General features: G+C 50.2%; 104 protein-coding genes (1 of these 104 running past the window's edge). 58 read left to right on the forward strand and 46 right to left on the reverse strand.

Annotation, left to right across the window (positions count from 1 at the left end; all coding sequences use genetic code 11):
• The 6 genes from KK083_RS08660 to KK083_RS08685 form a co-directional block, all read right to left on the reverse strand.
• Positions 1-421, reverse strand: a 421-nt coding sequence (locus tag KK083_RS08660) for an FAD-dependent oxidoreductase (protein WP_254162534.1), incomplete at its 3' end; no start/stop codon positions are given.
• On the reverse strand, positions 418-1,944 hold the full coding sequence (locus KK083_RS08665) for a polyamine aminopropyltransferase (protein ID WP_254162535.1): 1,527 nt from the start codon (positions 1,942-1,944) through the stop codon (positions 418-420). The genes KK083_RS08660 and KK083_RS08665, both read right to left, overlap by 4 nt.
• Before the next feature lie 8 nt (positions 1,945-1,952).
• Positions 1,953-2,159 (reverse strand): DUF350 domain-containing protein, encoded by a 207-nt coding sequence (locus tag KK083_RS08670; protein WP_254162537.1) that lies wholly within the window; start codon positions 2,157-2,159, stop codon positions 1,953-1,955.
• Between the two features lie 196 nt (positions 2,160-2,355).
• Entirely contained in the window at positions 2,356-3,615 is a 1,260-nt protein-coding gene (locus KK083_RS08675; RefSeq protein ID WP_254162539.1) for a DUF4178 domain-containing protein, read from the reverse strand.
• Positions 3,602-4,234, reverse strand: coding sequence for a hypothetical protein (locus KK083_RS08680; protein WP_254162541.1), 633 nt, complete (start codon positions 4,232-4,234; stop codon positions 3,602-3,604). Before KK083_RS08680 ends, KK083_RS08675 begins: the two co-directional genes overlap by 14 nt.
• A 5-nt stretch (positions 4,235-4,239) precedes the next feature.
• The gene (locus KK083_RS08685) at positions 4,240-4,566 is read right to left on the reverse strand and encodes an S-adenosylmethionine decarboxylase family protein (protein WP_317195221.1); all 327 of its coding nucleotides are present in this window, start codon (positions 4,564-4,566) and stop codon (positions 4,240-4,242) included.
• Positions 4,567-5,027: 461 nt separating this feature from the next.
• Between KK083_RS08685 and KK083_RS08690 the strand changes: the two genes are divergently transcribed.
• Positions 5,028-7,325 carry a transglycosylase domain-containing protein gene (locus tag KK083_RS08690; RefSeq protein WP_254162545.1) on the forward strand — a complete coding sequence of 766 codons (2,298 nt, stop codon included), beginning with the start codon at positions 5,028-5,030 and terminating at the stop codon, positions 7,323-7,325.
• A 330-nt stretch (positions 7,326-7,655) separates the two neighbouring features.
• Positions 7,656-8,837, forward strand: coding sequence for an MBL fold metallo-hydrolase (locus tag KK083_RS08695; protein ID WP_254162547.1), 1,182 nt, complete (start codon positions 7,656-7,658; stop codon positions 8,835-8,837).
• A gap of 10 nt (positions 8,838-8,847) precedes the next feature.
• On the opposite strand, the gene KK083_RS08700 is transcribed toward KK083_RS08695, so the two are convergent.
• Complete coding sequence (locus KK083_RS08700) at positions 8,848-9,348, reverse strand: endonuclease V (protein WP_254162549.1); 501 nt, start codon at positions 9,346-9,348, stop codon at positions 8,848-8,850.
• A gap of 154 nt (positions 9,349-9,502) precedes the next feature.
• Between KK083_RS08700 and KK083_RS08705 the strand changes: the two genes are divergently transcribed.
• The 4 genes from KK083_RS08705 to KK083_RS08720 all read left to right on the forward strand — a co-directional run bounded on the left by KK083_RS08705 (position 9,503) and on the right by KK083_RS08720 (position 12,850).
• The gene (locus tag KK083_RS08705) at positions 9,503-10,180 is read left to right on the forward strand and encodes a response regulator transcription factor (RefSeq protein ID WP_254162551.1); all 678 of its coding nucleotides are present in this window, start codon (positions 9,503-9,505) and stop codon (positions 10,178-10,180) included.
• On the forward strand, positions 10,177-11,451 hold the full coding sequence (locus KK083_RS08710) for a sensor histidine kinase (protein ID WP_254162553.1): 1,275 nt from the start codon (positions 10,177-10,179) through the stop codon (positions 11,449-11,451). The genes KK083_RS08705 and KK083_RS08710 overlap by 4 nt, the downstream gene beginning before the upstream one ends.
• A 63-nt stretch (positions 11,452-11,514) precedes the next feature.
• Positions 11,515-12,321, forward strand: a complete 807-nt coding sequence (locus tag KK083_RS08715; protein ID WP_254162555.1) for an HAEPLYID family protein — start codon at positions 11,515-11,517, stop codon at positions 12,319-12,321.
• A gap of 85 nt (positions 12,322-12,406) precedes the next feature.
• Complete coding sequence (locus KK083_RS08720; protein ID WP_254162557.1) at positions 12,407-12,850, forward strand: PepSY-like domain-containing protein; 444 nt, start codon at positions 12,407-12,409, stop codon at positions 12,848-12,850.
• Between the two features lie 70 nt (positions 12,851-12,920).
• Here KK083_RS08720 and KK083_RS08725 read toward each other — a convergent pair whose 3' ends face one another.
• Positions 12,921-13,946, reverse strand: coding sequence for a patatin-like phospholipase family protein (locus KK083_RS08725; protein WP_254162559.1), 1,026 nt, complete (start codon positions 13,944-13,946; stop codon positions 12,921-12,923).
• A gap of 419 nt (positions 13,947-14,365) precedes the next feature.
• Here KK083_RS08725 and KK083_RS08730 point away from each other — a divergent pair, with 419 nt between their 5' ends.
• Positions 14,366-14,863, forward strand: a complete 498-nt coding sequence (locus tag KK083_RS08730; RefSeq protein ID WP_254162561.1) for a thermonuclease family protein — start codon at positions 14,366-14,368, stop codon at positions 14,861-14,863.
• Between the two features lie 268 nt (positions 14,864-15,131).
• Positions 15,132-15,524, forward strand: coding sequence for an Hsp20 family protein (locus tag KK083_RS08735; RefSeq protein WP_254162563.1), 393 nt, complete (start codon positions 15,132-15,134; stop codon positions 15,522-15,524).
• A 14-nt stretch (positions 15,525-15,538) separates the two neighbouring features.
• Here KK083_RS08735 and KK083_RS08740 read toward each other — a convergent pair whose 3' ends face one another.
• A complete protein-coding gene (locus tag KK083_RS08740; RefSeq protein WP_254162565.1) occupies positions 15,539-16,597 on the reverse strand; it encodes a GNAT family N-acetyltransferase in 1,059 nt (352 codons plus the stop codon).
• A gap of 314 nt (positions 16,598-16,911) precedes the next feature.
• Between KK083_RS08740 and KK083_RS08745 the strand changes: the two genes are divergently transcribed.
• Entirely contained in the window at positions 16,912-17,499 is a 588-nt protein-coding gene (locus KK083_RS08745; protein WP_254162567.1) for a hypothetical protein, read from the forward strand.
• 43 nt (positions 17,500-17,542) lie between these two features.
• Here KK083_RS08745 and KK083_RS08750 read toward each other — a convergent pair whose 3' ends face one another.
• From KK083_RS08750 to KK083_RS08760, 3 genes are all read right to left on the reverse strand, one after another.
• The gene (locus tag KK083_RS08750; RefSeq protein WP_254162569.1) at positions 17,543-18,640 is read right to left on the reverse strand and encodes an adenylate/guanylate cyclase domain-containing protein; all 1,098 of its coding nucleotides are present in this window, start codon (positions 18,638-18,640) and stop codon (positions 17,543-17,545) included.
• A gap of 255 nt (positions 18,641-18,895) precedes the next feature.
• Complete coding sequence (locus tag KK083_RS08755) at positions 18,896-19,159, reverse strand: hypothetical protein (RefSeq protein WP_254162571.1); 264 nt, start codon at positions 19,157-19,159, stop codon at positions 18,896-18,898.
• Positions 19,160-19,337: 178 nt separating this feature from the next.
• On the reverse strand, positions 19,338-20,144 hold the full coding sequence (locus KK083_RS08760) for a hypothetical protein (protein WP_254162574.1): 807 nt from the start codon (positions 20,142-20,144) through the stop codon (positions 19,338-19,340).
• Between the two features lie 135 nt (positions 20,145-20,279).
• On the opposite strand from KK083_RS08760, the gene KK083_RS08765 reads away from it, so the two are divergent.
• Positions 20,280-22,577 (forward strand): GH92 family glycosyl hydrolase, encoded by a 2,298-nt coding sequence (locus tag KK083_RS08765; protein WP_254162576.1) that lies wholly within the window; start codon positions 20,280-20,282, stop codon positions 22,575-22,577.
• A gap of 37 nt (positions 22,578-22,614) precedes the next feature.
• On the opposite strand, the gene KK083_RS08770 is transcribed toward KK083_RS08765, so the two are convergent.
• Positions 22,615-22,923 (reverse strand): hypothetical protein, encoded by a 309-nt coding sequence (locus tag KK083_RS08770; protein ID WP_254162578.1) that lies wholly within the window; start codon positions 22,921-22,923, stop codon positions 22,615-22,617.
• A 514-nt stretch (positions 22,924-23,437) separates the two neighbouring features.
• Between KK083_RS08770 and KK083_RS08775 the strand changes: the two genes are divergently transcribed.
• Positions 23,438-23,941: a DinB family protein gene (locus KK083_RS08775; RefSeq protein ID WP_254162580.1), complete on the forward strand. Its 504-nt coding sequence runs from the start codon at positions 23,438-23,440 to the stop codon at positions 23,939-23,941.
• A 140-nt stretch (positions 23,942-24,081) separates the two neighbouring features.
• Positions 24,082-24,441, forward strand: a complete 360-nt coding sequence (locus tag KK083_RS08780; RefSeq protein ID WP_254162581.1) for a SnoaL-like domain-containing protein — start codon at positions 24,082-24,084, stop codon at positions 24,439-24,441.
• A 128-nt stretch (positions 24,442-24,569) separates the two neighbouring features.
• On the opposite strand, the gene KK083_RS08785 is transcribed toward KK083_RS08780, so the two are convergent.
• Positions 24,570-25,496: an extracellular catalytic domain type 1 short-chain-length polyhydroxyalkanoate depolymerase gene (locus tag KK083_RS08785; protein WP_254162583.1), complete on the reverse strand. Its 927-nt coding sequence runs from the start codon at positions 25,494-25,496 to the stop codon at positions 24,570-24,572.
• A 220-nt stretch (positions 25,497-25,716) separates the two neighbouring features.
• Here KK083_RS08785 and KK083_RS32645 point away from each other — a divergent pair, with 220 nt between their 5' ends.
• The 5 genes from KK083_RS32645 to KK083_RS08810 all read left to right on the forward strand — a co-directional run bounded on the left by KK083_RS32645 (position 25,717) and on the right by KK083_RS08810 (position 30,445).
• The gene (locus tag KK083_RS32645; RefSeq protein ID WP_254162585.1) at positions 25,717-26,838 is read left to right on the forward strand and encodes a sensor histidine kinase; all 1,122 of its coding nucleotides are present in this window, start codon (positions 25,717-25,719) and stop codon (positions 26,836-26,838) included.
• Entirely contained in the window at positions 26,835-27,596 is a 762-nt protein-coding gene (locus KK083_RS08795; protein WP_254162587.1) for a LytR/AlgR family response regulator transcription factor, read from the forward strand. Before KK083_RS32645 ends, KK083_RS08795 begins: the two co-directional genes overlap by 4 nt.
• 124 nt (positions 27,597-27,720) lie before the next feature.
• On the forward strand, positions 27,721-28,119 hold the full coding sequence (locus KK083_RS08800) for a DUF4890 domain-containing protein (protein ID WP_254162590.1): 399 nt from the start codon (positions 27,721-27,723) through the stop codon (positions 28,117-28,119).
• A 193-nt stretch (positions 28,120-28,312) separates the two neighbouring features.
• Entirely contained in the window at positions 28,313-28,759 is a 447-nt protein-coding gene (locus KK083_RS08805; RefSeq protein WP_254162592.1) for a hypothetical protein, read from the forward strand.
• Between the two features lie 93 nt (positions 28,760-28,852).
• Complete coding sequence (locus tag KK083_RS08810) at positions 28,853-30,445, forward strand: class I SAM-dependent methyltransferase (protein ID WP_254162594.1); 1,593 nt, start codon at positions 28,853-28,855, stop codon at positions 30,443-30,445.
• A gap of 28 nt (positions 30,446-30,473) precedes the next feature.
• Here the strand turns inward: KK083_RS08810 and KK083_RS08815 are convergent, their stop codons facing one another.
• Entirely contained in the window at positions 30,474-30,884 is a 411-nt protein-coding gene (locus KK083_RS08815; RefSeq protein WP_254162596.1) for a DUF6157 family protein, read from the reverse strand.
• Positions 30,885-31,051: 167 nt separating this feature from the next.
• Here KK083_RS08815 and KK083_RS08820 point away from each other — a divergent pair, with 167 nt between their 5' ends.
• Together KK083_RS08820 and KK083_RS08825 are read left to right on the forward strand one after the other, a co-directional pair.
• Positions 31,052-33,196 carry a tetratricopeptide repeat protein gene (locus tag KK083_RS08820; protein WP_254162598.1) on the forward strand — a complete coding sequence of 715 codons (2,145 nt, stop codon included), beginning with the start codon at positions 31,052-31,054 and terminating at the stop codon, positions 33,194-33,196.
• The gene (locus tag KK083_RS08825) at positions 33,193-33,786 is read left to right on the forward strand and encodes a response regulator transcription factor (protein WP_254162600.1); all 594 of its coding nucleotides are present in this window, start codon (positions 33,193-33,195) and stop codon (positions 33,784-33,786) included. Before KK083_RS08820 ends, KK083_RS08825 begins: the two co-directional genes overlap by 4 nt.
• A gap of 5 nt (positions 33,787-33,791) precedes the next feature.
• Here the strand turns inward: KK083_RS08825 and KK083_RS08830 are convergent, their stop codons facing one another.
• The 3 genes from KK083_RS08830 to KK083_RS08840 form a co-directional block, all read right to left on the reverse strand.
• Positions 33,792-34,175: a DUF5655 domain-containing protein gene (locus tag KK083_RS08830; protein ID WP_254162602.1), complete on the reverse strand. Its 384-nt coding sequence runs from the start codon at positions 34,173-34,175 to the stop codon at positions 33,792-33,794.
• 144 nt (positions 34,176-34,319) lie between these two features.
• Complete coding sequence (locus KK083_RS08835; protein ID WP_254162604.1) at positions 34,320-36,578, reverse strand: ATP-binding cassette domain-containing protein; 2,259 nt, start codon at positions 36,576-36,578, stop codon at positions 34,320-34,322.
• A 34-nt stretch (positions 36,579-36,612) separates the two neighbouring features.
• Positions 36,613-36,891 carry a hypothetical protein gene (locus KK083_RS08840; protein WP_254162606.1) on the reverse strand — a complete coding sequence of 93 codons (279 nt, stop codon included), beginning with the start codon at positions 36,889-36,891 and terminating at the stop codon, positions 36,613-36,615.
• A 128-nt stretch (positions 36,892-37,019) separates the two neighbouring features.
• Here KK083_RS08840 and KK083_RS08845 point away from each other — a divergent pair, with 128 nt between their 5' ends.
• On the forward strand, positions 37,020-37,958 hold the full coding sequence (locus KK083_RS08845) for a helix-turn-helix transcriptional regulator (protein WP_254162608.1): 939 nt from the start codon (positions 37,020-37,022) through the stop codon (positions 37,956-37,958).
• Positions 37,959-38,239: 281 nt separating this feature from the next.
• Positions 38,240-39,259, forward strand: coding sequence for an aldo/keto reductase (locus KK083_RS08850; protein ID WP_254162610.1), 1,020 nt, complete (start codon positions 38,240-38,242; stop codon positions 39,257-39,259).
• Positions 39,260-39,298: 39 nt separating this feature from the next.
• Here the strand turns inward: KK083_RS08850 and KK083_RS08855 are convergent, their stop codons facing one another.
• The 4 genes from KK083_RS08855 to KK083_RS08870 all read right to left on the reverse strand — a co-directional run bounded on the left by KK083_RS08855 (position 39,299) and on the right by KK083_RS08870 (position 45,793).
• Positions 39,299-42,691, reverse strand: a complete 3,393-nt coding sequence (locus tag KK083_RS08855; RefSeq protein ID WP_254162612.1) for a TM0106 family RecB-like putative nuclease — start codon at positions 42,689-42,691, stop codon at positions 39,299-39,301.
• A 96-nt stretch (positions 42,692-42,787) separates the two neighbouring features.
• A complete protein-coding gene (locus KK083_RS08860; RefSeq protein ID WP_254162614.1) occupies positions 42,788-44,128 on the reverse strand; it encodes a vanadium-dependent haloperoxidase in 1,341 nt (446 codons plus the stop codon).
• 159 nt (positions 44,129-44,287) lie between these two features.
• Positions 44,288-45,343, reverse strand: coding sequence for a Gfo/Idh/MocA family protein (locus tag KK083_RS08865; RefSeq protein ID WP_254162616.1), 1,056 nt, complete (start codon positions 45,341-45,343; stop codon positions 44,288-44,290).
• Positions 45,344-45,442: 99 nt separating this feature from the next.
• Complete coding sequence (locus KK083_RS08870) at positions 45,443-45,793, reverse strand: hypothetical protein (RefSeq protein ID WP_254162618.1); 351 nt, start codon at positions 45,791-45,793, stop codon at positions 45,443-45,445.
• A gap of 393 nt (positions 45,794-46,186) precedes the next feature.
• On the opposite strand from KK083_RS08870, the gene KK083_RS08875 reads away from it, so the two are divergent.
• A complete protein-coding gene (locus KK083_RS08875) occupies positions 46,187-47,215 on the forward strand; it encodes a dihydrodipicolinate synthase family protein (RefSeq protein ID WP_254162620.1) in 1,029 nt (342 codons plus the stop codon).
• A 6-nt stretch (positions 47,216-47,221) separates the two neighbouring features.
• Here the strand turns inward: KK083_RS08875 and KK083_RS08880 are convergent, their stop codons facing one another.
• Entirely contained in the window at positions 47,222-47,929 is a 708-nt protein-coding gene (locus KK083_RS08880) for a hypothetical protein (protein ID WP_254162622.1), read from the reverse strand.
• Positions 47,930-47,963: 34 nt separating this feature from the next.
• Positions 47,964-48,644 carry a hypothetical protein gene (locus KK083_RS08885; RefSeq protein WP_254162624.1) on the reverse strand — a complete coding sequence of 227 codons (681 nt, stop codon included), beginning with the start codon at positions 48,642-48,644 and terminating at the stop codon, positions 47,964-47,966.
• 495 nt (positions 48,645-49,139) lie between these two features.
• On the opposite strand from KK083_RS08885, the gene KK083_RS08890 reads away from it, so the two are divergent.
• Positions 49,140-49,577 carry a response regulator gene (locus KK083_RS08890; RefSeq protein WP_254162626.1) on the forward strand — a complete coding sequence of 146 codons (438 nt, stop codon included), beginning with the start codon at positions 49,140-49,142 and terminating at the stop codon, positions 49,575-49,577.
• Between the two features lie 133 nt (positions 49,578-49,710).
• A complete protein-coding gene (locus KK083_RS08895; protein ID WP_254162627.1) occupies positions 49,711-51,195 on the forward strand; it encodes a CHASE3 domain-containing sensor histidine kinase in 1,485 nt (494 codons plus the stop codon).
• Positions 51,196-51,219: 24 nt separating this feature from the next.
• Here the strand turns inward: KK083_RS08895 and KK083_RS08900 are convergent, their stop codons facing one another.
• Complete coding sequence (locus KK083_RS08900; protein ID WP_254162628.1) at positions 51,220-55,416, reverse strand: hybrid sensor histidine kinase/response regulator; 4,197 nt, start codon at positions 55,414-55,416, stop codon at positions 51,220-51,222.
• A gap of 433 nt (positions 55,417-55,849) precedes the next feature.
• Here KK083_RS08900 and KK083_RS08905 point away from each other — a divergent pair, with 433 nt between their 5' ends.
• Both KK083_RS08905 and KK083_RS08910 read left to right on the forward strand, forming a co-directional pair.
• Entirely contained in the window at positions 55,850-56,275 is a 426-nt protein-coding gene (locus KK083_RS08905; RefSeq protein WP_254162629.1) for an SRPBCC family protein, read from the forward strand.
• Positions 56,276-56,315: 40 nt separating this feature from the next.
• Positions 56,316-56,600: an RNA polymerase alpha subunit C-terminal domain-containing protein gene (locus tag KK083_RS08910; protein WP_254162630.1), complete on the forward strand. Its 285-nt coding sequence runs from the start codon at positions 56,316-56,318 to the stop codon at positions 56,598-56,600.
• Here KK083_RS08910 and KK083_RS08915 read toward each other — a convergent pair whose 3' ends face one another.
• Positions 56,601-58,982, reverse strand: coding sequence for an ABC transporter permease (locus tag KK083_RS08915; RefSeq protein WP_254162631.1), 2,382 nt, complete (start codon positions 58,980-58,982; stop codon positions 56,601-56,603).
• Between the two features lie 245 nt (positions 58,983-59,227).
• Here KK083_RS08915 and KK083_RS08920 point away from each other — a divergent pair, with 245 nt between their 5' ends.
• The 4 genes from KK083_RS08920 (at position 59,228) to KK083_RS08935 (ending at position 65,464) form a co-directional block, all read left to right on the forward strand.
• Positions 59,228-59,623, forward strand: coding sequence for an iron chaperone (locus KK083_RS08920; RefSeq protein WP_254162632.1), 396 nt, complete (start codon positions 59,228-59,230; stop codon positions 59,621-59,623).
• Between the two features lie 150 nt (positions 59,624-59,773).
• The gene (locus KK083_RS08925; protein ID WP_254162633.1) at positions 59,774-62,821 is read left to right on the forward strand and encodes a SusC/RagA family TonB-linked outer membrane protein; all 3,048 of its coding nucleotides are present in this window, start codon (positions 59,774-59,776) and stop codon (positions 62,819-62,821) included.
• 12 nt (positions 62,822-62,833) lie between these two features.
• Positions 62,834-64,168 (forward strand): RagB/SusD family nutrient uptake outer membrane protein, encoded by a 1,335-nt coding sequence (locus KK083_RS08930; RefSeq protein ID WP_254162635.1) that lies wholly within the window; start codon positions 62,834-62,836, stop codon positions 64,166-64,168.
• Between the two features lie 102 nt (positions 64,169-64,270).
• On the forward strand, positions 64,271-65,464 hold the full coding sequence (locus tag KK083_RS08935; protein WP_254162637.1) for an anhydro-N-acetylmuramic acid kinase: 1,194 nt from the start codon (positions 64,271-64,273) through the stop codon (positions 65,462-65,464).
• A gap of 15 nt (positions 65,465-65,479) precedes the next feature.
• Here the strand turns inward: KK083_RS08935 and KK083_RS08940 are convergent, their stop codons facing one another.
• The gene (locus KK083_RS08940) at positions 65,480-65,782 is read right to left on the reverse strand and encodes a DUF1330 domain-containing protein (RefSeq protein WP_254162639.1); all 303 of its coding nucleotides are present in this window, start codon (positions 65,780-65,782) and stop codon (positions 65,480-65,482) included.
• A gap of 87 nt (positions 65,783-65,869) precedes the next feature.
• On the opposite strand from KK083_RS08940, the gene KK083_RS08945 reads away from it, so the two are divergent.
• Positions 65,870-67,153: an amidohydrolase family protein gene (locus KK083_RS08945; RefSeq protein ID WP_254162641.1), complete on the forward strand. Its 1,284-nt coding sequence runs from the start codon at positions 65,870-65,872 to the stop codon at positions 67,151-67,153.
• 24 nt (positions 67,154-67,177) lie between these two features.
• On the opposite strand, the gene KK083_RS08950 is transcribed toward KK083_RS08945, so the two are convergent.
• A complete protein-coding gene (locus tag KK083_RS08950) occupies positions 67,178-67,570 on the reverse strand; it encodes an endonuclease domain-containing protein (RefSeq protein ID WP_254162643.1) in 393 nt (130 codons plus the stop codon).
• Between the two features lie 135 nt (positions 67,571-67,705).
• Between KK083_RS08950 and KK083_RS08955 the strand changes: the two genes are divergently transcribed.
• Complete coding sequence (locus KK083_RS08955) at positions 67,706-68,422, forward strand: DUF1361 domain-containing protein (protein WP_254162645.1); 717 nt, start codon at positions 67,706-67,708, stop codon at positions 68,420-68,422.
• 74 nt (positions 68,423-68,496) lie between these two features.
• Complete coding sequence (locus KK083_RS08960) at positions 68,497-70,458, forward strand: S9 family peptidase (RefSeq protein ID WP_254162647.1); 1,962 nt, start codon at positions 68,497-68,499, stop codon at positions 70,456-70,458.
• A 113-nt stretch (positions 70,459-70,571) separates the two neighbouring features.
• Here the strand turns inward: KK083_RS08960 and KK083_RS08965 are convergent, their stop codons facing one another.
• A complete protein-coding gene (locus KK083_RS08965; RefSeq protein ID WP_254162649.1) occupies positions 70,572-71,405 on the reverse strand; it encodes a GNAT family N-acetyltransferase in 834 nt (277 codons plus the stop codon).
• 159 nt (positions 71,406-71,564) lie between these two features.
• Between KK083_RS08965 and KK083_RS08970 the strand changes: the two genes are divergently transcribed.
• Positions 71,565-71,855, forward strand: a complete 291-nt coding sequence (locus KK083_RS08970) for a helix-turn-helix domain-containing protein (protein ID WP_254162651.1) — start codon at positions 71,565-71,567, stop codon at positions 71,853-71,855.
• Between the two features lie 10 nt (positions 71,856-71,865).
• Here KK083_RS08970 and KK083_RS08975 read toward each other — a convergent pair whose 3' ends face one another.
• Positions 71,866-72,801: an alpha/beta fold hydrolase gene (locus KK083_RS08975; protein WP_254162653.1), complete on the reverse strand. Its 936-nt coding sequence runs from the start codon at positions 72,799-72,801 to the stop codon at positions 71,866-71,868.
• Positions 72,802-72,931: 130 nt separating this feature from the next.
• On the opposite strand from KK083_RS08975, the gene KK083_RS08980 reads away from it, so the two are divergent.
• The 3 genes from KK083_RS08980 to KK083_RS08990 are packed head-to-tail and all read left to right on the forward strand — an operon-like array spanning position 72,932 to position 75,024.
• Positions 72,932-73,207: a hypothetical protein gene (locus KK083_RS08980; protein ID WP_254162655.1), complete on the forward strand. Its 276-nt coding sequence runs from the start codon at positions 72,932-72,934 to the stop codon at positions 73,205-73,207.
• A gap of 18 nt (positions 73,208-73,225) precedes the next feature.
• A complete protein-coding gene (locus KK083_RS08985; protein ID WP_254162656.1) occupies positions 73,226-73,993 on the forward strand; it encodes a carboxypeptidase-like regulatory domain-containing protein in 768 nt (255 codons plus the stop codon).
• Positions 73,994-73,995: 2 nt separating this feature from the next.
• Entirely contained in the window at positions 73,996-75,024 is a 1,029-nt protein-coding gene (locus KK083_RS08990; protein ID WP_254162657.1) for a transglutaminase domain-containing protein, read from the forward strand.
• A gap of 27 nt (positions 75,025-75,051) precedes the next feature.
• Here KK083_RS08990 and KK083_RS08995 read toward each other — a convergent pair whose 3' ends face one another.
• Complete coding sequence (locus KK083_RS08995) at positions 75,052-75,519, reverse strand: DinB family protein (protein WP_254162658.1); 468 nt, start codon at positions 75,517-75,519, stop codon at positions 75,052-75,054.
• 237 nt (positions 75,520-75,756) lie between these two features.
• On the opposite strand from KK083_RS08995, the gene KK083_RS09000 reads away from it, so the two are divergent.
• The 12 genes from KK083_RS09000 to KK083_RS09055 all read left to right on the forward strand — a co-directional run bounded on the left by KK083_RS09000 (position 75,757) and on the right by KK083_RS09055 (position 89,074).
• Complete coding sequence (locus tag KK083_RS09000) at positions 75,757-76,788, forward strand: helix-turn-helix domain-containing protein (protein WP_254162660.1); 1,032 nt, start codon at positions 75,757-75,759, stop codon at positions 76,786-76,788.
• Positions 76,789-76,907: 119 nt separating this feature from the next.
• Complete coding sequence (locus tag KK083_RS09005; RefSeq protein WP_254162662.1) at positions 76,908-77,375, forward strand: (2Fe-2S)-binding protein; 468 nt, start codon at positions 76,908-76,910, stop codon at positions 77,373-77,375.
• A 4-nt stretch (positions 77,376-77,379) separates the two neighbouring features.
• Positions 77,380-79,551 carry a xanthine dehydrogenase family protein molybdopterin-binding subunit gene (locus tag KK083_RS09010; protein WP_254162664.1) on the forward strand — a complete coding sequence of 724 codons (2,172 nt, stop codon included), beginning with the start codon at positions 77,380-77,382 and terminating at the stop codon, positions 79,549-79,551.
• A 225-nt stretch (positions 79,552-79,776) separates the two neighbouring features.
• Positions 79,777-80,115 carry an HMG-box domain-containing protein gene (locus KK083_RS09015; RefSeq protein ID WP_254162666.1) on the forward strand — a complete coding sequence of 113 codons (339 nt, stop codon included), beginning with the start codon at positions 79,777-79,779 and terminating at the stop codon, positions 80,113-80,115.
• Positions 80,116-80,269: 154 nt separating this feature from the next.
• On the forward strand, positions 80,270-81,763 hold the full coding sequence (gene ligD / locus KK083_RS09020) for a non-homologous end-joining DNA ligase LigD (RefSeq protein WP_254162668.1): 1,494 nt from the start codon (positions 80,270-80,272) through the stop codon (positions 81,761-81,763).
• Between the two features lie 259 nt (positions 81,764-82,022).
• Positions 82,023-83,264 (forward strand): DUF892 family protein, encoded by a 1,242-nt coding sequence (locus KK083_RS09025; RefSeq protein WP_254162670.1) that lies wholly within the window; start codon positions 82,023-82,025, stop codon positions 83,262-83,264.
• A gap of 167 nt (positions 83,265-83,431) precedes the next feature.
• A complete protein-coding gene (locus tag KK083_RS09030; RefSeq protein ID WP_254162672.1) occupies positions 83,432-85,057 on the forward strand; it encodes a hypothetical protein in 1,626 nt (541 codons plus the stop codon).
• A gap of 10 nt (positions 85,058-85,067) precedes the next feature.
• On the forward strand, positions 85,068-85,943 hold the full coding sequence (locus KK083_RS09035) for a hypothetical protein (RefSeq protein WP_254162674.1): 876 nt from the start codon (positions 85,068-85,070) through the stop codon (positions 85,941-85,943).
• Between the two features lie 434 nt (positions 85,944-86,377).
• Positions 86,378-86,917: a glycine-rich domain-containing protein gene (locus KK083_RS09040; protein WP_254162676.1), complete on the forward strand. Its 540-nt coding sequence runs from the start codon at positions 86,378-86,380 to the stop codon at positions 86,915-86,917.
• Positions 86,918-86,920: 3 nt separating this feature from the next.
• The gene (locus KK083_RS09045; protein ID WP_254162678.1) at positions 86,921-87,706 is read left to right on the forward strand and encodes a hypothetical protein; all 786 of its coding nucleotides are present in this window, start codon (positions 86,921-86,923) and stop codon (positions 87,704-87,706) included.
• Positions 87,707-87,719: 13 nt separating this feature from the next.
• Positions 87,720-88,004: an Rdx family protein gene (locus KK083_RS09050; protein WP_254162680.1), complete on the forward strand. Its 285-nt coding sequence runs from the start codon at positions 87,720-87,722 to the stop codon at positions 88,002-88,004.
• 56 nt (positions 88,005-88,060) lie between these two features.
• Positions 88,061-89,074, forward strand: a complete 1,014-nt coding sequence (locus tag KK083_RS09055) for a patatin-like phospholipase family protein (protein WP_254162682.1) — start codon at positions 88,061-88,063, stop codon at positions 89,072-89,074.
• 14 nt (positions 89,075-89,088) lie between these two features.
• Here KK083_RS09055 and KK083_RS09060 read toward each other — a convergent pair whose 3' ends face one another.
• From KK083_RS09060 to KK083_RS09085, 6 genes are all read right to left on the reverse strand, one after another.
• Positions 89,089-89,997 (reverse strand): NAD(P)/FAD-dependent oxidoreductase, encoded by a 909-nt coding sequence (locus KK083_RS09060; RefSeq protein WP_254162684.1) that lies wholly within the window; start codon positions 89,995-89,997, stop codon positions 89,089-89,091.
• A 36-nt stretch (positions 89,998-90,033) separates the two neighbouring features.
• A complete protein-coding gene (locus KK083_RS09065; RefSeq protein ID WP_254162686.1) occupies positions 90,034-90,273 on the reverse strand; it encodes a putative antibiotic biosynthesis monooxygenase in 240 nt (79 codons plus the stop codon).
• Positions 90,274-90,362: 89 nt separating this feature from the next.
• Positions 90,363-91,223 (reverse strand): helix-turn-helix domain-containing protein, encoded by an 861-nt coding sequence (locus KK083_RS09070; RefSeq protein ID WP_254162688.1) that lies wholly within the window; start codon positions 91,221-91,223, stop codon positions 90,363-90,365.
• 96 nt (positions 91,224-91,319) lie between these two features.
• The gene (gene rbp / locus KK083_RS09075) at positions 91,320-91,655 is read right to left on the reverse strand and encodes an RNA-binding regulator (RefSeq protein ID WP_254162690.1); all 336 of its coding nucleotides are present in this window, start codon (positions 91,653-91,655) and stop codon (positions 91,320-91,322) included.
• Positions 91,656-91,729: 74 nt separating this feature from the next.
• Positions 91,730-91,999: a hypothetical protein gene (locus KK083_RS09080; RefSeq protein ID WP_254162692.1), complete on the reverse strand. Its 270-nt coding sequence runs from the start codon at positions 91,997-91,999 to the stop codon at positions 91,730-91,732.
• A 10-nt stretch (positions 92,000-92,009) separates the two neighbouring features.
• The gene (locus KK083_RS09085; protein ID WP_254162694.1) at positions 92,010-93,122 is read right to left on the reverse strand and encodes a fatty acid desaturase family protein; all 1,113 of its coding nucleotides are present in this window, start codon (positions 93,120-93,122) and stop codon (positions 92,010-92,012) included.
• Positions 93,123-93,600: 478 nt separating this feature from the next.
• Here KK083_RS09085 and KK083_RS09090 point away from each other — a divergent pair, with 478 nt between their 5' ends.
• On the forward strand, positions 93,601-93,933 hold the full coding sequence (locus tag KK083_RS09090) for a hypothetical protein (RefSeq protein ID WP_254162696.1): 333 nt from the start codon (positions 93,601-93,603) through the stop codon (positions 93,931-93,933).
• A gap of 18 nt (positions 93,934-93,951) precedes the next feature.
• Positions 93,952-94,392 (forward strand): cold-shock protein, encoded by a 441-nt coding sequence (locus KK083_RS09095; RefSeq protein WP_254162698.1) that lies wholly within the window; start codon positions 93,952-93,954, stop codon positions 94,390-94,392.
• A gap of 111 nt (positions 94,393-94,503) precedes the next feature.
• Here KK083_RS09095 and KK083_RS09100 read toward each other — a convergent pair whose 3' ends face one another.
• From KK083_RS09100 to KK083_RS09115, 4 genes are all read right to left on the reverse strand, one after another.
• A complete protein-coding gene (locus KK083_RS09100) occupies positions 94,504-95,436 on the reverse strand; it encodes a CapA family protein (RefSeq protein ID WP_254162700.1) in 933 nt (310 codons plus the stop codon).
• The gene (locus KK083_RS09105) at positions 95,430-97,916 is read right to left on the reverse strand and encodes a DUF3160 domain-containing protein (protein WP_254162702.1); all 2,487 of its coding nucleotides are present in this window, start codon (positions 97,914-97,916) and stop codon (positions 95,430-95,432) included. Before KK083_RS09105 ends, KK083_RS09100 begins: the two co-directional genes overlap by 7 nt.
• A 38-nt stretch (positions 97,917-97,954) precedes the next feature.
• Positions 97,955-98,398, reverse strand: a complete 444-nt coding sequence (locus KK083_RS09110) for a hypothetical protein (protein ID WP_254162704.1) — start codon at positions 98,396-98,398, stop codon at positions 97,955-97,957.
• A gap of 104 nt (positions 98,399-98,502) precedes the next feature.
• The gene (locus KK083_RS09115) at positions 98,503-99,240 is read right to left on the reverse strand and encodes a phytanoyl-CoA dioxygenase family protein (protein WP_262899478.1); all 738 of its coding nucleotides are present in this window, start codon (positions 99,238-99,240) and stop codon (positions 98,503-98,505) included.
• Positions 99,241-100,003: 763 nt separating this feature from the next.
• On the opposite strand from KK083_RS09115, the gene KK083_RS09120 reads away from it, so the two are divergent.
• Both KK083_RS09120 and KK083_RS09125 read left to right on the forward strand, forming a co-directional pair.
• Positions 100,004-101,104, forward strand: coding sequence for a slipin family protein (locus tag KK083_RS09120; protein ID WP_254162705.1), 1,101 nt, complete (start codon positions 100,004-100,006; stop codon positions 101,102-101,104).
• Between the two features lie 261 nt (positions 101,105-101,365).
• Positions 101,366-102,772, forward strand: a complete 1,407-nt coding sequence (locus KK083_RS09125; protein ID WP_254162706.1) for an RtcB family protein — start codon at positions 101,366-101,368, stop codon at positions 102,770-102,772.
• Between the two features lie 29 nt (positions 102,773-102,801).
• Here the strand turns inward: KK083_RS09125 and KK083_RS09130 are convergent, their stop codons facing one another.
• On the reverse strand, positions 102,802-104,016 hold the full coding sequence (locus KK083_RS09130) for a hypothetical protein (RefSeq protein WP_254162707.1): 1,215 nt from the start codon (positions 104,014-104,016) through the stop codon (positions 102,802-102,804).
• A gap of 338 nt (positions 104,017-104,354) precedes the next feature.
• Between KK083_RS09130 and KK083_RS09135 the strand changes: the two genes are divergently transcribed.
• From KK083_RS09135 to KK083_RS09155, 5 genes are all read left to right on the forward strand, one after another.
• Positions 104,355-105,761 (forward strand): RtcB family protein, encoded by a 1,407-nt coding sequence (locus tag KK083_RS09135; protein WP_254162709.1) that lies wholly within the window; start codon positions 104,355-104,357, stop codon positions 105,759-105,761.
• Positions 105,762-105,767: 6 nt separating this feature from the next.
• Entirely contained in the window at positions 105,768-107,849 is a 2,082-nt protein-coding gene (locus KK083_RS09140) for an ATP-dependent metallopeptidase FtsH/Yme1/Tma family protein (RefSeq protein WP_254162710.1), read from the forward strand.
• A 60-nt stretch (positions 107,850-107,909) separates the two neighbouring features.
• Positions 107,910-108,461, forward strand: a complete 552-nt coding sequence (locus KK083_RS09145) for an RNA 2'-phosphotransferase (protein WP_254162712.1) — start codon at positions 107,910-107,912, stop codon at positions 108,459-108,461.
• 295 nt (positions 108,462-108,756) lie between these two features.
• Positions 108,757-109,590 (forward strand): CHRD domain-containing protein, encoded by an 834-nt coding sequence (locus tag KK083_RS09150; RefSeq protein WP_254162714.1) that lies wholly within the window; start codon positions 108,757-108,759, stop codon positions 109,588-109,590.
• Between the two features lie 154 nt (positions 109,591-109,744).
• Complete coding sequence (locus tag KK083_RS09155; RefSeq protein ID WP_254162716.1) at positions 109,745-110,425, forward strand: hypothetical protein; 681 nt, start codon at positions 109,745-109,747, stop codon at positions 110,423-110,425.
• Positions 110,426-110,561: 136 nt separating this feature from the next.
• On the opposite strand, the gene KK083_RS09160 is transcribed toward KK083_RS09155, so the two are convergent.
• The 4 genes from KK083_RS09160 to KK083_RS09175 all read right to left on the reverse strand — a co-directional run.
• A complete protein-coding gene (locus KK083_RS09160) occupies positions 110,562-111,068 on the reverse strand; it encodes a DUF2911 domain-containing protein (RefSeq protein WP_254162718.1) in 507 nt (168 codons plus the stop codon).
• A gap of 166 nt (positions 111,069-111,234) precedes the next feature.
• Positions 111,235-112,125 (reverse strand): helix-turn-helix domain-containing protein, encoded by an 891-nt coding sequence (locus KK083_RS09165; RefSeq protein WP_254162720.1) that lies wholly within the window; start codon positions 112,123-112,125, stop codon positions 111,235-111,237.
• Positions 112,126-112,198: 73 nt separating this feature from the next.
• Positions 112,199-113,017: an SDR family NAD(P)-dependent oxidoreductase gene (locus tag KK083_RS09170; RefSeq protein WP_254162722.1), complete on the reverse strand. Its 819-nt coding sequence runs from the start codon at positions 113,015-113,017 to the stop codon at positions 112,199-112,201.
• A 178-nt stretch (positions 113,018-113,195) separates the two neighbouring features.
• Positions 113,196-115,343: the 3' portion of an ABC transporter permease gene (locus KK083_RS09175; protein WP_254162724.1), read on the reverse strand. The gene runs 222 nt beyond the window's last position; 2,148 of the gene's 2,370 nt are visible here — the last part of the coding sequence; its start codon lies off the right edge, out of view; its stop codon occupies positions 113,196-113,198.

Genomic DNA, 115,343 nt, shown 5'->3' on the forward strand with positions numbered 1-115,343 from the left:
TAACAGCGGTGATCCCGCCAGCCGCCGGCTGAAATGCCGTGAGCTCAGCGGCAGTTGGGCCCGGGAGCGGAAGGGAGTGTGCGGCCCATGGATATGCTGACACCTTGTTGCTTCCCCCCATGGCATTTCCGCCCGTGTTCTCTTCGAGCTCGAGCAGGATAAAATTGTCAGTGTGTTTTTTCAGGTAACGCGCCGCCGACAAACCTGCCACACCACCGCCAACAATAACGATATCTGTTCGTAACGATTCTGCGGGCGCTCCAAAATCCATGGTACGAAGGCGGTGCCCCAACGCGGCGTTAGGCCCCATGATCTGACCTGGAATAACGGAAGGCTTATGACAGGCCTGTAATGAAGGCAGCACCATGGAGAGTCCAAGTCCCTGGGCTGCGCGTGCAACAAAGTTTCTCCTGGAGATCATCTCGTGTAGATAGCCCACTCCTTTTCAAATGTATTTACCAGCACCTGGTTGTTGAGCGTGTTCGCCTGGCTCTCCACCGGTCCCATGTCAGGCGGGAAAACGAAAAGCTGCGCAACACTGTTCCCGTCCAGGAACTTCAGGCCCGAAGGCAGATGATAGCGGTTTAAAAATGGTCTTTTGGCTGCGAGCACAAAACCCCATTCTCCGAATGAAGGCACGTAGCAGTGATACGGTTGTGTTTCTAAACCCGCGCGTGTCAGCGTTTCATTAATGATCCAGAACGACTTGCGGGCAACGTAGGGTGATGTGGACTGGATCACCAGCGCACCTTCGGGCGATAATATGCGGTGCAGCTCACGATAAAATGATGTGGTATAAAGCTTACCCAAAGAATAGTTGGAAGGGTCCGGGAAATCCACCACAATAAAATCGAAGGTTTGTTTCTGTTCGCGGATCCAGATAAAAGCATCCTGGTTGATGATGGTTACTTTGGGAGAAGCGAAGGCATGATCATTCAGGGTTTGCAGCGCCTGGTTGCTCATGAACATTTCTGTCACGGCCTTGTCAAGGTCTACCAGCGTGATCTTCTGCACCGAAGGATATTTCAGGATCTCCCGTACCGCCATACCATCGCCGCCACCCAGCACAAGAATGTTCTTCGGCGCGTGCAGCTGCGACAGGCCGGGGTGAACAAGGGCTTCGTGGTAGCGGTACTCATCGGCAGAGCTGAACTGGAGGTTGCCATTGAGGAACAAACGCCAGTCGATCGCGCTTCGCGTCAGCACGATCCGCTGGTAAGGGCTCGACTTTGCGTACACGATCTTATCAGGATAGGTGAGCGACTCTGATATTGTGGTGAGCTTGTCGGCAAACGCAAACCCGGCGGTGAGCAGCGCAAGGCAGATCACGGCGCTCCATTGCAGCCTTGAAAATCTTTTAAGATCATGCCTGAAACGCCGGGCAACGATCCACGCTACGGCCACATTCAGTAGACCGAAAAAGAAAGAGGTCCTTAACAGCCCCAGGTACGGAATAAAGATCAGCGGGAAAAGCAGGGATGCGAAGAGCGCGCCGATGTAATCGAACGTAAAGATGCGCGAGACCAGGTCACTGAACTCGATGCGGTCTTTCAGAATGCGCATGAGCAGGGGCAACTCGAGACCTACCAGTGTGCCTGTCATCACAACGAGTGAATACAACAACACCCTGAAGTAGACCACTTGTTCGAAAAGAATGAACAAGATGCCTGCGCTGAAACCACCCACCATACCCACCAGCAGCTCGATGCTGATGAACCAGTACAACAAATTGTTTTTCACAAAACGCGACAGGTAGGAACCGATGCCCATGGCAAACAGGTAGGTGCCGATGATGGTCGAGAATTGTGTTACCGAATCGCCCAGCAGATAACTGGCGAGCGCGCCGGCGATGAGCTCGTATACCAGTCCACAGGTGGCTACTACAAACACAGAGATCAGCAGCAGCCACTGATACGCCCCGGACGTCCGTTGATCGGCGGTCATGTGCGCCATTAACTGTGGATAGCTGAAGCGATGATAATGGCAATGGCGATCATAAAGGCGGCCGCGACGATCGCAATCGCCACGTTCTGTTTTTCAATGATCTCCTTCCACACGTTCTCAGGTGTGATCTTTTCGAAGATCCAGAAGCAGATGCCCAAAATGGCAATGCCGATCAGCGAATAAACGATTGATGCCAGAATGTATTTGAATTCCATAGATTGAAAATTATTATTTGTGATATCGATAAACATGTCCTGACCTTCCGGTGCCCCGGACGGGTTCTGCTTTTGTAGGATTGAACCACAGCCATCCTACCATTCCTGAATAAATAAAGAATCCGATCAGGAGAATAGAATAAATGATAAAATACCGAAGTCCTTTAATATCGTCCCAATTCATAGATCCGCCTGTTTATTCTTCTGTATAATAAGGTGAATAATCGCTATCGCTCCACCGTTTCCGTTCGCGGTAATGCTTTCGCACAAAATAAAAAGCCGGGAACAACAGCAACCCGATGGCTGTAAGATAAAAATTAGTGGATACAGGCACATCGCGTTTTACCGTGACGGAAAATGCGTGATTGTTAAAATTGAATTCCGGATAGATATTGATGTGATACCTTCCTGCCGGGATCATCGACAGGATTGCTTCGGCCGTATGCGTACCCTCCGTCCACCGGTAGCCCTCATCATATCCCGAATAAAATTCAACCTCCTCTGTAAAATTATACTCATCACCGGTATCATCGTTGATCAGGGAAAACTCAGTGAAGAACCAGTTGTTCTCAACAGGCGCGTAAATATAGAACTCCACGTTGCGCATTCCGCCGGTCAGGTCGAACGAAGACGTGGCGATCATTTTCTGATCCTGCAGGTCTGTATCATGATAGTCATGCTGAAAAACCACCTTATCTTCTGCGGACGAGCTCATGGTCAACTGCGCGAGCAGGGTGGTCAAAAACACCAGCACACTGAACAGGATGAGCGCTTTATCACTGTATGACGAGTTGAAAGGTTGTGTATAGCCCACACCTTGCCTGGGCGGCATTTTACTTAACGGTATTGAAAACGCTTCCGCTATCTCTTTCGGTTTGAAATACTCGCCCTGGCACCAGAGTACGCTGTCGTTGCTTTTCTCCAGGGCCAGCATGTAGGGCGGCGCGATGAACTCCGAGTTCACCGTAGATTCCGTGACATCAAGAACATCGAAAAAGAATTCACCCTTGGCAAACACTACCTGGGCATTGTATTTCTGATACAGGCGGTATTCGGCACCCTCGTAATTAAAATCGTCAACCTTGATATTATTCCTTGGATCACCTTCAATGGGCCACAGAAAATTCCAGTGACCATCGTACTCCGACAGGAATGCATAACCCCTGTAAGGACTGAACAGCAAGTACTCGCACCACTTGAAATGGTATCTCGTTTCCTGCTTCACCACAAATCCCATCACTTCATACACGAAGTTGTCGATCTTTCCCCTGGTGCCGATGGGAATGGCCTGATACTCCTTCAGGTGCTGAAATTCAGCCGCAGCCTTGTTCCACTTTCCCGTGCGAAAATAGGTTCCGCAAGCCTTGCAGGTGAGGGCAACGGTCAGAGCTTTGCCACGAAGCTGATTCTCAGCACTACACTTGGGACACGAAACGTTATGGTTATTTCCACTCATTCCAGGCGATAATGTTTTTAAGGTTGAGCTTCTGCACATCCACTTTTTTTCCCAGCATACATTCTATCTCGCCTTTTTCAACGACGAATGCAGCGGTGTCATCTTCAGACCGGCTGGCCTGCACGAAGAAGAAGCCGGGGGAAAACAATTTCCAGTGAGCGATCTCGCCTTCATAACTTACACTTTCACACTTCTCCACGTATTCTCCCCTGAGATTCAAATTTCTTACCCGTATCGATGCGTCGGCGTGCAAATGTGAGATACCCTTGTTATAGGCAATCCAGTCGGGAATAAAAACGGCGAAGCTTGCAAAGGACTCCATCATCCATAAGCTCTTGCCATTTTTGAGAACGCAGCACCAGAAATTCTTATAATCGTTCCGCAGCTGCAGCCTCACACGGCCCACCACGGTAAAAGTATTTCCATCGTATTCACCGGTGGTGTTCAGCTGAACAAAGCTCCAGTCTGCCGGCACACGCGCAGGCACTGGCTTGATGCCGCTGTCAACATTTTCAAATACAATACCACAGCAGTTCTTGCATACCAGTAACGTGGTATTTTCCAGCACAGCCGTATTGAATGCGCCACAACCCGGGCAATTGAAAATTTTATCTGCCACGTTGATTATCTGTCTATGATCTGTTCGAACAATACGGTAGCCTTAAAATATTCCTTCACCCGCTGATACAGCAAACGGGTAACAGGCCTGTTGTCTTTGAGATGGTTGGATAAAAAGACATCGAACGTGAGATATTGATTTTCAGGCCAGGTGTGAATGGAAAGATGCGACTCTGTGAGGCACACCACACCGGTATATCCTCCGTTCTGGAAATCGTGATAGACCTCTCCCACCTTACACAGGTTATGCTGATCCACCAGCATATCAATGAAGTTTTTGAAAGACTCAAAACCAGTAAGCTTGCTGAGATCTGTCACGGCAAGATTTGCCACAATATGAAGACCGGGTACAGGCGTGAAACTGGCAGGTTTTTCAGAATTCAAGACTACAGAATGCGCAGGGTGCAAGGGTAAAGGGTTTTTCAAGTTTAACTATTTTCTTCATTCTATTCAACATGTGAAGGTAAACGCCTCGTGATTCAAATACGGCGGTACGATTTCATCGCAAAAATGATTCATAAAAAATAAAAATTTTTAAATCGGTGCTGAAATTTAACCGCGGAGGACGCGGAGAAGACGCAGAGGGCCGCGGGAGGTTTTTTTTAGGAATGGTAAAAGTGCGTCAGCGAAACCTTTGCGTTCTTCTGACAACATCAGATAACCGATTCAAGTAAATCTGCGCAGATTAGAGGAGTACTGCCTGCATTTCTCTGCGTTTCCTTTGCGTTCTTTGCGTTTATGCATTTCTGAAACAGAAAAAATTGATAGCTTTAGGGTCGTTCATCAAGACCCCTATGCAAACTTCTTCCCTGTCTGCTTTCCTGGCAAAGATCAACGGTTATCTGTGCCTTGAAAAAACCTGGTTCAAAAAATTGATCAGGGCCATCTGGATCATCGTGCTGTGTATGACATTGGGCACGTCCCTCTATATCGTCGCGGTTACCCATGATCTCTTCGGTTTGTTCGGTGGTATGCCCAGCCTGAAGGCGATTGAAAACCCGGAGAACGACCTGTCATCAGAAGTGATCTCGGCAGATGGTGTTTCGCTGGGCCGATACTACAGCTTCAACCGCAGCCAGGTTTCTTATGACGATCTTTCGCCCGTGCTGGTGAGAACGCTGCTCATCTCCGAAGATCATCGTTTCTATGAGCACTCGGGTTTGGACCTGTGGGCTTTTGTGCGTGTGTTCTGGGGCATGGTCACGCTCAACCTGCAAGGCGGCGGAAGCACCCTCACGCAGCAGACAGCAAAAAATCTTTTCAGCACCCGGGGCGATGAGCTTCAGGGCTCGCTTGCCAAACTCGGCGGGCCATTCGAGATCCTCGTGAGCAAAACCAAGGAGTGGATCATTGCCGTGGAGCTTGAAAAAAATTTCACCAAAGAAGAGATCATCGCCCTGTATCTCAACACGGTGCCCTTTAATAACAACGCATATGGCATCAAGGTGGCCGCGGAAACTTATTTCAGAAAAACTCCCGACAAGCTCAACATCCAGGAGTCAGCTTTACTGGTGGGCATGCTGCAAGGCACCAGTTGGTTCAATCCCATTGCCCATCCGGAAAGAGCGCTGAACAAACGTAACGAAGTGTTGCAAAAAATGCTGGTGCACGGATACATCGCTTCGAAGCAAAAAGCAGACTCGATCAAAGCCATTCCGCTTCAGCTTAACTTCACACCCCAGCGCCAGGACGAAGGGCCAGCACCTTATTTTGTGATGAACACCCTGCAACGCTACCTGCAGGCGTGGTGCAAAGAACACGGCTACGATCTCACTGAAGCAGGTCTGAAGATCCACACCACGTTAGACAGTCGCATGCAGCGCTACGCAGAAGAAGCCATGACCCAGCACATGAGCAAACTTCAGCAGATGTTTGAACGTGAATGGGGAAGCAGAAATCCATGGGTTGATGACGATAACCAGGAGATCAAAAATTTTCTGCAGCGCAAGATCCGCCGAAGCGATACCTATCGGGCACTCGTAAAACGATATGGCGCCGACTCCGATTCAGTTGAGCTGCTGCTCAGGGAGAAGAGACACATGCGGGTTTTCACCTGGCGGGGAGACCGCGATACTCTTTTCAGTGCTTATGATTCGCTGAAATACTATAACAGGTTTCTTCAGGCCGGACTCATGTCGATGGATAGCGAAACCGGCGCTGTAAGAGCATGGATGGGTGGCATCGACTACACCTATTTTCAGTACGACCACGTGCGCCAGGGCACGCGCCAGCCAGGCTCTACCTTCAAACCTTTTGTGTATGGGCTGGCCATGGAAGAAGGATACTCGCCCTGCCAGGAGCTGTACGACATCTCGCCCACACTGACCATCGATGGAAAGATCTATCACCCGAGAAACGCAGACGGCACTTATGGCGATGGAAAACTTTATACGCTGCGTCAGGCCATGGCCAAATCACTGAACTCCATCACCATTCAGATGATAGACCGCCTGAAACCCGAGAATGTGGTGAAGTTCGCGCACAAGCTCGGTGTCACTTCGAAGCTCGATCCCGTATACTCACTCGGCCTGGGCACCAGCAATGTTTCGTTGTACGAGATGGTGGCGGCCTATTGCAGCTTTGCGAACCTCGGCATTTACCGCCAACCTTATTTTATCACACGCATCGAAGACAAGAACGGCAATGTGCTCGAAACCTTCGTGCCCACCTCGAAGCAGGTGATGGATGAAACCACTGCCTATAAGATGGTGCACATGCTCAAGGGTGGTGTTGAAGAAGAGGGTGGCACCTCGCAGAGCGTGAGCAGCTTTGTGCGAGAAGAGAATGAGATCGGCGGCAAGACCGGAACCACAGACAATGGATCAGACGGTTGGTACATGGGCATAACCCACAACCTGGTCACGGGTGTGTGGGTGGGTGGCGATGAACCCAGCATCCACTTTCCGCGGTGGGGTGCCGGCTCCGGCGGAAAAACCGCGCTGCCCATCTGGGATAAGTACATGACCCGCGTATACCAGCATCCTGAAACAGGCTACCGCAAGGGAAGCTTCAAACAACCCAGCACAGACCTCGGCATCACCCTGGAATGCGATCAGTTTCAGCAGGACTCGACCTTTCAGACGACGTTTTGAAATACGTTTAACCGCAGAGGTCGCCCCCGCCTTCGCTAAAGCTACAGCGGGCAAGGAGAGAAGCGCAAAGGAGCGGTTCATTTTGGCCGTCATCCTGAATGGTGGTTTTGAGCGTAGGAATGTGCGAATGAAGGATCCCCATTTGACAGCGTGCCTACGAAGTGCAATGCGCTCGAATTAAGTACGCAGTAAGCGACCTGGGGATCCTTCGCTCCCGCGTGCGATCACACCTGCAGCGCTCTGGATGACGGTTTTCAGAAAAAGCGTACAATAATTTCCTACCGCTTACGTCTTTTGCTGATATCACCCCACTTTTAATTGACCTGTTCAATGAAAAGGTTTCTGAAAATACTTAAAATGATTGGTCTGACACTCGGAGGTATCATCCTCCTGCTTATTATCATCACCGTTGCATTCGTCAACCTGAGTCCACAGTTTGGAAAAAGTCCTTCGGAAGAACAACAAAAGGCTTTCGCTGCTACCGGGCATTTCAAAGACGGCAAGTTTGAAAACCTGATCCCTACTACCCTCGACCTTGGGTTTTCGAAGGGCGTATCGGTGACGTTCGATATGCTGTTCAGAAAAGGTCCTGACAGGGAACCCGGCGCGCCGCTTCCGCTGAAGAAGATCGAGCCCGCGGTGGTGGCGAACCGTGCGCCGGACATCGCCAGGCTCACCTGGTTCGGGCACTCCGCCTGCCTGCTGGAGATCGATGGAAAAAAGATCCTGTTCGATCCTATGCTCGGTCAATATGCCGGACCGATCCCGGGGCTGTCGCCAAAAAGATACAACGAAGAATTACCGATCGAGATTGACGCGCTTCCGTTCATTGACGCCATTGTGATCTCGCACGATCATTATGACCACCTCGATCATGGATCCATCCTGAAGCTGAAAGAAAAAACAGGAAGGTTCTACGTTCCGCTGGGCGTTGCCGCGCATCTTATCTCATGGGGTGTGAAACCTGAAAATATCACAGAGCTTGACTGGTGGCAGGAAGCGCAGCACGACGGGTTCACTTTTATCTGCGCACCGGCACGGCATTTCTCCGGTCGTGGATTCAGCAGGAACGTAACATTGTGGAGCTCGTGGATCGTAAAAACGGCAAGCCAGCAGTTGTACTTCAGCGGTGACAGCGGTTATGGCCCACACTTCAAAGAAATCGGTGAGAAGTATGGCCCCATGGATTTTGTGATGATGGAATGCGGTCAATACAATGAGTTATGGAAGAGCATTCACATGATGCCGGAGGAAACGGTACAGGCCACCTTAGATGTGAAAGGAAAAATGTTGCTACCCATTCATTGGGGCGCCTTCACCCTGGCATTGCACAGCTGGCATGACCCGGCCATCAGGGTAACGGCAGCAGCGCAGGCAGTTAACCTCCCCGTTGCTACGCCGATCATCGGTGAACAGATCATGCTGGATTATAAGAATGTGCCGCAATCGAAGTGGTGGATGAGAGAGTCCACGGTCCACGGTCGACAGTCCACGGCAGTACGGGTTAAATGATGGGGGTGTACTATTTTTTAGTGAGGCCATCCAGGTGCTTCAACAAAGTCGGGATGCGGTAATCGCCGTGCATGTGTCTGATGTAGTTGCTGGCTACGTCCAGGTCGATGCCCAGCGCGGTGACAAATAGCGGACGTTCACTCTCGCCGCGAAAAACTTCACGTTTGCCTTCGTTGATCAACGCAAAATTTGTTTTGGCTACGCCGATCACCGGGATCTTTTGATCGAGGCGCCCGTAGAGATGCCCGCCAAGACCGGGTTTACCGTGGTCGTCGAGAATAACGAACCCGTCTATGATAATGGCTTCGACTTCAGTCAGATCGATCCTGCTCAACAAGCTAAGGATGCATGGGAGCTCTCTTTTGTAAAATTCGCCGGGTTGATAGTCGGCAACATCATCAAGCGTTTCCGTGAAAACCTCATGGGGTTGTGCGTCGGTCCAGGCGTTGAAACCGATGGCAACCGTTTTGGCCTTTTTATCGGAATAATAGGTATCGAAGGCAAGTATCATGGTTCAGGCCTGTAAATACAGCTTTTTGCAGAAACATAAAAGTATCGTAAAGCCGCTTAAAACCGCCGGCATTCCATTCAATTTTAAACATTCCAGGTTGTTTCCGGAATTGTGGCCTATTTTTGTGTGAAGTTCAAACGGCATCAAAAAGCAGATGAAGATCCTGGTGATAGAAGACGAGCCCGACATGCGTGAGGTGATCATTGACTCGCTGGAAAAGGAAAAATTCCTCGTTGAAAGTGCGGCTGGCTATCATGCCGCGATGGATAAAGTGGCCGCCTATGATTACGATTGCATCCTGCTCGATATTATGCTTCCCGACGGCAGCGGACTCTCCCTGCTGGAAGAATTCAAAAAACTGAAAAAGCGCGACAGCGTCATCATCATCTCAGCAAAAAATGCGGTTGACGATAAAGTAAAAGGTCTCAACCTGGGCGCCGACGATTACCTGGCAAAACCTTTTCACCTGGCCGAGCTTACGGCCCGCGTAAAGTCTGTGATCAGAAGAAAAACCGCTGAAGGGCAAATGATGCTCGAGCTGAACAACATCACCGTAGACACCGGCAACCGTGTGGTGTATGTGGCCGGGCAGGAACTGGCGCTGAACCGGAAGGAGTTCGACATTCTCGCTTATTTCATGGCCAACAAGAACAGGCTCATCAACAAGACCGCGCTGGCCGAACACATCTGGGGTGATGGTACAGACCAGGCAGACGATTTCGAGTTCATCTACTCGCAGATCAAGAACCTGAGAAAAAAACTGAAAGATGCAGACGCGGCGGTGGAGATCCAGGCCGTGTATGGCATCGGGTACAAACTGGCAGGCCGTTGAAATTACTGAACCATACGCTCTCTTACCTTGCGGTGATGCTCCTGGTGGTGATCGGGGCATGGGCTACTATTTTTTATGTGAACATGCTGGATGAGATTCAGGACAGCATCGACGATGGCCTCGAGAACTCCAAGCTGCTGATCATCGACAAAGTAAAAGAAGACACCATCCTGCTGCACAAAACCGATTTCATGGAAAGCAACTATGCGATCCATGCCATCACGGAAGAAACGGCCCGCAATTATCACGAGGCCTACCTGGACTCCACGCTTTATATGCAGAATGAAGAAGACAACGAGCCAGTGAGGATCCTCAAAACGGCTTTCCGCGCCACCAACGGAAAGTACTACGAGCTGCAGATCGTCTCCTCGATGGTGGAAGAAGACGACCTGATCGAAGACTTATTCTTCGCCATCCTCTGGCTCTATGTTGCATTGCTGGCCAGCGTGCTCATCATCAACAATCTGCTGCTCCGACGGATTTGGAAACCTTTCTATCACGCGCTCGACAACCTCGAAAGATTCAAACCCGGCAGCCAGGAAAGTTTCACACCTGTGAGCAGTAACGTGAATGAATTCAGCAGCCTGAACAAGACCATTGCATCGCTACTGCAGCGGACTACAGAGACCTTCAATAGCCAGAAACAGTTTATCGAAAATGCGGCGCACGAGCTGCAAACGCCGCTGGCCATCAGCATCAACAAGCTGGAATTGCTCACGGAGAAAAATACACTTACGGAAGATCAGCTGCACGAGATCGGGGCCGTGATCAATAACCTTGAGCGGCTCACACGACTCAACAAAACCTTGCTGCTGCTTTCGCGCATCGAGAACAGACAGTTTCCGGAAGTTCATTCGATAGATTTCAACGCATTGGTGAACCGGCTTGTGACACTCTTCACAGACCTGGCCGAGTTCAAATCCGTGAAGATCACTGTGATCGATAAGGGTACATTATCCGGCAACATGAACGCGGAGCTGGCCGAGATCCTGGTATCGAATCTTTTAAAAAATGCCATCACCCACAATTACCCGGGAGGGTTTGTTGAAGTAACGGTCGATGGCACTGGCCTCTCCGTTGCCAACAGCAGCGGGTCTGCAGCGCTCGATGCCACTCAGGTGTTCAAACGGTTTTACAAAAATTCGCCCGAAAAAAATTCCTCCGGCCTGGGGCTGGCCATCGTGAAGTCCATCGCTGACTACTATCAATTATCTGTCGGCTACACACACAACGGCCGGCATCAGTTCACCATCAGGTTCCCTGAAGCTTAAAAGGGTTTTCCCGATTGTTTCCTGTTTCGCATCCTTTTTTTGCCAGCAGAAAACAACGAGCTTATGACACAATACCGGATCATTTTAATAGCACTCACAACATTATGTCTCAGGGGATTTTCACAAACACCGGATGCGCTGCCCGCCAAGGTATCACATGCGGAGCCCATTTACTTTGACCTGATCCGCGACCTGGGCGCGCGCAAAGGTGAGCGTGAGCTGAACATCGGTATAGGTATGACGAGTACCCGCAGCTATACAGCACACACTTATCTTGTTGAATACGAGTTCGCACCCCTGAACAGGCTTGGCCTGGAGATCGAGCTGCCCCTCGCTTTTTATTCACCTGTGAGCAAAGAAAACGCAGCGGGCCTCCACGCGCATAGTGGCATCGAAGGCATCAAGACGGCTGTTCAATACTCGTTCTTTGTCTCTGAAAAATTGCAGACCACCATGGCTGCAGGTTATATCTTTGAATCGAAGCAGGGTCCGAACCTGCTGCGGCGACGGGGCGGCCTCCACAATCCTTTTATGATCATTGCCAAAAAATGGGGCAGCCAGTTTCACAGCCTGATCTACGCAGGTCCATCTTTTGAACGCGATACAGAATATAAGCGCCAAAAAACCAGCTGGCTCGTGAATGCCAACGTTCACTATACCCTGCCGGGCACCAGGAACTTTGTGGGCATCGAGACCAATGAAAAGATCGATCACCATCACTTCGAAATGATCGTCAGGCCACAGGTAAAGATGGCACTGAGCGCCACCACATCGCTGGGGCTTGCTTTAGGAATTCCCGCCGGCGTTCATGACACGCATCTCGACTTTTTGCTACGCTGGGTGTACGAGGCCCGGAAAAAAGTGAAATAGGGCGAATGTTTCCAGGTTGTTTCCGGAATCGTATCACAATTTTGAATCATTAATAATATATTGTCGAACATAAAAAGTATCAATCATGAAAACGCTGATCTTTATTTTATTAGGAGCCGCCGGACTTCATACCGTAGCCGCTGCTCAGGATATTCCACAAAGCCAGGTGCCCGCGGTTGTATTGAACGCATTTCAATCGAAGTTCCAGAATACGAAAGATCTTGAATGGGAGCTCAAGGGGGAATTGTACAAGGCAGAGTTCGAGGTGGGCTCACGCGAGCATGAGGTGTGGATCAACAAAAGTGGTGTGATCACCCGCCACAAAGAAGATTTTCCCAAGAGCCAGCTGCCGGAAGTGATCCGCGAAAAGCTGGCAAAGGAATTCAAAGACTACAAGATCGACGATGCCGATAAGATCGAAGCAGATGGAAAGATCTTCTATCAGGTAGACCTCGACAGCCCTCAGGGAGACCGCAAACTGCTGTTCAGGGCCGACGGCCAGTTGCAGGAAAATAAACAGGGCAAATAAGAGTTTTGAGCTGTGAGCCGCGAGCTTCGAGGGCGTTCCCGTCTCGCAGCTCGCGGCTCATAACCCGAGGCTATACCAAAACGGGCTCCGAGATCTCGCTCAGGAACTGCTTCAGCGCTTTGATCTTTTCCTTGTTCTCCGTGATCTGTTTCTTCACTTCCAGCTCCAGGTACTCTCTCGTAACCGTGCGGGCATCAGCCATATCTGAATATTCCTTGTCTTTGATCTCGATGTTCAACCGGAGATAATTTCCATCGGCGAGCATCTCACCACTTTCGTAATCGGTTGTCTGATTCACGCCCCGCATCATGATGTCGGTGATCCTGGTCACCCATTGCAGCTGTCCCCAGCGCACTGCTTCCTTGCGTGTAATGGTACCGGTATAAGAGCCGGTGCCCAGCGAGAGCACCCTGATGTCTTCAAAGGCCACGGGCGTTCCGTCTTTCTTTTTATAAAAACCTCTGTTGCCATATTTGCTGATCTCGGCGATGGCTGCCATGGTGGGGTTGTTCACATACACGCCACCGTCGATGCCGGTGAGCTGTTTGCCTTTGTAGTTGAACGTGTAGGCAGGCAGATACGTCGGGGCTGCGGAAGTAGCGCGGCAAATATCGTGGATCTTTGCGTTGGCACTTTCATCGCCATGGGCTTCGGCCGACTTAAAAAACACGGGACGGTTGCCACTCAGGTCATAAGTTGAAACGAGGATGGGGCGCAGCGAATCTTTAATGCGTTGTCCCGCTACAAATTGACGCAATACCTTCTCAACCCCCGAAGCACTGTATGCCGGCGAGAACAGGTCGGTGATGCCGTACAGGAACTTCCAGATGCCGGAGCGGACCGGGAAGATCACCTTGCCTTTTTGAATGTAGATCTCGGCAATATCTTTCAGGTTATACATGGGCTTGTCCGGATCTTTGCGGTCGCGAAGGGTGAGGCACGATGCAATGAGTCCTCCGGTGGAAGTGCCGGCCACCATATCGAATGTATCCAGCACACTTTTACCGGTGATCTCTTCCACTTTTTGAAGGATGCGGGTGGGCACAATGCCGCGCAAACCGCCCCCGTCGATGGTCAGGATATTGAATGTTGACATAAGGTATTTTTTTAAGTTTATCGATGAACAGGAGAAATATTTTGATCACACGATGCGGTGACGGACATGCACAATAGCCAGAAAATAAAAAAACCCATCTTTTTCATCACCTCTTGAAGGTGTCAGAAATAGATGGGCTCTATGCATTCAATATAGAAAAGTGGCCGGTATTCTCCAAATTAAATCAGTAGGCAATTGACAATAGGCAGTAGGCAACGTGCAGGCCCTGAGGTACAAGACTGTGTTACGTTCGCCAACCAAGGCATACGAAGCTTGCCAAACTTGACTGCAACTCGTCCTTTGCCTACTGTCCCGATCTTGATCGGTCCCGATAGCTATCGGGATGCCTACTGCCTACTGATACCAAAAGCCTATATTTGAACGTTTGACAACGAGACTACATCATTCGCACACGGCCCATGCACTATTTTTTAAACTTTACCATTACCCTCTTTTTTCTATTCCACAACATTCATCCACTCGCTCCAGGGCGCACTGGCGACACGAAGCCGAAATATTATGTTGTTTCAAAGGTGGTTGACGGAGACACCTTCCGTGTTAATGACGGAACGGAAAAAGGCATGCGGGTAAGGCTCATCGGTGTGGATGCGCCCGAATCGCGGAATACCGGGAGAAAGAAAATAGGATACTTCGGCAAACAATCGAAGGAATATTTGCAGAAGCTGCTCACCGGAAAAAAAGTGCGACTCGAATTTGACGTGGGTAAAACGGATCGATATGGCAGAACCCTCGCCTATGTTTACCTGCAAGACGGCACCTTCGTGAACGCCTCTCTCATCAAACAGGGTTATGCCATGGTAATGACCGTGCCGCCCAATGTCAAATTCGCCGACCTCTTTACCAAACTTCAGCAGGAAGCGAGGAGGGGTAATAAAGGTCTGTGGGGCAAACATTAGTTAGTGAATGGTATTCGGGTATTCGGTAATCGGTTTTGAGAGTTTTATACACCGTTACTGATTACCGATTACCGGTCACTGATTACTGATTACCGGTTACCGGTTACCGGTTACCGATCACCGGTTCACCAACTCCTGACAGGATTTCCTGATCTTAAAATAGTTCCCGCCGCATTCAGCAAATCTGTCTTCCTCTCCGCCTATTTGTCCTGAAATGGAAACTGGTATAGGTGTTGTTCCTCACCGTTCCCGAAGGAGAAAACCTGAAATGAAAAAGAAGAGAATGAATAAGAAATTCAAAGATCTGCTCACCTCTATAGATGTATTGAACACCATTAACGGTGGCGTAAGCGAGCCGTACATGTCGTTCACCAAAAATGCGGATGGCCACGAAATGAGGGTCCGCGTGCCTGGCGTCGGTAAAGAATCCATGCAGGTTGAGATCAACAACCACGAGCTTTCGGTTTATTACCTGTTGCCCCTTGAAGTATCGGGCCAGCTGCTGCAAATGCCCCAGGTAGTTTACAAGCAGATGATCCCCTATTACATAGAGGCCGGTGGTATTAAAGCCGTTTATGATCACAATGAGCTGGTGGTGAAGCTGCCGTTCAACGAAGAATCGAACGACAATCACCGGAAGATCGAGATCGACGAGGTATAAGCAGCCATAAAAAGTTATCCTGCTATGCGGGATTTCATCTCCACCAGAAGGGCAGCCGCCATCTCTTCCGGAACAGCAGATGAGAATATTTCCTGAATGATCTTCAGCAAGTGCGATGAAAAAAAACCGTCCTGGCGGTCAGGTAAATTGGAGGCCCAAACACTGATACACCTGATGAGGCGGTATTTTTCATCCTGCACATCATACACCACCACGGCATGGATACTGTCATCTTCCGAATAAGGGAAGCACAGCAGCACCGGAAAATCAAAAAGCCCGGCATCCTTCAGCTCGGGGATCAGGTTGGCATCAAAAAATTCATACATCAGCACACTGCTCTCGATCCTGAACTGTTGCAGCAGCGCGCGCAATGTCGAAAGCGCCTTGTGCATCACGTGCAGGGGCGTTTTTTCGACGGAGAACTGATCGATCGGCAACCAATGCTGTGAGCTGAAATCGAGATACTGAAGGGCCTCTGTTCCGATGCCCAGCTTGTAATTGAAAAAACTGTAACCCGGCACAAAATAACCGGGGTAAAAGAAACTGAGACCGGAAGCTTTGCAGTATTCCAGTTTCTGATAGATAAGATACTTACCCAGGCTGTACTTCTTGTAATCGGGATCGTAAAAAGAAGTGATGCCTGCTCCGCTCGTTGCGCCGATATCGAAAAAACCGGCACCGATCAGCTTTCCCTGGTCATAGACACAAACTTCGAGTGTATGGTAAAGGTCGTGCAGCGAGTTCCGGTACATCAGCTCCTTTAACGAAGACGACACTTCGAACGAAATGCCCAGCTTATATTTTGCATAGAGCTCCTCTTTTGCGGCATTGATAGAAGCGCGCTTTACTTCCGTTCTGAAACCAGCATTGCGCTTCATCAATTTCTGTTGCTGCTTATCATGTGTGAGATCCGGCAACACTATCCTGAGCCAGATGGCGCCGTAAAGCTGGTGCCTGAAATTGAGAAAATTGGTTGTAAAGATAGTCTGCCCCATCCTGAACCAGCCTCTTTCAAGATAGCCATCAAGCTCGCCGGGAAGTAATTTCTGAGGATGATGTACTTGCGCAAACATGCCACTCCGAAAATTTAAATATCGATCCTTATCCGGTCTCATGCAAGGCCTTTTTATTTACGGAAGCACTAGTCATCAACGATATGCAATCCGTTGCAACCGTCCTGTATGAACTTGAGCACCACGGAAGGTGAAACAACCTGGCAAAAAAAAGACGATCATCAAGCAATGAAGGGTATGGTGGCGCCGGCCTCACAGTTTTTTGCTTTATAACCGCTTATCTTACATATAACACACAAGGCGGTTATTTAAGCCTTTTGCCGGCTGCGCGCTAAACGGCCATCGTTTATCTTGCAGTTTGAAAAATCAATTTTATGAGATCAGTTCATAACACCTCGGGTGTCATTAAATTCTACGGTGTGGCAGCATTGCTGTTTTTTACTTCGGCAGTGTCAGGGCAAAGCCTCAACAGCAACTGGAGGCAGGACCTGTCTGCTTCGCTTGAGCAGTTTTTAAAATGTAAGGAAACTTCGCCCGAGGGCAACAAGTGCGTCAATTTTATCGGAGAGTCGCTGAACAAAGTTTACAGGGTCAACGATTTTTATTCTCAGAAGCTCGGCAGGTTCATGGCTGCAGGCGAGATCTCCTCTTATTTAAAAGACAGTGACAAGTGGACGCTGCTGGGCCATTCATACGAACAAACCACCCTGGCTACAGCACAGGATTATGCCAATGCAAAAAAGGCAGTGGTTGCCGTTTACATGAACGCCGAAGGCATCGGACACGCCGTAGTGATCACACCAGGCGAGCTCAAACCTTCAGGATCATGGGGTCTCAATGTGCCTTCTGCGGCATCGTTCTTCGCTACCGATCCTGAAAAATCGTTTGTAGACAAAGGCCTGTCATACGCTTTTGCCAAGAACATGTTGAAAGACGTGCTCATCTACGGCAGAAAGTACTAGGTTTGAAGTTTCAGGTTTAAAGTTTAAGGTTTCAAGTTGGGCGTCAGGCTGCCATGATGGGTTGCAGGGCGCTCAACAGCACTTCTTTTTCTTTTCCTCTCAGCTTGATAGAGCCCAGTGGCCGCGCTGCATAATGGCCCGGCAGACAGAGCTTGGCAATAAGCTCCGCAGATGAGATCACTTCGGCGTTGAACTCCTTGCACATGCTCAGCATCCTGGACGTTGTGTTCAGCACATCGCCGGAATACGTGATATCCCTTTTCATGATGCCTACTTCACCCGCCATCACTTTTCCGCAGTGAATGCCAGCCTTGAATGACGGCACCAGTCCGTAACGGTGCAGGTACTTGTCTTTCATCTGACTGATGCGTTGTTTGATATCGAAAAAGCACTGCACGCACTGGCTGTTCTTGAGACCGTCTTCCTGCTTCCAGGCCACGATCACCTCATCGCCCACATACTGGTAGATCTCTCCTTTGTTCTCGAGGATGGGATCGGTGATGTCTGCGAAAAAATCCTTCAACAGCGTGTGATATTTTTCATCGCCGAGCCGCTCGGCCATGGTGGTGGATTCATTCAGGTCGAGGAACATAAAGATCCTGTTCTCTTCCTGGGGTGTGTTGTATTTGCCGCGGATGATGTTGCCGAAGGCGCCGTACCCGAACTTGCTGTTGATCTGCAGCAGCAGCTGTGTAACGGCCACCACCATAAACCAGGTCATGATGTTTTTGGCGCGGGAGCTGTCGAGTAAAAAATCCCGGAAGGCTTCAACAGCCACAGGATCGGAGAGTGGCCGGCCGGTGCGGATAGGTACAGAAACAGCGCCCAGCACGGTAACAATAATGAGAATGACCATCACAAACCACAAGCTCACGGCGAGCACGGTGTATCCATACGATTTGTCAGCATACTTCACGTTGACATAAAACACAAGGGCCGAACCTCCCAGCATGGCGCCGATCAATGCCGAACCCGAATTCAATGCCAATGAAAAGAGAAACGAATATTCAGCAGAAGGCCCAAGCGAGTTATGCGTATGTAGCAGGAGGTGGTCATACAGCGACATCAGAAAACCAACAACCAGCCATGCCCCGGTGATCACGGAGAGCTGTCGTAGTTTGATCTGTGTGCTTTGACTCATTGTTTTTAAACTTTCCGCCCACGCCCTATGCGTGCAGCGATCATGATCCAAAAGTACACGAAAGCTTCTTCCTGGCAGGGTTGTAATTGCGACTTTAAATAGGGGGAATTACGACTTTGAGAAGGTACGAGGTACGATTTACGAGGTACGATTGAGGGGCTTTACTGTATTGCTGCTGAATCCACGGCCAGCGTCGTTTAACAATAGCACAATACGAAGCCGTTAACCCGTACTTCGTACCTCGTATCTTGTACCTTATTTCTTCCGCTTGAATTTATCAATCCACCTATTTGCTTCTCGCTGGTGTTTGAGCTGGCCGCTGGCGAGAAACTGCGTCAACTTTTCATTCATGGGCTCGCGGGAAGTGAGGTGATAATAGCCGCAGTCGTCACATTTGTAAACGGCAATGGGAGCCTGACCGGCAGCGTATTCGTTCCGGGTCCACAGCTCGATCAGCACATCCTCCGCCAGCTGCTGGGTGTCGAACTGTTTTTTACCTGATATACAACCGGGATTCATAGGATTTACAGGATAAACAGATTAAATACCTTGATGGGATAACCCCCTGCCTGCGCGACCTGTCACAACATCGCGAGTAGGCTTCACAAGTTAGCACATAGCCAAAGTAAAGGGAAGCACTTTTTATCAAATCGGAAATGGGAAACGTTACCGGCGGCTTGTCAAAACTTTTACAAACTCAATATAAACGTTTCGCGGGGGCGGGCGATTTCAGGCTGAGCCAGAAGACGTGCAGTGGCTCCTTTCTTTCTGCAACACCATTGTGATTGGCATCGTGCCTGGCAAAGATAAACATCACATCGTTTCTGGGATCGTACTGAGAACGCTCCACGGAATAGTCGGCGGGGATCAGCTGCGTCCTTTCGGTACACGAGGCATTGAAGTGATAAAACCTCCGCAGGTCTTTTTTATTGATCAGCGTATCCATATTGCTATCCGCATCATAAACAGAAACGAGGTAATAGTCGCGGTTCACAGGCTTCTCATATAATGAGTCCTGGATGAAGGATGGATAATATAACGACTTCACCAGCACGGGATGATCGAACAGGCGATCGAGCTTCTCCGTTGTCATGTCGTAATGGGCGATGCTGAGCAGGTGATATCCATGGATCAGGTCGAGGCCTGGCATATAGTGTGGGTCACGTTCGTCGTAGTAGTCATCGTAATACGTTCTACCGGACACGGTATCCTGTCTGTATACCGTCACAAGCCGGTGTTGCTGAAGACCGGTGAGCACTACTTTCTGCGGATTGGATGGGATCTGACCGGTGCCGCTGATCGAATTCGTGGTGTCAGCAGGGTCTGTCGCGGCGTCTGACGTTTCGTAGCGGATCTGCTCCTCTTTCGCGTCGTTGCCAGACCAGCACGATGACGCCAGCAGTGATACAATAAGGAACATGGATCCGGCATGGAAAGGGCGATGCGCCGCGGGAACAGTATTCATCAGCATAATTTTGTCTGAAAAATATAGAATTAAAGCCATGTTTGATAACCGGGGTTAAAATTTTGAAGCCATGCATCCGGCAAAGACACGTGATTTTCAGAGGCCAGGCCGGCTTGTTCATGCTGCTTATTGACCATCGCGTGAACTTGTGTATTTTGGCGCCAATTACCACTTATGAAAAGAAGTCTGATCCTTTGCCTCTTCATCGTTCCCGCACTGTGCATCGCACAAAACCAACCCGACGGAAACCTGGTGCAGTTCGTGAACCCGCTCATCGGTACACACAAGATGGGCCATACCTATCCCGGTGCCACGGTGCCTTTCGGCATGGTGCAGCTCAGCCCCGAGACCGATACGCTGTTGTACGATCACCAGGGCAAATACAATGGTCCCGTGTATAAATATTGTGCAGGCTACCAATATGACGACCCCACCATTGTAGGCTTCAGCCACACACACTTCAGCGGAACGGGACACTCCGACCTCGGTGACTTCCTCATCATGCCCACGGAAGGTGCGCTTCAGCTGAACCCCGGCACGGAAGCACATCCTGAAAAGGGTTACCGGTCAGTCTTTTCGCACCAGAACGAAGTGGCAGAGCCTGGCTACTATAAAGTGTTGCTCGACGATCACCAGATCACCGCCGAGCTTACCGCCAGCAACCGCGTGGGCTTTCATCAATATACATTCCCTGCTTCCGATCGATCGCACATCATCCTCGACCTGATCAGCGGAATTTATAATTATGAGGATAAAAATGTCTGGACGTTTGTGCGGGTAGAGAATGATACCCTGATCACCGGCTACAGACAGACCACCGGATGGGCCCGCACCCGTACCGTTTACTTTGCCATGTCGTTTTCAAAACCCTTCTACCAGTATGGCAACATGGATTACTCGAAGCCCCAGGTGTACAAAGGCTTCTGGGGCAAGTTCGACCAGCGGAAAAATTTCCCGGAGACTGCAGGACGCCAGATCAGGATGTATTTCGATTTCAAAACAACCGCAGGTGAAAAAGTGAAAATAAAATTCGCGCTCTCGCCTGTGAGCACGGAAGGAGCATTACAGAACATGAAGGCCGAAGTTCCGCACTGGGATTTTGAACGGGTAAAAAAAGAAGCACAGTCGTTGTGGAATCAGGCGTTGTCTAAAGTAACCGTGAACACTGAAAAACGCGACGATAAGATCAATTTTTACACGGCCATGTATCACACTTTTCTGGGTCCCACCACCTACATGGATGTGAACGGCAGCTATCGCGGTCTTGACCAGCTGAACCACACTGCGGCAGACTTTACCAACTACACAACCTTCTCGCTGTGGGATACATATCGCGCGCTGCATCCGCTCTTCAATATCCTGCAGCCTAAGCGCAATGCAGATATGGTGAAGTCCATGCTCGCGCACTACGAACAAAGTGTACACCCCATGCTTCCGGTGTGGTCGCATCACGCCAACGAGAACTGGTGCATGATCGGCTATCACAGCGTTTCTGTGATCGCCGACGCTGCCATCAAGGGCAATGCCGGCTTTGATGCGCAGAAGGCACTGGATGCCTGCGTGACCACTGCGCGACAGAAATTTTACGGCGGACTCGATTCCTACATGGCGATGGGTTATGTGCCCGATGAAAAAAATGCTTCGTCCGTATCGATGACGCTGGAGTATGCTTATGACGACTGGTGCATCGCACAGCTGGCGAAGAAGCTCGGACGACAGGAGATCCATGACGAGTTCATGAAACGCTCCGCCAACTGGAAGAATGTTTTCGATGCCTCGATCGGATACACACGGCCGCGACTGGCCAACGGAAGCTTCAGGAAAGAATTCGATGTGCTGAGCACGCACGGTCAGGGGTTCATTGAAGGCAACGCCTGGAATTATAGCCTGTATGTTCCCCATGACCCAGATGCCATGATCAGGCTGATGGGAGGCCCGAAACGTTTTGTAACGCATCTTGACTCTTTGTTCACCATGTACCTGCCCGACAAATTCTTTGCAGAGACGGAAGACATCACCCGCGAAGGCATCATCGGCAACTACGTGCATGGCAATGAGCCTGCCCATCACGTTGCGTATCTCTACAACTGGGCGGGCCAGCCCTGGAAAACACAGGAACGTGTGCGCATGATCCTCAAAAAACAATATCAGGCTTCACCCGACGGCCTCGGTGGCAACGACGACTGCGGACAAATGAGCGCGTGGTATATTTTCAGCTCGCTTGGGTTTTATCCGGTGGCACCTGGCTCGGATCAGTACGCTATTGGAAGTCCTGCCGTACAAAACGCAACCCTGAAGCTCGAGAACGGAAACACGCTGACGATCGAAGCCAGGAACCAGGGCGACAAAAATGTTTATGTGCAAAAAGTGGAAGTGAACGGCGTTGTGCTGAAGAGGCTTTACCTGACCCACGCAGAGATCATGGATGGCGGGAAGATCACATTTTATATGGGTGCCAAACCGAAAAAATAAGCCGGAAACTACTCTGGCAGCTTCCGGCTAAAGCCAACTATTTGTTTTCTTGTTCCGATATAGCGATGGGATCGGTATTGCAGTTTTCAAACTCGAGCGCTACCGAAGCAATGGCGCCCTGGTGAGCTTCTTCCATGGTATGTCCTTCATTCTGCAGCTGATTGAATTTCGTAAACCACTGCTCCATTTTCTTTTCAAAACAACCATCATCGTTCAGGATGGTGGCCATTTTTACCGGTTCGCCTTCCGCGGTTGTGTTTTCTGCTGTTTTCTGGTCGCCAGCACTGTTACAGGCCGTCACCAGGTAGAGTACAATACAGTAGGTCAGAATGTTTTTCAGTTTCATGGGGTTAAAAATTAACAGTGGTAAATTTAGCGGGGTGCGCCAAGGTGATTTAGACGAAGCGGCGCCATATCTTATCCAACGCTCCGGGGTGCTGTTTTGCAGAAATACAACCACCCCATAGTACTATTCTACTATACACGCTGGTATAATTGTACTACCGGCCGGGCTGAACGCAGGTTTTGATATCCGTATTGATACTGATTTTTCACTTTCTTTGAATCTTTGGCAAAAGGCAAAAACTGCTTTTTATGATAAAATCTTACATGCCTTCAACATGCCATCTCCACGCCATTGTTGGTGTGCCCCCCGTGCCATTGTTGGTGTGCTCCCTCGCCATTGTTGGTGTTCTTCACCAACAAGCCCCCCTTCCATTAACAAGCCCACTCCTCCAACAGACCACGCCGCCAGCATGCCCAAAAAATAAATTTTCACCCCCCAACCCATACTGACATAGGGCTGTCACAGGTCGGTGTTTGCTTTGTAACACAACAATTCAACACTAAAACATCAGTATATGGAAAACTCAGTTCTTGAAACCAAGCAGATTCCCGTGATCTCATCCGAAATTTTATTGGCACAGTGGCAGGGGCACCGCCGGTTAACCCGCAAAATGATCGAAGCTTTTCCGGAGGATAAACTTTTTACCTACTCCATTGGCGGAATGCGTCCTTTTGCCGCACTGGTGATCGAAATGCTTACCATGGCCGGTCCTGGCATCAAGGGTATGATCTCCGGTAAGTGGGACAATTACAGCGACGTAGAAAAAAGCTTCAAGGCTACCACCCGCGCCGAGCTGCTCAAGCTGTGGGATGAAGCGACCGCACAGATCAACGAGCTGTTTCCCAAGATCACACCCGAGCGGTTCCATGAAACGGTGAAGGTATTCGGCCAGTACGAAGGGCCGGTGTATTGGTCGATATTCTATTTTATCGATAACGAGATCCACCACCGCGGACAAGGATACGTGTATCTCCGTTCACTGGGCATTGAACCGCCGGCATTTTGGGACCGATATTAAATAGGTACGAGGTACAAAATACGAAGTACGTGCAGTCCAGATCATAGATATCGCTTTGCATTACTTCGTACCTCGTATTTCGTACCTCGTACTGGTCCTGGCATAAATATTTGGGTCTGATATTAAAAACCATAATGCGTATGACAACACATGAAATTGCTGACCGGTTGGTGGAGTATTGTAGAAAGGGTGATTATGAAAGCGCCCAGAAGGAGCTGTATGCACGCGATGTGAAGAGCATCGAACCTTATGCTACCGAAAATTTTGAAAAGGAAACGGTAGGACTTGACAACATCCTGGAAAAGGGTCGCAAGTTCGAGGCGATGGTTGAAAAAGTACACGATATTAAAGTATCGGAACCGCTGGTGACCGACAACGTCATCGCTTTCAAGAACACCATGGATCTAACCATGAAAGGCCAGGGCCGCATGAAGATGGGCGAGGTCTGTGTGTACCAGGTGAAGGATGGCAAGATCGTATCGGAAGAATTCTTTGTGTAACTGAAGAGTCCACGGTCGACAGACCACGGTCCACGGACGGATCAACCCTTTGAGGGCTTTTCAAAAGGTAGTGCATTATCTAATCGGCACTAACACATGCACAACCCTCAAAGGGTTATCCGTAGACTCTACTGCGCCTCAAACTGCTTAAAAAATTCCCAGAGCAGGTCGGTGGCGTTGATCACTGTAGAAGGTGTATCACCCCAGTTGCCGCTCCGTTGTCCGCCAGGCCACGCGTGACCGCCATCGCGGGTCAGATAGTATTGTATCATCACATCATCGGTGCAGTTCAACCATTCGGTCAGTTTAAAACGATCGTCATCGTTGCGTATCTCGTCACGTACCGCACAGCCATTTGCAGCAGACCAGGCTCCCAGCACAGAATCAACGGGTGGAAAATAATATCCGCCGATGCCTTTACCACCGTTGTACGGAACCTTGGCATCCAGCACGGAATGCATGTGCAATACTGGAACAGGGCGTGAGGGATGGCAAGGTGAAGCGACCACCATGGTGCTGCTCACGGCGGCGATGGCGGCGATCTTCTCCGGCATCTCACAGGCCAGCCGGTACGCCATCATACCTCCGTTAGACATGCCGGTTACATAAACCCGTTTCGCGTCTACCCGGAACGTTGACACCAGTTTATCGATCAGCGTGCGGATGAACAGCACATCATCGATATTGTTCTTCATGGCGAAATCGCAACAGCGGCCGGCGTTCCAGGTTCTCACCCCCAGCACGCCATTGCTCCGAATGCCTTCGGGATATACCACAATAAAACCGGCGCTATTTGCTTTCTCTGTAAGCCCGTAGTCACGTTCAAACTGGCCCGCATTGCCACCCGTCCCGTGCAACCCAATGACCAGCGGTAGGTCCTCATTTGTTTTGTAGTAGTCAGGCGGAAGGTTCAGCAGATAAGTTCTCGCGCGTCCATCCACCATCATGGTTTCATAAAACCGATGATCTTCCGGGATCGCGGGATCGCTGCCATCACAATGCACGAACAGGAGAAGAGACAAAAAAGCAAACAGGTTTACAATTGGGTTTGTCATTGAATTAAAGTTGGTTTCGAAGAGTTGTCGGACCACTGCGCACGGAGCCAGCGCGCTTGCAGTGGTCTGACGACTGTACGGCAAGGCTAACGTGTTTTGGCCGGGATGTTCCCGATTTTCTACCTGAAGCTTCTCAAATGCTGGGCGAATTCTCTCAAGGCATACTTCAAACTTCTTTGCAATCACAAAGGCACTAAGACACAAAAACAACACAAAGAATGTGGCAAAAAAAACTGAAACTGTAAAACCCAGGCCTGAAGCTTCTCATTCTGCCATTGGAAACGCTGACAATCAGGCGCGATATTGCGATATTTGGTGCACCATGAATGGCAAATACAGGATCATCTTCTGCCTTTCCTTTGCACTGGCAATTTTTTATTCGCTGCCCTGGATCGCGCTGAGTGAACAGGCGCGCCTGGCAGGTTACAATGCATCACAGAATGCGCCGGGTACACGGGTGGCCTTTCTTTTCGTCACCATCCTGCTCACCAGCATGTTGTTCTTCTTTTACAATTTCTTCTGGAAGCGCACCCTGTTGCCCGTGCAAAACGAATTCTTCAGAAAGCTGCTGAATGTAGGCTTCAATTTATTGCTCGTCATTATTTCATGCGCCATTCTGATCATGATCTCCACGAGGATCTTTGTGATAGAAGCATGGCGCGCATTTTTCATTTTCTACCTGTTCCGCAATGCGGGTATTGCGCTCATCGTGATGCTGGTCACGTACGTGGTTGAGCTGGTGGAGAAGTCGCGGCAGGACAAGATAGCCATACTCACCCTGCAACACCAGCATGCGCAGCGCGAGCTCACAGCCCTGAAAGCGCAGATCGATCCACACTTCCTGTTCAACTCGCTGGCATCACTGAGCGGCCTCATCAGGGCCAACAGCAAAGAAGCGCTGTCATTTGTCGATCATCTTGCAGAGACCTTTCGTTATGTGCTGGAAAAACGCGAGCACCGGTTGGTGACGGTGAAAGACGAGCTTCAGTTTATGGACTCTTATGTATTCATGATCAAAAAGCGCTTCGGTGACGGGTTCCGCATCATCACACAGGTCGATGAGCAATGTCTCGCCAGGTCTATTCCCCAGTTTGCCCTGCAGCTCACCGTGGAGAACGCCATCAAGCACAACCTCGTATCTGTCAGGAATCCGCTGAAGGTGGAAGTGATCTCGCGGAACCATGCACTGCTGGTGAGGAACAATCTTCAGCCGAAAAAAGCGTTACCTGGTTATGGGATCGGCCTTGCCAACCTCTCCAAGCAATACCAGATCATCGGTAGCCGCGACATCACCATCAGCAAAGACGACCATTATTTTGAGATCGAACTTCCGCTACTATGAACGAGAGCCGGGTAATAATTGTAGAAGACGAGGCCGGCGCGGCTGACAACCTCAGGCTGTTGCTGGAGGAGATCGCGCCGCATATACGTGTGATCGCTACCCTCACCAGCATTGAACAAACCCTGGCATGGCTTTCCGCAAACGATCATCCCGATCTCGGCTTTTTTGACATTCAGCTCGAAGACGGATTGTCGTTCGAGATCTTCAGGCAATCGGAGATCGATTTCCCCGTGATCTTCACCACCGCGTTCGACGAATACGCGATCGAGGCCTTTAAGGTGAACAGCATAGATTACCTGTTGAAACCCATCAAAGAACAGGACCTCAGGTTCAGCCTTGAAAAATATAAAAAGCTCAGCAGAAGCAACGTCAGCAATACGCTCATGCGCCGCATCATGGATTCGTTGCAGAGCCACCAGGAAACGGCTACGTTCTTAATCCATTATAAAGACAAACTGATCCCTGTAGCGGACCAGGATTTTGCTTATTTCTATATCGGCAACGGACTCGTTCACGGCTGTACCCATAAGCACGAGGTCTATCCCATGGAGCACACCATAGAAGATCTCGAGCTGAAGCTGAACCGCAGGCAGTTTTTCAGGGCAAACCGCCAGTTCATTGTCAACAGGTCTGCCATCAAGGAGATCGGATTCTATTTTAATGGCAGGCTTTCGCTCAAGCTTTCGCCGCCGTCCAAAGATGTTGTGCTCATCAGCAAGGCAAGGGCTACGGAATTCAAAGAATGGATGAAAGGCTGATATTTCAAGGTCGCGGGCGTAAGCTTCAGCATTGCTTTTTTCAGGCTCGGCCGGGTTTTCAGATCGCCGGCATGCATCACGCCGTTACTTGCGGGAGTAAACAAATTATAAAAATTGATCAACCATGAAAACAGCAGTAGCAGTACTCATCGTATGTTTCGCATCGATCGCGCCCATGGCCAGCGCACAGGAAAAAATGGAAGCGTTCATGACCAGCACAACGCCCGAAGAACGCGCGCAGATGCAAACCGACCACATGAAACAAACGCTTACACTCACCGAAAACCAGTTGCCGCAGGTGCAGGAGATCAACCTGAAGTATGCCCGCAAAATGCAGGATGCTTACAACGGTGGCGGTAGCAGGCTTCAGAAGCTGAAACGTGTCAAAGGTGTCAGCCAGGAGAAAGACAAAGAATTGAAACGGGTGCTCACCTCCACCCAGTATGCTACCTATGAAAGCAACAAAGAAGAAATGAAAGAAAAAATGCGGGAACGGGCAAAAGAACGGATGAAGACAAATTAGGCTGATCCCGGCACCCGGATGAACAGGCCTTTCGTTCCTGTTCTTCCGGGTTTTGTCTTATCGCACGAATGTCTACTTTTACTTTTGTGAAACAGAACATCAGGGTCCGGTAAAAAATCACACAACTAACCTCGTGTATTGTAACATATCGTCTTTATTTGCGTATAAAATACACAAACAGGCAAGTAATCTCATGATCACAAAAGCCATCACAAACTGCTTACAGAATGCCGCAATCAAAGGATGGGCTAAAACTTACTGGGCTTTCGATATTCATGGCACCATGCTTTATCCTACTTTTCAGTCGGGCGTGCTCTCAACCAAATTCTATCCCCATGTGAAGGAGGTGATGCAATTGCTCAGCAAGCGCAGCGATATTGTCCTGATCCTTTACACCTGTTCTTATCCGCACGAGATCGTGGAATACCTGAAGTACTTCGAAGGGCATGGAATACACTTCGAGTATGTGAACGAGAATCCGGACGTTTGTGCAGGTGCTTACGGCCACTACGATCGCAAATTCTATTTTAACATCTTATTCGAAGACAAAGCGGGCTTCGATCCGCTGACGGACTGGAAACTGGTTTACGACCTGCTGCTGGCGCAAAAATTGCAACCAAAAAATACAGACCATACATGATCAATACATGTTTGGGATCAATTGGGATAATTGTTGCCAAAAGATTTTTCTGATTCGCCGAAGAAGAAGATATTACCAGGAAAAATTGTAACGATGTATTTACTTTTTCCCGGACGCCACCAGATCCTGACGAATTTTCAGTTTGAATATCTTCATTCGATCATCTATGGAAAGCTCAATGGGTATACTGATCTTCACGCAAAACCCCTGGCGGTAACTGAAAAAGTAACCGCTATTATTTTCGCGGTGACATCCGCCAACCACAGCAACACCCGCAGAAATCCATTGCCCTTTTATCTCAGGGCACTCGCCATCCAGGAGTTTGCACGCGAGCTGAATGTTCCGGCCTTCATCTACGGTGTTGACGATGTCGGCAACCTTTCAAACTTTGCCAGCTACACCTTAAAAAGGGTACGCCATGAAAGTGAGGGCCTTTTTGACCTTACACCTGACAATACACTTGTGCTTTGTTCCACGCCGGTACTGGCCATGTACGAAGCCCTGGGCTTTAAGATCCTTCCTGCAGAACTAGCCGACCGCACCACGTGGTCATACCGATGCCCGTTACCCTGGGACCTGGTTGAAAAAATAGCGGGTGACGATGCCTGGAGCAACAATGCCGACATCGTCCGGAATGTGCATCCCGCCTCACGTGAGCTCTGGGAAAAGTACAAGCTCGGCGATAAGGTGAAATTACTTTTTCGCGATACCATGATCAGCGACGATGGCGACATCACCACTACCCGCGACTATAACACTTACGTACGGCAGATGGATGAGATCGCCGAGCTGAAATACACGGAAACAGCGTCTTATGTAAAAGCGGGCCGCATCGGAGACATCGGGTGCGCCGTGGGTTCATGGATCAAGCTGGCCTGCAAAGACGATCGTTTCCGCGAATCCGATTTCTACGGGATTGAAGTAGCAAGGCACCTCTTCGACATCTGCCATCAGCGCAAGCACAACGGCGAATTTGCCAATCCATTCGTTTTCTTCTCACAACGCAACGCTGTCACGGGGCTGGTTTTTGAAGCCAACTCTATGCATACCATTCACACGTCGTCGCTCACGCACGAGATCGAATCTTATGGCAGCCGGAGCGAGCTTCTGCAGTTCATCCGCAATCGCTACCTGGAACTGGCCAGCGGTGGTGTATGGATCAACCGCGACGTGGTAGCGCCCGCCAATAAAGAAAAGATCGTGCTGATGAAGCTGAATCGTTCTGACGGAAGAAATAATGATTATGACAAGCCATTTTCAGAACGTGAAGCGCTGAAGGCTTATCTGAAAGATCTGTCGACCTACGGAAGGTTTCTCCGGTTTGCCATGGATTTCAGAAAAAAGGAAGGTTATTTCGTGCGCTACAAAGAAGTGACAATAGAAAACGAGGTGTACATCGAGTTAACACTGAAAGATGCCTGCGAATTCATGAGCCGGAAAGACTACATCGACAACTGGCAGAGCGAAATGCATGAAACATTTTGCTTCTGGGATCTCGGCGAATGGAAACAAAATCTTGAGCAGGCAGGATTCACCGTCGCTGCGGAATCAAGGGCTTATACCAACGAGTGGATCGTGGAGAACCGGTTAAAAGGAAAAGTGGTGCTTTTTGAGCAGACGGCTACCGGGTTATTAAAACTGGATTACCCGGTAACCAACATGATACTGCTGGGTGAAAAACTTTGAATCGCGATTGGGGCTTTGTTAAAAAATTCTACCCCCGCTTTGAACGCATCGCCTTAAAGTGCGCAAGGCTTTTGTCTTTTGACAACTTCTTGTATTCGGCCGATTCCATCGGGTAGATGGCAACGCGGCCTTTCTCGTCGCTGTGCACACCCCAGCCGTACCGTTTGGTGAGCGGAGACGATCTCAGGCAGGCCTGACCTTTGGAAAAGAATTTTTCACGTTCGGCGTCCAGCGCAGCCTTGCCATTAATCTTGTTCCTGGTGGCATGAACACGAAAGATCAGATCGTCAGATGTAAATTTATAAGGGTTGTCAACCACCAGCTCGAATTGCAGCGCCGCAACCGTTTTCTCCTCTTTCTGGGGCGGGATCTCCGCAGCCTTCACGGGGCAATCTTCCGCTACTTCAATAAATGCGTTGAAATAATTCGTAGTGTGCATGGGCTTATTGATCTCTGCTTTTCAAAGATAATGCGGTCTGGCCTTTCTTCCTACGCCGGGCAGACAACCGGTAATCGGTTGATTTATCTTTACAACCTTACGCTTCATTGCTTAAATCAATGTTAATAAATATCTTTCAATTTAATTCCTATCCACAGACCTGAACGATGAAGAAAGCCTGCCTGCAGCTTGTGCTGATGTTGTTTTTATGCTCTTTTTCAAAAGCCCAGAACACCGACTCGTTATATCGCGCGCTTGAAGACGCCAAAGACCTGCAACGCGCCACCCTCCTGATGAAAGTGGGTGACGTGGAGATCGGCAAAGATCCTTCGGCGGCTTTTGGCAGGTTCCAGGAAGCGCTTAACATCTTCAAGGAAGAAGGCGACACATTGAAAGAGATCGACGCCATGCTTCGCCTCTCAACCGTTTACCTGAGGCAGGGCAAGAACGACCTGGCCATCAGGCTCGACTCCCTTTCCCTCTCCATGGCCAAAAGCAGGCAATACCTCCCGGGTTGGGCTACGGCCCACTTCAATATCGGCAGGTACCTGAACGCAAAGGGAATGTTCCGTGAGGCCATCACCCATTACCAGCAATGCATCGAGCTCAGGATCAAAGACGGGAAAGAGAACCAGGTGGCCAACGCTTACAACCAGATCGGGGTGGCGTATAAAAATCTCTCACAGTACGACGAGGCCAAGAAGTACTATACGGAAGGTATTGCCATGGCCCGTAGCAACAAGGACGAGACCACCCTGGCCGTGCTCTACATGAACCTCGGCAACGCGCACGCTATCACCGGCAATTACCAGGATGCGCTCGACAACCAGCTGCTCTCCATCCGCATCAAAGAGAAATCAGGAGACAGGAACGGGCTCACGCAATCATACATCAACACTTCCAACATCTACAGCTCCATGAAGCAGCCCGACCTCGCGCTCGAGTACCTGTACAAGGCGCTGCAGCTGAAAGAGAGTATCCAGAATCCCCGATCGCTGGCCTTCATCTATAACAATATGGGCGTGAGCTATGCGCGCAAGTTCATGACTGACAGCGCACAGCTCTATTTGGAAAGATCGCTCGAGGTACGCAAAAAGGCGAACGACAAGGCGGGCATGGCCCAGTCTTACGTGAACCTTGGAAATCTTTTTCGCGACCAGAAGCTGTACGAGAAAAGCCTCGATTATTACATGTTGTCGCTCAAGCTCCGGGAGTCGCTGCAGAGCAAAGACGACCTGGCCAACATCTACTCCAACATCGGCACATTGTACACCAAGCTGGGCCAGTCTTCGAAAGGAGAAGAGTACCTGCTCAAGAGTCTCAAACTGTACAAGGCCACCGGCGCCGCTGCGATCCGGGAAACCTTATACAACCTTTCGGCGCTCTATGAGCTTACAGGCGATACCGAAAAAGCCGCGGACTACCGGAATGAGTTTCTGAGCCTGAGCGATTCGCTCATCAACGACGAAGTAGAGAACAGGCTGGTAAAGCTGCAGGCGGCATTCGAGATCGAACGAAAAGAGAACCAGCTTCGACTGAACCAACAGGAGACCGAGATCAAAACCCTTCAGCTACAGGAAAGCAGGAGGCAGATGTGGGGTCTTGCCATTGCGCTGGTCTTCACACTGATCTTGCTGGGCATTTATATTCAGCATTATAGCATCAAACGGAAGTCGGCCGCACAGCTGAAGCAGAAGAACGACCACATCGAGCTGCTGATCCGCGAGCTGCACCATCGCGTGAAGAACAACCTGCAGACCATCAGCAGCCTGCTGAGCCTGCAATCGTTCAGGGTGACAGACGAAAATGCACGGTCGGCGCTCAGGGAAGGGCAAAGCAGGATCGAAGCGATGTCACTCATTCACCAGAAACTGTACATCGATGACAACCTGCGCGGCGTAGATATGGAAGAATACCTTCAGGCGCTGATCCAGACGCTGGCCGCATCGTTCGGATATCATGCAGGCATCATCAAAAGCAACATCGAAACGCAGGCCCGGAAGCTGGACGTTGACCTGGCCATCCCGATAGGGCTGATCATCAATGAGCTTATGATCAACGCCTTCAAACATGCTTTTCAGAGCGTTCAAAACCCCGAGCTGAAAGTGAGCCTGAAAAAAATATCCGACAGCAAGATCGAGCTGCTGGTGCGCGACAACGGTCCGGGTATACAAGACCTCGCCGCCAGCGACCAGCGCAAATCATTCGGCATGAAGCTGATCCAGACACTGACGCGGCAGCTGAACGGCTCCTTCTCGGTCAGCAACGCCGAGGGTGCCGTGTTCCAGCTAACCTTCGACGCGCCGTTATGAAAAAGATCCTGATCGTGGAAGACGAGCTGCTCACGGCCGAGCACATTGCAGAGATCCTGGAAGGAGAAGGTTACAACGTATGCGGCACTGCGCAAAACAGGGCCGAAGCGCTGGACCTTTTCAGGGCACACGCGCCGGACCTGATCATCTTTGACGTTTTTATCAAAGACAAGGTCACCGGCATCGAGCTGGCCAAAGAGATCTCGGCGCTGTCTGCCGTACCCTTTATCTACCTCACGGCATTCTCAGACAGCGCAACCCTGAAGCAGGCTGCTGAAACCAATTCCTCGGCGTACCTCATCAAACCTTTCACAGCAAAACAGCTGCTGGCAACAGTGGAGATGGTGCTGATCGCGGCAGACGCCGGAACGAAGGTTGATCCGGATGCACCGACCCCACCTACCAAACGGGAAAAGGAAGTGCTCGAGCTCCTGGCCCGGGGAAATACCTCGCGGCAGATCGCGCAGATCCTCTCCATCAGCGAAATGACCGTGCAAACCCACCGCAAGAACATGATGAGTCGTTACAATACACTCTCATCCACCGAGCTCATCGCCATCGCCAGCAAATACCAGTGGATCAAACTTTAGCATAATCAGCTTCCCTGTTCATACGCCAACCGCATGAACTTCTTTACTTCTTCGTTCAGGTCCTCTTTTGCATACATCCGAAAATGATGATTGTATTGCTGCTCCCCCGGCACCTGTGCGATCTTCTGAAAACATAAATTGTCATCATAAGGCTTTTCGAAGGGAAAGACCACATGAATAAAATCTTTACCGAGCTGCGTAATGTAGGCGATGCGTTTGCGGGATGTGGCAACGCCGATCATCGTTTTGGCTGGATGAAACGTTACGTTTGCCAGCGCTTTGTATTGTTGTGTGAAGTGATGGAACAGCGCCACTGTCTGGGGTGACTTTCCGCGCAGAAAATCATCAATGGTTTTATCCGTATCGGAAGCAGGTTGTTTTTTGGCCATGGTCGAAGTTAGCAGACGCCGGCTGATTTTAAAAACTGACCATCACGCTCAGGCAGATACTTTTCCGGTTGATGCTGTGTCGGTCCACTCAGGGTGAAGGGTTGCACCCGCCGAACTCACTTTTTGCCTACCGGGAATAATTGATCATTGCCCGATCGCTGACCGGAGAAACGTTCCCGTGATGGAGTGATCTGCTTCTATGAGCTGTGCCGGGGTTCCTTCAAAGACAACCTGGCCACCATTATTCCCGCCATCGGGGCCCATGTCTATGATCCAGTCTGCCTGTTTGATCACTTCGAGGTTATGTTCGATCACAATCACGGAATTTTGCTGGTCGGCCATGCGGTTGATGATGCGCATCAGCAGGCCGATGTCAGACATGTGCAGTCCCGTGGTAGGTTCATCCATTACATAGATGCCGCCCTGTTTGTGCAGCTCCGTGGCGATCTTGATGCGTTGGCATTCACCACCCGAGAGCGTGCTCAAAGGCTGCCCAAGGGTGAGGTAATGCAAACCTACGTCGTGGATGGCCTGCAGCCTGTGCTTCAGCTCTTTTTTATCAAAGAACTGCAACGCTTCGCTGATGGTCATGGCCAGCACTTCTGCGATGGACCTGTCTTTGAAGGTATACCGCAGCACCTCCTCTTTGAAACGTTTTCCATTGCAGATCTCACACGGCGTTTTGATGGGCTCCAGAAAAGCAAGGTCTGTGTAAATGAAACCTATGCCCTGGCAATTATCACAAGCGCCTTTCGAGTTGAAGCTAAACAGCGAAGCGCTCACTTTGTTGGCCTGCGCAAACAGCTGCCGGATGTCATCCATCACTCCGGTATAGGTAGCCGGGTTCGAGCGGATGGATGAGCTCACCGCGGATTGATCGATCACAATGGCGTCAGGATGTTTTTTCAGGAACACATGATTGATCAACGAGCTCTTACCCGAGCCAGCCACACCGGTAACCACCGTGAGCACACCCTTCGGAATATTGACTGTTACCTGCCGGAGGTTGTGAAGCGAAGCATTCTTGATCTCCATACATCCATCGGAAATGCGATAACTGTTCTTCAGCGGTGTAACGTGTTTCAGGTACTTGCCCGTGAGCGTCGGCGCCGATAGAAGTTCCTCGAAAGATCCTTCAAAAACGATCTGACCACCGCGCGTGCCGGCATGCGGACCGACATCGACAATATGATCAGCGATGGCTATAACATCCGGATCGTGTTCCACCACCAGCACCGTGTTACCCTTATCGCGAAGCTTGCGCAGCAGCTCATTCAGCCGGTGCACATCGCGCGGATGCAGCCCTATGCTCGGTTCGTCGAAAACATAGATCATATCCGTGAGGTTGCTGGTGAGGTGTTTCACCATTTTGATACGCTGCGACTCTCCCCCTGACAGTGTGGTGGTCTCACGATCGAGAGAAAGATATCCCAGGCCGATAGAAACAAGATGTTGTAACCGTGTAACAATGCCGTTGACGACTGTGGCCGTGGCCGGATGGTTGATGGTATTCACTACGTTGACCAGCGCACGCACTTCCATAGCCGTATAATCTGCAATGTTGTAACCATTGATCCTGCTGGCCAGCACCGACTGGTTCAGGCGCGTGCCCTTGCATGCTGTACACGGCAAAGACGACATAAAGGGCTCCAGCTTTTTGCGTGTGGACTCTGCCAGTGCGCTGATATCGCGTTTGATATAAAGCCGGTTGAACTTCTCCACCACACCTTCATACGTTATCTTAAACGCGCCCGCTTCGGTCTTCAGATCGAACTTTTTATCTTTCCCGTAAAGAAACATTTCCCACTCTTCAGCACTGTAATCTTTCAGTTTCTTATCCCTGTCAAAAAGGCCTGAGTAAGCGTAACTGTTCCAGTACCAGGTTCCGACAGCAAATACCGGGAACAGGATAGCGCCCTCGTTCAGTGACTTTGAGGTATCGAGGAATTTTTCAAGGTCGAGTCCCACCTTTTTGCCAATGCCCGAACACTCGGGACACATACCGCCCGGATCGTTGAACGAAAAAGCATAGGCATAGCCGTGATGCGGATGGCCCAGCCGGGAGAACAGCAGCCGGAGCAAAGAATAAACATCGGTGATGGTACCTACCGTTGAGCGTGAGTTTCCGCCCAGGCGTTTCTGATCGATCACAATGGTAGTGGAAAGGTTCTCGATGACATCGGCATCGGGCTGGCTATACTTGGGCAGCAGGTTGCGGACAAAAAAAGTGAATGTCTCATTCAGCTGCCGCTGTGCTTCCGTGCTGATGGTATCGAACACGATGGACGATTTTCCCGAGCCCGATACACCCGTAAAGATGGTGATCTTACGTTTGGGGATCTTCAGGCTGATGTTCTTCAGGTTGTTCTCACGGGCGCCCTGGATGACAATATATTCCTGCATATATATAGATTTGTTTAAGTCGTTAATCGTTAGATCAATCCCTGAGCTCCGCACACGCATATCCCTGCTGCTCCAGGAGCGCGATCACGGTATCGCGGTCTGAAAGCGGGCATTCGATGCGCAGCACTTTGTCGCAGTCATCGAGATCGAAATTCCACCTGCCACCAACCGTGTGATCGAGCAAAGGCGCCAGGTTGCGTACCTCGGCCGTTGTCTGTACAGAAGTTTTGAATACCATGACCATAAGTGAAATTGACGTGATGATGTTTTTATAGCGCACAAAGATGAAGCAGGTGCGGGTAGATGCATCCATGCAAAACGGATCGCGATCAATGCAAAGCGGATTAAAAAGCAATTTTCGAAGTCGCGTTTTCAAAAAAGTTTTCTTTTGGTAACTTGCAGTCTTCTCTTCACCATTTTAAAAAACACAAACAAAGGCCTATGAGCAATTCATATAGGGATACATCGCTTATGGAAAAAAGTGAGTTCTGCTATATCGATGATCGTGGTGCCGCAGCACAGATCGTGCTTCATGAGTGCAAGCTGAACGGGGCGCATTTGTATTCCGCCAGCAGCAGTCCCGCCAACGAAGTGCGGATCCGCGAGCTCCAGGAAGAGCCTGTGCTGAACATGTATTTTTCGCTGGAAGGCCGCTGGTTATCGAAAGCCAGGCACGGCGGGCGCGAGTTTCCCCTGACCGGCGCCCAGCATACGCTCAATTACACACCTCACTTCGATGGGTACTATGTCATGAGCAGAACAGCACAGAAGAATTTTGGCATCATCCTCTACGAATCGTTCTTCTCACGACTGCTGGCCAACGAGCTCGAATGCCTGAAACGATTCTGGGATAAGGCACAAAAAGGAGAAGCTGCCCACATCCTTCCTTATGCGATGCCGATCACACCGGAGCAGCGCGGCATTATCAGCGACATGCAGCAATGTGCTTATACCGGCCACCTGCGCGAGCTGTTCTACGAATCCAGGATCCTCGACCTCTACCTGCTTCAGGCCGAACAGGCAGAGCTCCTCATCAACAGGAAATACACACCATTGAAACCGGGCGACACGGAAAAGCTATACGCAGCGCGGCAGTACGTTCAGGACCAGCTGCTCACACCGCTTACCCTCGAGGCCATCGCCAGGCACGCCGGGTTGAATGACTTCAAACTGAAAAAGGGATTCAAACAATTGTTCGGCACCAGCGTATTCTCCTACCTCAATGCGCTGAAAATGAATTACGCCCTCCGGATGTTACGCGACACAGGGTGCACCGTGGCTGAAGTGGCACATGCGGTCGGTTATGGTGAGCCTCATAATTTTACAAAGGCCTTCAAGAAGCACTTCGGTTATCTACCAAGGCATGCGAAGGGGTGGTGAAAGAGTCGACGGTCCACAGACGACAGTCCACGGCAGAGGCCAGCGCGTCAGGTGTTCTACGCTGATTGTTAAACATTTATTAATCGCCACGCTCACTTCCCAATGAATTAGTTTCTCTTCAGCCACTTTATTACGGCGAAATTGGTTAAGGGAACTGTAATGCCTGGTTCCTGCAGATCCAGCACAACAATAAAAGACTGTGTATTTGCGACTTTATTATGAAGGATCTGACCGATCCGGCAGGGAAACGCAAACTGAACATATTAATCAAAATCATTTTCATGAAGTACAATTTATTGGGAAACACCGGGCTGAAGGTCTCCGAGCTTTGCCTGGGAACGATGACCTTCGGCGGACGCGGCATCTGGACAGCGATCGGCACCCTGGAACAACAGGCTGTTGACGAGCTGATGAAAAGTGCTGTGGACGCCGGCATCAATTTTATCGATACGGCAAACGTTTATTCCATCGGGTTGTCAGAAGAATTGACTGGCAAGTCTATCCGGAACCTCGGCCTGAAACGCGACGACCTGGTCATCGCCACCAAGGTAAGAGGCAAAATGGGTGAAGGCCCCAACGAGGTCGGCCTCAGCAGAAAACACATTCTCGCACAGGTAGATGACAGCCTCCGGCGACTGAATACTGACTACATCGATCTTTACCAGATCCACGGCTACGATGCCCTCACGCCGTTGGAAGACACCATCGATACACTCGACACACTCGTGCAGAGCGGCAAAGTACGTTACATCGGCGCCAGCAATCTCGCCGCCTGGCATTTGATGAAGGGCCTCAGCTATTCGCACTATATGCGGAAGTCGAAATTTGTTTCTCTTCAGGCCTATTACACCCTTGCGGGAAGAGACCTCGAGCGGGAGATCATTCCCCTGCTGCACGATCAGAAAGTGGGATTGATGGTGTGGAGCCCGCTTGCCGGCGGATTCCTCAGTGGCAAGTTTACCCGCACCGGTGAGGCAGAAGCAGGGTCACGCAGAACAAGCTTCGACTTCCCTCCCGTGAACAAAGAAAAGGCATACGACATCATCGACGTGCTTCAAACCATGAGCAAAGATAAAAATGCTTCCGTGGCACAGCTTGCCCTGGCCTGGCTCCTGCACCAGAAAGCGGTCACAACGGTGATCATAGGCGCCAAAAAGCCAGACCAACTGAGCGATAACCTGAAAGCCGTTGATGTGAGATTCACACCCGAAGATCTGCAGAAGCTCGACGAGATCAGCAAGCTGACACCTGAATATCCTGCCTGGATGCTCGAACGCCAGGGCGCCGATCGTAAAGCATAGATTTTTCTGATCGATCCTTCGCTGAGATGGAGGGATCGATCAGATCGTCACCACCGTAGCCAATTCCCTGAACCTGCACAACGCATTGGTCCACCGCATCTGATCCACGGTTCTGCAATCGGCTTCGAGCAACTGGTCTGATGCCACCAGGATACACACACACCGTGCACGGCTTGTGGCAACATTCAACCGGTTGGGATTGTAAAGGAAGTTCATACCTCTGGGCACATCCTGCGAGGTGGAGCTGGTCATGGAATAGATCACGATGGCGGCTTCCTGTCCCTGAAATTTGTCTACCGTACCCACCCTGCATTGCGGAAGCCTTTCAGCGAGCGCAGCCACCTGGGCATTGTAGGGCGCCACGATCACAATATCGTTGGCTGTCACCTTCGCGCGCTGCCCCTTGTCGTTAGTCCACTCCACGTTGCCATTGGTAAGCTGGTGAACGATCTTCTCAATGGTATCGACCTCTTCCGCCGACTTATTCTGATTGCCAGTGTGGCGCACCGGAACATAGAACAGTCCCGCGCCGGTAAACGAGGGTGTGCCGGAGATCTGCTGACTCTCGAGGCCCGTGAGCGCACGCAACCTGTTCTCATAAAAAAGCTCAGAGGTGAAGGTAGTGATGCTCGGATGCAGCCTGCGGGTGACTCCCAGAAAGATCCCTTTATCTTCAAGCATTGTTTTGTGACCATCCAGCAGGTGGGTGAGCGCGGCAACATCAGCACCTTCAGGGTGTGAAGCTTTCTGCGGTTGCTCCAGCTGCTGTGGATCTCCCAATAAAATAATATTTTTCGCTGAGCGCGATGCGGCCAGCACGTGGGGCAGCGACATCTGTCCCGCCTCATCCACAAAAAGATAGTCCAGCGTTTCGCGTGCATCGTTGTGCGCCCACAGCCATGCAGTGCCGCCCACTACTTTTCCTTCGTCCAGTGTTTTCAGGGCCTTCTTGGTATCGGTCACTTCTTCCAGTCCTGGCGGTAATGTTTCGCTTTTGTCTTTGGATTTGTGCACAAGCTTTACAGGAACGCCCTGCTTGGCGCCCAGCTCCAGCACTTTATCGAATAAGTTCCTGATCACCTTATGGCTAGGGGCCGTGATGCCGATGCGTTTTCCCTGCTGCACCAGACTGATGATCATCATGGCACCGGTATGGGTTTTTCCCGATCCCGGAGGGCCCTGGATACCCAGCACACTGTGCCTCAGCTGTGAGGCAATGCGGATAGCACCTTCCAGCACATCTTCGCCTGCATTCAGCAAAGGACCATTTGCCGGCGTGGCAAGCCTGGGTGCTTTCTTGAGCAGCAGGTCTTTGGTGGCACGGTAAGGTGCTATCTCGAGACCATCTTCGATCACCGTGAAGGCAACATCAAAGATCGCAGTAGCCAACGGCTCTATTGTCACCACTTCCTCTTCATGCACGTGCTTTGGATGGATGTTCTGACTCTCGCCGGTCTTTTTGATGTCTATAATACATTGTTCCTGCGAGAGGGCATGTACCGTTCCGATCTTGTTGCCCATCACCTCGTGCAGAGCGTCATCTTCACCGATGCCCACTTCCTGCGGCGGGTAGCTGTAGCGATGGATGGGAAGTTTGCTTCTGCCCGTCAGCGGAACATCGCCTATGTATTGAAGGCCGGCAATGGCTTTGCGCTCATCGATCAACTCATCGTAACTCATCTCATGAAGGCGGAAGAATTCCCACCAGGCGCTCTTGCTTTCCCTGCGGAAATAATCGATCTGATTGGCCAGCAGCCATTTCGCCTTGTGGTGCTCCGTCCACGTGCCGCGGTCTTCAGGCAAGTCCTGGGTAAGTCCTTCAAAGAGCGACTTGGCCCTGATCTGCAGCTCTTCAACGTTGTCGGTAGCTTCTCCGGTCTTGAGCTCCGGCCTTGCAATAACGTTTCCTTTGGCCATTGAGTCGGCGCGTAATTTTTCAAGCCATCGGTGAATGGCTTCGGTTGCAAAGCAGTCGTCTGCGTTATATTCTTCCACGCGGGCAATGATCTCTCCGGTGAGCGAAGCATGATCGTTCAGCTCGAGCGCAAACTCCACAGTTCTGCGGGCGGAGCTTGCCTGGTGCAACTCGATCTTCCGGGTGTAACCTGCAAACTGCTCAAGGTCTTTCAGCGAATAACGTTCAACACTGGCGCGCATGCTCTCCCTGATCACTGCATAGAGATCTGTAAACCGCTCGGCACGCAGCAGCCAGTCGAGGTCGGCCTCATGAATGCCGTGGCGGCCCGTGAGACGTTTGATGGCAGAAGGCTCGTAAGGTGAAAAATGATAAATATGAAGGTCAGGGTATTGCTTCAGCCGTGCCATCACAAACGTCATGAATTCACCGAAGGCACGTTTCTCCTCCACCCTGCTCTTTGCCCAGCGCTTCTCATAGGTGAGCTCACCCTTTTCGTTGGCGAACGCATAGCCGAACAGATACTCCAGTCCGAGCTGATCGAAGAAGGGATCGCCTTCGATGTCAAAATAAATATCACCTTTTGAAGGTTCTGGCAGTCGCGCAAAACCACGTCCGGCTGCTACGGGCAACAGCTCATGAAGCAACGCTTTCTGCAGCCTGCCTTCCAGCTGGATTCTCGCCTGCCCATGAATGTTATTGTAGGTCTCGATGTTTCCCCGTTCGGGTTTTGCAGGCAGGGGATTATCTCTTCGTGCAAAAGTTTCCAGCGTGCTGATCTCGTGTTTCTTCAGCTCGCCGATGTGCATGGCGCGGATGCCTGCGATGAGGGAAAGATGATCATCGTCGTGACGCTTCTTGTCACATTCCTTCCACCAGTTGCAGATGCCGCACTGCTCCACGGGCTCGGGGTAAGTTGGTAACGGTTCAGCATTGATCACGGCGGCCAGCGACCGTTGTGTAAGACGATAGTAAGCTTTGAAGTCCGCAAACCTGAACTGCTCGATATCAAAAGGGTTGCCAGGCTTTACCACGTACATGTATTCCGGCTCAACACCCTGGATGCTGTGAACGATATCGGTATACAGCGAAAGCTGAAGAATGGTGCCTGCGCGGGTATTCCTCGAAAGCTTGGTGTCCTGCACTTCGTACGACCAGCCTCCCAGTTGGCTCGGCACATCCACTCTATATAGTATGTCCGCCCGGCCGGCCCACTGCCCTTGCGCCAGCTCAGCCTGCACAATAACATCGGTGCCTTGCTGCATCGCCGCTACTGTGGCCTGGTGTCCCTGTCCATGGAGACTTACAACGGTACGCCCCTGCGCCTTCAGGTAACTGACGTAAGCGTTTTCGTGTTCCATGCCGCGTTGGGCAAGAACAGCAACGGCCGGGTCGATCCATGAAGGTTTCGCGCCTGTTACCAGGGCCAACCGGTTCACCTCCGTCAGGTGCCGACAGCCGAGGTGATTGGAAAGATCTGTAGCCGAGAGCTGGATGTTGTCTGCCGTGAGCTTCAAAAAAGTCGGGATTTAGAATACAACGTTAGAAGTTTAAAGTTAGAAGTTTAAAGTTAGTGGACCTCAACTTTAAATTTTAAATCTTAACCTTTCAACTTACTTCCGCCAGCTGAGGGCCACAATATTTGCACCGATCAGCTTTCCCTGGGCTGTTCCGGTTTCGTTATCCTGGCGGGTGTGAATACCACCGAGAAAACGGCTGTAGGCGCATTCTTCCGCCGTAGCCCAAAGGTTAGCATACGCACGTGGTTTGTAGGGAATGCCCTGAAAATCGGCCTTGCGTCTTTGGTACGTATTATCTGTGAGCGCAAAGTCATCTCCCAAAACACTGATGAGCACTGTGGCCGCGGCGGCAGATTGTGTCGCGTGGCCTGACGAGAACGCGGGAAACGGAGGCTCCGGCCAGAAGTGTTTGTATTTTGCATCGATAAAACGTTTGATAAAAGGAGCGGGTCGTTCTGCGTGGTAGGTGTATTTACATTTCCAGCAACAGATGAATGCGTCGGCTACAGCCATACCCACTTTGGCGTAGATCTCCGCAGCTGTAAACAGATCGGCTTCTGCGGAGGTTACGGCAATGGTGGCGAGATTGTAAGAATGTCCCGGAGGGGAAGCTGTTTGTGTCGGGTCATCGGCCCACCAGGCTGCGATCCTTCTTTCTTCGTCAGTAAGTGTTTTACTTTTGTCGTACACTTCTTTGAAGTACTTGTAGTACTCCGAAGAGGGAAAGGGTGAGTACGGAACGATTGCCGGCACAGGCAAAGAAGCGTTGGCCTGCGTAAAGGTTCGGTTGTTGCCCCAGAAGGGGTGCAGTGGTAAAATCGACTGAGACTGTCCAAATGTGGGGGCTGTCCAATAGCTCGGCCCGGTGGGGAATTTATAGGTAGGATCAAAATTGCGGAGATACCCTTCATGCCCACCATCGGTTTTAGACCATTCATAAATAGCTTCTGCCACCTTCTTGCCATACGCTACAGACCGCGTGGCAATCTCCTGATCTGTTGTGGTTATCTCCTCCGCATATGCGGTGGCCTCGAGGGAGTCGATGCTCGAAAGCCGCGCCGGTCTTGTATGCGCATACAGGCTTTTAAGAATGAAAGCTTGTCCCGCATTCAATGAGAGTGCCCAGTTATATTCCTTATCTGACTCTGGCAGTGGTAGAAAATCCAGCCCGTTCAATTGGCCCACCAGACTCTTTTGTGTACCACTTCCATTCACCACGGATTGGTACATGGTAAGACCAATATAGCCAAGGTTGCGCGAGGTGAACGTGGGTGAAAATGGAGGGGTGGCGCGGATGGTCTTGAGCGTGATGTCGGCCCAACGCGCGGGCAAACTTTTATTGCTATCATCGATGGGGGGCTCGGGGTCAGGATCATCGCAATATTGGAAAGTGAGGACCAGCAAGAGGAGAAGAAAACACTTGATCGTTTTCATGGGGTTCTTCAGGTTTAGGTACTGAATAGACACCTGATCTTGCGTTTCGGTTGTAAGACCACGGCACGCTTCCCTTTTGTGCTCACCAGAAAAAACAAAAGCAGCAAACCGGAATGGCTCACTGCTTCTGAAATATGATCGTTTCTGTGCTGCTGATTTCTACATCTCCACCAAATTTTCAAATGGCTCCAGGTGCAATTCTACTTTTTTACCTGTGCGCGCGGCTTCATAAATAGCTTCCAGGATCTGAACATCACGCATGCCCATTTCGCCAGGTACAATGGATTCGCGACCTTCTATGATGCAACGGGCAAAGTCATCCATTTGCAGGGCTTGCTGCCTCACTTCTTTAAAGTTCATAGGCCCGTCTGATGTTCTGCCCGAAAGGCCGCGGTATTCATAGGCCACGGGGGCGAGCTCGAACCACCCGTTTTCCGCTTCTGCGCGAAGCAGGTTTTGCTCTTTTACGTAGCTGGTTTCGCAAAACGCTTCGGTGCCGTCGGCGAACTGCATCTCCCAGGTGAGGCCCTCCTCCACTTCATCGAATTTTTCGGGATCCTGTTTCTTTGTAAACCTTGCCGTTACTGACACAGGAAGCGCGCCTTTCGTGTAGATCACACCTTGCACACAATAGATGCCGACATCCATCAATGGTCCGCCACCGGCATCTTCCCGGTCGAGGCGCCACTGATTCTCATCGCCTACATCCATACCGTTCTTCGCGATAAGCTTTTTCACTTTTCCGTAAACCTCGTCTTGTCCCAGCCGCATCATCTCCTGGTGGTACGGATCGTAGTGAAGCCTGTATCCAATGGCAAGCTTTACACCGGCCTCCCTGCAGGCATCGATCATGCGCTGACAATCTTCAACGCTGGTGGCCATGGGTTTTTCGCAAATTACATGCTTCCCAGCCTTCGCGGCGCGGGTCACAAATTCAGCGTGCATGTCGTTGGGCAGTACCACATACACGATATCAATATCTTTGTTGGAGCTGATCTCGTCGAAATCGTCGTAGCTGTACAGGTTCTCATCTTTCAGATTGTATTCCTTCTGCCACTGCTCACACTTATCACGCTCACTGCTGACCACTCCCGCCAGATAACAATGATTGGTCTCTTTCAGCGCAGGCCCCAGCTCCTGTTCGCTGTACGTTCCCAATCCAACCAACGCAATGCCTAGTCTTTTCTGCTCTTTGTTCCGATCCTGCTTTGCCATATCCATTTCACTTGATTGCTCCCTTAACTATTTGAAACTAAAAAATCAGGAGGCCGCTATACGCAAGCCTCCTGATCGAAAATATGATCAAGTTGATCATTACTGACCACCGTGATCTTTCTTATCTTTTTCCTTGATCTTATTACCCAGTGCGTCGAACTTCACTTTTTTAGTTTCGTTGCCGTTCTTCAGCTCTACCAAGTACATGGTTTGACCGTCTTTTTCCTTTTTGTAAGCATTGGCCACCGTCCATCCGGTGTAGTCCTGTCCTTGCAGCTGGTCTCTTACAGAAGATGGAAGATCAGCCACTGAGATCGCCTGTCTGTCTTTGTCATCATCCTGATCTCTGTACTGCTGGGTCTGAGACCTGTCTTGAGATGTTGTGTCCTGAGCGTTTACCACTGCTGCTGCCCCAAACAAAAAGCAAATTGCAAACAATACTTTTTTCATGATCTGAGAATTTAGATTGAACATTTTTCGCCTCACGCTTAAATGATTGTGCCTTGTCTGCCTGCGAACTCTTAATTATCTCTTTATCTGCAAGTTTTGGATACACACCCTTCACAACGATGCGGCTATTAGTGGAAAAATTCTACAGTCATCGGAAAAAGATTGCCAGGCCGGTTGCCCCGTTCTACGAGCCGACGACCTTTTAAATAGCTACGCTTTTAGCTGTGAGCTGCTAGTAATGCGGCTCCTCTGGCAGCTAGTGGCTCGAAACCCGCAGCTCATTTTACGGCTGCTGTTCCTCAGATCGCGTATTAATATTTCATGATCGTGCATCGCATCATTGGTGCCATGAAGTGACGCAATGTAACTTGTAACATTACTCATCCAACCCCTATGAAAGGACGCCGGAGTTTTTTAAGCAAAGTAGCGGCAGGCGCGGCTGCGCTCACGTTAGCAGGAGCGCACCGATCGGTTTCACGCGCCGCGGATACCGAAGCAGAAGAGCGAAAGTTTGTTCCCGTGATGATCACGCCTTTCAGATCAGACATGAAGATAGATTTTGACGCGCTCTCACGGCTCGTCGATTTCTACCTCGCTTCGGGTGTGAAAGGTTTTTTTGCCAACTGTCTCAGCAGTGAGATGTATCAGCTCGAAGCCGAAGAGCGACTGGCGCTCGCGCGGCATGTAGTGAAGCGTGTGAACGGTGCCGTGCCCGTTGTGGCTACCGGTTCATTCGGACAATCGATAGAAGAACGGGCAACCTTTGCCAAAGCGATGTATCATACAGGTGTGGATGCCGTGATCCTGATCACAAGTCACTTCGCTGACAAGGAAGAGAGCGATGCCATATTGAAACAAAACTTCGAAAAATTCTTCGCGCTTACGGACATGATCCCTATGGGCACCTACGAATGTCCATCGCCCTACAAAAGGATCCTGACGCCGGAAGTGCTTCGCCCCCTGCTGGAAACAAACCGCCTCATCTACCACAAAGACACCACGCTCGACCTGGAGAAGATCAGGGTGAAGCTTGAAATGGCCAGAGGCAGCAGGCTGGAGCTCTATGACGCCCACACGCCCAACGCCATGGCCTCGCTGCAAATGGGCGCAAAAGGACTCTCGTGCATCGCGGGAAATTTTTATCCGGAGATCTTTGCGTGGATGTGCAAACACACTGGCAACCCGGAAAAGCAGGAGGACATGACGTGGCTCCAGGCAGCGCTGACACGTGCCGACAACATCATATCACAAGGGTATCCGCTCAGCGCTAAATACTTCTTACAAAAACGCGGCGTATCCCTTGAGATTATCAGCCGGGCCACAAAAACACCCCTGACTGAAACACAGAAACAAAACCTTGATGGTGTTTACAAAGAGCTGCAGGGCTGGCATGAACGGCTGGGGATAAAGCCAGCACATTGAAGCAAGTTACTGCACAATAACGTGCTTACCCGTTTTTTTGGGTGGTATGAGGTTGCGGATGGTGCTCACATCGACGCTGTAGACGAGCACGCCGACACCGAGCAAGATATTTTTGACAATGTTATTAACATTATGAAAGCTCCAGATGAGCATGCTGATCTGGGGCTCGAGCTTCGTGAGCACATAACTGCTCATCACGAACAGGGAGAGGTTGAAGCTGAAATAGAACAGTATCCCGCTGTTGATCCACAACAGTCCGTAATTGTTCATGGTGGTTTGTGCAGAGAACAGCGAGAGAAAATAGGATACACTGTAGATGATCATGATCAGGCCGGTGATCGTCCACATAGAGGTCTGGTACTCGAAGAAGGTCTGAACATAGGTGGTGACCAGGATGAACGAGAGCAGGTAAATGCCAAGTCCCGCCAGCACCGTTACTTTACTGCGCGCTGTTAGAAGCACCTGGTAATAGAACCAGGTCAGCAGCAGGAACATCACGGTATAGTAGAGGTTGAACAGCACCACCGTAGACTGCCCGCGGATAAACAGAAAATAGGCGATGAGGTCCGATAACGCCGAGACGATCGATAACGCACCGATAAGATGAACAGGTCTTGACGCACTTCGGAACCTGACCAGGTAAATGATCAGCGGCAGGGCGATCGAAAGCATCGATGCCAGCCTGATGATCTCCGAAATGCGTTCTACCCTCATGGTGGACTATAACGTACGTACTTTATTGCTTCTTTTACGGTTCAACGGGGCAGGGAGGGCAAGGGCTCGAGGCGTCGTACACCAGCGGATCATCCGCATCCACAGTCCTTCCGGTAATGCTCAATTGTTCATTTATGATCATCAGCAACAGCTGAGGTGTAAGGTTCGATGTGTTCAGCGCTGGCACAATGTTCAGCGTGCTAAAATAGGAAACATCGAAGATTTCCTCAAAGATGTTGCTGCCAAAGAAATGAAACCATATTTCGCCGGCATGGGCATCTTCGTAGTTCTGTGCCCAGCTGCGGGCCACCTCGCGGGTGATCTCCCTGTTGGTATTGGCATCGATGTAAGCTCTTCCTGGAATGTTTGACCACACATGCAAAGATTCATCCACCGGGATCACAATGAAGTGATGTTCTCCATTCTCATCTATGGCATGATGGAATGCCACACCTACCAGACTGTTCACCGATGCCACGGCTTCCTGCAACTGACCGGCTGAGATGGTATACGGTGAAAGCGTCGATCTGGCCTGGATGTTATTCTTCTGGTTGTAGGCCTCGATCCAGCGGGCACCGGTCTCATAAGAGATCTGCATGCCTATTTTTTTGTAGGAAGAAATATCGTTGAATGGAACATCACTCTCTTTGGTATCCTGGCAGGCAAGCAGCGACATCATCACACACGCAACAATAGAAACAATAAGTTTTCTCATAGTCATCACTATTAATAATTGGGTTGTATCAAAAAGAGGGAGTTCTGTTTAATCGATGTTCACCAGTGGTCTGGTGTTATCTCTTTCATCCAGTGATCAGTTTATATTTCGTCTGCAGTGTTGATGGTAACCGGATCACACAGCAAACAAGTTCCATTCGTCGGATGCTTTTTACAACAGAGGCATGCAATATATCGATATGCCTATTGTATACAAGCGGCTTTAAAGCTACAATGTCATAGTAAAAAACCATGCCAAGGAAAATTATCCCCAGGTTATAGGTGGCTGTCATGGTATTTGATTTCAGAACGCCCTGAACTGCCGGTTGACTGAAAGTAGATTCAATGATTTTTCTGTGAATTGAAAGAACACTCCACTGGTAGCTATAAAAACAAGATAATATCCAGTAGCTTTGTGTGGAAAAAATTACCTGAAAGGATCCGGCGTTTGCAAGACGCTAATGTTCTTCAACGCGATCCTTCAACCATACGCCAAATGAGTACAACCCTGGTTCCAAAAGTAATCCTGCTGGCCGACGACGACCCTGATGATGCCGAGATGTTTGCGCTTGTGCTCTCTGACGTCGACCCAACGGTGAAGCTCCATCATGTAAAAGATGGACTGGCCGTATTCGAGCACCTCAAACAACCTGGCAATCAATTGCCCGATATGATCTTCCTCGACATCAACATGCCCGAGATGAACGGATGGCAGTGCCTGTCGATGCTGAAGGGCAGCAGTCGCACCAAAGATATCCCCGTACTGATATATTCTACGTCGTCGCACTCAAGAGACAAGCAAACTGCTACCGAGCTCGGTGCGACAGCCTTTATCACCAAACCTTCGGATTATAAAACCCTTAGAAAGATCCTGTCATCGATAGCAGCCAGCATCGGTAATGGCGTTAAAAGTACGACCGACAAGCTCGGGTAATCCCCGGTCGTTCCATGCCCGCATAGCGCATGCGATGTTGGTACATCCGGGATTTTTTCGCCGCGCGCATGAAGCTTGTTAAAAGTAATTATATTAGGCTCTTAACGATTTTGGATAACCAGTACAACCCTTGATGAAATCCTCCAGCCGGATCTTTTATTCGCGCATCATCTTTATTACGGGAATCGTATTGCTTACATCCTTATCGGGACTGTTCATTTATGAAACTTACCAGGAGAATTCGTCATCGGATGCAGTGACCGACACCAATGTGATCCGGCAATCGCTCGAGGAGATCTTCTCCACCCTCAAGGGAAGGGAGTCGGCCATCAGGGGATATGTGATCACCGGCGACTCGTCTTATCTGAGGCCCGAAGCTTTTTCAGCGCTCCCGGAAGCACAGTTCGATACCATCGACTCGCTCATAGCAGGAAATCCTGAACAGGAGCGCAACATGGAAACATTAAAGACACATTTCGACTCCTGCATCCGCATCCAATACGTTGTGATGTCGGATGCGGGCACACCCGACAGCTTCAGATCGAAACGTTTTCAAACAAACCTGAAGGCGGCCTCCACGCAGATGGACAGCATCAGAACTACCATCGTAAAGATGCAGGCCATCGAATTGAGCCTCGCCAAACACCGGGCGCTGGAAGTGCAGAAGCATACCGTGATCGCCACCATGGTAGGCGTTGGCGTGGGTTTGTTCTCGATGATCGTGTTCGTGGTGGCTTTTTACTTCATCGACCAGGAGCTGAAAAGATCGCAGAACTACATCGACGAGACCGTAAGCCTCAACACGAAGATCGCCGAGATCAACACCGAGCTGGAGAAGGCCAACCGCAGCCTGCAGAACCTGAACGCGGAGCTGGAAGACAAGAACTTTCAGCTTGAAAAGTACGCCACAGAGCTGAGCGCTTTTACACGCATCACCAGCCACGACATGCAGGAGCCGTTGCGCAAAGTGGAGTTCTTCATATCCATCGTGGAAGACCGCGAGCAGCGTAACCTTTCGGACGAAGGAAAAAAATATCTCGAAAAGATCAAGCTCTCCGTGAGCAGGATGCGACAGCTCTTCCTCAGCATGCTGGAATTCTCACTCACCAATGCCGTTGATAACAACGTTGAAGGTGTTGACCTGAACGACGTGCTTCAGCAGGCCATTCACTCATTGAAGGTAAATATCAAAGAAACGAATGCCGTTATTAAAAATGACCCGCTGCCCAGGGTCAACGGCATCCGGTACCAGCTGATCCAACTTTTTGAGAACATCCTCAACAACGCCATCCGGTTCAGGAAGAGCGATGTTGCGCCCGAGATCCGCATCACCCATACGTTGATCCACACCAGCAACTACGCTTTGCGCGGATTGAAAAACGACAGTGAGTATCACCAGATCGACTTCATCGACAATGGCATCGGCTTCGACCCCAAGTATGCGGAGCGGATCTTCGAGATCTTTCAGCGCCTCATCGCCAAAAACGATTCTTATGGCATCGGCATCGGTCTGGCTATCTGCAGAAAGATCGCCGAGAACCACGGAGGCATGCTTACCGCGCGGTCGCAGCCCCATGTAGGGTCAGTATTCTCGTTTTACATTCCCGTAAATTCCTGACACCCGCACAAGCCTTCGCGACTCCTATTGCAGACTCAGCGCCCATTTTTCAACTGCGCTTACAAAATCTTCGAGCTTGATCGGTTTGCTCACGTAATCATCCATACCTGCCTGCATACACTGTTCGCGGTCGCCCTGCATGGAGTTGGCTGTCATGGCGATGATCTTCGGCTGATGCCCTCCGGATGAGCGGATCTTTTGCGTAGCTTCAAGTCCATCCATTTCCGGCATCTGCACATCCATCAGCACCAGGTCATACGGTGTTTGCCTGATTGCCGCCAGCGCTTCGAGACCGTTCACCACGGTGTCTGCTTTATAACCCAGCTTGCCGAGCACACGTTGGGCCAGCAATGTGTTCACCGGGTTGTCTTCCGCCAGCAGGATGCGCATCGGATATTTTTGTGCGAAGGCGCTGTCCAGCTTTTTGTTGTTATGCTGCTCCGTCGCCAACGCTTTGTCCTGACCGCGAAGCGCTGTTAAAATGTTTCCACAAAGCAGGTTGTGTTTGATAGGTTTCATCAGCACGGAGGCAAAGAGTTCTGCGTGTTGTTTGTTCCGTTCGTCGCCGATGGAGCTTAGCAGGATAACGGGCAACCTGGGGTACGTTTGTTTGATGAACCGCGCAAGGCCGATACCATCCATGCCCGGCATCTGCATGTCCGTTAACACAAGATCGAAGTTCGCATCCTGCGCCAGTGTGCCCAGCGCCTGTTCGCCGGAGGGTGCCAGCACGGGTTTCATCTTCCACGACTGCAGCTGACTGCTGATGATGAGCAGATTGGTGGCATTGTCATCCACTACCAGCACACGTTTTCCTTCGAGGGCTGTGGTGTTATAGTAGACATACGTCGGAACCGGATTTCGGCTCGGCAGCAGGCTGATGGTGAAGCTGAAGGTAGTGCCTTCGCCCACGATGCTCTCGACCCAGATATCGCCGCCCATCAATCTTACCAGCTTCTCGGATATGGCGAGGCCAAGCCCTGTGCCGCCGTATTTGCGTGTGGTTGAAGAATCTACCTGCGAGAAAGCTTTGAATAACCTGTCTACCTTATCCGGAGGTATGCCGATGCCGGTGTCACGCACGTCGAAGCACAGGTTCAGCAATCCGTTCTCCTTCGAACGCAGGTGAACACCCACGAAGATCTCGCCCTGCTGTGTAAACTTGGTGGCATTGCCCACAAGATTCATCAGCACCTGGCGCAGGCGAAGCACATCGCCACAAACCTGGGTAGGCACATCGTTGTCGAGTTGATAAATAAGATCGAGCCCCGCCGTGGCGGCTTTGCTGGCAAAAACATCCAGCACTTCTTCGATACAGCTTCTCAGGTCGAAATCTTTTTCCTCGAACTCCATTTTACCGGACTCGATCTTAGAAAAGTCGAGGATATCGTTAATAACACCCAGCAGGTTTTCGCCACAGCTCACAATGGTGTCTGTGTAACTTCGCTGCTCCACGGTAAGGGTTGTTTCCTGCAGCAGCTGCGCCATGCCTATAACACCATTCATGGGTGTCCGGATCTCGTGGCTCATGGTGGCAAGAAAGATGCTCTTCGCCTGGTTGGCGTGTTCGGCTTCAAGCTTGGCTTTCTCGGCATCGTCATTCATGGTTTGCAGAAATTCCGCCTGCGCCTGTAGCTGCTCATTGAGGGTTTGCATGTTCTCGGCCTGCGCTTCCAATGCATTTTTCTGCTCCGTTACTTCAGCGGTCTGCAGCTGCACCAGCGCTTCCAGTTTTTCTTTCTGCTTTTTGATGACGTTGATCCGTATGGAAATGAGCGCCGTGATGCAGGCGGCCAACGTTGTCAGTGAAAGCAATCTGAACCACCACGTTTCCCAATACGGCGGTGTGATGGTGATGTTGAGCGTAGCCCCGGCCAGGTTCCAGCGCCCATCGTTGTTCGATCCCCTGACACGAAACACATATTCTCCCGGATCGAGGTTTGTGTACGTGGCGGCACGTTTGTGATTCACGTAGTTCCAGTCCTTGTCAAAGCCATCAAGCTTATACGCGTAAAGATTTTTTCCGGGATGAATGAAGTTCAATGCCGCGAACTCGATCGTAAACACCGACTGCTGATACGAGAGCGTTATTTGTTTTGTCTCCGTAATATGTTTTCGGAGAACGGAATCAGCGCCGTTGATCTGCTCGGGCATGTTGAAGACCTGGAGCCCGGTAAGATACACCGGCGGAATAAACGTATTGTCTTTGATGCTGTCGGGATAAAATGTATTGAGGCCCTGATGCCCGCCAAAGAACATCTCACCACTTTTTGACCGATAGCAAGCATGCGGTTTAAACTCCCAGCCCTGCAGGCCATCGGTAACATCGTAATTTCTGAAGATGCCGGTGGCGGGCGTGAATTTAGAGATACCCTTGTTGGAGCTGATCCATAAATTGCCGTGGTCATCTTCCAGGATGCCCCTTACCATGTTATTGGGAAGGCCGCTTTTCTCATTGTAACACCTGAAGGTTCCGTCTTTGCTGTTGAACAGGTTCAGGCCCAACGCGGTGCCCATCCACAGGTTGCCGGCATGGTCGAGCAGGAACGTTTCCACGATGTTGTGGCTCAGGCTTTTTGCATCATTGTTGTCATGTTTATAGTGAACGATGCGACCGTTTTTCTGATCCATCCTGTCGAGCCCCGCGGTAGTGCCGATCCATAGATTGCCCTCGCCATCCTCACCCAGGGCAGTAAGGAAATCACCGCTGATGGTATTGTCATCCTGGTCGTTGTGCCGGTACCAGGTGAACTTTCGTGTGTCGCTATTATAACGGCCAACGCCTCCACCCCACGTGCCGAGCCACAAGCTGCCCGCGTGGTCTTTAAAAACCCTGGTCACCGTGGTTACGGAGATGCTGTTGGGGTCGCTGCGATCGGGCATGTGATGTACGAACTTACCGGTCTTCACATCCAGCAGGTCGAAACCGCCGCGGTGATAACCCAACGCGATCACACCTGGCTCCGCTTCGGTGATGGAAACTACATAGTCGCTGCCCGGGCTGTTGCTGTTGCCGGGATTATGACGGTAATGTGAAAATGTTTGATCTTTCCTATTGAAACGGTTCACACCTCCGCCATCGGTGCCAATCCACAGGTTGCCCTCACTGTCTTCTGTCATGCACAGCACAATGCTGTTGCTGAGACCTTTGCTGCTGACCACCGTTCGCTTGTAGTGTGTGAACTTATCGCGAAGGCTGGAATGGAAATTGACACCGCCCGACCAGGTGCCCACCCACATATCGCCGAGGTCGTCTTTGTAAATACTATAGACGGAGTTGTTGCTCAGGCTGTTGTTGTCGAGAAAATTATTCTTGTGTGTTGTAAACGTCATCGACTTTTCATCCAGCACGCTGATGCCGCCGTTTTCGGTACCGATCCACAGGCGTCCTTCATTGTCTTCGGCAAACGAAAGGATATCGTCATAGCCGATGCTGGCCGGGTTGGCAGGATCATGCCTGAATGTGGTGAAGATACTTTTCCTGGGATCGAACATGGAAGCGCCGCCTCCATGCGAGCCGGCCCAGATGTTGCCTTTTGAGTCTTTAAAGACAGCTTTGATCCAGTCGGCGCCAATAGTTCCGGGGTTGGTTGTGCTGCTCCGGTAATGCGTGAATTTTTCATTTTCGGGATCGAACCTGTTCAGGCCCCCGGTGGTGCCGATCCACAAATTGCCTGCATCATCTTCGGCAAGGCTGTAAATGAAATTACTGCTCAGGCCTGATGCATCGCTTTCCTCGTGATAATGTTTGAAGGTTGCTCCGGCCTGATCGAACAGGTATAGCCCCTCCGTGGTGCCCAGCCACATCCGTTTTTTATGGTCTATCAGGATATCCCTTGTATAGATCTTTTTTCCGGGATCATAATGAATAAAAAGGTCCTGTTCGCGGTTGTACCGATCCAGGCCGCTGGCGGTAGCCACCCACAGGTTACGGTGGTCATCTTCCACCATATCATAAACATAGTTGTTGCTGATGCTCGATGGCGCTGCCGGATTATTTTTATAAGCGGTAAAAGTATAACCATCGTACTTGTTAAGGCCCTCATCGGTAGCGAACCACATAAAACCTTTATGGTCTTTGAAGATCGCGTTCACGTGGCTCTGTGAAAGGCCATCTGTTGTGGTGAGGTGGCTGAATTTCAGATCGTACTTCTGGGCGTACACAAGCGATGGCATGGAAAAGAGTACGCCGATCAGGAAGAAAAGACAACCGGGTTTCATGGGTTCGGAATTAAGGTTGAAGTATTGCCGTTGTGATCTCAGATTCACTTCCGGGTAAATGCAAGCCTTCGCAAGCACACAGCCATCATGAAGTATCTTTCCCGCTATTCAGATCCTTAAAAACTACGGGAATACAAGGCTTACAGTCTGGTAAAATTAAGCGACCCGGCAAAACAAGGAATCGGTGAACGCCGGATTCGAAGACATCAGGGAAACCCCTACTAACCGCACACTTTTTATCCGTACAAAACGGTAGATCCGGGGGGCGACACCTGTTTTCCGTAAGTGAATTTAATGAATAATGGTCGTTTTACCGATTTAGACGCATTTAACCCGGTATATTGTCGTTTTCACACCTTACCAAAAGTGGCCGGCTTGCGTATGTTTGTAATATCAAATCGAACAAAAAAACAAACCAAAAAAAATAAACATTATGGAAACGCTCGAAAAAAACGCAATCACTGTTGAAGCAACCATCAAGGCTCCCGTTGACAAAGTATGGAAGTACTGGAATGAACCCCGGCATATTACCAGGTGGTGTGCAGCGTCAGACGACTGGCATGCACCCAATGCAGAAAACGACCTGCGCGAAGGTGGTGCATTCAAAACCACGATGGCTGCAAAAGACGGAAGCTTCAGCTTCGACTTCGGTGGCATCTACACCAAAGTTCAGGAGCATAAAACCATTGCTTACACCCTGGGCGATGACCGCAAAGTGCACATCACGTTCTCATCCAATGGCAACGAAACAAAAGTAACGGAGACCTTCGATCCTGAAGGCCAGAACCCGATAGAAATGCAACGGGCAGGATGGCAGGCGATCCTCGACAACTTCAGAAAGTACACTGAAGCGAATTAAGTTAGAAGTTTCAAGTTCGAAGTTCAAAGTTTAAAGTCAGGTGAAGAACCTCAGGACCTGTAAGAACGGGCATCAGTACTACAAAAGCAGCGATTGCCCAACATGTCCGGTCTGTGAGCAGGAGAGAAAGCCATCATCGGGTTTTCTTTCCTTGCTCCCGGCGCCTGCCCGTCGTGCGCTCGAGACAGCGGGAATCGTTACGCTTCACGATCTGTCCAAACGAAGTGAAGCCGAGATCATGGCCCTGCATGGTATGGGGCGGACCAGCCTGCCAAAACTGCGCCAGGCACTGGCAACGGAGAAGCTATCCTTCCGACAGGAATAATCACTCATCCTTCAACGTTTCCACGGGATTCAGCCTCGCAGCTTTCCACGACTGGAATCCGATGAAACAAAAGGCGATAACCCACGCCAGCACACCCGATAGCACGATCACGACCAAGTCAACCTCCACTTTATAAGCAAACTGGTCGAGCCAGCGCGTCATGACATAATAAACGCAGGGTCCTGAGAGCAGAAATGCAATGATGATGGGTACTGAAAATCCGCGGGTGAGCATCAGCAGGATCTGTGACACAGAAGCGCCCAGCACTTTGCGGATGCCGATCTCTTTAGAACGTTTGTTCACCACAAATGACGACAGGCCCATCAAGCCCAGGCATGCTATCACGATGGCCAGCGCTGAAAATACCTCGAAGAGCGTCAGGAATTTTTCTTCCTGGGTATAGGTGCGGGCAAACTCATCGTCGGCGAAATGATATTCAAAGGGCCGGTCTTGCGTAAGTTGCTCCCACTTTTGTTTCAGGGCCGCGAGGGTTGATGGCAATTTCTCCGGCGGCACTTTGAGGATCAGGTTATCGGAACAGGCGCGGCTTGAGGCGGCTACCGGGAAATAGGCAATGGGCTCCACTTTCTGGTGCAGTGAATAGTGGTGAATATCCTTCACCACACCGATGATAGTTCCTCTCGTTTCGCCGATCATCACTTCCTGGCCCAGGGCTTCTTTCAATCCCATCATTTCACGGGCAGCTTCGTTGATGATGAAGGCCGCCGAATCATCTGTGCTGAAATTCCGCGACAGGTTGCGACCTTCGACGAACGTGGCTTTCAGCAGATCGAAGTAATCGTAGTCGATGGAGATGATGTCGATGACCCGCGTTTGTTGTTCCGTGCTTCCCTGCCAGTTGATGCTCCAGGTGTTGTTCATGGCGGCGGGAAAGGTCTCTCCTGCGATGGACGCACCCATCACGCCGGGTGTTGCCGCCATCAGCTCGCGTATGTCGGTCATTTTCTTTTGCAGCTCGCGGTCATCTACGGGTATGGTGATGAGCTGATCGGTAGACATGCCCAGGTCAGCATGCTTCAGGTAATGCACCTGCCTGCCGATGATCAGCGTGCCGGCGATGAGGGCGATGGAAATGGTGAACTGGAAAACCACCAGCACCTGCCTTGCACTGAAGCCTCCCTGTGAGCTTTCGGATCTTGCCTTGAGCGCCTCCAGCGGTTTGAAGCCGGAAAGGAAGATGGCCGGATAAAAGCCCGCAAAAAGACTGATGAGGATCATCGCCGAAAGGAAAACCAGCGGAAGCGCGATGGCCGAGAATAATATGGAACTATCACCCACATAAGCGATGGCCAGGGGCTGCAGCGCGGAAACGGCAGTGAAAGACACCATCAGCACAACGGCCGCGGTGAGCGCAGACTCCACCATAAACTGCGCAAAGATCTGCGGGCGAAAAGCCCCGAGTGTCTTGCGCACACCGATCTCCTTTTTGCGGAGCTCGGCCCTTGCCGTTGAGATATTCACAAAGTTGACACAAGCCAGCAGGAAGATCAGCATCCCAATCACGGTAAACACATAAACGTTAGTGATGCCGTCAGTGTGATTTTTGCCTACATGGCCCGAGTAGAGGTGCAATCGTGGCATGGGCTGGAACTCAAGTCCGGTGCCTTCAAAACCTCCCGTATATTTTTTATAGAACGCCGCGGCCTGTTCTCCCCTGGCAGCCGTTGTTTCAGGATCGTTCGACAGCGCGTAGGTGGTCACCCATTGCAGGTTCCAGAACTTTTCAAACTGCGGATACACCTGCATGGCGGCGTGCATGGGCGCCAGGAATTTGAACTGAATGGTTGAGCTTGTGGGAAGATCTTTCACCACGCCGGTCACCGTAAACGAAAATTTCCGGTCGCCATCGTAGATCTTCACTTCCACGGTTTTGCCGATCGGGTCTTCCTGTTTGAAATATTTCGTGGCCATCGATTCGGTGAGCACAAGGCTATAGGGATCCTTCAACGCCGTGGCGGCATCACCCTTCACCAGCGGAAAGCTGAACACACTGAAGAAAGAAGAATCGGCCCAGTAGAATTGATCTTCGTAGAAATAAGAGTCTTGGTTTGCGCGTATGGAGACATTATCCTGGCCCAGGCGCACAATGCTGTTGACCTCGGGATATTCATTTTTAACAGAAGTGCCGAGTGGATACGGCGTAGAGAAGCCCGCACGCCCCGACTCAAGCGAGATCATGTTCACGCGAAATATGTTGTTCTTATTGACGTGAAACTCATCGGCCTGCAGCTCAGACCACACATACAGAAAAATAAAAATGCAGCAGATGATGCCGGTAGCGAGCCCGGTGATATTGATGATGGATGAAAAGGGGTGACGAAGCAAATTCCGCCAGGCACTTTTAAAATGAGTAAGCAGCATAGATCATGGAATAGGTAGCACCATGCTGGCGAAATTGGTGCCAGAAGCAAAACAATGCGTAAGGGCCGTTTTTTGATCTCTTTCTTGTGCGATTATGGATAACCCTGTTCGGATGCGAAACGTTTTGGATTCCCATGCGACCACAGTGCTGCCAGGCTTTTTTGTCGCATTTAACCATTTAAATTGTCGGTCCTGCACCTTACGCCGAAACAACCAGGCTGCTAGTTTTGTCAAAAAAAACTTTTATGGCATCAGAAAAAATAAAATTCGAAACCGCTGACCAATATATCAGCTCCTTTCCGAAAGATGTGCAGGCGATCCTGCAAAAGGTAAGGAAGACCATTCAAAAGGCAGTGCCCGAAGCGGAAGAGGTGATCAGTTATAACATTCCGGCTTTCAAATTCAACGGATGGGTATTTTACTACTCCGCCTACACCAACCATTTTTCGCTTTCATGTCCTCCGCCCTTCACCATCTTCGACAAGTTCAAGAAAGAGCTTGCCGGGTATGAGCAGTCCAAGAGCGCCATCCGTTTTCCGTTAGACCAACCAGTGCCCACAACGCTGATCGCCGACATGGCAAAATTCCGCGCTCAGCAGAACACGGCGAGCGAGGCCAAAAAGAAAGTTAAGAAAAAGTAGTGGATATATAACCGGCAATACATCGGTAGTATTTCAAATGTGAATTTTTGACGGTTGCAAAGGCAGGCCAACGAAAATTAGCACAGCGTCTTGTCACTTATATTAAGTTTTCATTATAGCTTTCAAGCGTTTAACCCAAACTTAATATATATGACGAAAAATCTACGATGGCTTAACAGGCCCAGATTCTTCATTGCTTTGTTGATGGTGTTTACTACGCTGGTGCACGGCCGGGTGAACGCGCAGTCTGAGTCGCAGCACCTTGTGAAAGGAGTGATCAAGGACGAAAAAGGGGAAAGTCTCCCCGGTGTTTCCATTGTGCTCATGGGCACCACACGCGGCACCATCACCGACCTGAATGGAGCGTACAGCCTGAGCATACCCGAGGCCAGCGGACAAACCGTAACCCTTCAGGCAACGTTTGTCGGTTACCAGCGCGCAACACAGCAGGTGAAAGCCGATGCGGGCGGCACAACCACGCTCGACATCACCATGAAATTAGACTTTCTGTCGCTGGATGAAGTGGTGGTTACGGGCACCTCTGTGGCCACCAGCAAACGGCAGCTTGGCAATGCCATCTCAACGGTACAGGTGTCAAACTACCAGGGCAGCGTTGCCACTTCCATCGACCAGCTGCTAACAGGAAAAGTTGCCGGCGCACAGATCACCCAGAATTCAGGGAACCCCGCGGGAGGCATCAGCGTCAGGCTCCGGGGCCCCAGCACCATCGTTGGCTCTTCCGATCCACTCTATATTGTTGACGGCGTGATCGTGAACAACGCATCGCCCGAGCTCATCGACCTGGGCGGTTATGCTCAAAACCGTATGGTTGACATCAACCCCAACGATATCGAACGCATCGAGATCATCAAGGGTGCCGCCGCCGCTGCCATTTACGGATCGCGTGCCAACAACGGGGTGGTACAGATCTTCACTAAAAAAGGAAAAGAAGGGAAACCCCAGGTGGAATTCTCCACGCAATTCCGCATGAGCGAGATCCGGAAAACACTCCCCTACAACAAGGTGCCTTTCACCTTTACCAACACCACCGTCACAGATCTCAGCACCGTACCCGTGCAGCGGTACGATCTGCAGGACAGGATCTTTCAGAAAGCTTACGGAACGGAGAACTATCTTTCTGTTGCAGGTGGCACCAGTTCCACCCAGTACTTTATGTCGGTGTCTAACTTTTTCAACCAGGGTATTGTCAGAAGCACCGATTTTTCGCGTAACGGCGTAAGGCTGAGGGTACAGCAGAACTTCGGCACACGGGCTACACTCTCCATCGGATCGAACTATACGTTCAGCAGCAGTCATGAGCTGCCCAACGGTGGTATCAACGAAGCCTATGGTGCGCTGACAGGATTTATTTTCAGCAACAATTTTATCAACCCTGAAAAGGATCCTGCTACAGGAAAGTATCCATCGACAGCGCCCACTTCGGTGGTGCTGAGAACCAATCCGCTGGAAGCAATAGACCGGTTTGACTTCCGTCAGCGTACAGGGCGGTTTATCGGAGATGCGCAGCTTCAGCTCAACCTGCTGGAAGGACTTTCGCTGAACTATAATTTTGGCGTGGATACCTATACACAGATGGCGCACGGATATATTCCACCCAACAACACAACGCCCAGCTACAACCTCGGCTATTCCAGGAGGTCTGATCAGAATGTGTTACAGCTGAACAACGACCTTAACCTCAGTTACCAGACCAGGCTTTCAGACTGGCTCGAGTCGACAACGGGCCTGGGTGGAACGATCCAGTACGACCGTACCTTCACAACTGCCATCACGGCGCAGCAGCTGGGAACATTCGGTGAGACGGTGAATAACGGGTCGAGCATTGTGGCCTCGGAACTGCGCAGCGAACGTTCTATTCTGGGTGCTTTTGTTCAACAGACCTTCGGTATTGCTGATAAGATCTTTGTTACCGGTGCCGCGCGGGTAGATGCTTCTTCCGTTTATGGTGAAGACAACCGCTGGCAATTCTTCCCGAAAGTTAGCGGTTCCTATATCCTGTCTGAAGAAAATTTCTGGAAGGACAACGTCACCTTCGCCTCTACTTTCAAGATCAGGGGTGCCTGGGGACAATCCGGAAACCTGACAGCCATCGGCGCGTACGACAGGTTCACCACTTATACACCTGCCTCCCTCAGCACACTTGTTGGATACACCGCTCCGCTCACGCTGGGCAATTTCGATGTGAAGCCCGAACGCCAGACCGAGCTGGAGGCTGGCTTTGATTTGGGTTTGCTGAACGACCGCATCGGTGTGGAATTCTCTTACTTCAAAAAAAATGTTGAAGACCTCATCCTGAACCGTACGCTGGCACCTTCCACTGGCTTCAACAACCGGTTCATCAACGTAGGCACCATGACCAACAAAGGATTCGAAGTGCAGGTGAAGGCGGCCATCGTGCAGAACACCAGCGTAAAATGGTCGAGCACCTTCAGCTACACACACAATAAAAACACCGTTGATGGTGTAGAGGGCAGCGGCGTTTTGCCATTCTCCGGCGGATTCGGACAGGTGGCTGCAGTGAACGGCTATCCATTGGGAGCATTTTATAGTACATTCTTTGCACGCAATCCTGATGGCAGCCTGTTGCTCACGCCCACCGGGCTTCCACAACGCGAACGCGGTGTTCAGGGCGCCAACGGAACTTATACAACGCAACGCGATGCTTTGGGTCAGCCTTCAGGTGCCATCCTCTCCAGGGTGATCGGCAATCCTAATCCGGAGCACATCGTGTCATGGATCAACGACGTGGAATGGAATAAATTCTCTTTCCGTATGCAGTGGGATGGCATGCTGGGATTCGATGTTTTCAACTTTACGAAACGTGTGGGCGACCGCGATCTCTACGGAGGGCTTCAGGGGTATGAGCCCGAGCTGCGCGGCGAAGTGCCCAAGGGAACGAGCGCTGCCCTGTTCAGCGTTTTCGAAAACTGGATCGAAGACGGAAGCTTTGTGAAGCTGCGCGAGCTTTCTGTATCGTATAATGTGAAGCCCGGCGTGCTGGGTATCCAGAACATGAGGATCTTTGTTGCCGGACGCAACCTGCTTTCTATCGACGACTATAGCGGATATGATCCTGAGACCAACGCCGCGGGTCAGACCAATGCGGTACGCGGTTTCGATTTCGTGGAGGTGCCTATTCCCCGTAGCTATGCGTTGGGTGTAAATGTTAAATTCTAAACAGCTGAAATCATGAATCGTAAAAATATATCATTCAAAAACATATTCATCGCGTTGTCGGTGCTGGTGCTCGCATCATGCTCACTCGATATCGACAATCCTAACGGCCCGACCGATGAACAGGTACTCAATTCAAGGGATGGATTGATCACTCACAGTGTAGGGATGCGGAATACCTACTCCACTTTGGCATTGGAGTCTATCATTCTTAATCCTGGCGCCACCGCCCACGAGTTGCGGGGCATCACAACGTTCACCAACGTGATCGAGATAGACCAGGGCGGAACAGCGCTGCCCAACTTCAACGGCAACATCACCGGTGTATGGCAACGCCCTTTGCGTGTCATGGCGATGGCAGAAGACATCATTGCCAAAGCCCCGACTGTGCTTGCCACCGACCCGGCCATGCTCAGTGGTGTGATGTCGCACGCTAAACTTTTCAAAGCCATGACCCTCGGTGCCCTCGCGCAGAGCTTCACACACGGTGTGCTGAATACCGACAAGTCAGGAAGTGCCACCTTCGCGCCACGTGAAACGCTGCTGGCCACCGCCATCACCTTGCTGAAAGAGGCAGATGCCGCCCTCACCGCCACACCTCCTTCTGCCGAATTCACTTCACGCGTCACTGGTGCGGAGTTCAACCTGCCCAACACCATACGGGCCTACCTGGCAAGGTACTCGCTCATGGCTGGTAACTATGCTGATGCCATTGCTGCAGCACAGTCCGTCAATCTTACGGTTGCCTCGAGCTTTATCTTCACCAACCTGGCACCTAACCCGCTTTACCAGCAGATACAAGTATCGAAAAACTTTGCTGCGCGCGATCAGTTCGGATTACCGCCTGCGCTGGTGGAAGCAGGAGACGGAAGGCTTGCTTTTTATTTCACAACGAACACTGCCACCCACCAGGGTGATCCCATCGACAACCTCACGGGTTTCGCCACCGCCATTGACAAACCTATCCCGGTGTATTTGCCCGACGAAATGCGACTCATCATCGCGGAAGCGCTCATCAGAAGCAATGGCTCCATCCCCGATGCTATTGTACAGATCAACGCCGTGCGCACGCAAACCACCGGAGATCCCTTTGGCGTACATGCCGGCCTGGGAGCCTACATGGGTGCGATAACGACCGACGCCCTGCTTACCGAGATTTACAAGCAGCGCAGCGCCGAGTTATACCTCTCGGGCCTTCGCCTTGAAGACAGCCGCAGGTTTGGCAGGCCTGAACCGCCCACTGATGTAAACCCGGTGCCAATGACTTCGGAGCGTTCAAGGAATTTTTATCCTTTCCCCCTGCAGGAGCGCCAGAACAACATTAACACCCCCGCCGACCCCACGATATAAGCTGGGGACCGGAACACACAGAGCTTCGCTGGGGAATTATTTCCTGGCGAAGCTCTTTGCTTTTAGTTTTAAACTTTAATTTCAGGGCCGGAACTGAACCGCATGAATCATAATATCAAAAGACTGGAGCGCATCGCCGCAAAGAAAAACAGGATCATCATCGGCCTGATGTCAGGCACTTCTATGGATGGGCTCGATATTGCGCTTTGTAAATTCTCCGGCGAAGGCCTGAAGACAAAATTCTCCATGCTTGAATTCGCTACCGTTCCGTATTCGCCCGAGGTAAAAACGAGAATAAGCGAGGTCTTTGCCAAACGCCAGGTCGATTTTGAAAAGCTCTGCATTCTTAATCCCTGGATCGGCATGCTGCATGCGAACATGATCCTCCAATGTCTGAAGCGGTGGAAGGTTCCGACCACCAAGGTAGATGTGATCGCATCGCACGGCCAGACGGTATTTCACGCACCCGCCTTTCAGCATCCGGAAGAAAATATCAACGCCACTTTCCAGATCGGGGATGGCGACCACATCGCTGTAAAGACAGGCATTATCACCCTCAGCGATTTCCGGCAGAAGCACATTGCCAAAGGTGGAGAAGGCGCTCCCCTTGCCGTGTATGGCGACTACCTGCTGCTCTCCGACAAAAAACAAAGTCGCATCCTGCTCAACATCGGTGGCATTGCCAATTTCACCTACCTCCCCAAAGGCCAGGATCCCTCGAAAGTATTTGTGACAGATACAGGGCCGGGCAACACACTGCTCGACCAGGCCATCCGGCATTATTGCCCGGGTGAATATTATGACAAGGACTCCACGCGGGCAAGCCAGGGAAAAGTTCACCCCGCATTGCTGGAGGCCATGAAGTCGGCACCGTTCTTCAAGATGCCTTTTCCAAAAACAACAGGCCCTGAGTTGTTCAACCTCGACTTTGTGTGGAAGGCACAGCAACAGGTAGGTGTAAGTGATCTCTCTGTTCCTGATCTGCTGGCAACGCTCACACGTTTCAGCGCCGAGACCATTGCAGAAGCCATCCGCAAGGCGGTGAAAAAAGAAAATTTCGAGATCTACCTCAGCGGAGGTGGCGCGCACAATCCGTTGCTCAGGCAATGGGTGAAGGAATTGCTGAAGCTTGACTCATTGCGGACTACCGCAGAGCTGGGCGTGCCAGGCGATGCCAAAGAAGCGATCCTTTTTGCCGTGCTCGCCAATGAATCGCTCTGCGGCGGCAAAACCGATTTCGGCAAGAGGGCCAGGATCCCTTCGGTGAGCATGGGCAAGTTCTCGTTTCCCGGCTAGGCAATAGCCGTTGCTTTAAACCTTGCTGCCTTTGATCAAAACCACCTCTCTGACAGATTGTTCCTTGAGGTGTAACATCTTCTTGCGTTCTTCGTCCCTGAAAAATGCCTGCAGGTCTGCATCGTCATCAAAGGTCACTACGTGGATCTCGTACGGTTTCTCAAGGGTGCCATCGATCACATCTTCCGGGCTAGGGCGATAGCGCATCAGAAGTTTGCCGCGATGTTTTGCGATCAGGGGAATGGCCACCGCTTCGAAATCATCAAAGGTCCTTTCCTCACCTTCCTTAATGTAGATCAACTGTGTAAGCCAGATCATATAGGTACGAAGCTAGCCAAAGCAATCTTATTTTCACAAGGATCGATCAAAATGTGTATCTTCCGTGCCGCCTCCAAAATTTGTTTTATGACTATCACCAGAATTATTTTCCTGTGCCTGATCCTCATCGTGGCCTGTAAAAGCCCGGATCAAACCCGTGACTCCGTTGCTTTCACCGGTGCAACCATTATCGATGGCAGTGGCAGCGATCCTATTGTTAACGGCGTGCTGCTCATACAACAAGGAAAAGTGGTGGCCGTGGGCACAAAGGAGCAGGTGAAGATCCCTGAAAACGCTACGGTTAAAGATATATCCGGGAAGATGATCGTTCCCGGAATCATCAATGCGCACGGGCATGTTGGCGATGTGAAAGGTATCGAAGGCGGCCACTATTCCCACGAAAACATCATCGATAATTTATCCATCTATGCCCGCTATGGTGTTACCACCGTTGTAAGCCTCGGGGGCGATAAGCAAGATGCTGTACCTTTACGCGCCGTGAACGACACGACTGCCACACAACGTGCGCGGCTGTTCATTGCCGGCGAGGTGATCACAGGAAAGACTCCGGCAGAAGCGCTTGAAGTCATCGACAGGAATCACCGGATGGGTGTGGATTTTATGAAGATCAGGGTGGATGACAACCTGGGTACGGCACAAAAAATGACGGAAGAAGTTTACCGCGCGGTGATCCAGCGGTCGCACGAGCTCGGATACAAGATTGCCACACACATGTACTACCTCGAAGACGCCCGGAAACTACTCGACGCCGGGTCAGACATGCTTGCCCACAGCGTGAGAGATCTTCCTGTAGACGACGCCTTCATACAACTGATCAAAGAAAAGAAAGCAAGCTATTGTCCTACGCTCACGCGGGAGCTGTCTACCTACGTTTATAGAGAGACGCCGGCGTTTTTCTCCGATCCATTCTTCACAGCGCAGTACGACAGCACTGTCTTCTCTCCACTGAAAGATCCTGCCCGTCAGCTGCAGGTGCGCAACAGCACGAGCGCAAAAACATACCGTGAGCAGCTGCCCGTAGCCATGGCCAATCTTAAAAAACTTTGCGACAGTGGTGTACCCATCGTCTTCGGCACCGACAGCGGTATCCCCACACGATTCATGGGATACTTCGAGCACGTTGAAATGAAGATGATGGCCGATGCAGGCCTTACACCGATGCAGATCATCGTATCGGCAACCAGGAACGCAGCCGAACATCTGGGACTAAAAGACCTGGGCACCTTATCCCCCGGCCACCATGCAGACTTCCTCATCCTCGATGCCAACCCCCTGGCCGATATCCTGAACATGAGGAGGATTTCAGAGATTTGGGTGGGGGGCGCACCTCACCCTAACCCTCTCCTCTAGGAGAGGGAATTACCCCTTCTCCTTTCAGGAGAAGGGCCGGGGATGAGGTGCGTCGACCAAATGCCTTTTGATTTCCTTCAATACAAAATCGAGCTTCTCCATTACTTCCCGATTCGTGAACCGGATGACCTTTATTTTCAACTCATTTAAACGATTGGTTCTTTGCTCGTCATAGGCCATCTGTTCTTTATCCATATGGTATTCACCATCCACTTCAATGACGAGGCCGCGTTCGAAACAATAAAAGTCCGCGATGTAGTCCGCTATTGGATGTTGTCTTCTGAATTTACAGCCTTTCAGCTTTCTGTTGCGTAAACATTGCCAAAGGATCGCTTCAGCTTCAGTGGAGATTTGCCGGTTCACTCTAGCGTATCCAAATAGCCGCGGGTTGGCACCCTGATGAAGGTTGTCAGACATAGAGAAGGTTTTCTATATTAGAAGTTAAGACAGTTTACTTCAATGAAGCAAGACAGGGTTATGAGATTTTCGTAAAACAAAAATTACTTTCATTCGTTTTAAACGTTATCTTCATATCCCATCATCCTAAAAAAAATGAGACACCTCTATCTACGCTTAAAGGAACGGAACCGGCTCAATATGCTCATCCTGTTCTTCATTACTACTGCATTGTGCATTTCGTTGGTAGCTTTTAGAGTGCATTACACTTCGAAGGTTACGTTCATCTTCCTGTTGTGGAATATCTTTCTGGCCCTGATCCCTTATGGTGTCAGCACGCTGCTGGTGTTGTATCACGACAAGATCAGCAACCGGTGGCTGTTGACCTTACCCTTCCTGTTCTGGCTTTGCTTTTTCCCCAACGCTCCTTACATCCTCACGGACCTGTTTCACCTCAAGCCGCGTACGGGTGTTCCTTACTGGTATGACCTTGCGCTGATCCTGTTCTTTGCCTGGAATGGACTGATGCTGGGTTATGCTTCGCTGATGGATATGCAGGCAGTGCTGACCCGTCATTTTAATACCTGGGTCGGCTGGATGGTGGCGATCGGCTCGCTGGTGCTGGGCAGTTTCGGGATCTACCTCGGCCGCTACCTACGCTGGAACAGCTGGGATGTGGTGTCATCGCCGGAAGGCCTTCTTCGCGACATTGCTGTGCGCGTGCTCGACCCGATGGACCACCCGCAAACCTATGGCGTTACAATAGTCTTTTCGGCATTCCTGGTGATGGGGTATTTGCTGATCTTCCAGTTCACCCACGCCTATCGTCAGACGGCTCACTCCGGCCCCGCGGCCAATAAGGCACTTCTGTAAATTCCTGCTGACATTCAACCCATTCTGCTTTTGCCGGCGGCATCTGTGGCTTATATTTATTTAAATAAAAAAATATGAAACCCAACAAGATCATCATTGCCTTGCTGCTGCTCATGGCATTCAGCTGCAGCACCGTGAAGCAGGAAGACAAACCTAAAAAACAATACACCATTGCCCAGTTCATGGACATTGTTCAGCTCAGCGGAGGCGCCTTCTCGCCTGACGATTCGAAGATCCTCGTCAGCACCAAAGAAACCGGTATCTTCAACGCCTTCGAGATCGACCTCAAATCGGGCGAAAAGAAACAGCTCACCACTTCCACTGACGATGCCATTTTCGCCAGATCCTATTTTCCAGGTGATGATCGTGTGATCTATACGAGTGACAAGGGCGGTAATGAGATCACGCATATCTATGTGCGCAACAACAATGGCTCAACGGTAGACCTCATCCAGGACACCACAGCGAAAGCACAATACTACGGCTGGAGCCATGACAGAAAAAACCTTTATTACCTGTCGAACAGTCGTGACAAACGTTACTTCGATCTGCTCAGCGTGCGGGTGGAAGGTGCGCCGAAAGAAGGAAACGTGTACCCTTCTACCATGGTTTACCAGAATAACGAAGGGCTCGATGTGGCGGCGATCTCTGACGATGGCCGCTACGTTGCGCTGACCAAAACCATTACCACCAATAACTCAGATATGTACCTGCTCGATACCCAGAGCAAAAAGACAAAACACCTGTCGGCACACACCGGCAACGCGCAGTACGTGCCGCAATACTTCAGCCTGGATGGCAAAACACTCTACTGTCTTACGGATGAAGGCAGCGAGTACATGTATCTGTCGGGTTATGATGTGGCCAGCGGAGAAAAGAAAAAAATAGAAGAAGCGCCGTGGGATCTGATGACTGCCTATCTCTCGCACAACGGCAAGTATCGCGTGGTGGCCATCAACAACGACGCACGCACCGAGATCAGGATCTATGACGAATCCAACGGCGGCCAGCAGGTGAAAGTGGATGGTTTGCCCGACGGCGACATCACGGGTGTGAACATTTCCGACAGCGAGAAATGGATGTCGTTCTATGTCAGCAGCTCGAAATCGCCGGCCAACCTTTTCGTTTATAATTTTGAAACGAAGGAGGTAAAGCAGCTGACCAATACAATGTCGGCCGACATTGACCAGAATGATCTTGTTGCAGGTGAAGTGATCCGTTACAAATCATTCGACGGCATGGAGATCCCTGCCCTGCTCTACAAGCCCAGGGGACTGAAAGCCGGAGAGAAAGTGCCGGCACTGCTCTTCATTCACGGAGGACCCGGCGGACAAACCAGGCTGAACTACTCCCCGGTGATCCAGCACCTGGTGAATCACAACTATGTGATCCTGGCGGTGAATAACCGGGGAAGCTCCGGTTACGGAAAAACTTTTTTTGCTGCCGACGATCGCAAGCACGGCGACGCAGACCTGAAGGATTGTGTGGAATCGAAAAAGTTCCTGGCTACACTGGATTACGTAGACATGAGCAAGGTGGGCATTATGGGCGGCAGCTACGGCGGATACATGGTAATGGCTGCATTGGCTTTTGCGCCTGAAGAATTCAACGTAGGTGTCAACATCTACGGCGTCACCAACTGGCTGCGCACCTTAAAAAGCATTCCGCCGTGGTGGACCTCATTCCGTGAAGCATTGTATGCCGAGCTTGGCGATCCTGCAAAAGATTCAGTAGCCCTGTATAACAAATCGCCGCTGTTCCATGCGAAGAAGATCACCAAACCCTTTATTGTGCTGCAGGGAAGCAACGACCCGCGCGTGCTCCAGGTTGAATCGGATGAAATAGTAGCGGCAGCCAAAGCCAACGGTGTGCCTGTTGATTATATCGTATTTCCTGATGAGGGCCATGGATTCCTGAAAAAGGAAAACAACATCAAAGCCTCGAAAGCGATATTGAAATTCCTGGATATCCATCTGAAAGGTCTGCCGGAAGATCAGGCCGGAGAAAAACCAGCAACGGCAGCCAATCAGCCATAGATTTTTTAATCCAATTTATAAGCTGTTTCAAGGTTAGTCCCTGAAACAGCTTTTTTGTTTTATACCCGGCTTTGATTGAGGTCATTCCACCCAGGAGTGTGCGCATTGAATAGCTATCTCTTTTCACTGCGGATGATCTCCCGCACCATGCCAAATGCTGGCGTAAATCCAAACTGCTTGTAAAACGGAGCGAGACTATCGGGCGTAATAAGCGTCACCAGTGCATTGTCAGGAGCGTTTGCTTCCAGCCAGCGTGTAAGCTCCTTCATTAATCCGGCACCTACCTGTTGATGCTGCCAGGCGGGATGCACCATAACGTCTTTTACATAGTAGAAGCTGACGTGATCGCCTAACAAGAGAGCACATCCTATTACCTCACCCGTATCCTTGTTCTCTGCCACCGCAGCGGTCACTACCGGCGCCAGCAGCAACGCAGCTTTTTCTTTGTCGGCATTGGCGATGTGGTACACCGCTGAAGCCAGGTGCCTATATTCATTCGGGGTGGGGATCCTGTTAACAATTCTTACAACCTCCGGCAGGCCAGGCGCGCTTCGCTCTCGTTCCGAAACAGGAGCACCGGCGAAATGGACATAATAGCCATTAATGTCACGAACGGTATATTGGGCAAGACCCCATGGCTTGTTCTCTAATGGGGCAACGATCTCCGCGCGCTTCTGCTGATGAAGCTTGTAAAGGTGCTCCACATACCGCACACGGGTAAACACTGAATGTCCTGCTGACACTGAGGCGAGCTCGCTGTTCAACGTGAATTGTACCGACGTTCCGTGCCATGAAACACTTCCATGGGTTGGCGGGGTGCCCCAGGTCCATTTTTCAGGAAAACCCAATACCTCATGCCAATATGAAACTGTCTCGACTATATCGCGCACGGCAAGAACAGGCTCGATCTGCAATACGGAAGGTTGAATGTCATTGCGTTCTATCATAATGAAAGTTTGACATTTTAAGTTTAAAATTAAAGTCGCAACAATTGAAATTTTGTCAGTCCTGATATTTCTTCGTTACCTGATCCTGCCATTTTTTTCGTTGCTTCTGACATGGAGTTTCTTTTGATAAGCGATCTCCGAACCCAACGGCATATACTTATGAATTCTACTGTAGAGGAAAAGGATCACCTTAACGGTACACTTGAATTGATAGGAAAAAAACTTTTAGACCTTAGAAAAAAGAAGGGATATTCGAGCCATGCCGAGTTCGCTTCCGATTTTGGACTGCCCCGCATCCAATACTGGCGAATGGAAAAAGGCAAAGCGAACGTTACGCTGAAATCGCTGGGCAAGGTGCTTCACATCCATGGGCTTACCCTGGAGGAATTTTTCATGCAGATCAGGAAGGAAAGAAAAAAAGAAACCCGCATGGAACCCGGGCGGAATTAAACCCGCGGGATCATTTCACCAGGGCCGGCTGATCTGCGGCACGGAACGTCTCCGGAAGGATCTTGTTGATGATGATGTCCTGGAGAAGCTTCGGCTGTGAAGAGGGCACCGAGTGCGCGGTATGCTCGAACCAGAACAACTGTTTTTTTGGCGCCGTAAGTTTTGTATAATATTGCTCCGTGATCCCGAAGTTTGTCTGGTAGTCATCACGGCCCGTGAGCAGGTAAAGGGGGCAGCTCAACGCCGGCGCAACTTCAAGGAGGTTGATGGCAGAGGCTTCATTCCATACCGCCAGCCACCGCTCTGCCCACCACAGCACGTAACTTCTCGGCAGTTTTTCATCCACATTCTTAACACCATTGAAATAGTACATGAGCCACCGGCGATGGTAGTAGATCTCATCACCGTTCTGAAAAGGAATGGTGACCTTCGACAGCTGCGTGATCGCCTCCTCGTTTTTTTCCTTGAGCGCTTTCTCCTTCATTAAGCCGAGCACGATACGTTCACTTTCGAGCTGGTTGATCACCGGGCTGATCGCAATACTGGCATACAAAAGATCAGGATAATACCGGGCCATGGAAAAACACAAGACCGTACCCCATGAATGGCCGGCCAGGTAAAGTTTTGTCTGGCTAAATCTTTTCAACAGCAGCTGCATCAGCTCATACGTATCCTGCTCGAACAACGCCAGTGTCAGTGGTACCGGTGACGCATTCAATTCAAGTGTTTTTCCCGTTTCGCGCTGATCCCAATGAACCACAACAAAGTGCTCTTCGAGCGCTGCAGAGAATTTATGCGCATAGGACAATACTGATCCGCCAGGGCCACCGTGCAGGAAGAGCAGCACAGGCTTCGACCGGTCTTTTCCCTTTATGGTGATAAACTGTTTTATTCCACCAATGGTAACAACTTCAGCCGTGTCCAGCGCTTGCCGGGCAGTAGCCATGGTGAATACGGAAAGAAAAACGAAACAAAATAAACCGGTTCTCATCATCGGGGACTTCGGGTGTGTTCAAAGATACCTTAAACTGGCATTTTGTTTGCACTTTTTATGCCAGTATCAAACCTCTCGTTCTATGAAAACATTTTACGCACTGATCATGCTTTGTGCATTTTCGTCCTGCCTGCAGGAAGAGCTTTCCCCTGAGAACTATGATTTTCGCGGAAGCTGGGATTCGCGGAAGTATGCCATCCAGATCTTTGCCAACGGCTCCGGTATGTGTGACATTAAAAATCGCGGCCGGTGTTCAGGCAACGTAAGGATCAAGGGTAACAAAATGATCTTCACCAGCGAGAACGAGAACGATGCCGTGGCCCTCATCCCTGACCCTTCTCCCGGGGGAGAAGGGTAAAAAGCCACATTTTCTTTTATGGAATTTGGGGAGTTTGCTGCATCTTGTCTTAAATGCCAAGCCATGAAAAACCTATCCCTATCCATCCCCAAACCGTGTTCTGAAAAATGGGAGAACTTTTCTTCCACAACAAACGGTGCGCTTTGCGGCTCATGCAACAAAGTAGTAGTTGATTTCACCAGCATGAGTGATGAGGCCCTGATCGATTTCTTCAGTAAAACAAAAGGCCACACCTGCGGACGATTCCGGCCTGATCAGTTAACAACTTACACTCCAAGCGTACGGGTAAAAGTAAATCCTGGGGTAACATTACTCAAGGCCGGCCTTCTCAGCCTGCTGCTGGTGCTCACCAGCAAACAAGCCTCGGCCCAAAACAAAAAACCCAAATCAACAACGGAAGCTGTTGAAAAACGAGGCCGCCGCGCTGTTCCCGAAAGTACTGCCATTCAAACAGAAAAGATCCTCAAAGGTGTTGTGCTGGACGAAGCGAATAAACCGATGCCAGGTGTTAACGTTGTATTGAAAGGTTCTACGACAAGGATATACACGGATGTCGATGGCAGGTTCGAGCTTTCGCAAAAGGTTAAGGAGGGGGATGTCATCTACCTTTATTTTATCGGATATACATCAAAGGAGTACGTGGTGTCAAAGGAAGCTGGCAGCGACCTGGTGATCCGGATGGCATGCGATATAATGACATTGGGTGAGGTCGCCGTGGATGCAGTTTACGCCCCCGATCAATCCGGTGCACGCAGATTGTGGTCGAAGGTGAAGAACCTGTTCTGACCATGCGCATCGATCTGATGAGCGCCGCGCTCGCATGCTGCCTCGCATTCTTTTATATCACCAATCTCAGGGCACAAACAGCGGATTTTGCCGGCATTGATTTCACAAAAGCCGATAGCATTGCACAGTTGTACCCAGGGCACTCGTTACAGGACCTCAATCTGCTTTCAGACAAGTTAACCAGGTCTCTTACTACGGAAGAAGAAAAGTTCAGGGCCATCTATAAATGGGTGTGCCTCAATATTGATAATGACTACCGGCTTTTTAAGAAGAACCAGCATAAAAGAAAAAAGCTTCGGAACGATCCTGATGAGTTAAGAAAATGGAATCAAAAGGTCAGTGGAGAAGTATTTCGAACGCTGGTGAGCAAACACAGGACCGTGTGCACCGGGTATGCCTACCTCATTAAAGCGCTGGCTGATTTCGCGGGACTTCCATGTGAAGTTATCCATGGCTACGGCCGCACTGCCCAGTCAAATATCGGAGGTGAAGGAATTGCCAATCATTCCTGGAACGCCATTCGACTTCATAATAACTGGTACTTATGCGATGCCACCTGGTCGAGCGGAGCGATAGACACTGAAAAAGGAATGTTTGTCAGAGCTTACAACAACTCCTATTTTTTACCGGATCCGGCATTATTTATCCGCAATCATTATCCAGCTGACACAGCCTGGACCCTGCTGGCTGTGAAGCCTACACTCGGAGAATTTTTAAATCGCCCACTGATCTACAGCAGCATCTTCCAGTACAAGATCGATCAGTTATACCCAGAGACATTTACCATCACCGCCTCCAAAGGCGAAACAGTTTCCTTTCAATTCACAAAGAACAGCACCGATCAGATCCAAAAGGTGCAGCTGATCATAAACGGATCAGGCCCGTATTCGGTCTATCCACCATTTCAGCAGACAGAAGAAGGGCTTCACCGCATCGATCATGTGTTCACTTCGAAAGGGACTTACATCGTGCATATTCTTTTAGACAACAAATACGCGTTTACCTATACAGTGGTGATCAACTCCCCCTAGCCCTCTACTGCGTAGAGTGGGTTGGAATTACACAAGGTGTTTCAGCGAAAGAATGCAGCCGCTGTGATAACCGTCATGGTATAACAAGTAATCGATAGCTTCGTCGATGTTGTTAACCTCGAAGCCATAGACCTTGGGAATCATCAGGGAAGGAGTGTAATTCACGAATATTTGGTTAGCGAGATCTGACTCCAGCTTGTCAAGTGACGTGATCAGCAGCGCTTTGATACGCTCGATCTCGGACTGATCGATTGGACGTTCCGGTTTGGTGCCCGGCAGGTAAGGCGACAGGAAATTGTTATCAATGGTGGGAGGCAACCCGGCCCTGACATAACACATGGTTTGTTCCGCAGAAAGCATATTTCCGAGATTCCAGATGATGTTATTGTTGAATCCGCTTGGAATGTGGTTGAGCTGTACGGGATCAAGATCCTCGATCTGCTTCAGCAGGAAACGCCTGAAGCCCTTCATCTTCCCGATTTTTTTACGCGTCATGTTTATCTCCATTGTTCTCAATTTTCCATTTCCGGTGGAAGTGATACCAGGTACGAATTACGAGGTACGAAGTACGGTCTACCAGGAACGAAAATACGATGTATTTCACGTACCTCGTTCCCGATCGCTATCGGGATCTGACCTCGTACCTTTTTAACGGTAGTCAACATTTGCCACCCGTCAAACGACACCTTTCCGATCGAAAAATAAGATCATTATTTCATAAATTTATAGGTCATGAGAATACCGCTTGAGATCCTGTTGCTGACCAGTGGAGCCGGTGCGCTGCAGAGTGCCTTCTTCGGCCTGTATCTTTTTTCCATGCGCAAGGGAAGGAACCTTGCCAACGTGCTGCTGGCATTGCTGCTGCTTGCTTTTGCTGTGCGGATGATCAAATCCGTGGTCTACTATTTCTCGGCGGGGCACCAGGTCTCCACCATCCTGATGAATTTAGGTTTCGGTACCAACCTGGCCATTTTTCCGCTGCTGCTGCTCTACCTGAACTCATTCTTTGACAAGAACTATCAGCTCACCTGGCAACGGGATGCGCTTCACCTGCTACCGGCCATTCTCGTAATCCTGCTGAGCCCCGTGCTTACCTCCTACTTCTGGATGCAACAGCATGGCTATGCGATCTCTCTGTGGTCGGCAGCGCTGTACCTGCCATTTTGCCTCCAGGCGATCTTCAAAAATTTCCGGAAGGCCTCCCGCACGCAGCGCGTTTGGGTGCTGAGCCTTACCGCGGGTGTGACCCTGGTATGGGGTGCCTACATGGCCAATTTTATTTTCGGACTGGTCTCCTACATCGCTGCACCGGTGGCGTTCTCTTTCCTGATCTATTTTCTCAGTTACCTGGCCCTGCGGAAGAACGAGATCTTTATGCCACGGGAGCGCTACCAGAACTCGGCTTATAGCGAAGCGCAGGTCAGTCAATGTTTTGAAGCACTGCAGGCGCTGCTGCTTTCACGCCAATCCTATAAAGATGCCGGCCTTACCCTGCCCAAGCTGGCCAGCCTGTTGAATGTCTCCCCCAACCTGCTTTCCGAAACCATCAACCGGCGCACACAACAAACTTTCCCCGATTACATCAACAGCTTCCGCATCCGGGAGGCGCAGCGGCTGCTGAAAGACCCTGCCTACAGTCACCAGAAGATCACGGCCATAGCCTTCGAAACAGGGTTTAACAGCGTTTCGGTATTCAACGCCGCCTTCAGAAAGTACACAAACACAACGCCATCGGCTTACCGGAAACACGCACCGGGTATGTAATCGCCATTTTCATTCCCGGTTTTATAAATCCGTCAGACTACACTACACAATGGGTGGCCTGCGCCCTGCCCGCATGCGTTATTGCCTGAACACAAAAACATTTACCGGCAATACTGATTATGGCAAAATATACCGTCAATGTTAACCGCAGGCGCTACGAGGTTGAAGCCGAACCCGATGTACCGCTTTTATGGATCCTCCGGGATTACCTGGGATTAAAAGGCACAAAATTCGGCTGTGGCATCGCTGCCTGTGGCGCCTGTACCATCCACCTGAACGGAAATCCCGTAAGGTCGTGCCAGCTGCGCATTTCCGCGATCCCGAAAAATTCAGAGATCACCACCATAGAAGGCGTTGGCGCAACGGTTCTGCATCCTGTTCAACAGGCATGGATCGAGCTGCAGGTGCCTCAATGTGGATATTGCCAGTCGGGGCAGATCATGTCTGCCGTTGCGCTTCTGGAAAAAACGCCTGATCCCACAGACAAGGATATCGATTCGGCACTGGCGGGCAATCTTTGCCGGTGTGGCACTTATGACAGGATCAGAAAGGCCATCCACCTGGCGGCCGGTGAACTCAAAAACTAATCGTATGCATTCAACTGATAACACCTTGTTTAAACCAGGCCGCCGCGATTTCATCAGGAAGTCGGGCCTTGCAACGCTCGGGCTGGTGATTGGAATCGATTCAACAGCCCGGGCATTCAACATCACCCGGCTCACCGAATCCGTTACACCTTTCGAAGTCAGCCCCTTCATCCTCATCGACGTTCACAACAACATCACCATCGTTAATCCACGCAATGACATGGGCCAGGGAACCATTCACTCCGTGCCTGCCATGATCGCGGAAGAACTGGAAGTGACGCTGGACCAGGTCACCATCATACAAAGCGATGGAAAAGCCAAATATGGGCCACAAACCTCCGGCGGTAGCAGCTCGATCCGCACGTTATGGTTACCCTTGCGGAAAGCAGGGGCAGCCACCAAAGAAATGCTGATCAACGCCGCCGCGCGCAGGTGGGATGTGCCAGCTCAAGCGTGTTATGCCTCGGGCGGAAAAGTTTTTAAAAAAGATAGTGACGTCAGCCTCACCTATGGACAACTGGCAGAAGAAGCTTCACGGCTTGAAGTGCCCCGTGAGCCCGCACTGAAGCAGCGGACTGATTTCAGGATCATCGGCAAAGACCTCAAAAGGAAAGAGATCCCTGCCCGCGTAACCGGCAAGGCTGTTTATGGTATCGATGTTGAAGTGCCGGGTATGGTTTACGCCGCCATCCTTCACAGCCCGATGATCTTTGGCAAGGTTGTTACCATCGATGACAGCGACACGTTGAAAATTCCCGGCGTGTTACGGGTGATCCGCAGTGAGCGCAAGATGATCCACTGTGACACCGACTCGGTAGCGGTGATCGCTTCCAACTGGTGGGCGGCCAGCAAAGGCAAAAATGCGCTCAAGGTTCAGTGGGATCATGCGGGGCTGGCAGAGAAACTGCACACCGATACATATTTCGAACAGTGCCATGCACAAGTGAAGACGGAAGGCATCAACCATCATGAGACGGGTGACTTCAAACGAAAGTTTGACTCGGCAACATCGAGGCTGGACGTCACGTATGAGACGCCGTTCCTGGCGCATGTTCCGCTCGAGCCTGAAAACACAACAGCACACGTACGGCAGGATGGCTCGGTTGAGATCTGGGCGCCGATCCAGGGTCCCGGAGAAACACTGCCTGACGTTGCCCGTTACCTGAACATCGCACCTGAAAAGATCAAGATCCATCCGGTGCTCATGGGCGGATCTTACGGAAGAAAAGCTTATATCGATTTTGTAAAAGAAGCGTGTTTTCTTTCCAGCAAACTGAACGTGCCTGTAAAAGTGCTCTGGACTCGCGAAGATGATATCACCCAGGGGCCTTACCGCCCTGGCATGTTAAGCCACATGCAGGGATTTATCGAAGATGGCAAGATCACAGGATTTCATCATCACATCATCGGTGAATCCATTCTCCGGCAGGTTTTCAAAGGATTGGCCGACAACGAAGCAGACCCCTGGATGGGTGAGGCATTGGGCGAAGGCAATAATAAATACCGCTTCAAAGCCGACAAGGTGAGCTGGACAAATGTAAAAACCGAGATCCCCATTATGTGGTGGCGGGCGGTAAATGCTTCAAACCTTGGCTGGGGACAGGAATGTTTCATGGATGAGCTCGCGCACCTGGCAGGAAAAGACCCGCTGACGGCACGACTCGAGCTGCTCGAAGATGAGCGGTACATCAAAGTGCTGAAGACCCTCGCAGAAAAATCGGATTACTACACGCCATCGCGGCAAGGTACCGGAAAGGGAATTGCCATCTTCAGGTCGTTCGGAACCATCTGCGCGTGCTGCATCACGGTTTCCGTACGTGACAAAGCGATCACCATCGACAAGGCTGTGTCTGTGGTAGACTGCGGCATATATGTGAGCGGCGACACCGTAAAAGCGCAAACAGAAGGCAACATTGTGATGGGATTATCCGCAGCCATCAAAGGCGGTATTGTTTTCAAGAATGGTATTTGCCAACAGTCCAACTATCACAACTATCACATTATGCGCATGCCTGAAATGCCGGCGGTCAGCGTTTATGTTATGGAAAACGATGAAGCGCCCGGCGGTGTTGGCGAACCGGGTTTGCCGCCTGTTGCACCCGCGCTCGGCAATGCCATTTTTGCCGCAACGGGAATCCGGATCAGAAAACTTCCCCTTGATCTCACCATGCCATAAGCAGAGAATTTAAAAAAGTTCCGCCAATAGCAGAAATCAGATCCACTTTCTGCAATCATTCTCATCAACCAATGCGTTAATGACCGATAGCCCTAGTCGACAAATAAAATTTTTGTTGATAACTTATTCTCTTGATTTCTATACATTTATAATAATCCGAAATATGCAACGGGTTCAATCAACTTTTTTAGGTGTATTATTGATGTATAATTTTTCGAACCAGGGATGCAGAACGTCAATACGGCACAAAATGAAACGAATCTCTCCATCGAGAAGATCATCGACCTGATCAGAAATTTCAGAAATGACCTTGTAAAGGATCTCTTAAAGGCAGATTCGTTTGAAAAATACTTTACGGAGAATTTAAACAAGGAGCTCAGCCCCGTGAAAAAACAATTTATTCGCAAAGAGCTGAAGGAGCTGCTCATACTTCCCGTAGACCTGGTGCACTATGCCAAGCTGATCACCCACTTGCGCGCCATCAACTCAGCCTCGATCACGGACGAGAACAAAAAGTTCTTTTATGACGAGGTAGAGACGATCTTTAAAAAATACGATTTTTAAACTACCTCCGAAGGGATAGTTGCCAGTTACCGGTTGCCGGATAGCCGGTTTAGGGACCGACGCGCTATTACTAGCTATGTATCGCCTTTGAACCGGAGCTAAGGGATTCAGCGCTGCCAACTGTAACCGGCAAGTAGCAAACTTTCTTTGTATCTTGGATGCACTATGTCACGCCATGCTCATCCGAAAGAACACCAAAGCATATAAAACGATCGTTGCGATCGTCACCGATTGCCAGAACAGGGCTGACAGGGAAAGGCTCATCCGGCTGTACATCACCAAGGCAGGCCACTCGATCAATGACCGGATCAGTGTTGAAGGGATCCAGGGCGAAGCGGGCCTTTTTTATGAGATGAACTACCAGGCGGTTTTGAACAATCTCAAATCGTCTAACCACCAGCTGCACCAAAGCGACGAAATTGCCGGCCTCTACTTTTTTCACAGCACCCCGAACAAAGCCTGGGATGAAACACCTTTCGAGTTTGACGAAGCCGTGAGAGATGAATTTGCCTCGCTGCCCGAGCTTCCGCTGGTGAGAAAAAAAGAGAAAGCACAAAAGTTCGTGTTGCCGGCCCCGAAAATAAAATCAGAGTCGAAAGCCGAACCGAAGACTGCCAAAAAAGAAGCGACAAAAAAGACGGACAAGGCTCCGGTCGTTCAGCGCGAAGACTCGAAACAACCAAATTACAAGCTCAGGCATAATATCCATTTTACAGGCCTCGACAAAATTGTTTTCAGGCAGCCACACCTCACGCGGAAAGATGTGCTGGATTACTACAACAAAATAGCGGAGCACTTGTTGCCTTATCTGAAAGATCGTCCGCAGTTGATCCGCCTTCAGGGCGATAGTGCGGGAAATCCCGGATATGCTGATGCGGAGGGACTGGCGCAGGATGGCAAGCTCGAGTTGCCGGACTGGCTCCAGACCGCCACCGTCACCGAAGGCAGAACACTAAAACACCCGCTGCTCTGCAACGACAAGGAGCATTTGTTATTTTATGCCGGAATTGGTTGCGTTGGGTTCAACCCACACCATGCGCGGGCAAAGTCACCGGACTCGCCTGACTACCTTGTGATCGTGATCGATTCACCGGAAGCTTCCTTCAGCAAGGCCATCGATGTGGCGCTCACAGCCAGGGAGATCTTAACAGGTCTTCAGTTGCCGTCGCTGGTAAAGACCGATGGCATGTCAGGGCTGCACCTTTACGTTCCCCTCGATGCCAAAAGTGATTTTGAAGCGGCCAGGAATGCCGGCGAATATATCTGCAGGCTCATCCGCCTGAAGATCCCCGACCTCGTGACGGTCTCCGGTTTTGACGCGTATAGTTATGGCAAAGTGTCTTTAGACTACCAGGTGAACGAAGCAGGAAAAAGTGTGATCGCTCCGTATTCGCTCGTACCTGGCACAGCGGCAACCGTTGCAACGCCATTGCTATGGGAAGAAGTGAAGGAAGGCCTGCGGGCGGAGGATCACAACCATACAACAATTTTCCAGCGCCTGAAGGAAGAAGGCGATCCGTTTGCTGCGCTTTCCAAGAAAAAGGTGAATGCTGCCGACCTCTTCGAAAGACTGGAAGGGAACTACGGGTTTCTGCTCACACCTCATCCTGACCTTCTCCTGGGAGGAGAAGGGAGAATGCAGAAGTAGGGAAATGATTCTGCGTAACGAATATTCCACACGTGTCGCTTTGCGCCACTAACTTGCTTTCCTAGCATCTTGTCGACAAATATTTGATTGCGTGCAGACGCCCGGCTGAAGCATTGACCTTATACGGTGAGCGGGTATCATTTTTTAAAGCTGGATAATGCCTTGTTTCAAACGCCGGATACAGAGCACCGTGTTGCTGCGTGGCGGCTTTAGTAAGGCTGGTTGAGGATCGAAGCGCGAAAGAAAAACAAGCATGGGGATGTTGGCTGAACACCGGATCTTTGTCGACAGAAGGGATGCCGGCTTTGAAGTAGGAAAACTGCTTGAAGATCGATACAAAGGAAAGAATGCTTTGGTGGTCGGTATTCCGAGAGGCGGCGTTGTGATCGCTTACGAGATCGCCAACCTGCTGGAGGGAGAGCTCTCGGCCATCATCACAAAAAAGCTTCCGCATCCACAGCAAAAGGAATTTGCCATCGGATCTGTAGCAGAAGACGGTTCCGTTTATCTGACGTCTGCAGCAAGAGAGGTAAGCAGCGAAACCATCAGGGCAACCGTGAGGGCACAGGAAAAAGAGATCCAGAGCCGCATTCAACGATTCAGGAAAGGAAAACCGTTGCCCAACCTGGAGGGCAGAATTGTGATCATTGCAGACGACGGGATCGCCACAGGCTCAACCATTGTTCCGGCCATCACTTTGTGCAAACGCCGCAAGGCTGCCAGGGTGATCATTGCAGCGCCCGTGTCGGGCAAAAGATTCGTATCCGAGATCCATGACCTGGCCGATGAGATCGTCATCGTTGAACAACCCGCAGACTTTTATGCGGTGGGGCAGGTATACAATGACTTCCATCATTTGTCAGATGAAGAAGTAGTTGCCTTTATCAATGATTTCGAACGAAGGCGAAACGACAAAATAAAAAGTGAGACGATTCACAATAGAAACTTACAATCAAACAAAAATCAGATTATGGCAATTCAAGCAAATGAAGCAGTGGCAAAAGACTCCAAACTGAAAGAGTTCTTTGTCGATCAGCTCCAGGATATTCTCTGGGCTGAAAAAAAGCTGGTGAAAACATTACCGAAACTTCAGGAAGCCGCTACCACAACGGAGCTGAGAGATGCGTTCTCTAAACACCTGGAGCAGACCCGTACACATGTTGACAGGCTGTATGAAGTATTCAACATGATCGGAGAAGACGCCGACACACAAAAATGTCCTGCCATGGCGGGCATTGTAGATGAAGGTGAAGAGATCATCGACGAAACCGAAGAGGGCACTTCCCAACGTGATGTGGGATTGATCTTTGCGGCACAGAAAGCAGAGCACTACGAGATCGCCACCTACGGCGGCCTTGTAACGCTTGCGCACACCATTGGCTACGACGATGCCGCACAAGTGCTCAGCCAGACACTGGCCGAAGAAAAAGAGACCGATGTGCTGCTCACCCAGATAGCCGAACGAAATGTGAACTACCAGGCAAGCCTGGAGCCGAAGTAACATCTGTTCCGGAATTTAATACCCATCGCTTGGTAATCAAAAGGCGGTTCGGTATATTCGTTCAGGAGCCCATCCGTGGTCTGTGAACAACAGTGCGGATGGGCTTTTGCTTTACAGGCGGTTTTCCCGGCCGCCGACTGAATTTTCTATACCCTAAACCCTGCCCTATGTTTGTTGACTTTCACTGTCATCCTGTGCTCCATTCGTACAACTCGGATAGCGACATCTGGAAATCAGACCCACCTACCACGCGTGAGCGCTCTGCCATGATCAACACGGCCAACCTGCGCACACCATTCTCTGCCAAGTTCTCGCAGATCGACTTTTCCTCGGCCTGCTCGGGTTCGGTAAGGCTGATCTTCCTCTCGCTCTACCCCATCGAACAGGGCTTTCTTACCGGTATCCTGACTACCGACGTGCTCAACCCTCATCGTGGAAAGCTCCGGCAATTTCTGAACGTTCCCTTCCGCTCATTCCTGAAACATGTGCTGCGAAGTGTCACGTTCGGCGAATATGAAAAAGTGACCGCCAAGGTCATGCTCAACATGAAAGGCGCACGTTACGAAGCGATGTCGAGCCCCGATCACGAATACATGGACGACCTCCGCGGCGAATACCAGTATTTTATGAATGCCCCGAAGAGCAAAAAGATCGGTGGCATAGAGTATAAGATCGTGATCTTCGGATCATTCCGCGAGATGAAGGTACGGCTGCAGCTGAACGAAAGGTTCGAGCCTCAAACACAAGAAAATATCATCGGTGTGCTCTTCAGCGTGGAAGGTGCGCATGCCTTCGGTTCCGGCCAGCTTAATACCATCCCTGCCGATCACCAGGCCGAGCTTGAACAGCTCAACAACCTGGCCCATCCGAACACAAAGGCGATACTCGACAAGATGCTTGACAACATCCGTGAAACGAAGGCATTGGGCAATGGAAATCACAGTCCTTTCTTTGTCACTTTCTCGCACCACTTCTGGAACCAGCTCTGCGGCCACGCCATGAGTTTGGCAGGTATCATGCACGTTGTGTTCAACCAGGAGCGCGGCATGAGCTCAGGCATGACGGAGCTCGGAAAAAAAGTGCTGGAGGCATTGCTTTCACGCGAGAACGGTCGCCGCATCCTCATCGACGTAAAACACATGAGCATGGAAGGCCGGCTCTGGTATTACAACTACCTGGAAGAAAATCACTGGAAGAAAGGCGACATGGTTCCCATCCTGGCGAGCCACATGGGTGTTACCGGCGAGGCGACAAAAGAAAACGAAAGCACCGACCACTTTCTCATGGACGATGTCTATAACGATTCTGGATGGTTCAACCCATGGGATATCAATCTCTCCAACGAGGAGATCCTCACTATCCACAGATCGAGAGGGCTGATCGGTCTCAACATGGATCAGCGTATCCTCAGTGGCTCGAAGATCATCGACTCCATGACCCGCGTCTCGAAAGGCATCGATGATATCGGCACCTCGGTGCTCTATAAATCGATCTGGGCAGAGCCGATCCTCGCCAACATCCTGCACATCGTAAAAACGGTGATGCGCTCAGATGTGGAAGATAAAAACTATGTCTGGCAGATGATCGTGATCGGCTCCGATATGGATGGCATGATCAACGCCCTGGATGCCTACTGCCATGCGGGCGATTATAGAGTGATGCGGGAGATCCTGTTGCAGAAAATGATCCTGCGCACGCAGGTTGACCCGCTGCTTTATTCGGTGAACCTGTCAGAGGTGCTTGACGGGATCTTTTACAAGAATGCGTTGCTTTTCCTAAGTCGAAATTTCTAAACTCCATCATATGCTTTTCATTTACCAGATCTCCGGACTCGTCATTGTGTTCTTCGCCTTCTGGGCAATCCGCAAGGCGCTTGCCCCGAACAACTCGTTCAAAGAATTTTTCAAAGGTGAAGACGGCAAATACAGCCTGTCGCGTTTGCAGGCCACGGCCTGGGCTTACGTGATCATTGCCTACCAGGTCTCTACCTTCATCGCGGTAGCCGCCATCAATCGCATTCATGAATTTTCGCTGGTGTTCTCGGAAGAGGCCATCTGGCTGCTCGGACTTAGTCTTGGTAGCTACGTGACCGTAAAAGGTATCACCATCACACAACAAACACAGACACCACCTCCCGCCGTGGTCAATGCGCTGAAACGCGACACCCAGGCATCGCTCAGGGATTTTGTATGCAGTGATGAAGGACTTGACCTGAGCCGGTTCCAGATGCTGATCTGGACGCTGTTTGCCATCATCACTTTTACCGTGAGCTATTTCAATTATATCGACAAGATCGTCGAGGCGGCTGCTTCTCCATCCATCGCAAATTTCTTTCCCCCCTTCTCAGACCAGGACGACAAAACTGGCAACACGATCCTGCCGACAGTGGACATGAGCTTCATTATACTCATGGGCCTCAGCCACGGTGCTTATATTGGCCGCAAGCTGGTGCCCTCGTACAAAGTTGAAAGCTTTACGCGTGAGTACATCGCCGATATGAAGCTGCGTAAGGATACCATGCAAACGGGCCTCAAGTTCAAAGAGATCGAGCTTCAGCTGATCAAAGATTCGCCGCAGGTATCTACGGATAAGAAAATTGAAATGGAAAATGAAGTGCTCCGCATCCGAAGCCAGATGGACAAGCTTCAGCAGGAGATCGTGGCGTATGAAGTTGGTTAGAAGTTTCAGGTTTCAAGTTTCAGGTTTCAAGTTTGAAGTTTAAAGTTTGAAGTTTGAAGTTTAAGGTTGTTTCACGGCTTCGATACAGTCCATAGCCGATGGTCCATGGTCCATGCTGGGAGCGTTGGTTTCTTCTTTTGTGCTACGAAGCAATATACGGGACGCTTTAACTACCCCTAACTATGGACTATGGACTATGGTCTATGGACCATGGACCACGGACTTCTACTTGCTTGTGAAACATAAACACATCCTGCGTTCCACGATAAAAATTTTTCAGCACTGCTAACCCGCCGTGTGCCTTTACGTTTATATCAGTAGATGAGATCAAAATGAAAAATGACAACTAACTAAAAGTTTCACTGACCTCGTTTCCTCTTTCGCGCCGTTCTGCGTTCTCTCATTTTCTTCCTTTTTCTTCTGATAAAATGACTGTGCTGACCCGATCAGTACACGATGGAAAAAGTATGTACAATAACGACTATAAAATGAATGACCACGAACTACATTACTGGAACACCATCCAGGAGTTTGAGCTCGATGATGATGAAGCGATGCTCATGTTCAGCGACAGGCTGGCAAAAGAAAACGGATGGTCCAAGATCTTTGCGATCAGGGCCATCGAGGAATACAAAAAATTCATGTTCCTCATATGCATCAGTCAGCAACCACTGACGCCTTCAGAAGAAGTAGACCAGGTATGGCACTTGCACCTGCTCTACACACGATCGTACTGGAAGGAATTCTGCACTGAGGTGTTGAAACGTGAAGTGCATCACGGTCCTACCAGGGGCGGCCCGGAGGAAAGCGACAAGTTCAACGACTGGTATGCACAAACCCTCCTCCTCTACAAGCAGAAATTCCAACACGACCCACCGCCTGACCTCTGGCCGCCTCCTCATCTCCGATTCCGCTACACCAACTTCTGCCGCATAGACCTCCGCCGATACTGGATTGTTAAAAAACCAATATAAAATATGTTATTATCAAAACTAACACCAGCAGAAACACTGCTGATCAGAGACGGAAGCCAGGCTCCCGTCAGAGAATTACTGAAATTCACATTCATGGACCTGCTGCTGAAACAGGTGCTGCGTGCTGAAGATGTGGAACGGCAGCTCAACCTGCGGGATCCCGTGCGGACCTATAAATATGTATCGAGGGGTGAAAATTTCCCGGAACATAACATCCTGGCCCATGAGCTGACTTTTCTGTTGCCTTACCGGAAAAACGAGGATACCAGGATGTTGTTCAGGAACTGTATCCAGGTAGGTTATGAAAACGCCCGGTCTAAAAGAGCACTGCATAAAACGATCAGGTTGTCGCCGGAGCTTCAGAATGCTTTCACAGCATCGCTGATACAAAAGGTCTTTGGTGAATATGAACATACCGCCCATGGACTGTTGCTCAAACAACAGGTAGAAAGTGAAATACGGCAACTGGAACGGGAGCTGCCGCCGCTGATCGCCACTGACAGGGAAAAAGCAATGGAGAAGCTGAAGATCATCGGCGGAAATGTATTCCTGTTGCAGGGTCTCAACTTCGCGGTGTTGAAGGTGATCGATGAAGCCTTTGCAGAAACGTTCATACCTGAGAGCACCAGTAGTTGCGGCGGAAGCTGGACAACCTTCAACACTTACAGCGATGACTTCGATAGCGCCAGCGATTCTAACGGCAACGGATGCAGCTCCGGTGACAGCAGTGGATGCGGCTCCGGCGACAGCGGTTGTGGCGGTGGATGCGGTGGCTGTGGTGGAGACTAGTTATCTTTGTATCATGAAACCAGTGATCAATATTGAATATTGTCCCAAGTGCGGCTGGATGCTGCGCGCTGCCTACTTCGCCCAGGAGATCCTTACCACCTTTACGGAAGATGTTCATGGGGTGATGCTCCAACCCAGTGAGGTGAACGGGCGTTTTGTGGTGCGGATCGATGGAAATGAGATATTTGACAGGAAACAATCAGGGCGATTTCCTGAGACCAAAGAGCTCAAACAACTGATCCGCGACGTGATCAATCCGGAGAAAGACCTGGGGCATTCCGATAAGAAGAATGGATAGTTGCCTACCTTGACTATCTTTGGCAGGATGTTGTGAATTATTTTTAAGTCATGCCCATGCCATTAAGAATATCTCTTTTCTCTCTTTTATTTATCAGCGCTTCTGTTGTTGCACAAGACGTCAGGAACCTCGTACTGGAAGGGGCCGGTGTAAGGGGCGTTGCTTACGTTGGCGCCATCAAATACCTCGAAGAAAAGGGAATGATAAAAGACCTTCACAAGGTAGCCGGAACTTCAGCGGGAGCGATCGCGGCGCTGGCAGTATCCCTGGGATATAACAGCCAGGAAATCGAGGACCTGATCTACAAAACCAAACTTCAGAAATTCAATGATGGGAGGTTCTTTTTCATCGGCGGTTTTACACGATTGAATCGCAACTACGGCTGGTATCGCGGCAGCGCTTTTACACATTGGCTGGAAAAGATCATTGAAGACAAGACCGGTAATAAAGACATCACGTTCCAGGAATTGCATGCGCGGAAATTCAAAGATCTTTATGTGACGGGCACAAGCCTCAACCACCAAAAGCTGATCGTGTTCTCTTATCAATCGTATCCAAACATGAAAGTGAAGGATGCCGTCAGGATCAGCATGTCCATACCCCTGTACTTTGAAGCGGTGATCATCGATTCTTCAGGGCATGTGCTGAACCGGAAACAAGCAAATGCGTATCATGACCTCGTTGTAGACGGCGGGCTTACGGGCAATTTCCCTATCACCGTCTTCGACAGCGTGAGCACCGACCATGGCGTTGTAAAACGGAGCGCCAATCCTGCCACCATCGGAATCCGGATAGACACACCGGAGCAGATCAGGTACGACTCCCTGGGAAAGGGACTGGCACCGATCCCCATCCAACGCTTCAGAAACTACATGGCTGCCTTCTATAGCTACGCGATCGAGAACCTCAACCGCGTGCCACTCATCAGCCAGGATTGGCAGAGAACGGTATCGATAAGCTCGGGAGATATCGGTCCGAAGATCAGGAAGCTCTCCGTTGAAGAAAAGGATCTCCTTATCGGTAACGGCTATGCTGCCATGGAAAGGTTCTGCAACACACGAAAGCAGTAGCCCCTTACTTTCTTTTAAAAATTCTCAAACACAATTTCTTTGTTCACGATGGCACCCGTGGTTGTTCCCATACCAACCGCATTCGCTACAGTTCGCATACGGGTGGTGTTGTCGCCACAGGCAAAAACCCCTTCTACTGTGGTCTTGTGAAATGCATCGATCTTAATATATCCATCATCCGAAAGATCGCAACCCAACGCTTGTGGGATCATGCAATGCTGCTCGAAGGCACAACGCGCATACACGGCCTCAACGGAAAACGCCGTGCCATCCTGGAAGCGGACCCGTTCAACATGGCCGCTGCGATGCTCCAGTTTCTCAATCGCTGTTTCAATCACTTTTATATTGTGCTTACCGAGCCTGGCACGTTGTTCGGCAGTAAGCGTAGACGGTCCGTTGGTCAGCAGCGTGAGGTTATCAGTCCAGTTTGAGATCAGCGTACCGAACTCAAAGGCATACTCACCGTTGCCCAGGATGGCCGTCTTTTTATGGCGCACTTCGTACCCGTGACAATACGGGCAGTGAAGTACCGAGATGCCCCAACATTCGGCAAAACCATCCAGGTCGGGCATGATATCCCTGACACCGGTGGCAAAGATCAGCTTCTTCGCAGAAAATGTTTGGCCTGATGCCGTGCTGATCTCGAAGCCCTTCGCCGTTTTGACACCCTGGGTAGCAACGTCTGCGATAAGCTTCACGGTATCATACCTTTCCACCTGCTGCCTTGCCAGCGCTGCAATTTCTGCGGGAGCCTTTCCATCGTGTGTCAGAAAGTTATGCGAGTGAGGGGTTTGCCTGTTGCACGGTTTTCCGCTATCGATGATCAAAACCTTTCGCAATGCCCGGCCCAAAGCCATACCGGCGGCAAGTCCTGAATAGCTGCCACCAACAATGATCACATCAAAGCGCGTATCATCAAACATTTGTTCTTGTTTTAAGGGTTGTTACTGAAGAGGCAACTATTTCCGCTCACTCATTTTCATGCCGTTTCCGGGTGACAGCAGGCGGATCACCCGGTCGACAAAAGGAACGCCCACAAAAATCATCCATGGAACCAATAAAAAAGTTAACACGAATGTGCGCTGATATAAGGGCAAAACAGACAACGCTTCACCGAAAGCATAAAGAAACAATGTAATGGACGGATAGATCACCACCCAGATCTTCAGGGCGGCAAACAGCTTCATTTTTGGGCTCATCAGAAAAATACTTTTACGATCTTATTCTATGGCAAAAATATGGTTGACGAAGGCACCCGGAACAGGACAAAATTGAAATTGCGTGGTACTTATCTGAAATTATGCCGGAAGGTTTCCGGTGAGTACCCCGTTTGTTTTTTAAAGAACCTGGTGAAATAGGAAGCATCGTCGTAGCCCAGGTCACAGGCGATCTGGTTTACCTGGCTGGTGGTTCCCAGCAGGAATCGTTTTGCCTCCAGCACCACCTGGTCGTTGATCAGCTCCGAGCAGGTTTTACCAAGGGTTGTTTTGGTGATCGCGTTCAGCTGGTACGGCGAAAGATTCAGCATGTCCGCGTATTGAGACACTTGCTTGTGGTCAATGATATGCGTTTCCAAAAGCTCCAGAAGCTCTTCCAGGCGCTCCTGCGCATACGTGTTGACGTCGCCGGCATCAGTGGCATTCTTCTTTTGCCTGAGAAGCTCGATGAAAAAAATGCTCAGGTTCGCCTTGATGATCTGCTGATATCCGTCGCCCTGTGTTGCGTACTCCCGGAAGATGTAACTGAGTACAGCTCCTAACTTTTCGAAATCTCCTGCATCAGGCTGGTACACGTTCTGATGGCTTGCCTGGCGCAGCAGTTTCCGCGAGGGCTTATCGTCAGGATAATAGAAGCCTGAATCAAATTGCATGAGATATCCGGTGCTTCCGGCCTTCAGGGTGAGCTGGTGCGCCTGTCCCGGCCGCAGAAAGAACACGGAACGGTCGTTCACCGGAAAGGACTGAAAATCTATTTTATGATCACCCGCGCCTTTTTCGAGCGCCAGCATAAAAAAGAAGTTATGCCTGTGGGGCTCGCCTGCAATGTCTTTGCCGGCGAGCAGGTCGCGGACGTCGCGTATCACGAAGCCTGTGGTGGCATGCGACTTACATTGAACCGATGGGAAGTGCCTGACGGGGATGGTTTCCATGGCTGGGTAACCAATTTAGCGGCCGGTTTGGTTCAAAGGCACACAAAAAAAGCCCCCAGTTAGCTGGAGGCTTCGATTTTTTACCTGTTGGAGCGATTACCATTTCTTGTTGTAACCACCGCGGTCGCCACCGCCGTAGCCACCACTTCTGCCGCTGTTGCCATATCCACCACCACCGCGTGGCGCATCTGTTTTCGGGCGGGCTTCGTTCACGACCAATTCCTTGCCTTGAAAATTATATCCATTCAATTCACTGATGGCTTGTTTTGCAGAAGCACTATCTGCCATTTCTACGAAACCGAAACCACGGCTACGGTTTGTCAATTTGTCCATGATGATCTTGGCTGAAGTAACCTCACCATGCTGCTCGAATAATTCCTTTAACTCATCATCCGATGCTTTAAAAGAAATGTTTGCTACGTAAATGTTCATTGTTGAAAAATTAAAAGTGTAAATAGTTAAGATCAGTTCTGTGTAAGTACCTCGTGTTTGAAGGTGTCAATTTGCTATTCCATTTCATAATAGTGCTTCCATAATTCATAAAGCTTCGGTTCCAGCAATGGATTCAAAGGAACCAGACTTTCCGGGACAAATACTTTATTCTCCAGCAAATGCAATTCTCCGTTGCCGTCTTCCCACCTGACGTCGCATGAAACTTCCGCGCCAAAGCTCTTCATAGGAACTACCAACGTCCGCTCAGCGGGAACCTGATAATGCGTTTCATAACGTTTGATCCTTTCGCGGACAATTTTATATGGTTTTGCAAGTTTGATCATATTGGATTCATTAAGCGCACACGGTTGCCAAAGTGGTTTTTTTACCCAGTTGTTTCAGGAGTCGCGCATGTCCTGCCAAAGCGGAAAGAAACGTTCTGGATGTTTTGTAAGGCAAGCCAAATTCAAACGCGGTCGACTTTACAATGGAGGCTATTTTCCGATAATGCACATGACAGACATTCGGAAACAAATGATGCTCGATCTGAAAATTCAATCCACCCACATACCACGAAAACCATTTGCTGTTATTTCCAAAGTTTGTTGTAGTGAGCAGCTGATGTACGGCCCAGCTGTTCTCGAGGGTTCCGCTTTCATCCGGTAACGGAAATTCAGTTCCTTCGATCACGTGCGCTGGCTGGAAGATGATGGCCAGGATAAATCCGGAGACATAGTGCATGATCATAATTCCCAGCAACACCTGCCACCATAGCAGCGATGTCAGCACGAATGGAATAACAAAAGTATAACCGATGTATACAATTTTGGTCAAAATGAGGATTGCCCACTCCGTCGCTACATTTGCCTCCTGGCTTTTAGCGAGTCCGTTGTGCTGATACCGGTAGAGTCTTGAAAAGTCCTTATAAAAGATCCAAACAACGGTCATCAGGCCGTACAGGAACCAAGCATATATGAACTGGTATTTATGGATCTTCTTCCAGCGGGAATGAGGCGTGAGGCGGAGCGCGCCCCTGGGACTGATGTCTTCATCTTCTTCGTGAACATTTGTATAGGAGTGATGAAGAACATTGTGCTGCATCTTCCAGTTGAAAGCTGAAACGCCCAACAGGTTGATGGAATGCCCGAAGAATTTGTTCACCCATTTCTTTTTGGAGTATGCGCCATGGTTCGCGTCATGCATCACTGACAAGCCGATGCCCGCCAATCCAATGCCCAACACCACGGTGAGCAGCAGCAACGCCCACGGGTTAGTCACCAAACCTGACACGATCAGAAAATAAGGTACGAGGTAGAGTGTGAACATCAGGATGCTCTTCACAAGCATCTCGGCATTTCCCTGCCTGGCGATATTATTGGTCTTAAAATATTCGTTAACCCGCTTATTCAATGTTGTTACGAAATCCCGCTGACCACCGGAGAATTTAATTGTGATTGATCTACTCATCGGGGCAATTTTTTAATTCAAGGAATGCGTTGATGGCAGCCAGCCGATCGAAAATACCAGGCAACAGACCTCTGCTATTGCTCAACAAATCGTAGGTATACTGCCTATTAACTGAGGAGATTTAAGAAACTACTGTGGGCAGAACCAGGTGCAGTGAATTAACTTTTCCGCAATTGACCTTGTAAAGGTAGCACATTTAGCGATAATTCCTACCCTAATCCATCCACCAGTATCACAAGCGGCTGTAACGCGATCCATGTTCATGGTAGCGAATCCCACAAAAAAAGCTACCTTTGTCCACTTATTAATCTATTCACCCGCTCAAAGATTCTTATCTGCTCATCCCCACACTTCAAGATAAGCTATTTGAAGAACACTTTAGTAAGGCATCGCTATAAATGCTTGTAAAGCGATGAATGGAGGTTCTCCGGTATACGGCGGTGTGAAAAATTTGAACAACCAGTCAAAAACAAAACTTATGACAGGAAAAATCTATACTCCGGTATGGAGCAAGTACAGGCCCGCGATCTTAAAGATGATGATTGATTCAGCGAACGAACCACAATCTTATCAGCTTTCAAATCACGAATTCAAGGCATTGAATCCGAAGCAAAAAGGTGGATATACGTTCGCCTTGCAGGTATCATCAGGAAAGGCACTCAGCGGCCTTAAAGACTCCGCCATTGCCCACGATCTTTGGGAGATCCTGCAGCTTTCCGGAAAAGCGAGTGAATTGATCTCCAACGCCACGTACGAGTTCTCGATGGACAAACAATTTGTTCTGCGTGTGAACAAAATCAGTAGTAATTAAGCAACCCAGACCAACCATATGGCAGATACCTTCAACAAGAAAGAAGTACAAAAGAGAAAACAGCAAAAAAAGAAAGACAAGGAACAGCGGAAAGCTGAACGGAAAGCCAATGCCAAAGCGGGCCAATCGCTTGAAGACATGATGGCCTACATCGACGAAAACGGCAATATTTCTTCAACACCACCGGACCCTTCTAAAAAGAAGGTCATCAATAACAGTGAAATAGTGATCGGCTCAAGAAACACGGGAGAGGTTGTCACCGATCTCACCAGAAAGGGCCGCGTCATGTTCTTCAACGAATCCAAGGGTTATGGATTCATCAAGGATACCAAAACAGCGGAAAGCATATTCGTACATGCCAACGCACTGACCATTGCTATCAAAGAGAACGACATGGTCTCTTTTGAGACAGAAAGAACGGTCAAGGGCTTACAGGCCATCAGGATAAAAAAGGTCTGAGCAGCCGTATAGCAAAACGTGTATCTGTCGCGTTACTGCTTCGGTTCGAACCATTCCACAAAATTTCCGGAAGGGATCAACGGGCAGGATCTGGGCACCACAGGGCCGGTCTCAATACGAAGTGATCTCTGACGAGCGGATGATGGGTTTGTTCTTCACGGCCTCGTACGGAATGATGGTGATATCATTCTCTTTCGGGCGAAGCGTCAGCTTTACAAGGATACCACGATGCGTGATCGTCCTCGGGTTATCGAAGATAAGGTTGCCAAGGCTGTAGAACACCGGCTTGCCATTGATGCGCTCATACGTTTGAACAACATGCGGATGGTGCCCGATGATCAGGTCCGTTCCCACCATTACCAACGCTTTTGCCTGCTCACGCTGCGTTGCCGTAGGCGTTGATTGATATTCCACACCCCAGTGCAGGGTAACAACAATAAAGGATGCGGGATGCGCCGCCCGGTACGCCGACACCGACTGAACCAGATCATCGATACTCGCCTGGCACATTCCCGGGCTGTCATCCAGGTACATCCAGCCCTCCAGTGGAAGTGTAACGCTCGAAAAGATGGCCACTTCCATTCCATTCTTCAAAAGCACTACGGGTGCACAGGCAGCTGTTTGCGTCTGACCAAATCCGATGGGGGTGATGCCCGAAAGCGCCATGTTCCTGGCTGTTGAGACCAGGCCATCCCGGCCCTGATCATAGCTGTGGTTGTTGGCCAGTATGCCGTGCGTGATACCGGCCTTGCGCAGGTCTGCAAGCCACGCCGGTTCTGCCCTGAATACATATTTTTTCGTCAGCGGCGCAACGATGTCTGTTGCAGGGCACTCGAGGTTGATGATCGTATAATCTGCCTTGCTGATCTCGGGTATAAGATCGTCTGTAAAATATCCCATACCCTGGCGGCTGATCTGCACACGAATGCCACGGTCGAGCATCACATCGCCACCGAAGATCACCGAAAGCTCCTGCGCCGGCTTGTGCCCGCACGCCATCAGCAGCAAGATGAACCACCAATTCGCGCGCAACGATCTCAGCATCCTGAACTGTAAAGATATTCCTTTACCTGGGGCGTGAGCGTTCCATCGAGCTTGATGATGACGTCTTCCATCCAGGGCTGAAGGGGAAAAGCCTTCCCGTTTTTGAGCATCTCCTGCCATTCTTCATCCGTCAGCCGGTTGTTAAGCGGAACAGGAAACTCGTAGTAGCTGAACGTGGAGCCTTTTGTCACATACAGGTAACCTTCGATCTCCACCACAACATAAAGGTCGTTGCCATATCCTACGGCAGCATGAAGAATACCGGGCTTGTTCGGTTGGTTGTTGGTATAAATATCTGCCACCACCGCGATCTCTCTATCAGGACCGGAAATGTAATCCCAGCTCCAGGTGTCCATGATCGACAAGGTGATATTCTCCACAGTTGTTCCAATGATCTCGATGGTCCTGTATTCCTGTTCCAGCAATTTTTCACCCCGCAGCTCCTTTTCACTTATGCTCAGGAGGAACGCGCACAGGTCACGGAGCTGTGACTGGCGTCCATTGATCCGGTTATCGAGCAAGCCATGTTTTTCAAGCAGCTGGCTGGTGAGGGTCAGCAGCTCCATCGCGCTTTTCCAATAATTGGTATTGGGTTCCACATATCCCAGCACATAGGGCTCGGGTGGTGGCGAGCACTCTTCACCTCCACCACATTCAGCGGCCATCGGTTGCTCCGTATAAAGGATGGCATCGTGCTTCAGCTCTGCCCACGAGGCCAGCGCCGTGTTGAGATTTTTCTTTTTCCATGAAGGAAGCTGCATGAACGAAGGGTACCGTTTATCGGGCACCAGCAACTTGTTCAAACCATCGATCCATTTGGCATACACCGACTCATCCCAGCCCTCGTAGTTCTTGTATTTGGTTTTCATCTTCTCCAGCTGGGGAAGAAATTTATTCCACGACTTATCTTCCTTCAGGTCATTGACCAGTATCTCTTCCGAAGCCTGGCTCCCGAATGAGGCCAGCACATCAAGCCCTCTTGGGTAAGGGCGGGCATCGAGGTCGGTCATCTCCTGCAGGATCTCGCTGTCGAGCACAAACCGCGCCGGCATAAAATTGATCTTTTCCCGGCAGGTGTTTTCAATTTTGGGTTTGATCACGTTCTTCGATGCCGATAATTCTGTTAAGGCAGTTCGCATGCTGGTAATGCTCTCAGGTTTAAGAAGGTCAGCGAGGGTGGTGATATTCCTGTCGCGCAACAGCGTGCAAAGATCCAGCAACGAAAGGTTATCAGGCTTGCCGATGAGGAAAGTAGTGGGCTCCAGAATGGCACTGTATAAATCGACAAGTGGCCTGCCTGTTCTCGACTTTCCCGTCTTCAGCACGAAGGCAGCAGTCAATGCGCGGCGAAGGTCTGCATCGTCTTCCATACAATACGCGCCGAGCTGTAGCCACTGCATAGAGCGGAAGTAACGTTTCAGGGTATCGGTGCGCGTATAATGCCCCCGCGGCTTGAACATATCATACGGAAATTCTGCTGTTGCATACGCTGCCAGCAAACCCGATGTGGCAGATTGTTCTTTTTCGATCCTATCGAGCTCGCCTTCAACTTTACTACTGTAGGGCGCAGTGATGGTCGGCTCTCCACCGAGTAACGCCAGGGGAACCGCATAAAAAGCCTGGGTATATTCCAGGTCTGCTTTTCGGCTTGCACTACTTTCATCATGTGCCAGCCGCTTGGTTACATCTTCTATCCCGTACAACAGCTCTCCAAGTATGGGCACAAAACTGTTCTCTTCCAGTCCGCGCAGCATAAACGAAAAGTGCATGTGAAAGAGCTGAAGATAGAGGTCTGTGGAAACAAAGTTCTGCGTCTGGCTGTAATCATTCTGCTCATACGTATGAAAGAGCTGAACGTGTTGCGCCGGCACAATGGCAAACCCATTGCGGTCGAGTCCATTGAGCAATGGTGCGGGTAACCCTCCGAATTGCCAGGCATTGACGATGTTGCTGACGTTGGCATATTTCATTCCGTTGCGCACAATGTAATTCTGTGCACGTTTCTGCGCCTCCAGCTTGCTGATCTTCTCCATAAAGGCAGTTTCCTCCTGCGTGTAGGCGATGGGCGGTGCCTGCTTCAATCCACTGTACTCGCAGTCGCCATACCAACGGGCTTCCATCAATCTTCTGTACCAGGGCGTGCTATAAAAGTAGTAACGCAGATCAGCGTTCATAAAGAGGTAGCCCTTGCGTGCGGGAATGGTGTTCCGCAGGATGCGCAGCTCCTCAAGCGATTTTGTTGAGAGATCCTGGTTGAGGTCGAATGCAGGAAGCTGGCTCACCAGCGTTTCATAGGCAACAGTATCCCATGTGCGGTATTCGTCATCCACAACAAAAGTTTCCTGACCGTCATTCGGGGCAGCTCCGGTAGTGCTGGCCTCCACGGACTTCTTTTCATCCGTTGAAGCTTTTGAACAGGCCATGAACAGGATCAGCGTTACCACAACGAAACGTGCAAAGAGGGATTGGAATGATGACATGCGTAAGCGGGGTTTATACAAAGGAAGCAAAGTGCGCGCTATTGATCAAGTAGGCTCCGCGCTTTATCCAGTGACAGCTCGCGGTGGAGATACTTCCGGAATGAAAGACCAAACCCGAACCACTCATACTCTGCGATCAGGTAACGTTCACTCTTTTCCACCTCGATAGACCTCACCACATACCGTGAGCCACTTTTATAAAGCGAAAAGTCTTCCATCGGGTGACTGAGGGAAGAGCCCAGCCAAAGCGGAATGACAGACCGGTTGCGCACCTGAAATAAAAAAAGGCGTTTCCTGGCAACCGGGTCCCGTCGCGTGGGTTTGATCACACCCACAGCCAGGTCTTCTGTGCCATCGTTGTTCACATCACCTTTCACCATCTTAAAAACGGGATAACGCAACGGCCACGTGCTTGTGAGGCTGTCGTTAACGTAGCATTGAAGGTAATTGACAGTGCCTTCGGAATGCAACGAGATCTTCATCGGTCCTTGTGGTGATTCGATGACGATGTCTTCAGTAGAATCTGGTCCACAGGCGAGCACCAAGGTTATAAACAGTATAATAACGGAGACACGCATGAAGTAAATTACGCCATCGCAGAACGGAACTCAGTTCGCTCTGCCCAGGCTAGTTTGTCTGGCATTTCTTGCGAATTGAATTCCAGGTGGATCACGCGCCTGTGTTTCAGGCTTGTTGCTTTTGACGACGCATGAAGAAGCAGTGGCTTCATGATCTGGATGCCACACGCCGGAACTTCACAGACATAAGGGATACTGTTTTGCGTGATGAGGGCAATCTCATCATCCGACAACTTTTTATTGTGCGAGCCAGGGATCACTTTCAGGGCACCATTCGTCTCATCGGTATCGTCAAGGTGAATTCTCACGGTAACAGTATTTTTCAGGTATTCATCGGGAGGCACTACGCCATGCACACCGAACTTCTTCGTCCATCCCGTAAAACCGTTGATTTCAATTTTTTCGTTCACATTGATCACAATGTCCTGGTGCCAGGTAACATACCAGTTCGACTCCTGTGTTTTATCGAAGTAAATGGCTTTTGTAAGGAACAGGGCCGGATCGATGGTGTCCAGGATCTTCAGCAGATTGGAATTGAGGGCCAACGACTTCAATCCTGGTATTTCCTGCAAAAGGTTTCTGATGGCATAAGTGTCCTCCGATTTGGCTTCACAGTACGCCTGCAGCATGGACTTCATCTGGTCCAACTCATTCTGTGTAAAGATATGATGAAGGATGCAAAAACCCTTATCGGTCAAGTGTTGAATATTACTAAGGAGTGCAGTATTGTCCCTGTTAACAGTCATGGAGAAAAATTTCTTAAAAAAACGTAAAAAAATTCACTACGCAAAAAGGCTGCGCAGTGAACCGGCAATTTTGAGGCGTGATTTATATGGAACTGATAAACAACGATTTTAATAAGATATCATTCGCCAGTTGGCGGATCAAAGATCTTCCCTTACGACTATGTCGGAAAGGAAGCGCGGAAAAGACAACAAGCAAAGACCTGATGAGCGTTTCTGTATGGCGCCATAGTGTTGTATTGCAATGCGGTGCAACATGCTGCTTGGTTTGATGTTGTTTTCCATTAATCTGCGGGTCGAAGGTTCGATTCCTTCCCGGTCGAGGCCGGTAGCTCAGTTTGGAAGAGCAGCAGGATGGGTCACGGGTTCGAATCCCGTTCACACTTCAAATGTGATAGCTCAGTTTGGTAGAGCACATGGCTTTTAACCATGAGAATGAAGCTGACCGCTTCTAAAAAAGGTTACCTCTCGAAAGCAGTTCGGGGGCGCATCGGGCCTGCATGTGAAACATTCCTCGGGATGTTAGCCTGAAGGCCAGTTTGCTGAAAACCAGTATGTGTAAGGATACCGGATAGCAAGTCGGTTTGCTTTTCTGCATGCCAGCCTGTCTTCTTAAGGAGACCCTCTCCCCAGACAAGACAGGATAAGCGCAGAAAACCAAACTAAATGCAGCTGTCCTCAATTACACTTCCGTTTTCGGGAGATGATGTGTTTGTGAACTGCTTTCTTTTAAAATGACTTTATTAACGATTAATTTTTTTTTACAATGAAAAGGATCAGGATCAACACCGGAAAAATTGGCTTGGTGTTCAGGAATGGTAACTACAAGAACATGGTTACAGAAGGTGCGTATTGGTTATTCCCGAATGAGGATTCATTCGAGTACGATATGACAAAACCGTTCCATCCTTCCGTTGACCTGAACATCCTGTTGCGCGATGAGCAGCTGGCAAATATGCTGACGATCGTAGAAGTACGGGATAACGAAATTGTGCTGCAGTACGAAAACGGAAACTTTAAAACCGTACTGGCACCGGGAAGATACGCTTACTGGAAAGGCGTGACCGATTACACTTTCATCAAAGCAGACCTGAGCAAGATCGAGGTTACTGAAAACATCGACAAGTATACGATCATGCGAAAAGAGGTATTGCCTTACGTCAGGGTGTTTACGGTGGAGTCTTTCGAAAAAGGTATCCTGCTGATCGATGGTAAATTCTCCAAAGTGCTCGACACAGGCGTGTACTACTTCTGGAAAAACCCTGTCGTTGTCTCTGTGCTGAAAGCAGACCTGAGGCAACTGCAGCTCGAGGTTTCCGGACAGGAGATCCTGACGAAAGACAAAGCTGCCCTGCGGATCAACTTCTTCACCCAATACAAAGTGGTTGACATTATCAAAGCTTTGATCGACAACAAGGACTACGATAAACAACTGTATATCCTGATGCAGCTGGCGCTGCGGGAGTTCATCGGCACACTGTCGCTGGATGAATTGCTGGAGAAAAAAGAATCCATTTCCGCCTATGTGCTGGCCACGCTGAAAGATAAAGCTTACAACCTGGGTGTGGAGATCCGGGACTGCGGCGTCAGGGACATCATCCTGCCGGGTGAAGTGAAAGAGATCATGAACCAGGTGCTGGTGGCCCAGAAAAAAGCTGAAGCCAACGTGATCATGAGGCGTGAAGAAACGGCTTCCACCAGGAGCCTGCTGAACACTGCCAAACTGATGGAAGAAAACTCCATGCTCTTCAAATTGAAAGAAATGGAGTACGTGGAGAAGATCGCCGACAAGATCAACAGTATCTCGTTATCAGGAGGTAACCAGGTTATTGATCAGCTGAAGGAGATCTTTGTTCCTAAAAAATGAGCCACCCTCCTTCGCTACCCTCGCGTTGATGCCATCACAAGCTTCGGCGGGCAAGGGAGCCAGGAGGAGCACGTCCTGGGCATTTCCAGACGGTTCTTCGAGGCCTGGTTCTTTTGCCACACTAAGGGCACGAAAAAGACACAAAGGGATTTCTCTTTGTGGTGCTTTTGTGGTCTTGGTGCCTTCGTGGCTTTAAAATTGTGTGCAAACAAGACAGTACACATATTGTTATAATTTGTGTTATTATAAAGAACAATTGAAATGAACTTAACAGGTAACGATCTTAAAAATATAGGATTTGCGGAAGGTAAGGCGTTGGGATTGGCGCTTCAGATCATGGAGCAGCAATATCAGACGATGAGCACCGGGGATAAGCTGGTGCTGCTGAAAGGAGTTTTTGAAGATCCATCTGCTTATGTCAACGATGTAAAGCTTTCGGCATTGGCGCATGAGTTGCTTAAACCGGGAGACGATACCATTCCATTGAATGTGGCTGGTAAACCTTATCAGATCTATGGCGCAGATGCCATTGAACAGGGTGCGTTGAGCCAGATGGAAACGGCCATGAAGCTGCCCGTGACGGTAGCCGGCGCTTTGATGCCGGACGCGCACCAGGGTTACGGCCTTCCTATCGGCGGGGTGCTTGCCACACAAAATGCAGTGATCCCATATGGTGTCGGTGTCGATATCGGATGCCGGATGTGCATGACGGTATATAACCTGCCGGTGACAGCGCTCACTGAAAAGAAAGAGGAGTTTAAAAAGCTGCTCGTCAACAACACCAGGTTCGGTATGGCTACTTTCAACAAACCAAAAGATCACGAGATCTTTGAAAGAAAAGCGTTCAGCGAGCTTGGCATTGCCCGTGAAATGAAAGACCGCGCATGGCAGCAGATCGGATCATCAGGCGGTGGCAATCACTTTGTAGAGTTCGGTATTGTTGAGATCCTCGATCCGGTGAACGAATTTAACCTGGCGCCTGGACGTTACGTAGCGCTGCTCTCGCATTCAGGCTCCCGTGGACTGGGTGCCAACATTGCCCGTCATTATACGAAGATCGCTATGGACACCTGCAAACTTCCGCAAGAAGCAAAACACCTTGCGTGGCTTGACCTCGATACCGAAGCGGGACAGGAGTACTGGCTTGCCATGAACCTTGCCGGCGATTATGCCTCGGCCTGTCATCACCAGATCCATGAGCGGATGGCCATCGGGTTGCGTGAGACACCCCTCGCCATGATCGAGAACCACCATAACTTTGCATGGAAGGAGAAAGATGCCGCAGGAAACGAGCTGATCGTTCACCGCAAAGGTGCAACACCCGCGGGAAAAGGTGTGCTCGGAATTATTCCGGGATCGATGGCCACACCCGGCTTTATTGTCCGTGGCAAAGGACTTGCCGAGTCGATCAATTCTGCATCGCACGGCGCGGGCAGAACCATGTCGCGAACGAAGGCCAAACAAACCATCCTGCAAGGTCATGTGAACAAGTTCCTGAAAGAAGCCGGAGTCGAGCTGATCGGCTCGGGTCTCGACGAAGCGCCCATGGCATACAAGGACATTCACCAGGTGATGGGTTACCAGCAATCACTCGTTGGAGTGCTCGGCTCGTTCATGCCAAAAATTGTGAGAATGTGTGGTGATGCGAAGTTCCAAGAGGTGGACTAATGTCCAGGATTTTCAGGATGAAAGGATTTTCAGGATTTCCGGCTTTTTACCAGCATCCAAAAGAAAAATGAGAGCAAGATAAAAGCCGAAACGCTGTAGATACGAAAACGTACAAATGAAACCTCTGCGCCACGTGTTTTCATACCACTGTGACTCCATGCAATAAAGGCATCGGCCAGGGGTATCACGCCGAAGAAGTATTTTTTCGTATCTGCAGTTTGCCACGGAAAGGCCATGGCTTCAACAGTACCCCGTATGCTGGCACTCAGATCCTGCTCGCCATACAATGATAAGGTCTGCATGCCTACAATGGTTGCGGCGCCACCAAAGCCAAAGATCACAGGACCGGAATCTATATCACCCATCCCTGATACACCTTTGGGGTACTCTCTAACGCCCGTAAGACCCAACCAGCTATCGATGAACTTCTCTTTAAAAAGTGCGAACTGCTCCCGGGCGAGTGGCGCATCGATCTCACGCAAAAAGATCAGCATCAGCGCCAGCGATGATCCTCTTGCAGGCTCGCGCGCGCGGCCATCGGCGGGAAGTACCGCGTGCGGGATCATTCCATCTGCGTCGACATGTTTTCTTACTTCCGTCACCCAATGATCAATCACGTCTTTGTATTGCGGCGTGAAAAGCTTATCGTGTAACGAAAGTGATGCAACGCACACCATAACATCTGCAGGCCATGCGCTTCCATAATAGCTTACCGGATAAGTTCTTTGTTGAATCGCTTTCGCGATCGCAGCACATTGCTGTTTGAACTGATCCATTTCTTTTTTATCCCTGATGTCAGCATCTTCAATTTTCAGCTTTGAACCCAGCACATACGAGCTCCAGCCGTTGTAGAAAGATCCGTAGGGCAAAGAAAGTTCATCGTTGAAGGGCGCTCTGCCTGTTGGCGAATTAATTTTCAACAACGCTTTGTGCATCTCGGCCCGGCCTTCGCTCACGAAGCTGTTGTTAGCACGATGCTCTAAAAATGAAGACCATGTCAGGGCATATATGGCGTTAAAAAATACATACCCTTCCGGGAAAATATGTTGCATGTCAGTATCCGCGTGCTGATCTAATGCTTTCTTCAGTCCCCGTAATTCTTTGACAAGCGTTTGATCAACTTTATCATCACCACTTATTATTGATTCAGAAGTGTTGTTGATGTTCACATTCATTGTCACCACTAGCGCCATGAGGACCATCAGCGGCAAAGCGATCATCAGTTTAAAAATTCCCTTCAGCATGATCGTGGAAGATAATACTATTTAGAAAAATTCTAACTTTTACAATTTTACTTCCTGGCGCATTGTGAATTGAATGCACCGACTTACTTTTGCATAAGCATTTCACCTCCTTGTCTTACTTAAACAGAGGAAGCAATGTTGGTCCTGAGTTCACATATCACCCTTAAGCAGCGCTGGTAACAATACCAGATCCGATACTGCTTTATCCTTTTTCTAAAATTATTTACGAACAACCAAGCCACGCACAGGCTTCGGAATGATCATATGCTTCGCGATCCGGCGTTTGTCATGAGCATTCCTCAACGCAGCTTCTGATCGAAGCATGAGGTGCATGAACTATGGGCAAACATAAACTCAATATTAAAGACCTCTCTCCTATCAGCTTTCCCTCTGAGGTGGCCAAAAGCCTGGCATTGAACCTTATGAACAGGCATTTCAAACACACACCCAATGATGAGAAGCTGGCGTTGATCACAAAAGTGCTCGCAGACCCTGATGCATACATCACTCATGATACACTGAGTTTGCTGGCACATAAGCTTATTTCCAAATCTGTTCTTGAAACTTTTAAAACGTATGAACTCGACGATGAACCCAAACACTTTGACATTTTCGGCAGCAAGCACATTGAAGTAAATGCCGTCCAACAAATGGAACTAGCCATGCGACTTCCCATTGCCGTAAAAGGTGCGCTCATGCCCGATGCACATCAGGGTTACGGACTGCCTATCGGCGGCGTGCTGGCCACAAAGAATGCCGTGATCCCTTACGGTGTCGGGATGGACATTGGATGCAGGATGGCCCTCAGCATACTCGATGTTCCCGCCAGTTACGTGGAGCATCATGCCTATGAGATCAAACAGGCGCTGGGGGATCATACACATTTTGGCAATGACGGTGGCCTCGATACCAGGCAGGAGCATCCGGTGCTCGATCATCCGGATTTTCAGCAAACTGATCTTCTCAGAAGATTGCATGGAAAAGCTGCAAGACAGCTCGGCAGCTCGGGCTCGGGAAATCACTTTGTTGAGCTCGGCATCATCGAGGTTGGTGACGACAATACACTGGGAATTGAATCCGGCGCGTATGCTGCCATACTATCGCATTCCGGCTCCCGAAGCCTGGGTGCCAACATCGCTCAGCATTATACGGATATTGCGATGAACAAATGCAGACTTCCGCGGGAGGCAAAACACCTCGCATGGTTAACGCTGGATACTGAAGAGGGCCAGGCTTACTGGTTATCCATGAATCTTGCGGGCGAATATGCAAAGGCCTGCCATGACCAGATCCATAAAAACCTTTGCAACGCCCTGGGCGCTGGCATCGTGAAGCGTGTTGAGAACCATCACAACTTCGCCTGGAAGGAAACATTAGCGGACGGGAATGAATACATCGTCCACCGGAAGGGTGCTACGCCGGCCGCGAAAGGTGTGTTTGGCATAATCCCCGGAAGCATGACAGCGCCCGGATATGTGGTAAGCGGGTTGGGAAACGAATTGTCACTGAACTCTGCTGCCCATGGCGCGGGAAGAAAAATGTCGAGGTTCAAAGCTAAAAATTCCATCACGATGAGCAGCCTGAAAAAGTTGCTGCAAAGCGAGAAGGTAACACTGATCGGCGGTAGTACAGAAGAGGCGCCAGCGGCTTACAAGGATATCGAGCTGATCATGCACAACCAGACAACGCTGGTAAATATTGAAGGCAAATTCCATCCCCGCATTGTGAGGATGGCTAAAGATTAAAAAACTATGGAAACGAATATTTCACATTCAGAACTTATTCTCAGGAAGCAGAAGCTGGAGCAGGTAAAGTCGGAGCTCAAGGCGAAGTTTCTTGGCCTTGACGGGATCATCGACGAAGTGACCTCATTGATCATGCCATGGTATCTTTTTCCGGAAGCACAGCTGAGACCCACCATCATCAATCTGTGGGGTCTGACCGGGTCGGGTAAAACTGCACTGGTGCAGGCTTTCGTAGAACAGCTGGAGTACAGGAAGTTTTACAGTCACATCGATATGGGTGAGTTTGAATCCGACTCGGCTACGTGGATCAAAAACATTCTGACAGACGACCTGGATTTCTTCCATGAAAAACCGGCGCTGATCTGCCTGGACGAATTTCAATTCGCCAGAACCCTGGATGGCAATAACAACGAGCTTGGAAAAGATAAATTGAGGGTGATCTGGGACCTGCTTGACTCCGGGAAGATCGAGTATATTCCGGGACAAGGCACCTACTACCTTTTCAGGGCCGAGAACTGCCTGCGAAGAATCGATAAGGCGATCAAGGAAGGTGTAACGCTGGCCAATGGACGGATAGAATATGGCCTCGACCGTTTCTCAACCATCTTCAGTGGTTTCTTCTTCGACTATAACGACAGGAGCCATGCAACCCAGGATGAGAACTACTTTATGTCCGACGATTTTGTGAACGGCATGTTCTACCTGTTTGATGATGACGAGTGTTCAAGGGATCATATCAAGGAAATGGTGAAGGCGTCAACGCTTGATGCGCTCAAAATACTCATAACAAAAGGAATGCATACGAGGCCAGCCACCAAAACGCTGGACCTTTCTCACTGCCTGATCTTCGTATTGGGAAACCTGGATGAGGCTTATACCATGAGCCACAACATGAATCCTGATATCAGCGCGGATGAGTTTCACGAACAGACCTCGAAGATCACCATCGCGGACATCAAGCGGGCACTGCGCAAGCGATTCAGACCTGAGCAGATCGCGCGGTTGGGAAACAACCACGTTATCTATAAGTCGTTCAACAATGCACAGTTCAGGTTACTGATCAGGCAGGAGCTGCAGCGGATCGCTGACTTTGTTCTTCAGCAGTTTCGCTGGAAAGTCTCTTTCGACGAATCGGTGGTGAATATCGTTTATGCCGAAGGTGTATTTCCAGCGCAAGGCACGAGGCCTGTGTTGACAACGGTGAAAAACCTCATCGAGTCAAGGATCAGCAGCGTGGTGGTCTCCATTCTCGAGTATCAGCTGAAGATCGACGAGATCGAATGGCGGTTCGACAACGGTAACTTCGAATATACACTGAAAGATGCAAACGGTGTTGCCGTTCTGACAGTGTCTGACCCGGGCAGGCTGAAGCTCGAGGACCTCCGGAAAAGCATCGATCCGGAAATTCAGGCGCACACTGCCGTGCACGAAGCGGGCCACGCTGTGCTGGCAGCCCTTACGTTAAGGATCGTGCCGACAGTTGTTGTGTCGCGGACCGCCTCCGATATGGAAGGTTTTTGCCTGGTGAATTTTCCCAAAGGTCCTATGACAAGGCAATCTTTGAAGAAAGACATCGTGATCACACTTGGCGGACTTGTAGCTGAAAGAATGATCTTCGGCGAAGACATGACATCCTCGGGCGTATGCAGTGATATCGAAGAAGCTTCGAGGTTGGCCAACAAAGCTATCAGGGAGTATGGTATGGGGTCAGACCCGCTTCGGCTGGCGTTGCAGGCACAAAATGATGATGCCTTCCTGGTTACTGATAAGTACACAACAGAAGCCATCAGGATCATTAAGGAATGCGAAGCCGAGGCTGAAAGGATCCTGACCAATAACAAGCTCCTGTTGCTGAAAATGTCTGAATACCTGACAACACATTCAAGAATGGAAGAGCCGATGATCGAGACGTATGTAAAAAGATACGGACAGGAAGAATGGATCCAGACCCAAGGGCTGATCAAAAATGACCAGTACTATAAATTCAACACAATATTGCAGGGTCAGATCAAGGATCTGCAAAACGAATCTGTAGATTCGGAGATCGAGCGGATCATTTCCACGGTCAGAGAAGAGAGCACTGTTTAAAAAATAAGCGGGGAGCCCGATGATAATATTGGGTGCCCCCTGCATAAAACATCACAAAAAATGATCAACGAAAAAGAAAATAAACGGATCAGCAAGTTCCTGAGTCTCGTGCTGCGACACAAGCCGGAGACGGTCCATATCGAACTGGACGGAAACGGCTGGACGGATGTGGATGTCCTGATCGAACGTATGCGCGAACATCAGTTTAACATCAGCCGGGAGATCCTGGCGCACGTTGTGAGCACGAATGACAAAAGCCGGTTTGCCTTCAGTGACGATCTCACCCGGATCCGGGCGAGCCAGGGTCATTCTGTTGACATCGACCTGGGCTACGAAGCACAACAGCCACCACCTGTTCTGTATCATGGCACAACGGAGAATGCCCTTGCTTCGATCCTGAAAACGGGATTGGAAAAACGGGACAGGCACCATGTTCATCTCAGCACGGAGATCAAAACCGCCACTGCCGTGGGCCAGCGATACGGGAAGCCAACCATCCTTCAGGTGGCAGCCGGTGAAATGTTCCAGGATGGTTACCGGTTTTACCGAACGGATAACAACGTGTGGCTCACAGATCACGTACCGGTGAAGTACTTTACGGTTATTGAATAGTTGCCACGGTTGGCTTCGAAGGAAGCACTGGTGACCAAACGGTGACGTCAGCATCATCCACCATATACTTTTCAAGCGATGCCTCTTCTTATCTAACGCACAGCACTGACCGATCCGTCAGCCATCATCACGCACGTCGATTTTTTTATCACGCACAGCCGGTACAGGCAACCCTTTGCTCAAAATTGTTGTACAGGTTTTTGCAACGGTACTCATGTTTATGCGAAGCGTTGCGGCCTGTAAAATTATTAGTGACAGGATTCATTTGTTTATCAGATAAAAAACCAAAGTGTGTATGAAAACTTTGCTCAAATCAGTATTGATCACTTTGCTCAGCGCGGCGGTCATTTTTCTCTCGGGTTGTGATGATGATGAGAGCCCGAAACTTACCGGTGACAACAAAGTATATGAGCTGGGGGCTGTCGGCAACGCTACCGCCAGCGGAACCGTTACTTTTGCCAAGAGGGACGACGGCAAAACACTGATCACCATTCAGCTTTCCGGCACGCAGGGCAGCGCGATTCATCCCGCACACATCCATGCGAACACGGCTGCCGAAGGTGGTGCCATTGTGGTGAGCCTGCAAAATGTTTCGGGGTCTTCAGGAAAAAGCGAGACCGTAGTGTCAGCAATGGACGACGGCACCATGCTCAGCTATGATGAGTTGATCGCTTTCGATGGTTATGTCAATGTGCATGCCAGCGAAGCAGATCTCGCCACGCTTGTAGCACAGGGTGACATCGGGCAGAATGCATTGACAGGCGACTCGAAAACCTACAATATGGGTCCCGTCTCAAATCCTGCCATCAGCGGTACCGTAAGGTTCCAAAAAAGAACGAACAACGAAACGCTGGTGACCCTCTCACTCACGGGAACAACGGCAGGTGGAGATCACCCTGCGCATATTCACAATAATTCAGTGGCCACGGGCGGGAGTATTGCGCTGGACCTGACCAACGTCAATGGAACCACCGGAAAAAGTGTTACCAATGTTACAAAATTGAGGAGCGGCGCGGCCATCACTTATGACCAACTGATCACGTTCAACGGTTATGCACAAGTTCACCTCAGCGCAGCTAACCTGGCAACCATCCTCGCAAACGGAAATATCGGATCCAATGCGCCTTAAAAATCTGCTATCAAAAAGGAACCGGGGAAACTCTCTCCGGTTCTGCCTGAACCATCGATCTTTCGTAAATTTTCTTTTCCTGGTGTTACTCACAGGCGTATCATGTGTTTCCCACACGTTACCCGGACCTGCCGACTGCCATGCAAACCCCATTGTGGTAGAACTGGTATCGGTTCAGGATACGGATTGTGGTCTGAGCGAGGGCATGATCGAAGTGGTTGCCACGGGCGGCTCCGGCATCTACAACTATAACCTCAACGAAGGTGAAGATCAGCCAGGGGCCGTTTTCTCAACGCTGGCGGCCGGCGTTTACAACGTGACGGCTAGGGATGTGTTAGGTTGCAGCGCCGCGATAGAAGTGACCGTAAAAAATAAAACCGGACTGAACCTCGCCTTTGAAACCAGCGATGCCGGTTGTAAGTCTGCCGGCGGAGCCATCCATGTCATTCCTAGCGATGGTGTACCACCTTATCTTTTCAGGATGAGCAACGGAAACACCCAGACCAGTGACACCTTTGCAGGACTTGTGCAAGGGCAATACAACATTACTGTCAGCGACGCCACCGGATGCGAAGTGAGTCAGGCCATCAGGGTATCTTCAGGAGTCCGTTTTTCAACAGAAGTTTCTCCTATCATCGCGACAAGCTGTGCCATTACCGGCTGCCATAACGGAGCGCAGTTTCCGGATCTCAGGGTGTTCAGCAATATCCGCGCGAATGCGGCCATGATCAAAAAACTTACGGGTGACCGCACCATGCCTGAGAATGGAACGCTAACGCAGGCACAGATCAATGCGATTGCCTGCTGGGTGGATGACGGGGCGGTGGAGAACTAACTCACCCTCGGTTCCTCTCTTTGGGAAGAGAGGGATGACTGACTCTACTGAGTTTTCAGTCGTGGTTGATAATTTTGTGCATATCAATAAAAACGGCGAGCGAAGAATCGCCCGCCGTTGAAAAAAAAAACTGATATCATTTTACGGCAAACTCAATCACTGAGTCGGCCCAGGCCAGTTGTACATTGCCTTTGGGGGTTACCGTGTAGGTGAGCTTTTCTGCAAAAGCTTTCGACTTCTTCAAAGGTGCTGTTACCCGCAGCACATCTTCGTCTTGCTTGTAGCTGAATGCACCCCACTTGATGGTCTTATTAAAAATGATAGTGGCGTCTTTTTCATTGGGGATAACAAAGAACGCATACTTACCTGCCGGCAGATTTTTGCCTTCTACTGTGGCATCTGCAGAAACTGTAAAGGCTGTGGTCTCGTTGGCACCGGCGCGCCATACCTGGCCGTAGGGTACAAGCTCGCCCCAAACCTTGCGGCCTTTAACAGATGGCTGGCTGTAATCGATGGTGATGGTTTTTCCGTTGACCTTGCCGGTTGCCTGTGCGGGAGGGCTGGGCCTGGCGGCTTTGTCGTCTTGTGCAAACAAAATCACACTGGCCATTAAAAAGCTGAATAGAAAAGCTGATTTTTTCATAATGGTAAAAAGTTTAAATGATGTGCTAAGATGACAGACAGATACGTACTGCAGGGATGCAGGTTCTTTTCAAGGCTGTTCAAGCCATGTTCAAGGCCGTTCAAGCCTGTTCAAGGCCTAACACGCCCAAGGTACGAGGTACGTGCCTTCGATCAAGGGGCTACTTTCAATTCAAGCTCAGGCGCTTGAATTCGTTGGGGGTCATACCGGTTTCTTTTTTGAATAAACGGGAAAAATAGGGTGGATTTTCAAAACCCAGGCCGTAAGCGATCTGGGAAACATTCTGGTTGGCGGTGGTCAGCAGGTTCTTTGCTTCCGAGATCAGGAAGAGATGGATCAGGTCAATCGCCGTTTTTCCGGTCTCCTGTTTCAGGAGGTCGCTTAAATAACGGGACGACAGGTTCAGCTGCGAGGCGATGAAGTTCACCGTAGGCAAGCCGTTGTCTTTCACCAGTCCTTTTTCAAAGTATGAGGTGAGGATCTCATTGACCTTGGTAACGGTAGCGCCGGCAATGACCGTTCTGTCCATGAACTGCCGTTTATAAAAGCGCTGTGCGTACTTCAATATAGAGTCCAGGTGCGATAACATGATGTCGCGGCTGTACTCGTCGGTGTTGTTACGGTATTCGGTTTCGATCTTCCGGTACAGCTCCCAGATCACCTGCTCTTCTTTGGGCGAAAGGTGCAACGCCTCATTGACTTCATAATCAAAGAAGCTATACTTCCTGATCTCGTGATGCAACGGATGCCCGTTCAGGAAGTCTTCGTGGAAATAAATGGCAAAACCGCTTTCTTCCAGCGCCATGTTCCTGATGCCCACTACCTGCCGCGGTTTCACAAACGACATCGAGCCGTGGTCGTGGTCATACTTTGTTTTGCCGTATAACATTTCGCCAGACCGAAATTTCTTGAACCCGATCATAAAAAAATCACTGGTATGTTCGATGCCTGCGGTGCCACAGGTTCCTTCGCATGTGTTGAGGCTTATCAAAGGGTGCTCCGGAGGACGGAAGCCCAAAGCGTTGTGGAGGTCGTTCAGCTTTTTGAAGTGGATCATACGTCTAAAAATTGATTTTCAGGATCCATGTGTGAGAACATGGATCCTGCAGTAATCGTTTCAAACCGGCCATTTATTTTCCGTGCGCTGCGGCAGCAACTTCATTCCATTGCTCCCAGGTAGCGAGGCGGTCCTGATAGATCTGTTTCGCCCATGGCAACGCTACTTTGCCCAAGAACAGGCGGAGCGGCGGATTCGGAGCATCCACAAGTTTTACGATGGCGTCAACAGTTGCTTCGGGCACACCGAAAATATCATCGGTAAGGCCTGCCTTGAAAGATTCCCTGACGGGCTCATACTCCTTCATCGGCTGGCTGTGAATGGCTGATGCGCCAGACCACTCTGTAGCGAATCCATTCGGCTCAACCAGGGTAACGTTGATGCCAAAATCTTTCACTTCGGCAGCCAGCGTTTCACTCAATCCTTCCACGGCAAACTTGGAGGCATTGTAAAGTCCGAGGATAGGCAGTGTAACCAGGCCCAGCACGCTTGACACCTGGATGATATGTCCTTTCTTTTGTTTGCGCATCACGGGCAACACCGCCTGGGTCACCCACAACAGTCCAAACACATTGGTTTCGATCTGGTCTCTTGCCTCCGACTCTGTTGTCTCTTCAATGGTTCCAAACAGTCCGTAGCCCGCGTTGTTGATCAGCACATCGATGCTGCCAAAGTGGTTGGCGGCTTTTTTTACGGCTGCAAAAGCTGCTTCGCGATCGGTTACATCCAATGCAATGGGTAACACGGCGTTGCCATACCGCTTCACGAGGTCGCTCAATGCATCTATGTTCCTTGCGGTAGCGGCTACTTGATGGCCATTTTTGAGAAATGCTTCGGCCCAGATCTTTCCAAATCCCCTGGAAGCTCCGGTGATGAAAATTGTTTTTGTCATTATCAAAGAGGTTAAATAATGACACAAAACTACTGGCACTGATGCCCGCCTGAATTATACAAAAATCCGTATTCCAGATACTTTTTTACAAGAACCGTTCACTTAATACTGAAACTCAGTTCATTTAACCCAACACCCGAACCTCCTGACTCCTTACTTCTGGCTCCTGACTTCTTTTCTACTCATCCTTCAACGCCCTCGCGGGATTCGCCAACGCCGCCTTCGTGGTAACATACCCCACTGTGGTCAGCACGATCAGCGCGATCACCACCAGCTCGGCTGCAAAGGTCCACACTGTGATGCCCGCATGGTATTCATAAAGCTCCAGCCACTTCGACATGAGGAACCATCCTGCAGGCGCCGCCAGCGCGAACGCAACAAGGATGAGGTGGTAGAACTCCTTACCAAAAAGCCAGAGGATGTGCGCCACGCTTCCACCCAACACCTTGCGGATGCCGATCTCCTTCGTTCTTCGCACCGACATGAATGACACCAGGCCGTAAAGTCCCATGCAGCCAATGAACAACGCGATGCCGGAGAACACGCGGATCATCGTGAGCATCAGCTGCTCTGTTTCATAGAACTGCGCAGTCTCGTTGTCGAGAAAAGCATACTCATAGATGCGCTCGGGATAGGTGGCAGACCATAATTTTTCCAACGCCGGCAACACGGTGGCGGCCTGCGACATATTGATCTTTACCGCATAAGAATTGTAGTGCCGCATTGATGTTGTAATGAACAGCGGATTGATCTGCGAGCGGAGAGGCTGGTCATGAAAATCTCTCACCACACCCACAATATGTCCTTTAAATTCATCTCCATTGAAGGAAAGGTGTCTGCCCAGCATCTCTTCAGGCGCGATGCCAAGCCTGCTGGCCATGGTCTCGTTTACCAGGAACTCGCGCACGGAATCAGAAGGTACGAGGTTTCTGCCTGCCACCAGGTCGATACCGAACGTGGAAAGATAGTCTGCATCGGCGCCCTTGAATTGACCAGAAAAAACTTCGGACTCTGTACGGTTATCAAATTTGAACGATGTACTCCAGTTGTTCCTGGAAGCCGGTGCCCCGAAGCAAACAGAAACCTTCTCTACACCAGGCGTACGCAGGAATTGCTCTTTCAACGTTTTCATCTTCGCGTCGTTTGAAGCGGTGGGAATCATCACCACAGCTTCTTCATCGAAACCGAGGTCGGCCTGCCTGATGTACTTCATCTGGTTGCTGATGACAATGAGCCCGATCAAAAGCACTTGCGATATTATCAACTGGGCTATGATCAGCGACCTTCTCAGGTTTAGTGACCTCGACGCCAGGTCTTGCAATTTTCCTTTCAGCGCAGATACGGGTCTAAATCCAGAGAGCACCATGCCTGGATATGCTCCCGCGAGGAAGGTTACGACAACCATTGTTACGATAGAGAAGATCCAAAGCGATGGATCTGACAACTGAAGCGTGACCTGGGTACTGAACAGCTCATTGATATAAGGCAATACGCCTGTAGCGATACCGAAGGCGACCAGGAAAGCAAGCATCACGATGGAAAATGTCTCTGTTGTGAACTGCCAGAAGAGCTGTGGCCGTGTGCTTCCCATCACCTTGCGAACGCCCACTTCACGGGTGCGACCCATAGCCTGGGCCGTGGCAAGGTTGATGAAGTTCAGACAGGCCGTGAAGACCAGGAAGAAGCCTACCACAGCCAGGATCCAGACACCACTTTCAGGTATACGTCCGCCGTAGCGTGGATCGAAGTGTAGATCCGCCAAAGGTTGAAGCTTGTAGTGATGCACATTTTTGCTTTGGTCGCGATATTTTTTTACATACGCCGGCAATACCGCCTCTACGTCAGCAGGGTGTACGCCATCACGCAGACGCGCATAGGTTTGTATAGACTCTGTAATACCGCCCCACGCATCATCCCTGCCATACCATTCGTTATACTGTCCCACGCTCGTGTAAGAAAGGAAGATAGAGCCTCCTACATCGGTACGGATGGGAAAGTCGCGCAGCACCCCCGTGATCTCAAAATCGATTTCGTTTTGGAAACGGAAAGTTTTCCCTACTGCCGGATCGTTGCCAAAATATTTTCTGGCGGCAGCTTCTGTGATCAATGCCTTGTTGGCCTGGTGCAGATGGTTTGCTCCAGAAACCAATGGAAAATTAAAGATGTCGAAGAATTCAGGTTCCGCAAAGCGGGCATCGACCTTGAACTTTTTCTGTTCGCCGTTACTTTCAAAGCTGATGATCGCCTCCTCGGCCACACAGATGCGCGCCACTTTCTCGCCGAAGGGATAATCGTCGCGAAATGTTTTTCCAAACGCAGGCGGCAC

It is taken from the genome of Chryseosolibacter histidinae (assembly GCF_018598225.1).
Lineage (GTDB): Bacteria > Bacteroidota > Bacteroidia > Cytophagales > Cyclobacteriaceae > Chryseosolibacter > Chryseosolibacter histidini.

What these genes read in the sequence shown, in the direction of transcription:
- KK083_RS08745 (WP_254162567.1), top strand. Translation starts at nt 16,912, where the DNA reads ATGAGATCAGTTCATAACACCTCGGGTGTCATTAAATTCTACGGTGTG.
- KK083_RS08955 (WP_254162645.1), top strand. Translation starts at nt 67,706, where the DNA reads ATGAGACACCTCTATCTACGCTTAAAGGAACGGAACCGGCTCAATATG.
- KK083_RS08965 (WP_254162649.1), bottom strand. Translation starts at nt 71,405, where the DNA reads ATGATAGAACGCAATGACATTCAACCTTCCGTATTGCAGATCGAGCCT.
- KK083_RS08870 (WP_254162618.1), bottom strand. Translation starts at nt 45,793, where the DNA reads ATGAAAAAAGTATTGTTTGCAATTTGCTTTTTGTTTGGGGCAGCAGCA.
- KK083_RS08915 (WP_254162631.1), bottom strand. Translation starts at nt 58,982, where the DNA reads ATGCTGCTTACTCATTTTAAAAGTGCCTGGCGGAATTTGCTTCGTCAC.
- KK083_RS08780 (WP_254162581.1), top strand. Translation starts at nt 24,082, where the DNA reads ATGACAACACATGAAATTGCTGACCGGTTGGTGGAGTATTGTAGAAAG.
- KK083_RS09115 (WP_262899478.1), bottom strand. Translation starts at nt 99,240, where the DNA reads ATGACTGTTAACAGGGACAATACTGCACTCCTTAGTAATATTCAACAC.
- KK083_RS08880 (WP_254162622.1), bottom strand. Translation starts at nt 47,929, where the DNA reads ATGAGGGTAGAACGCATTTCGGAGATCATCAGGCTGGCATCGATGCTT.
- KK083_RS08985 (WP_254162656.1), top strand. Translation starts at nt 73,226, where the DNA reads ATGGAATTTGGGGAGTTTGCTGCATCTTGTCTTAAATGCCAAGCCATG.
- KK083_RS08920 (WP_254162632.1), top strand. Translation starts at nt 59,228, where the DNA reads ATGGCATCAGAAAAAATAAAATTCGAAACCGCTGACCAATATATCAGC.
- KK083_RS09045 (WP_254162678.1), top strand. Translation starts at nt 86,921, where the DNA reads ATGTTATTATCAAAACTAACACCAGCAGAAACACTGCTGATCAGAGAC.
- KK083_RS08675 (WP_254162539.1), bottom strand. Translation starts at nt 3,615, where the DNA reads ATGAGTGGAAATAACCATAACGTTTCGTGTCCCAAGTGTAGTGCTGAG.
- KK083_RS08900 (WP_254162628.1), bottom strand. Translation starts at nt 55,416, where the DNA reads ATGAAACCCGGTTGTCTTTTCTTCCTGATCGGCGTACTCTTTTCCATG.
- KK083_RS08950 (WP_254162643.1), bottom strand. Translation starts at nt 67,570, where the DNA reads ATGTCTGACAACCTTCATCAGGGTGCCAACCCGCGGCTATTTGGATAC.
- KK083_RS08665 (WP_254162535.1), bottom strand. Translation starts at nt 1,944, where the DNA reads ATGACCGCCGATCAACGGACGTCCGGGGCGTATCAGTGGCTGCTGCTG.
- KK083_RS09120 (WP_254162705.1), top strand. Translation starts at nt 100,004, where the DNA reads ATGAAAAGGATCAGGATCAACACCGGAAAAATTGGCTTGGTGTTCAGG.
- KK083_RS08815 (WP_254162596.1), bottom strand. Translation starts at nt 30,884, where the DNA reads ATGCACACTACGAATTATTTCAACGCATTTATTGAAGTAGCGGAAGAT.
- KK083_RS08980 (WP_254162655.1), top strand. Translation starts at nt 72,932, where the DNA reads ATGAAAACATTTTACGCACTGATCATGCTTTGTGCATTTTCGTCCTGC.
- KK083_RS08690 (WP_254162545.1), top strand. Translation starts at nt 5,028, where the DNA reads ATGCAAACTTCTTCCCTGTCTGCTTTCCTGGCAAAGATCAACGGTTAT.
- KK083_RS08935 (WP_254162637.1), top strand. Translation starts at nt 64,271, where the DNA reads ATGAATCATAATATCAAAAGACTGGAGCGCATCGCCGCAAAGAAAAAC.
- KK083_RS08740 (WP_254162565.1), bottom strand. Translation starts at nt 16,597, where the DNA reads ATGTTTGCGCAAGTACATCATCCTCAGAAATTACTTCCCGGCGAGCTT.
- KK083_RS08895 (WP_254162627.1), top strand. Translation starts at nt 49,711, where the DNA reads ATGAAATCCTCCAGCCGGATCTTTTATTCGCGCATCATCTTTATTACG.
- KK083_RS09050 (WP_254162680.1), top strand. Translation starts at nt 87,720, where the DNA reads ATGAAACCAGTGATCAATATTGAATATTGTCCCAAGTGCGGCTGGATG.
- KK083_RS08845 (WP_254162608.1), top strand. Translation starts at nt 37,020, where the DNA reads ATGAGCAATTCATATAGGGATACATCGCTTATGGAAAAAAGTGAGTTC.
- KK083_RS08830 (WP_254162602.1), bottom strand. Translation starts at nt 34,175, where the DNA reads ATGGCCAAAAAACAACCTGCTTCCGATACGGATAAAACCATTGATGAT.
- KK083_RS08825 (WP_254162600.1), top strand. Translation starts at nt 33,193, where the DNA reads ATGAAAAAGATCCTGATCGTGGAAGACGAGCTGCTCACGGCCGAGCAC.
- KK083_RS09160 (WP_254162718.1), bottom strand. Translation starts at nt 111,068, where the DNA reads ATGAAAAAATCAGCTTTTCTATTCAGCTTTTTAATGGCCAGTGTGATT.
- KK083_RS08975 (WP_254162653.1), bottom strand. Translation starts at nt 72,801, where the DNA reads ATGGCTACTGCCCGGCAAGCGCTGGACACGGCTGAAGTTGTTACCATT.
- KK083_RS08795 (WP_254162587.1), top strand. Translation starts at nt 26,835, where the DNA reads ATGAACGAGAGCCGGGTAATAATTGTAGAAGACGAGGCCGGCGCGGCT.
- KK083_RS08800 (WP_254162590.1), top strand. Translation starts at nt 27,721, where the DNA reads ATGAAAACAGCAGTAGCAGTACTCATCGTATGTTTCGCATCGATCGCG.
- KK083_RS09125 (WP_254162706.1), top strand. Translation starts at nt 101,366, where the DNA reads ATGAACTTAACAGGTAACGATCTTAAAAATATAGGATTTGCGGAAGGT.
- KK083_RS08835 (WP_254162604.1), bottom strand. Translation starts at nt 36,578, where the DNA reads ATGCAGGAATATATTGTCATCCAGGGCGCCCGTGAGAACAACCTGAAG.
- KK083_RS08865 (WP_254162616.1), bottom strand. Translation starts at nt 45,343, where the DNA reads ATGGCAAAGCAGGATCGGAACAAAGAGCAGAAAAGACTAGGCATTGCG.
- KK083_RS08875 (WP_254162620.1), top strand. Translation starts at nt 46,187, where the DNA reads ATGAAAGGACGCCGGAGTTTTTTAAGCAAAGTAGCGGCAGGCGCGGCT.
- KK083_RS08970 (WP_254162651.1), top strand. Translation starts at nt 71,565, where the DNA reads ATGAATTCTACTGTAGAGGAAAAGGATCACCTTAACGGTACACTTGAA.
- KK083_RS09060 (WP_254162684.1), bottom strand. Translation starts at nt 89,997, where the DNA reads ATGTTTGATGATACGCGCTTTGATGTGATCATTGTTGGTGGCAGCTAT.
- KK083_RS08850 (WP_254162610.1), top strand. Translation starts at nt 38,240, where the DNA reads ATGAAGTACAATTTATTGGGAAACACCGGGCTGAAGGTCTCCGAGCTT.
- KK083_RS09110 (WP_254162704.1), bottom strand. Translation starts at nt 98,398, where the DNA reads ATGAAGATCTCGTTGCATTCCGAAGGCACTGTCAATTACCTTCAATGC.
- KK083_RS08715 (WP_254162555.1), top strand. Translation starts at nt 11,515, where the DNA reads ATGACACAATACCGGATCATTTTAATAGCACTCACAACATTATGTCTC.
- KK083_RS08700 (WP_254162549.1), bottom strand. Translation starts at nt 9,348, where the DNA reads ATGATACTTGCCTTCGATACCTATTATTCCGATAAAAAGGCCAAAACG.
- KK083_RS08695 (WP_254162547.1), top strand. Translation starts at nt 7,656, where the DNA reads ATGAAAAGGTTTCTGAAAATACTTAAAATGATTGGTCTGACACTCGGA.
- KK083_RS09165 (WP_254162720.1), bottom strand. Translation starts at nt 112,125, where the DNA reads ATGATCCACTTCAAAAAGCTGAACGACCTCCACAACGCTTTGGGCTTC.
- KK083_RS08765 (WP_254162576.1), top strand. Translation starts at nt 20,280, where the DNA reads ATGAAAAGAAGTCTGATCCTTTGCCTCTTCATCGTTCCCGCACTGTGC.
- KK083_RS08730 (WP_254162561.1), top strand. Translation starts at nt 14,366, where the DNA reads ATGCACTATTTTTTAAACTTTACCATTACCCTCTTTTTTCTATTCCAC.
- KK083_RS08925 (WP_254162633.1), top strand. Translation starts at nt 59,774, where the DNA reads ATGACGAAAAATCTACGATGGCTTAACAGGCCCAGATTCTTCATTGCT.
- KK083_RS09055 (WP_254162682.1), top strand. Translation starts at nt 88,061, where the DNA reads ATGCCATTAAGAATATCTCTTTTCTCTCTTTTATTTATCAGCGCTTCT.
- KK083_RS08755 (WP_254162571.1), bottom strand. Translation starts at nt 19,159, where the DNA reads ATGAATCCCGGTTGTATATCAGGTAAAAAACAGTTCGACACCCAGCAG.
- rbp (WP_254162690.1), bottom strand. Translation starts at nt 91,655, where the DNA reads ATGAACATTTACGTAGCAAACATTTCTTTTAAAGCATCGGATGATGAG.
- KK083_RS08705 (WP_254162551.1), top strand. Translation starts at nt 9,503, where the DNA reads ATGAAGATCCTGGTGATAGAAGACGAGCCCGACATGCGTGAGGTGATC.
- KK083_RS09090 (WP_254162696.1), top strand. Translation starts at nt 93,601, where the DNA reads ATGACAGGAAAAATCTATACTCCGGTATGGAGCAAGTACAGGCCCGCG.
- KK083_RS09150 (WP_254162714.1), top strand. Translation starts at nt 108,757, where the DNA reads ATGAAAACTTTGCTCAAATCAGTATTGATCACTTTGCTCAGCGCGGCG.
- KK083_RS08760 (WP_254162574.1), bottom strand. Translation starts at nt 20,144, where the DNA reads ATGGCTTTAATTCTATATTTTTCAGACAAAATTATGCTGATGAATACT.
- KK083_RS09035 (WP_254162674.1), top strand. Translation starts at nt 85,068, where the DNA reads ATGCTTTTCATTTACCAGATCTCCGGACTCGTCATTGTGTTCTTCGCC.
- KK083_RS09135 (WP_254162709.1), top strand. Translation starts at nt 104,355, where the DNA reads ATGGGCAAACATAAACTCAATATTAAAGACCTCTCTCCTATCAGCTTT.
- KK083_RS09025 (WP_254162670.1), top strand. Translation starts at nt 82,023, where the DNA reads ATGTTGGCTGAACACCGGATCTTTGTCGACAGAAGGGATGCCGGCTTT.
- KK083_RS08940 (WP_254162639.1), bottom strand. Translation starts at nt 65,782, where the DNA reads ATGATCTGGCTTACACAGTTGATCTACATTAAGGAAGGTGAGGAAAGG.
- KK083_RS08960 (WP_254162647.1), top strand. Translation starts at nt 68,497, where the DNA reads ATGAAACCCAACAAGATCATCATTGCCTTGCTGCTGCTCATGGCATTC.
- KK083_RS09170 (WP_254162722.1), bottom strand. Translation starts at nt 113,017, where the DNA reads ATGACAAAAACAATTTTCATCACCGGAGCTTCCAGGGGATTTGGAAAG.
- KK083_RS08670 (WP_254162537.1), bottom strand. Translation starts at nt 2,159, where the DNA reads ATGGAATTCAAATACATTCTGGCATCAATCGTTTATTCGCTGATCGGC.
- KK083_RS09010 (WP_254162664.1), top strand. Translation starts at nt 77,380, where the DNA reads ATGCATTCAACTGATAACACCTTGTTTAAACCAGGCCGCCGCGATTTC.
- KK083_RS08890 (WP_254162626.1), top strand. Translation starts at nt 49,140, where the DNA reads ATGAGTACAACCCTGGTTCCAAAAGTAATCCTGCTGGCCGACGACGAC.
- KK083_RS08905 (WP_254162629.1), top strand. Translation starts at nt 55,850, where the DNA reads ATGGAAACGCTCGAAAAAAACGCAATCACTGTTGAAGCAACCATCAAG.
- KK083_RS09130 (WP_254162707.1), bottom strand. Translation starts at nt 104,016, where the DNA reads ATGCTGAAGGGAATTTTTAAACTGATGATCGCTTTGCCGCTGATGGTC.
- KK083_RS08775 (WP_254162580.1), top strand. Translation starts at nt 23,438, where the DNA reads ATGGAAAACTCAGTTCTTGAAACCAAGCAGATTCCCGTGATCTCATCC.
- KK083_RS08785 (WP_254162583.1), bottom strand. Translation starts at nt 25,496, where the DNA reads ATGACAAACCCAATTGTAAACCTGTTTGCTTTTTTGTCTCTTCTCCTG.
- KK083_RS09100 (WP_254162700.1), bottom strand. Translation starts at nt 95,436, where the DNA reads ATGCTGAGATCGTTGCGCGCGAATTGGTGGTTCATCTTGCTGCTGATG.
- KK083_RS08995 (WP_254162658.1), bottom strand. Translation starts at nt 75,519, where the DNA reads ATGACGCGTAAAAAAATCGGGAAGATGAAGGGCTTCAGGCGTTTCCTG.
- KK083_RS08860 (WP_254162614.1), bottom strand. Translation starts at nt 44,128, where the DNA reads ATGAAAACGATCAAGTGTTTTCTTCTCCTCTTGCTGGTCCTCACTTTC.
- KK083_RS08820 (WP_254162598.1), top strand. Translation starts at nt 31,052, where the DNA reads ATGAAGAAAGCCTGCCTGCAGCTTGTGCTGATGTTGTTTTTATGCTCT.
- KK083_RS09065 (WP_254162686.1), bottom strand. Translation starts at nt 90,273, where the DNA reads ATGAGCCCAAAAATGAAGCTGTTTGCCGCCCTGAAGATCTGGGTGGTG.
- KK083_RS08945 (WP_254162641.1), top strand. Translation starts at nt 65,870, where the DNA reads ATGACTATCACCAGAATTATTTTCCTGTGCCTGATCCTCATCGTGGCC.
- KK083_RS08720 (WP_254162557.1), top strand. Translation starts at nt 12,407, where the DNA reads ATGAAAACGCTGATCTTTATTTTATTAGGAGCCGCCGGACTTCATACC.
- KK083_RS09080 (WP_254162692.1), bottom strand. Translation starts at nt 91,999, where the DNA reads ATGATCAAACTTGCAAAACCATATAAAATTGTCCGCGAAAGGATCAAA.
- KK083_RS08840 (WP_254162606.1), bottom strand. Translation starts at nt 36,891, where the DNA reads ATGGATGCATCTACCCGCACCTGCTTCATCTTTGTGCGCTATAAAAAC.
- KK083_RS08735 (WP_254162563.1), top strand. Translation starts at nt 15,132, where the DNA reads ATGAAAAAGAAGAGAATGAATAAGAAATTCAAAGATCTGCTCACCTCT.
- KK083_RS09000 (WP_254162660.1), top strand. Translation starts at nt 75,757, where the DNA reads ATGAGAATACCGCTTGAGATCCTGTTGCTGACCAGTGGAGCCGGTGCG.
- KK083_RS09070 (WP_254162688.1), bottom strand. Translation starts at nt 91,223, where the DNA reads ATGGAAACCATCCCCGTCAGGCACTTCCCATCGGTTCAATGTAAGTCG.
- KK083_RS08810 (WP_254162594.1), top strand. Translation starts at nt 28,853, where the DNA reads ATGTATTTACTTTTTCCCGGACGCCACCAGATCCTGACGAATTTTCAG.
- KK083_RS08990 (WP_254162657.1), top strand. Translation starts at nt 73,996, where the DNA reads ATGCGCATCGATCTGATGAGCGCCGCGCTCGCATGCTGCCTCGCATTC.
- KK083_RS09140 (WP_254162710.1), top strand. Translation starts at nt 105,768, where the DNA reads ATGGAAACGAATATTTCACATTCAGAACTTATTCTCAGGAAGCAGAAG.
- KK083_RS09085 (WP_254162694.1), bottom strand. Translation starts at nt 93,122, where the DNA reads ATGAGTAGATCAATCACAATTAAATTCTCCGGTGGTCAGCGGGATTTC.
- KK083_RS08885 (WP_254162624.1), bottom strand. Translation starts at nt 48,644, where the DNA reads ATGAGAAAACTTATTGTTTCTATTGTTGCGTGTGTGATGATGTCGCTG.
- KK083_RS09095 (WP_254162698.1), top strand. Translation starts at nt 93,952, where the DNA reads ATGGCAGATACCTTCAACAAGAAAGAAGTACAAAAGAGAAAACAGCAA.
- KK083_RS08750 (WP_254162569.1), bottom strand. Translation starts at nt 18,640, where the DNA reads ATGAGTCAAAGCACACAGATCAAACTACGACAGCTCTCCGTGATCACC.
- KK083_RS09030 (WP_254162672.1), top strand. Translation starts at nt 83,432, where the DNA reads ATGTTTGTTGACTTTCACTGTCATCCTGTGCTCCATTCGTACAACTCG.
- KK083_RS08725 (WP_254162559.1), bottom strand. Translation starts at nt 13,946, where the DNA reads ATGTCAACATTCAATATCCTGACCATCGACGGGGGCGGTTTGCGCGGC.
- KK083_RS08805 (WP_254162592.1), top strand. Translation starts at nt 28,313, where the DNA reads ATGATCACAAAAGCCATCACAAACTGCTTACAGAATGCCGCAATCAAA.
- KK083_RS09015 (WP_254162666.1), top strand. Translation starts at nt 79,777, where the DNA reads ATGCAGAACGTCAATACGGCACAAAATGAAACGAATCTCTCCATCGAG.
- KK083_RS09105 (WP_254162702.1), bottom strand. Translation starts at nt 97,916, where the DNA reads ATGTCATCATTCCAATCCCTCTTTGCACGTTTCGTTGTGGTAACGCTG.
- KK083_RS08930 (WP_254162635.1), top strand. Translation starts at nt 62,834, where the DNA reads ATGAATCGTAAAAATATATCATTCAAAAACATATTCATCGCGTTGTCG.
- KK083_RS09005 (WP_254162662.1), top strand. Translation starts at nt 76,908, where the DNA reads ATGGCAAAATATACCGTCAATGTTAACCGCAGGCGCTACGAGGTTGAA.
- KK083_RS08770 (WP_254162578.1), bottom strand. Translation starts at nt 22,923, where the DNA reads ATGAAACTGAAAAACATTCTGACCTACTGTATTGTACTCTACCTGGTG.
- KK083_RS09145 (WP_254162712.1), top strand. Translation starts at nt 107,910, where the DNA reads ATGATCAACGAAAAAGAAAATAAACGGATCAGCAAGTTCCTGAGTCTC.